Raw genomic sequence first — 112,730 nt, forward strand, 5'->3', positions numbered from 1 at the left:
TGCAGGCGTTCTTCGAGAACGGTACTGACTTCTTCGAGTACTTGCTCAGGGGATGCTCCTGGATAAATAGTTGTGACCGAGACGGTCGGTGTGGTGATGTCCGGTAACGTCTCGAGCTTCATCGTCAGACCGGCGAAAAGACCGGCGGCCGTCAAAATGATCGTCATCAACCAAACCGCGAACTTGTTGTTGACGGAGAAGGACGTGATTTTCTGCATGGGTTTTTAATCTCCTCTATATGTTGTTTTTATGATTGGCTGTCGATGGCGTGGGCCCGTTCAATCAAGCGGGTGATGATTGCTTGTTTGAGTTCGGCAGGGGGAACACCGACCCCAAAATGTTCTGACATCATCATGCCTTCGAGTGCATAACGAATGATCATCGTTTCAACCGGGTCGGCTGTTTTTTGAAACTGTTCGAAGAACGTATCTAAATCTTGCTTCCATCGATCGGCATACTCTTGATCGACGGCAAACAGCGTGAGAAATGCGATCATTTTCTCAACGTCGATATGAATGGCAGCGCGTTCGGGATGCAAATTCGTTTCATCGAACAGACGAACGAATGCTTCGACTGGACCGTGACCTTCCTGTTGCAGTGAGGCATACAACTCGTTTTGCTCTTGTTGTAACCGTTCGACGATTGCAGTCAGTAATGCCTCTTTTGAAGCGTAGTGATAGAGAAGTCCACCTTTTGAAACACCAGCTGTTTTAGCGACCTCATCTAACGTGAGTTGATGCACACCTTGATTCATAATGATGTCCGTTGCCGCATCTAATAGCTTTTGTTTCGTGACGTTCGATCGGTTTGTCATATCTCCACCTCTTTCTGTACCGACCAGACGGTTTGTTTGATTTCACTATATCGTTCGCATTCTTTTGAAGTCAAGAAATGATGACCTCAAAACTGTCACAAATTAGGCATTCTTACTGATAGCGATTGCAGAAAACCCTTGACGTGAGAATGATTATCAGTGATGATAGGTACTGAGAGTAATTATCATTACCAGAGAGAGAAATCATTGAACGTGGGGGAATGACAGATGAACAAAAAATATGCAGCTTTAGGAATTTCAGCAGCACTAACGACATCGCTCCTTGCCGCTTGCGCAAGCACAGATGAGACAACTTCAAATGAAGGCTCGGACGATTCGAACGTCGTCAACGTTTACTCGAGTCGCCACTACGATGTCGATCAACAATTATATAAACAGTTTGAAGAAGAGACTGGCATCAAGGTAAACGTCGTGGAAGGTAAGAGTGACGAACTTCTCGAGCGTTTAAACACTGAAGGAGAGAGCACAGAGGCTGACCTCTTCATTACGGCAGATGCTGGGAACTTGTATCAGGCGAAAGAAGCGGGACATCTCCAAGCGGTCGATAGCGATGAGCTTGAGTCAAACATTCCTGCAAAATATCGTGACACGGACAACGAATGGTTCGGTTTGACGAAACGTGCACGTGTCATCGTTTACTCGAAAGATCGCGTGAAACCAGAAGAATTGTCGACGTATGAAGCATTGACAGAAGAACAATGGAACGGCAAAGTACTCGTGCGTCCGTCTGAAAACATGTACAACATCTCACTTCTCGCATCATTCATCGAAGTGAACGGTGTCGATGAGGCGAAAGAGTGGGCGAAAGGCTTAGTGAATAACATGGCACGTGATCCACAAGGGAACGACCGTGACCAAGCGAAAGCAGTCGTCGCCGGTGAAGGGGACGTCGCCATCATGAACACGTACTATATGGGTCTCATGTTGAATTCTGAAGACGAAGAAGAGAAGAAAGTCGCTGAGCAACTCGGTGTCTTCTTCCCAAACCAAGACACAACAGGTACACACGTAAACATTTCTGGTATCGCGATGACGAAAGCGTCGAAAAACACAGAAAACGCTCAAAAATTGATGGAGTTCATGTCAGAACCGTCAGCTCAAGAGAAATTTGCGAGTGTGAACTACGAATACCCAGTCAACGAGTCGGTTGAACCGAATGAGCTTCTTCAATCATGGGGCGAGTTCAAAGAGCAAGACATCAACCTCTCTGCACTTGGAGAAAACCAACAAGAAGCAATCCGCATCTTTAACGAAGTAGGTTGGAAGTAAGATGACTTCGGCTTGAACGAGAGTTCAGGCCGGAGGTTTTTGCGTTTCATACACCCTAAGCGCTACACGGGACGCGTAGAAACTGATATGATGGGACAGGAATTGATTGTTTACAGAACGGGAGCGGTACGACATGAACTGGCACGCGGTAAAACGACAACTGAATGGATGGGCGATCCTAAGCTTTCTCGCGATTTTATTGATCGTCTTGCCGGGAATCGTCGTGCTCGTGGAATTATTTGCGCCAGTCAATGACAACTGGCAGCATATTCAAGAGTATTTGTTGCCCCGTTATGTACGGAACACGTTGTTCATCATGGTGGCTACTGGTCTCTTGACGACGGTGATTGGAACGAGCCTCGCCTGGTTCGTGACCGTCTATGATTTTCCGTTCCGTCGCTTCTTTAAATGGGCACTCATCTTGCCGCTCGCGATTCCGCCTTATATCGGGGCGTATACGTATCATGGCATTTTAAATTACACGGGAGTGATCCAAACGACGCTACGGAATCAGTTCGGGATCACTGTCGATCAATCGTACTTCAATATCATGTCGATTCAAGGGACGGTGTTTATTTTCACCTTGTTCCTCTATCCATACATTTATACGATCACACGAGCGTTCCTGCATAACCAATCGTCCTCGATGATTGAAAACGCACGGATCCTCGGTCGTGGGTCATGGGATATTTTCTTCACCGTCGTCATTCCGATTTCCCGAGTCGCCATCATTGGCGGTGTCAGTCTCGTCTTGATGGAAGTACTCAACGACTATGGCGTCGTGAAATATTTCGGGATCCAGACGTTCAGTACCGCTATTTTTAGCACATGGTTCGGGATGAAGGATACGTCGTCGGCGCTGAAGCTGGCAGGTACCCTCATGATTCTCGTCATCGCCATCTTGACGATGGAGCGACTCGTGCGAGGACGGAAGCAATTCAGTTACGCTTCGACGAAAGTGAAACCGCTCAAACCGAGACCGCTTCAAGGCTGGCATCGCTACGCGGTATTCGCTTATGTCTCGATCGTCTTTGCCATCGCATTCGTCATTCCGTTCACGCAGTTGACGGCCTGGACGTTCCTGACGTTCGATACGGTCTTCACAGAGGAATTTTGGCAACTCGTTTGGAATACGGTGCGTGTCGCCTTTATCGCGACAGTGATCATCCTGTTGTTTGCACTCATCATTGCGAATTACACGCGGCTCTTCCCGTCGAACATGACACGCGTCATTTCAAAAGTGACGACGCTTGGGTATTCGATTCCGGGAGCAGCGATCGCCATTGCGGTCATCACGCTCTTCTTATGGCTCGATGGCAAAGTGCTCGATATGGCTAAGGCGCTCGACTTGAGTCAGACGTTTGTGTTTCGGACGACGCTCATCATGCTCATCTTCGCCTACGTCATCCGCTTCCTCGCCATCGGATACAACTCGATTGAGAGCGGGTTCGAGAAGGTCGGGAAATCGTTCACGGAAGCATCCCGCATGCTCGGATGGAACACGGTCCAAACGTTCTTCCGCGTGGATATCCCGATGATCAAAGGCGCCATCATGAGCGCATTTATCCTCGTCTTTATTGATATTATGAAAGAGTTGCCGTTGACGCTTTTTTTACAACCATTTAACTTTTCAACGCTTGCGACACAGGCGTTCAAATACGTGAGTGATGAGAAGATTCACGAAGCGGCACTCGCTTCCATCGTCATCGTCCTCATGAGTGGACTGTTGATATTCGTTTCCCACAAGGTGCTTGATAAGGAGGCCGACTAATGTTCGTTCAAATCAACGATTTACATTTTAGCTATAAAGGTGCACATGAAGAGACCATCAAAGGGTTCTCGATTTCGATCACAAAAGGCGAAATCGTCTCGCTTCTTGGGGACAGCGGTTCTGGGAAAAGTACGATTCTCCGATTAATCGCAGGGCTCGAGATGCCGAATCAGGGCGTCGTCGTCGTGAACGACTGTGTCTGTTGCGACGATTGTCAGTTCATGCCACCAGAAGATCGTGGCGTCGGGATGGTCTTCCAAGACTACGCACTCTTCCCACACATGACCGTTGAAAAGAACATTCGGTTCGGTCTTCATAAACTAAGCCGGAAAGAACGGAATGCGCGTGTCGAAGAGATGCTCGCGCTCGTCAACTTGACGGAGTTCCGCCACCGCTACCCGTACGAACTCAGTGGGGGACAACAACAGCGTGTCGCGCTCGCGCGTGCACTCGCACCGAAACCAGCACTGTTGATTCTAGACGAACCGTTCAGTAACTTGGACACGTCACTTCAACATCGGATTCGTGACGATTTGCGCCGTCTCTTGAAGCAGACAGGTACGACGACGATCTTCGTGACACACGACGAGGAAGATGCAGAGGCACTCGCTGACCGCATCGTCTACCTCGGAGAAGGCAAAATTAAAAAGCAAGTCATGACGGAGAACAACAAGACGTTCAATCCGCAGATTCCTTGCTTCGTATAATAGAGAAGACCCCTTATTCACACGTTAAAAGTGAGTAAGGGGTCTTTTGTCATTTGGTCATCTCGGAAGGTTTCGACTCATTTCCAAGTTGGTCAATCGCAGTCACATAATAAGAAACACCTGTCTCAGTTGCGACTTCGATACTCTTTCTTGCATGGGATGGGACGCTTTCGATATGGGTCGCTTTTCCGTCGACGACTTCATAGATGCGATATCCGATCACGCTCTCTTGACGTACGGCGTGCCAGGTTAACAAGTTTCCTTGTCGCTCGACTGCCGTCGGGATCTCGAGATCGACAGTTTCGTTCAGCTCGGTATCCACTAGCTCTGTATATACGACGAATCGTTCATCGTAGCCCCCGTCCCCGAACGTACCCGAACAGGTGATCAAATTTAAATTGCGATTTGATGTGGCACCGAAAATCTCTTCGATTGGCGCGGTTTTCGTATCATAGCGTTCTGTTTTTGTGACGCGGAACCGAAGCGTGTTTCCGGCTTCGTCTCGAATCAGAACGTCATCGCCTTCTTTGAGTTGATCGAGTTGATAAAAGACGGCCGGACCGGTCTTGCTGTCGACATGACCGGCGATTACGGCATTTCCTTTGCTCCCTGGTGTGACACCAGGTTCGAACCACCCGACCTGATTTTCATCTTCTGGTACACCCATCTGTCCGTTTTCCAGTACCCCGACTTGTTCGATCGCGGTATCGACATCGATTTTCGGAATTTGGATTTGAACGGGGGTGACGGCCTTAGCATTTTCTTCTTCCTCCGCTAATCGTAACTTCTTCACCTCTTCCTGTAGAAGTGAGAATTCAGCCGTTAAATCCGGGCTCTCCTCTATTTGTTTTTCTTCTACAGGTGGTGACGACGATTCTTGGGCGCTCGTCCACGTCCAGAAGCTAAAACAAAAGAGAGAGAGCGCCAGAAACAAATGGCGCTTGTTCATGGGGCTCCCTCCTTATTGATTATTGTTCAGACACTTTACGTTTGCGAAGCGTTACGAAGGCGAGTAAGATTCCGCCAAGTACAGCTAATCCAGCGTATAGCGTGTTCATTGATTGTTCTTGTGCACCACCGAGACCTGTTTCAGGCATCTCTTCAGGCATCATTGTTTCTTCAAACTTGTCAGGCATTTGTGTCACGATCGCGTTACCGAGTGTTTCACCAACACCGAACATGAACGCATATCCTTCACGGAATGACATCCAAGCAGCTTCTGCATCGCCTGCGACGTATTGATCGAATGTGTCGAGTACGAGTAGTGTCTCATGCTGTTTGATGGCTTCTTCACCAGCAGCTTGTGGCAAGTTACCTTCTGTTGCTGCATCGAGGAATGTGCTGAAGTCGACAGCGAATTGGTCGAGTCGCATACGTGCTTCTTCGATTTTCGCTTCGTCCCCTTCAAGTGTAGCAGCTACGATATCACCTTGTGCTGTGATGTGATCTGAGTTCCATACTTTTTCGAACTGTGCAGCACCTTCGTCACCGTATACAGATGCGATGGCCGCTTTGAAGTCGAGTGTATTCTGATCTTCTGCCCATGTGACATAGTCATAGTCCTCTGCTTGGTCATATCCCTTTTGCATACCGATTGCAGCGAGGGCGAAGTGCTCACCTGCAAGACTGTTCAATGTTGAGCGGAGTTCAACAGCTGGTGTATCTGCTCCAGTCGTGAATTTGTCAGGCATTTGTGTGACGATTGCACCTGAGAGGGCTTTACTGATATTGAACATGTGCTTGTAGCCTTCACGGAACGTCATGTAAGCTTCTTCGTAATCTCCTTCGACATAGTTATCGAATACAGAGAGGACTTGGTCTTCATGAAGTTCAAGTGCATCTGCTGCTGCTTCTTTCGGTAAGTTCCCTTCCGTCGCTGCATCGAGGAATGTTGAGAATTCTTCTACGAACTCATCGACTTCAGCTTCAGCTTCCATGCGTAGTTCTTGGTTGTCTGATTTTGCAGCTTCTACGAAATCAGCTGAGTAGTCGTTATGACCACGGAAGATTTCTTCGAACTTCATGCCGCCTTCTTCCCCATAAATTGATGAGATGGCTGGCGTCATGTCGAGCGCGTTTTGATCGAGTGCTTGCTCCGCGACCTCAGCATCTGCTGCCTCGTCGTATCCTTTCATCATCGATGTGACGGCTAATACGTAGTGCTCAGATAAGAGTTGATCGAGTGTGGCGCGAAGGTCACCTGCTGGTGTACTTGCTGTCGGTGTATGATCCGCTGCCTGTGCGTTGACCGGTACGAGTAGTCCTAAGGCTAGTGCCGGTGCTACGATTTTGTTTAACGTCTTCTTCTTCATGTGTAATCGCTCCTTTTCATAAGTGAGTGTTGTTGTCGTTATTTACACCCATCTAACGGAGCGGTTCAAAAAATGGATCACTCTTTTTTTATTTTTTTTCGTTTTTTTGTTGAAGAGTGCGATAAACCCCTGGTGCGACGCCATATTTCCGTTTAAAAATTCTGTGGAAATATGGATAACTTCGAAATCCAGACAGTTCCGCAATCGTTTCTAACGAATGTTTTGTATAGCGCATTTGCTCTTCGGCAAGCTGTAAGCGAATCGATTGTGCATATTCGATGATTGTCATCCCGGTCTCTTCTTTAAAGAGATGAACGGTTCGTGAAACGCTGAGTCCGACCGCTGCGGCGACGTCTGCCACTTTGAAGTCACTCGTGACGTGCGATTCGATAAAGCGCATCATGCGGGAGACGACTGGAGGTCGCGCCTGGGAATGCACATCTTGAATCGAACGATCCAGCATGAGTAGAAGCGCTTTGACGAGAGTTTCAATTAATTCAGGACTTTGTTCCGATGGTGGACGGCGCACTTCCTCTGTAATGTGTTGCCATAGCGAAAGTAGGCGGGAATCGATGGTGATCGCATACTTTCGCTCCCGTGGAGTCGCATGCCACCATATATCCATCGCATGTCCGGTACAGAAGATATGATAGTCTCCGCTCGCGGGTGTATCGACATGCATTTCATAGAAGTCACCCGGACGGACAATCAATACGTCACCAGGTCGTGTGATCATCGTTTCTCCATTGACCACAATCCGAGCCGTTCCTTCCGTTTGTAAGCGAATCAGATACGTATCGAGTAAGTTGGCGAATGGAAAAGTGTAGGTCGTTGTATGATATGAATAGCCACAAAAGCCGATTTCCATAATAGTCTCCTTATTTTATAGCAAAATTGTACATATCTTAATCATATCATGGATGGTCATGAATCCTTGAAGACAGTACGATGAAAGCGTTGAAACGGAAATGAACTTCAAGGAGGACGTAACATGAAACAATGGTGGAAAGAAGCGGTCGTGTATCAAATTTATCCACGTAGCTTCAACGATTCGAATGGTGATGGGATTGGTGACATCCAAGGAATCACGGAGAAGATGTCTTATTTGGCAGAGCTCGGAATCGACGTCATCTGGCTCTCGCCGGTATACGATTCACCGAACGACGACAATGGATACGATATTCGTGATTACCGTGCCATCATGAACGAGTTCGGTACGATGGACGACTTTGACGCGATGCTTGAAGAAGCACATCGTCACGGGATTAAAATCATGATGGATCTCGTCGTTAACCACTCTTCGGACGAACACCAATGGTTCATGGAGTCACGTTCTTCAAAAGATAGTCCATATCGTGACTATTATATTTGGAAAAAAGGAAAAGATGGTCAACCTCCGACGAACTGGGGGGCTTTCTTCGGCGGCAGCGCTTGGCAGTATGATGAGGCGAGTGATGAGTACTACCTCCATCTCTTCAGTAAGAAACAACCGGATCTGAACTGGGAAAGCGAAACGCTTCGTCGTGAAGTGTACGATCTCATGACGTATTGGCTCGATAAAGGGGTCGACGGGTTCCGGATGGACGTGATCAATATGATCTCAAAAGATCCAATCTATCCGGATGGTCAAACGCAAGGAACAGGGTACGGTGACGGCACGCCATTCTTCTTTAACGGGCCACGTATCCATGAATTCATGCAAGAGATGAATCAAGAAGTCTTATCGAAATACGACACGATCACGGTCGGTGAGATGCCAGGGGTCAGTGTGGAAGAAGCGAAACTGTATACAGGGGAAGACCGAAATGAACTGAACATGGTCTTTCATTTTGAGCATGTAGACGTCGGAAACGGCAGCTTCGGAAAATGGAATCCGACGGACTGGAAACTCACAGAGTTGAAGACGATCTTCTCGCGTTGGCAAGAAGGACTGGAAGAAGAAGGATGGAACAGCCTATATTGGAGTAACCATGATCAGCCCCGTGCCATCTCGCGCTTCGGGAACGACTCCCCGGAATATCGTGTCCGTTCCGGGAAGATGCTTGCGACACTTCTTCATCTATTGAAAGGGACACCTTACATTTATCAAGGGGAAGAGTTCGGGATGACGAATGTCGCGTTTGATTCGATCGATCAGTACCGAGATATCGAAACGTTGAACGCTTACCGTGACTACACGTCAAAAGGGTTGTTGACGCACGACGAGATTTTCCGTGGAATTCATGAGCGGGGACGTGACAATTCACGCACGCCGGTACAGTGGTCGGACGAAGCACATGGTGGCTTCACGACAGGAACACCATGGATTGGGGTCAACCCGAACTATGTCGACATCAATGCGGAAGCGGCACGGAAAGACCCGAATTCGCTCTTCCATTACTACCGTCAATTGATTGCGCTCCGTAAAGCCAATCCGCTCGTTGTCTATGGAAAGTATGAGCTGTTGTTACCGGAAGATGAGGCAATCTATGCGTTCACACGTTCGTTCGAAGGAGAGACATGGCTCGTGCTCTGTAACTTCTCAGGTGACACACAACAACGTGACTTACCATATGACGTAAAAGAACGCGTCATCGGAAACATGGAACCGATTGAACCGTTCACCCTTCGTCCTTACGAAGCACAAGTGTATAAACTGTGACGAAAAGCTCGCCAGACGGCGAGCTTTTTTGAGCGGTCACGTATCTTCTCTCGATGATTCGGGAATAGTGTAAGTAACGTCTGACATGAAAAGAGGGAACGACATGGGTACTTTAATCGCGTACTCTTCCAGATATGGGACGAGTGAAAAAGTGGCGTCTTTACTCGCTGAACGTTTATCGGGAGACGTTCATGTCCAAAATATCGTAGAAGAGCCGAACGTCATGTGGGAGACCGTGGATCACGTCATCGTCGGCAGTTCGATTCGGATGGGTACCATCCAGGACGAGATGAAGGAATGGTTGTCGCTTCATGAGGCACACTTGTTGGAGCATCCTCTTGCTCTATATTTGTGTGCCGGGACACCGACAGAGTCGGAGCGGATTCGTGAGCTAGAAGAAGCTTATCGTGACAAGTTGCGCGAGCATGCCTATTTCGTCGAAGTCGTCGGAAGTGGGTATGACTTTGAACGAATGGGCTTTTTAGACAAAGCGATCGTCCGGATGATGGCCAAACAGAAAGAAAGCTCGCTTGAACTCGATGAGGACAAATTGAAACGGCTTGTCGAGGCGGCTCAAACGTCCGAACGCACTCGGTCCGAGAATCCGTAAGCAAGTATGTCTTTCACATCGATCGGACTTTTCGTGGAGATGAGTACATCTCCGCTTTTTTTCTGTCCTTCGATGTGATGAAGTGCAATCTTCTCCAGTTGACGTCCTATTCTTAACGCGATTGGCGCAGATTCATGGCATCGTAAGTTTTCGATGGTCACTTCATCGGTCCGATTATTCCCTCCGAACAGTTCGAGATCAGCTCTCGAGGTTGTAAATCCACGAACGGAGATGCGATGTAATTGAACGCGCCGAGACTTGTATTGAACCGCCAGTGCCGGATGTTTTTCATAATCGTAAGTCGGATTACCAATCGCGGTCAATCCATGAATGAACACATCTTGATATGCGGAGACGACCAGGCTTCGTGGCGAGGATTTGGCGTATAACGAGCTTCGAACCGGTTCAACGGATACTAAATTCGTACCAGACAGAAAGCGTGCTGTCGCCGAATCGGAATCGTCTGCTAAATGATGACCGATGTGACGGAAATTAAATGAACGATTGTCATGCACAGAAAGATGACCAAAGATATGAACGTCATGAGCTGCTGACGAGGTCCCATGTGCTTTTACTTCAATTCCGCCAAAACACCCTTCGCTTTTATTGTTCACGAGTGTGACGTGCCGCGATCCATCGTCAATCTCAATTCCGTTCGAGTTTGAGAATCCGAGGGCGTGCGTTCGCCCATGAGGGTGATGACAATAACAGTTGGTGATATAAATGGCATCGCTATGGTGTGTCGTGATTCCGTCATCCCCATAGTTTGTCGCCTCAAGGTGATCAAGATGAATATACCGACTGCCGTTTGCGGCACGCAGTCCGTCCCCTAAATAATGATAGTGTGGAGACGTGATGTCGAATGCATGAAGACCGGCATTTTTAGCCGTCACATGATGCACCCAACCATACGTCACATGCGCAAACGTCAGGGCACTCGATGTCGTGTCACCGCTCGTGGTTCGTTTCACATCGCCTAATCGTGCGACGTTCCAATCGAGTGTCAGGTGACATACCTCGATATGATGGTTTCCCGCAAATGGGGTGGCGTTTCGTAACAGTCTTCGATGCTTTGGGGCACGATCCGATAGTTTTAGAATGGTGACGTCCTGTCCGGCACCTTCTAACACGCAGTTCGAAGGAAGGCGAATGCCCCGAACGATATATACACCTGCCGGGACAAAGACGCGGCGGTTAGAGCGGAGGGCGAGACGAAAAGCGAGCGTGCAATCCGTTTGTCCGTCCCCGACGGCGCCATAGTCTGTCACATCAACACGTTGTTTTGTGACCTGCATCAGATTCAAATATTCCGCATCAAGTCGGCGCATCCAAACAGGACGAACCATTCCGTCCATTTGTTCGAGCGGGAGTGACGTTTGAACAGGCGTAATGCGCTCAGTCATTGGAATTCGGCAAGGGATGGAATGTTGCTGCTCTGAGTAAGATGTCTCGCGCGTGGAGCGGTGCCATTCGAGTGTTCGCTGGATGAGGTCTTCTTCCGACCAATCAGAATATGAGGCAATCATCGAAGCGATTGATTGCGGGTCCTTTGCATTTTTCATAATAAATCCTCCTAGCATCATCTTCTCTAGCATGTACCCGTTTCGCCTCGTTTTTTAGCAATCAGAAGTATTTACTAGACAGAAGCATCTAGTCGTGTTATATTCAATATGTGCTTAATTAAGAATAGCTGGAATCATAATTCACAAGTGCTTGGGATTATTTTTCATTAGATAATCCAGAGGCTTGTATTTTTTTTGGTCAAGTTTTTTCTAGTAAGGCACTACTATAACGCATAGCGTTTATTTCAGGAGGGTTCATTCATGAACACAGGTAAAGTAAAATGGTTTAACTCAGAAAAAGGTTACGGCTTCATCGAAATGGAAGGCGGAGACGACGTATTCGTACACTTCTCAGCAATCCAAGGCGACGGCTTCAAAACACTTGAAGAAGGCCAAGAAGTAACTTTCGAAATCACAGACGGAGCTCGTGGACCACAAGCTTCTAACGTTGAAAAAATCTAATCTTCCTTTCTAAGGAATATGATACCTGTTCGCATCGGCGAGCAGGTTTTTTGTGTTTAATCGTGTAGTTTGAGGGAACAGTATACGAGCGACAAATCATGAAGGAGGAATTCGGAATGAGTGCAAAAGAAACAGCTTTAAAAATCCTAGATTCAAGTGATGTAGGGACGATGGCGACCGTGTATAAGGTGAAGCCACATAGTCGTTACATGACATTTTTCCATGATGATTTTACACTCTACACAGCAACCTCGAACGATACAGATAAGGTGGAGGAGTTAGAGAAGAATCCATATACGCATATTTTGATTGGTTATGATGGCGATGGGGTCGGCGACACGTACTTAGAAATCTTAGGGAAAGCGACTGTGTCAGATGATGAATCGATGAAAGAAAAAGTGTGGAACGACAAACTCGAAGGTTGGTTTGATGGACCAGATGATCCGAAGCTTGTCATCCTCAAAATCGAGCCGGAATCGATGCGTGTGATGAACAAGAAAGGTCAGCCACCTCAAGAAGTGACCTTGTAAAATCCTCAAAGGCGCCTCAAGTAGGCGTCTTTTTGATGGATATGAATAGAGTGTGACGTACATATGGACGAATCATGAACAAACAAAAATACATATGTGAAATAGTGAACATAGATGGTATATTGTGAATGTAATCACATTATTCATTTATTCAACTTCTTGAAAGGGAGGAATCATCATGTTCACGAAATTTTGGCAAAATCATAACATCGCTACGGCAATCTTGACGGTGTTACGTGTATGGCTCGGTTATCATTGGTTGACAGCAGGTTGGGGTAAAATCACAGGTGGCTTTGGAACGGAGGGATTCTTAAACAACGCGGTGACACTCGCGACTGGAGAACATCCAGCTGTCGCAGGATGGTGGGCTGCATTCTTAGAAAACGTTGCGATTCCAAACGCTGGATTGTTCGATATCCTGATTCCTTATGGTGAATTTTTGGTCGGGTTAGGGTTATTGCTCGGAGCACTCACACGTAGCGCGGCATTCTTCGGTCTTGTCATGAACATGGCTTTCTTGCTCTCTGGAACGGTCAGTACGAACCCAACGATGTTGATCGTATCTGTATTGATTTTGGTTGCTGGACATAACGCAGGGAAAATCGGAGTCGATGGTTTGTTCCTTCGCAACTTCGTCGAAACGAAAGTATTGCACCGTTCACCAAATCGTCAAATAGCTTCGTAACTTTTATGCGCTCTCCTGTGACAAACCTCTCATGTTTCGGCTACGATAGATATAGCCTACAGAGATAAAGGAGAACGCATATGACTACGACTCATTTTAAATGGCTTGGCTACACAGAAGGTGTGTCCTTCTTGTTGTTACTGTTTATCGCGATGCCATTGAAATATATGGCGGGTATTCCACTCGCGGTCAGTATCGTCGGCGCTGCACATGGTTTCTTGTTTGTGGCTTATGTGCTCGCAGCCGTCTACATGGCGTGGCGCTTCCGTTGGGGCTTCAAAGTTCTGACGCTTGCCGTCATGGCATCGGTCATCCCATTCGGACCATTTTTATTAGAAAAACGGGTACTCCCGTCAACAGAGAAGACATCGAACTGATTCGTTCGATGTCTTTTTTTGTTAGGATACTCGCTCAATGGACTGAGCTGCTGTACGTTCGGCTTGGATGTCATGGCGAATCCGATATGTGAGTGTGAAGGTACATAGGAGTAGGCCAATCATACATGCAGTGTATAGATGTGCGACTGGTACAAGATCGCTCAATACCCCGAATAGAATAAAACCAATTGGTGTGATGCCCATCGCAAGTGACTCGAGTACCCCGATTACGCGACCTAAATAATTCGGATCCGTATTCGTTTGTAAAAGTAATTGAATCGGAACGTTGACACGTACGATAAAGAAACCACTCAATAAGGCGAACATTGCGAAAAAGAAAATCGAAGTGAGGACGTTGAAGTTCAAATATAATGGAATGGCAGGGCCGACAAATAGAACACTGAGTATGGTCAGTGCAGATCGCATGGTCGACAGGCGATGTTTGATTTTGAATAGTGGCAAGGCGTGAAGTAAAGAAGCGATTAAGAATCCAATGGCAACCATGCTTTCAAGTAGTCCAAACTGAAACGGAGACACGCCGACCTCTTGTAAAGCGGCTATCGGGAACAACACTTCTGTCGCGACGAAAAAGAAGTTCAAGAAGGCAGCTAGAACGGCGACTGTCCATAAAACTCGTTGCTGCTTCAAATAAGAGAGACCAGACCGTACATCTTCCCAGGTGGATTGTTCGGTTGGAGCAATCTCTTTCTGATGAAATGTGAGTCGAGAAGCAAGCAAGGCGGCAATCATGAAGAATAGGGCTGAGCTGAATAAAAAAGCTGAAATCGGTATGAGTTTAAACAGTGCTCCGGCAAGAAGCGGAGTGCCGATACTTGAGATGGAGATGATGCTCTGAATGAGAGAGTTGGCACGTTGAAGCTCTTCCTCTTCGAATAGAAGGGGGATCGAACTCGATAGCGTGACCGATAAGAAGGTGGAAACGATAGATAAGAAGAATGTGATGACATAAAAGGCAGGTGCTTCGAACGTCCAAAGCAAACTTGCGATCCCTGCGAGTAAAAATAATCCTCCATTCAGAGACTCCATCTTGATGATGACTCGTTTTCGGTCAAGTTTGTCCGCATAAGCGCCGGCAAATGGCGACAAAAGAACGCGTGGCAATGTGCCTGCCAGTAAGACGAATGCGAATTGCAATCCAGATCCAGTCGTCGTCAACACCGTTAATCCTGCTACGAACGTAAATAAGTTGGATGCGAACAGTGACATGAATTTACCGAGTAATAAAATCGATAAATTGGAAGAAAAGAATTTCATAGTGAACACTCCTTTGCAAATTAGTTAAATGTGATTTAACATTATCATAAAGGCAATCGAGTGAAATGTAAACATAAAGTTCAATATAATTTAACTTATGGAGGTGGCATATGATTGGTGAACGAATTAAAACGTTACGAAAACAGAAGAAAATGACCCAAACGCAGTTGGCGGAAGGGATCGTCACGAAATCGATGCTCAGTATGATTGAAAATGGGAAAGCGGAGGCATCGATGCGTAGCTTACGAGAACTCGCAAGTCGGTTAGATGTCTCGATGCAGCAGTTATTGACTGACCCGAAAGAAACTGAACTACAGACGATGGTCGAGCAGTTAGAATATGAAGAAATGACACTCGTTTCGCGGCCAGATCAAGAAATACGACAGATGCTTTCCCCATACTTAAAAGAAGAAATGAACTCCGTGTGGCAAGGTAAAGCATACATGTTGTATGGAGATACGTACTTTCAAGAAGGAGAAAATGAGAAGGTATTGAACTACTACGATCGTGCCATTGAAATTTTTGAGAAGCTAGGTGAATCTGATGAATTGGCAATGGGACGAATCAGCCAGGCTTATTATTTATTGATGTGGAACCGATTTGAAGAATCGCTTGAACGGATTGACGCGATCGAACTTCTTGATGCGAAATACATGAAAACGAAAACGAGAACTGAGTATGTCATGTTGATTGTATTTAAAAACCTTCTTTGTGACGAGGATTTGGAAGATTCGATTCGACAGCTTGAAGACGTGCTCGAGTATATGAAACGGACAAGAATCTACTACCGTGCGGACGACGTGTATCGCACCATTTCGATTTGTGCGCTCTATTTGAACGATGAAAAGCAAGTTCATGAGTCTTTACAAAAGGCGAAGCAATACATTCAATTCACGGAAGACCGCTTGGCAGAAATCAAAGTGGCACTTTCTGAAGCGCTCTATGCGATGGAATATCGACATATTGATCTGTTAGGGGAAAACGTCAAGTTGATGGAATCACTCACGACAGAGATCGAGCCGTTCATTGCGGCGATTTCGATGGCGAAAGGTGTGTACTACGCTTTTCGAGGGGAATCGGAAAAAGGAAGAGAGTGTTTATTGGCACTATGGGAAAACAGAGACGAGTGGAAAGCACATAGTTTAGTCGATATCGCAATTTACTACGAAGGTTTATTAAGGGGAACACTGAACGGATGCGGAGACGACTGGGTATCGGTCATCGAAGAACAAGTAGCGAAATTCCCGCAAGGACTGTTTCGCAAACGTTTAGAATTATTACTACAACAAATCAAGGGCTGACGAATCAGCCCTTGAACGTTTGAATCAATGTCCCTTGACCATGCTCGACTTGGACGGAAGCGTGTGCTCCATTGACGAGCGTCATTTGCGGCGGAACGTGTCCGAAATCGATATCGAAAAAGATAGGAACCTCCAACATGTGGTGAAGCTCCTCATACACCATCTCGGTCGTATAGTCTTGATGCACAGATGGGGCATCACTTCGTCCGAACAGAATACCAGACGTCTGATTGAACCAACCGGCCCACTTCATTTGAAGAAGGGTCCTTTTTAATGCCGGAACGTTCATCTCGACGTTCTCAAAATACCAAAGAATCGGTTCATCATTCAGGTGCTCGTGTTGGAACGTCTTAACGTCTCCATACGGTGTCCCGATTGTATGTAAGAGCACGTCAAGACATCCACCGAGCAATCGACCTGTTGCGTGTTGACCACCGATTGCTTTCCATTCAGTCGCTTCCGTCAAATGAAACAGATGTGGCGTCGGATTGTCAAACTGCCATTCTTTTTGGAACTTCTCGGATGAGCTTTGGATGACCGTCTCGTCGACCCGCGTTGACAATACATCTAGCCAGCGTGAACTCGTTTCGTCCCAAATATCGGCACGCAAATCGACCAGGTTCGGACCATGGGCCGAGGCGATTCCGGTTTTTAATGTATAGACGAAGAGTAACAAACTCGTATCTGAATAACCGAGCATCCATTTCGCGGGTAAGGATTCCCAATCGATTTGATCAAGGATCTCCATTAAGAGCTCCCCACCCCAGGGCGGGATGATCAAGTCGACATTGTCATCTTGAAATAGGGATGTCAGTTCATGTGCACGCACCTGAGCCGGAGCAGATTTTCCAAATCGTTGTTTCCACGCATTCGGAGTGAATTGCAATGTAAACCCGCGATCGGAAAACTTCTGTTCCGCTTGATGCAATAGATGATGCAGTTCTGTTGGTATACCTGACGAAGGGGCGGTGACACCAAATTGATGACCGGTTAACTGTGGATAACGAATCATGACGACCTCCTGTGGATAAGTGATAGATGGAATCGGTTAAAACGGTTATCCACATGTGGACAACTAGTTGGAGCGCATCCGTTCCGCGTGACGCATTCCCCATTCGTTCATCGCTTCGAGAATCGGGATCAGTGTTTTCCCATACTCGCTTAAGCGATAATCGACACGGGGAGGGACTTCTGGATAGACGGTCCGGATGACGATATCTTGTTCTTCTAAATCACGGAGTTGTGCGGTCAGTATCTTTTGACTGATTTTTGGTAACGCTCGTTTCAACTCACTGAAGCGTAACGTATCTCCATTGATCAGGACGAGGAGGATGGAGTGCTTCCATTTTCCTGTAATCAGTTCGAGTGCCGTATCGACTTCGCAGCTTGTTATCTTGGTCACATCGCTCTTCCTTTCCATTAGTATCGTTGAAGTAACTATACCACCTTTTTGTGCCTACTTCTGCAATGTGAGCCGAGCGGGTATAGTGAAGGTGAGGTGATTGTATATGAAAATCGAAAATATTGAACTAGGACCGGTGACACTACGCGTCCGTGACATCGAACAGGTGAAACAATTTTATGTAGACGTCATTGGGATGAGTGTCCTAGAAGAAATCGAAGAGTTGGTCACGCTCGGAACGAAAGAGCGTCCGCTCGTCATCTTGCACCATGTTCCGCAGGCGAAGACGAATCCGCGGGTGGCAGGGTTGTTTCATTTAGCGATTCTATTACCGAATCGTGTAGCGTTAGGAAGCATCTTGGCGCATCTTATCGAACAACGCATCGAAGTCGGACAAGGCGACCATTTAGTGAGCGAGGCGTTCTACTTGAGTGACCCAGAAGGGAACGGGATCGAGCTATATGCCGATCGTCCGAAAGAACAATGGAGCTATGAAGCGAACGGGCATGTGAAAATGGCGACTGAACCGGTCGACTATGAATCGATGCTTCAAGCTGCAGTGAATCGATCATTCACTGGGTTACCGGTCGGCACGACGATGGGACATGTGCATTTTAAAGTCCGGTCGATTGAAGCAGCAAAACGCTTCTACCATGATCGACTCGGGTTTTCCATTACGACGGATTCTTATCCGGGGGCATTGTTCTTAGCGGCAGACGGGTATCATCATCACATCGGCACGAACGTGTGGGCACGTCCGAGTGAAGCTCTAGGAGTCGAAGCCGGACTCGAAGCGTGGACACTTCTTGTCAACGAAGAGACAAACCAGGCATTAGGCGGAACATCGTCTGAATGGACGTTGACGGATGAAGACGGAATTACTGTGCATATAAAAAGAACGGGCGCATGAGCGACCGTTCTTTTTAACGTGCGGATGTTTTCTTCTGACCTGCGTTGAAGGAGAGACGAAGTCCGCGTTTTTGATACGCTTGCTCGACTCGCTTCGGGTTGAGGCTGAGCTCGAGATGAGCCAACTTCAAATGGTCAAGTGCCGGCACCGTGACATCAAGACGAACTAGCTCCATGTTGCGCTCTGCTTTTTTGCGTGTTCGTCTCAAGTTACGGGGCACCTCCTCTGACGTCAGTGCCGCGATCGTTTCATTTACTTGTTGTCGTTTATCACCTTTGATACTCAAGGCAGAATACAGCTTATCGAGCGAACCGAATCGTTTGATCAGTTGGACCGATTGGTTTTCGTCAAGCCCCGCAACTGGGGGGATTCCGTCTGAACGGTCTCCCGTCAACGCTTTAACGGCTGACAGCTGTTTCGGTTTCAACCCTTCGTATAACGCCGCAATCTCTTCTGGTCGAATTTCTAAATGACGTTTGAGCGGTAACGGACGGTTATCACGAATGTCACAACGAGCCTGCATTTGCTGAAGCTCCTGTGTTTGCAACCAAACGGTGATTCGTGGACTGACAAGCTGTAACAAGTCTTTGTCTTTTGTCATGATGACCACAGGTGCACTGCAACTGAATTTACGTGCGATGTGGGCGATTAAATCTTCCCCTTCATAGCCTTCTACTTGGAATTGTGGAATTCCACTATCCTCAAGAAGTTGGCGCATGAGTTCCATCTGCGCTTTCAATTCAGGCGGTGTTTGACGTCTGCGGCGTTTATAGCCCGGGTAGAGTTCTCGACGCCATAATGTTTCACGTGAGACGTCCCAGACGACGACAAAGTGAGTCGGACGATGTCTACGTAGAATCGTCCGGATGAGGCCGGTCATTCCGATGACGGCACTCCGATCGTTTTTGGATACCTCGCGTCCTTTTTTTGTTCGGCTCGCGGCGGCACCATAGTAAGCACTGGCCAGCATGGAGTTACCGTCAATCAAAAATAGTTTGCGTTCCATGCGTAACCTTCTTTCTATTTCTTTCTGTTTAAACCGAACATCTCGCCATGTTTCGGTGATGTTGTGTCATTGAGTGCGTGACACTCAAATAAGCAACATATGTGCAGTATATCACGGCAAGAGGCGAAAATATAGCGACAGTTCGGTTCACACATGAAAAACCCTTCTCCAAATCAAGGAGAAGGGTTTGACAGAAACCTTATTCTGAGAGAGGCTCTTCCTCTTCATGTGAAGCTAAAATCAGGTCGACGAAGACGATTCGATGGTTATCGACTTCACTGACAATCAATTCATGGTCGCCAGGTAAGAGAAAGCGTTCGCCCGTCCGAGCGTTCGCTTTTTGCGATAAGACAAATCCGCCGACTGTATCGACATCATCTTCGATTTCGATCCCGAACCGTTCTTCGAGTTCTTGTGTTAACACAAGTCCAGAGAGACGGTAATGTTTCGGCGCAATTTCTGTAATTTCTGCTTGTTCATCTCGGTCGAACTCGTCGCGAATCTCACCAACGATTTCTTCTAGGATGTCTTCAATCGTTAAGAGGCCGGCAGTACCCCCGTACTCATCGATGACTAAACACATCATCGTCTGCGCGTTTTGCATCTTCACCATCGCTTCTTGAAGCGGCGTGAACTCGGTGACGAGTGGCAATTGATGAATGAACGACTCGAACGGTGCGTCATTTTTCGAAAGTTGAGCAGTGAAGAGTTGTTTTGCATTCACGAATCCGAGCACGTCGTCACGGTCGCCATCTCGTGTGACCGGATAACGCGTATACTGGTGCTCTTCGACAACTGAAATGATCTCTTCAATCGTATCTTCTTCATCGATTGTGACCATGTTCATACGTGGAACCATGGCATCCTTGGCGATTCGTTCGTCAAACGAGAAGATGTTTTGTACATATGCCAACTCGTTTTCGTTGATTTCACCACTGCGGAAACTTTCCGTCATGATGATTTTCAGCTCTTCTTCTGAGTGTGCCGTCTCCTGAGCCGTTGTCTGCACCCCGAATAAGCGGAGGGTGAGACGTGCCATGCTGTTCAAGGCACGAATGAACGGGTAGAAGATTTTCGTGAACACATAGAGTGGGCGTGCGACAAGGAGCGTCAACTTTTCGGCTTCATGGACCGCAAGTGTTTTCGGCACAAGTTCTCCAATGACGACGTGCAGGAACGCGATGAGTAAGAATGCGATCAGGAACGACAAGAATGTCACGAGAGATGGCGATAAGTTTAGCTGGTCGACCCATGTGTGGATATATGTTTCGATTTGGTCGGCACCAATCCACCCGAGTCCGAGTGCAGAAAGTGTAATCCCGAACTGAGAGGCAGAAAGGGAGTCGTCGATATTCTCGATGACTTTTTTTGCGCTGACCGCTTTCTTGTTTCCTTCAAGCACGAGCTGGTCGAGTCGAGCGCCACGCACTTTCACAATTGAAAATTCGGCTGCCACGAAAAAGGCAGTCAAAAAGATTAAGAGCGCAACGATGAGTAAGCTGAGTAACATGGGACTGTCCAACAATTCCCCCAAAAATCGGGGAGTCACCTCCATTGAGTATAAGATCAAACGTCTTTCAGGCAGTTCCTGAAAACGAATAGTTTGTTTCAGTATAGTTGATTTGTTTCAAATATTCAAAATGCAGCCAATCATGTTTGATGAAGAGGGGAATGTGGGAACTAAAAACGAGAAGACGAAGGAGGAATTCACATGGCAAACTATCCAGAGTTAAAAGGAAAAGTCGCGGTCATCACGGGAAGCTCGAAAGGTCTAGGTCGAGCAATCGGGGAACGCTATGCGAAAGAAGGGATGAACGTCGTCCTGAACTATCGTAGTAGTGAAAAAGAGATGGAAGAAGTCATCCGTGGCATCGAGGCAGGTGGTGGGAAAGCCGTCGCCGTAAAAGGGGACGTCTCGGAAGAAGGACTCGCGGAGAAGATGATCGAGAAAGCCATTGCTGAGTTCGGGAAGATGGATATTTTCGTGAATAACGCGGGCGTTCAAGTCGAGGCGAAAACACATGAGATGGAATTCGACAATTGGAAGAAGATTATCGACGTCAACTTGAACGGAACGTTCCTTGGTGTCCGTGCTGCCTTGAAGTACTTCGTTGAGAACAAAATTGAAGGCAATATCATCAACATGTCTTCTGTTCACGAAGTCATTCCACGTCCTGGTTACACACATTACGCAGCAAGTAAGGGCGGCGTAAAAATGTTTACGAAATCAGTTGCTCTCGAATATGCACCGAACCATATTCGTATCAATGCGATTGCCCCTGGTGCGATCGATACGCCAATCAACGAAGAGACGATGAGCGACCCGGAAGAGAAGAAAGGGTTAGAAGCTCTCATCCCATCTCACGTCATCGGGAAACCGGAACAAATTGCCGCCGTCGCCGCATGGCTCGCGTCGGATGAATCGTCATATGTCACAGGAACAACGATCTTTGCGGATGGTGGACTATCACTTTATCCATCATTCGGTCCAGAGAATAAAGTACAGTAAACAAGAGGGTGCGCTATCGCACCCTCTTGTTGTTTAGCTACTCATTTGATTCGACAGATCCACTTTCGGAAGGCTGACGGTAAAAATAGAGCCTTTGCCGATGTTCGATGTGGCATGAATTGTGCCGCCATGACCTTCTGCAATCTCTTTACAAATCGCGAGGCCAAGGCCGGTTCCTCCGATTTTGCGGCTAGCGGAATTGTCGACACGATAAAACTTGTCAAACAACTTCGATAGTGCGGTTTGAGGAATCCCGATTCCATGGTCTTCAATCGAAATATCAATCCAATCCGGTCGCTCACATGCAACACGGACATGGATGTCTCCACCATGAGGAGAATACTTCACAGCATTATGAAGTAGATTCGCGAATAGTTGCCCGAGTCGCGTTCGGTCTCCATATACATAAAGATCTTCCTGACAATCAAACGAAATATGATGATGTTGACTTGCTCCTTGATGCACCGCGATAGCCTGTTTCAGGATGTCCGATAGGCGCTCCGTCTCATTGTGGTACGTCTGTTGTCCTGATTCCATCCGTTGAACATCGAGCAAGTTGGAAATCAAATCTTCGAGACGCAATGTCTCTTGATGAATCATCCCCAAATATTTCTCCGAACGTTCGGCTGAAAGTTTTCGGAAACGGAGAAGCTCGGTGAATCCGATGATACTCGTGAGCGGGGTACGAAGCTCGTGAGAGACGGTCGAAACGAGTTCGGTTTTCAAACGGTCGACCTCAGTCTCATGCGTCACATCACGGAAGACGAGCATCGTGCCGTGGCGTGTTCCTCTCAAGTAAATCTTCTCCGCATACATTTGAATGAAGCGCTCTTCCTGGTTCATCGAGAACGTGACGCTCTCTTCTTTACACTGTCCGTCAAACGACCGCTCCATGAACGCGAAAAAGTCATCCTTTTGGTCGACCTGCAGTCCAAGTTCTTCAAGGCTGGCGTCTAAACGATATAAGTCGACTTCGTTTCGCTTTGTGATCGGTTGGTTAAACAAGACAAAGAGTGCTTGGTTGGCCACTTTTTCGCTTGTTGCGTGCTCGACATAGATGACGGCATCGCGGATGGAGTGAAGGAGACGCGCTGTCTTCTCACGCTCTTCCTCAATTCGATGACGTTGTGTCGTAAGTGACGAAGCCATCTGACGGAATGAGGTTGTCAGTTGACCGACTTCATTTTTAGATTGAACGGTGACCGGCGTGACCGGCTGCTTCTCTCCGGCAAGACGCTTGCTGTTTTCAATCAACTCCTGAAGTTGACCCGTTAAGCGTCTGACGTAAGGGCGAGCGACGATGAAGAGAATGAATAGGACTCCGAGTAAGGAGAGGAGCCATAAAGCTTGTGCCCATTTCGTATGTGTCGCAAGTTGAGCACGGAGCGCATCCTCTTCTGCGTTCAGTGAGTTCCGATATTCCGTGAAGACGCTCTCCATATCGACGATGCTCGCGCTCATATCCGCGGCACTTTTCGAGTTGATTTTAAATTTACGGTCTGCCGGCGGCTCTTTTTGAGGGTTTACCTTCCCGAGCGTTGGCATTTTTAAAAAGGGTTCGGTTACACTTCCGTTCCGCTTTCCTTCTACATAACGTTCAAGGCTCGGCATGACGCGTTCTTGATAAGCAACAAACAGCGTTCGGGCATCGCTCGCATACGTTTTTTCTTTATCGGTTACGGCGTTCTGTTCGAACCAAGTCGTCTGTTCGTCAATCAAGACTTGTTTATCTTCTACGCGTTCTAGCATTGCATCGTCTCCGAGGAGTACGTAGCCGCGCATTTCATATTGCATCGACTGCCATGTCTCAAACAATTCGGTCGCATTTGTGCGCCGTTCACTGATGTTTTCGAGCGATGACGTCGTCTGTTCGATTTGGTTTTCCGTATACACATATACGGCAAGCGATGTGAGGAGGATCAGTCCGATGAATAAATAGAAGACGAATAAAAATTGTCTTCCGATCCGCTGGTCAATCCATGACTTCATAAAGACCGTTCCTTCCTAGAATGATGAACATTCCGACTGTGACAAATATCCTACGAGTGTCGTTCTTTTATTGTACAGATTCACCTCCTCAGAAGCTAGATATTGAGAAATCAGGGGAATGAATACTATTGTTTATTGAATAGTAGTGGTTGATGTGCTATTGTTCTATGTATAGTAGGGGGTGGGATCATGAATCCTCAATTCAAGAAGGGCGTACTCAATCTTTGTGTGCTGGCGCTTGTAGCGGAACAAGACCGCTACGGCTATGAACTCGTCCAAGCGATTTCGGCCAAAGTAGCCATTTCAGAAGGTGCCGTCTATCCGTTGTTGCGTCGCTTGACGACAGAGGGCTATTTCACAACGTATTTAATGGAGTCCGGGGAAGGCCCTCCACGGAAGTACTATCAGATCACGGAACAAGGGCTTACACATTTGGCTGAGTTACGAACGGAATGGAATGTATTCACGAACGGCGTCAATGACTTAATCCGAGGGGGAGACGACAGATGAATGAAGAACAGTACTTGTCAGAGCTTGAGCAATTATTGATGAACGTGAAGGTGAAAGATCGCCTCGATATTTTACGAGATGTGTCTGAGTACTTCACGAGTGGTCGTTTAGAAGGAAGAAGTGATGAAGAGATGGCGCGCGAGTTAGGGGAACCGAGCGTACTCGCATCGGAACTACTCGCGTCTGTCGATTTTGAAGTAGCGGAGTCGACACGACCGCCTGCAGTTGTCAAAAGTTCGACCGTCGCTTTTCAAAGCGTCCTCATTCAAGTTCAACATGCGCAGGTGTTCGTGACACCATCACAAGATGGGTATGCGTACGCGACACTTGAAACAGAGACCGACCATGGGGTAGTCATGGATATCGTCGGGGACACGTTAGAAATCCGGATTGAATCCGAACGTCGTTTCGGTCTGTCTGATTTGTTTTCGTGGTTTGGGTCAAAAGCACCGGTCCTTCGGGTCGAGCTACCTCATCACGCCTATCATCAGATTCAATTGAAGAATCGTCACGGTTCGAGTGATGTACAAGAACTTCAAGCGGAACGTTTACTCGTAGAGAGCGAGAATGGGCGAATCATCGCACATCACATTCAAGCACGTCATGGCGAACTTCGCACATCGAACGGGAAAGTGCTCGCATCAGACTGTCATGGTCACGATTGGGAGCTTCATTCCTCAAACGGTCGTGTTGAAGCGAAGCACTCTCAGCTAGAGCGCATCAACATCCATTCCTCGAACGGTCGAATCGATGTTGATCACGTCACAGGAGCCATTGATGCCAAGACGTCGAACGGCCGGATTGACTGCCTCGTTCAATCGATTCAAGCACCGATTCGTTTGAAGACCAACAACGGAAAGATTGACTTGCACGTGGATGAACGTCCGGAAGATGTGACGATTCGGGCGAAGTCACGGAATGGAAAAGTCAATGTATTCGGAGAACGGTCGAAAGAGTGCGTGTTCGGTGAAGGATCCATTGAAGTGAAATTAACAAGCTCAAATGGGAGCGTCACGGTATCAGGATAAACGTAGCCCCTCCATCGATCGATGGAGGGGCTATACTCATAAATCATGTACCAACACATAGGCGACTCGAACAGGACCATGAACACCGACGATGAGGTTCATCTCGATGTCGGCCGAGTTCGACGGACCGGAGATGAAATTGACACCGTTCGGGGAATGGAGACCATCTCGATCGAGTGCGGCAAGCTGTTGTGCCGTTTGCGTCATACGTGGGACAAGGACAGATTTTGGGATGATCGCAATATGGTCTTGCGGTAACAGGCTGATCGTCCGTGATTTTCCAGGCTTCGCATATTGGACGATTGTTGCACTTTCCGCAAACGCTGCATCCGCAATCGTGATGCCGATGTCGGCACGTGCGGCGAGCTCTCGGCTCGTGTCCGGCTTTGTCGAATCCCACCATGCGAACGTCTCACTCGTTGTGGGCGCCCAAGCGGAAATTCGGTCATCGTTTTCCGCGAGGATCCGTGTTCCTTCGTAACGTTCAATCAAGAGACGGAGCGTATCATCGAGATTCGCAGATTCACATTCCACCAAATCGGTATGGATTCGGGTCGCGACCATACGAAACGTCTCGAGTAGCTCTTCTTCGCTCGCATCTTTTAACACGTCGTCTTGTGGGCGATGTTTGTACTCGCGTTTCGGTGGGGTGAGGTCGACCTCACGCCCGAGCTGTTTGGCGATGCGTTGTAAAAAGTCTTCACGGTTTGTGATTGTACCAAGATTCATCAGGCATTCCCCCGTTTCTTAAACCAATCTCGGACGGTTTGTTTATTCGGCTGTGGCAAGTCTTTCGAGTCCGTCCAAGCCGGCAGTCCTTTTTCAATCTGACCAGATGTGGCGAACGGTGATGTCGCAAACGGTGCGACGTGTTCCGCTGCTTCGAATAAGAACGGACTTGATGCTGTGACGGCAAAACCTTTCATCGCAATCCGTTCCACGAAAGGTGATTGTTTCTTTTCCTCTACGATGACGCGGCGATGTTCAATCAACAGCTCGTGTAGCGGAATCTTCACGGGGCATGCCTCTGTACAGGCACCACAAAGACTCGACGCATAAGGAAGTTCTTTATAGTTCTCGTATCCATCTAGGAGTGGGGCTAAGACGGCACCGATTGGACCAGGATAAATTGACCCGTATGCATGCCCGCCGATGTGACGATAGACAGGACAGACGTTGATACAGGCCGCGCAACGGATGCATTGCAGGACCGATTGGAACTGTGTACCGAGAATGCCAGAACGCTTGTTGTCGACGATGACGAGGTGGAATTCTTCAGGACCATCGACTTCACCGACCGCACGCGTCCCGGCGAATGTCGTGATGTATGACGTGAGGCGTTGACCGACCGCGCTTCGACAAAGCATATTGACGAGTACCTCGAACTCTTCATAAGAAGGGACAACCCGTTCCATCCCCATGACAGAAATGACCGTGTCAGGAAGTGACGTCACCATGCGCCCGTTCCCTTCATTGGTCACAAGCCCGACGGCTCCACTCTCCGCAATGGCAAAATTACAGCCGGTGATGCCGACTTCTGCCTTTAAAAAGTCTTTTCGTAGTTCTTTTCGTGCATAGCGCCCGAGTTCAGTCGGATCGTTTGAACCGGCATAGCCGTGAGCGGTGAACGTCTCATGGACAGCGTTGCGGTCTTTGTGCAGGGCAGGGGCGACGATATGAGACGGTGGGTCTTCGTCGAGTTGCAAAATCCATTCCCCAAGGTCGGACTCGACGACGGTACATCCTTCTTCCTGAAGCGCCTCGTTCAACCCAATCTCTTCTGTGACCATCGATTTTGATTTCACGACATGTTTGGCTTGTTTCAAACGAACGACTTCCCGAATGTAACGGTTCGCTTCTTCTGGCGTCTCTGCGAAGAAGACGCTCCCACCTCGTTTTGAGACACTCTCGCTCAATTGATACAAGTAATAGTCGAGATGCTCGAGCACGTGTTGACGAATCTCTTCCGAGTGGTCGCGGAACGCTTCCCAGTCTCCGAGTTCACCCGCAGCATCCAACCGTCCATCCCGCAGTCGGTTTTGAGCCGAACTGACGGCTTGCCGCATGAACGCATCCTCAATCCCGTCCTTCCGACGGTCCTGAAACTTCTCATCTAACCGAATCCCCATGCTCATGTTTGCTTCACTCCTTCGTTCAAGACTTCGGCAATATGCATCACTTTAATCGGATGTCCCTGTTTATGAAGGCGTCCGCCGATGTTCATCAGACACGATGCATCCGCCCCGATCAAAACGTCTGCACCGGACTGTAAAATCGATTCGACTTTCTCATCCACCATCTGCACCGAAACGTCCGGCATCTTGACGGAGAACGTCCCTCCGAACCCGCAACAGTTATGTACGTTCGCGAGGGGGACCATCGTCAAGCCATCGACGTTTCCTAGCAACTTTCCAGGCGCCGCTTCAATTCCGAGAAGGCGGGTCATATGACAAGACGCATGATAGGTCGCTTTGGCGGAGAATTTGGCGCCGACATCAGTGACTTCGAGCACATCGACGATGAACTGTGTCAGCTCAAACGTTTTGGCGGCATGTGCCTCTGCCCGAGGACCCCATACCGGATCACCTTGGAACAAATGTGGATAGTCGCGCATCATCATGACACATGACCCCGATGGTCCGACAATATATTCCGCATCTGCTTGTTCGAACGTTTCAATCATGTGCTTGGCGATCTTTTTCGTTTCCTCATGATAGCCACTGTTATAAGCGGGTTGCCCACAACATGTCTGTTCAAAAGGGAACGTCACCTCACACCCTAAATGTTCGAGCAGTTCGACTGTCGCTTGTCCGACGGATGGAAACAACGTATCTGATAAACAAGTGACGAATAAAGCTACATTCGGCATAGCCATTCCTTCTTTCTTCTCATGATAGCGATTTCAACGTCATTATTTCACAATACGTATCAAAGTGACAGAAAAATGGAGAGAAAAACTGATTTATTTGTAAAATCCTGTCTAATTGATAATGTATCTCACTGAATGAAAATTCATCCGTAGTCTGATATAAGACAGCATTCTGTCACGTATAACAGAAAAAGACCCTCGTCATATGACGAAGATCTTGTGTCTAAATTATAGGAAGAACATTTCCAAGATGAAAAGTGCGCCGAACAAATAGATGAGCGGGTGAACCGTCTCTTTGTTCATCGCTTTGAAGATCGGGTACAAGATGAACCCGAATGCGATCCCACGTTCGATACTTCCTGAAAGCGGCATGATCAAAATGGTCATGAAGGCCGGGAAGTATTCGCTAAAGTCGCTCCAGTCGATATAACGGACGTTCGTCAACATGAGCGCCCCGACGATGATGAGTGCAGGAGCTGTGATCGCCGCCACGCCAGAGATGGCACCGATGAGCGGGCTGAAGAAGAGCGTCAATCCGAACAAACCAGCGACGACGGCCGTTGTGAGACCCGTACGTCCACCTTGTGCGACACCGGCTGCAGACTCGATGTATGCCGTCGAAGGACTCGTCCCGACGAGTGAACCACCCATTGTGGCAAGTGAGTCGGCAAAGAGTGCACGGTGACCATTTTCAATCGTACCGTCTTCTTTTAAGAGACCGGCTTGTTTCCCGACACCGACAAGTGTACCTGTCGTATCGAACAATGTGACGAGGAAGAACGAGAGGACGGCACCGAATAATCCATATTGAATGACATCACTAAATGCTGTTACCGGGTTGACCATGAGTCCTTCTGGAAGTGTCGGCATTGCCGTGACACCGTTGATTTGTAAGATGTCCATGAAGTAAGCCGCGATTCCAGTGAGTACCATCCCAATCAATAACGAACCGGGAACATTTCTCGAGAAGAGAAGTGCCGAGACGATTAAACCGCCGAGTACGAGTAACACTTCTGGTGAGGATACGTCACCGAGGCGCACCAAGTTTGCCTCATCTGCGACAATCAATCCTGATAACTTCAATCCGAGCGAAGCGATGAAGAGACCAATTCCGGTCGTGATCGCATGTTTCAGCGAAGTCGGGATCGCTTGAATCAGTTTCGTCCGAATCGGAGAAAGCGACAAGATTAAAAAGAAGACGGACGAGACGAAGACGACGCCGAGTGCGGCGGATGGTGCGATTTGTTCTTGGGCGACGAGCGTGTAAGCGAAGAAAGCGTTGAGACCCATCCCGGGTGCCACAGCAATCGGCAAGTTCGCATAAAATGCCATTAAGCCTGTTCCGATGAGGATGGCAATGATCGTCGCCGTGAAAGCTTGAGCGAACGGGATCCCAGCGTCAGATAGAATCGCCGGGTTGACGACAGAGATGTACGCCATCGTCACGAACGTTGTGATTCCGGCTGTCACTTCTTGTTTAACATTCGTACCGTGTTGTTTCAATTGAAAAATATTCATCGATAAAACTCCTTATTTCGGTCTATTTCCGAACATTAATTGAGAAAAATGTTTAAATTAACGTTATCAACTTGATGACTATACAAAAATGTTTGATTCCCGTCAATTGTTTTGAGTAAAAAACATGAAAAATGAAAGTTACGAATAAATAATGTTCGGAAATAAACTTTTTTCAAAAAAATCCTTGCTCTGAAACGCGTTTCAGAAGATACGGTATAGACAAAGGGAGGGGAACCGATATGAAACCGACAACGTGGAAGACATGGTGCAGTGGAATCGTATACGAACTCGTCATCAATCAGTTGTATACGCCGTTTGGAAAAATGTTGTGTACCCGTTTCCAGGAAGAGTTTCTTCACTTACCGTTAGAGGAGCGCTTCCGTCTCGTTCAAGCGATTCGTTGTCAAGTCGTCGAAAGAGGTGACAGTCAGCAAGCAGAGTGGGTACACTATATGCAAAGACTGACAAGTTGAGGTGGGGCGAATGGCAAACATTCGAGATATCGCGAAGCACGCTGACGTATCGGTGACGACGGTCTCGCGCGTGTTGAACGAGCATCCGTATGTATCGAAGGAAAAACGGACCCGTGTCCATGCGGCGATGAAAGAGCTCGGGTATTTGCGGAATCAGCAGGCGTTGACGTTGTCGACGGGGAAAACACAACGCGTCGTCGTCATCTTACCTTATATGGATCATCCGTATTACGGTCTCTTCGTCAACGGGCTCGCAAAAGCGGCCCTCGAGCACGATTACCGACTCGTCATGTGGCAGACGGAGTATAAGCTGAGTGAGGAGCGACAAGCACTCAATTTATTGAAGCATCGCGAAGTCGATGGGGCGATCGTCTTGTCGCACGAAATGTCCTTTAAGGAAATGGAGACGTATCGCGCTTACGGACCGATTGCCGTAGCGACCGTCGGCGCACCGGAGACGATCTCATCCATCCATGTCGACCATTATGCATCGTTCGTGTCAGGTATTCATGTGCTACAGGAGCATGGATATGAAGAGATTGGAATCATCTTGTCAAGAAGCCATAGTCCGAGCTCCCTTGCGCGTCAGCAAGCCTATTTCGATGAAGTAGCGCATGCGCGTGAGCAATGGATTTGGACCGGTTATTTGACGAGTGAGGACGGTGTTCGGTTAGCAGAAACGTTCCTCTCTCAAAAAGAGCGTCCTCGAGCGCTCTTTTTCTCGTCTGATTATGTCGCTCTTGGATTTTTGGGGGAGATGCAACGACGGAACATCTCCATTCCTGAGGAAGTCGCCATGCTAGGGTTTGACGGACATCCGATTAGTCGGGCATTCGGACTGTCGACGATGCTCTCTCCGAATGAACAGATTGGTCGTCAACTGTTTGAAACGACACTCGCTGAAATGAACGGAGCCATTCCAGAGATTCACGGGATGACCGTCAGCTATCAAGTGGGAATGACACTTTAGGCAACATCCTCGCTCGACTCTTTTGAAACGTTTAGAATGAAAGAAGTAGTCGAGAGGAGGAAATGTTATGAAGATTCAAGTAACAGAAGAAGCGCTCCAATGGTTTAAAGAAGAAATGGAAGTCGAAGCGGGTCAAACGGTTCGTTTGTTTGCAAAATACGGGGGCTCGACAGACTTGACGCACGGTTTCTCCGTGGGAGTCATCACAGAAGACGTGAACAATGCGACTGTTGAGACCGAAGAAGACGGCATTCGTTTTGTCGTGGCGGAGCAAGATGAGTGGTTGTTCCAAGGACAAGACGTGAAAGTCGAACTTCGCGGAGAAGAAATCGTCTTCGTTCAAGCCTGACGTTTCAGTTTGTTTACGTTTGATGAAATGTCGTTTGACGAAATCTGGCTTGGGGAACAGATTACGACAAGTCGGATTTTCGAAAGGATGACACGATATGTCAGACAAAGAAAAGCGTGAACAAGAAGAAAAAGAAAAGTTGAAACGAGATCAACCGGATATCTCCCATGAAGAAGATTCAAAAGGAGATCATTCCGACCTCGAAGAGACAGATGAAGACGAACAATCTTAAGAGCCGAAACGGCTCTTTTTGTTTGGGGAATTGAAAGAAATGCCGTGGACGTTATAATGGATAAGGGAAAACTATTTAGTGAGGAGAATGAGACATGAGTACAGTACTAGTCTTCGGACATAAAAATCCAGATACCGATACCATCACATCAGCGCTCGCCTATGCCGAGTTGAAAAAGAAATTAGGAATGGACGCAGAAGCGGTCCGTCTTGGTGAAGTGAACGGAGAAACGCAATACGCACTCGATCACTTCCGCGTGAAGGCACCACGTTTGATTGAAAGCGTAACAGGTGAGGCAGAAGAAGTCATCTTAGTCGACCACAACGAGTTCCAGCAAAGTGCAGACGGCATCGAAGACGTGCGGATCCTTGAAGTCATCGATCACCACCGCATCGCGAACTTCCAAACGGCAGACCCGCTCTACTATCGTGCCGAGCCAGTCGGGTGTACAGCGACGATTTTATTGAAGTTGTATAAAGAGCACGGTGTCGAAATCGCATCAGACATGGCCGGTTTGATGCTTTCAGCCATCATCTCGGACTCACTTCTCTTCAAATCACCGACATGCACGGACGAGGATGTCAAAGCAGCGAAAGAACTTGCTGAGATTGCTGGCGTCGATGCGGAAGCATACGGGCTTGAAATGCTCAAAGCCGGTGCAGACCTTAGCCAAAAAACGATTGAAGAACTCATCTCACTCGATGCGAAAGAATTCGCAATGGGCGACTATCGTGTCGAGATCGCGCAAGTGAACACGGTCGATGCGAATGATGTCTTGAACCGTAAAGAGGAAGTCGAAGCGGCGATCGCGAACACGGTTGCGGCGAAAAACTTAGACTTGTTCGTCTTTGCCATCACGAACATTTTGACGAACGATTCAGAAGCAATCGTCGTCGGACCAAAACCAGAACTCTTCGAACAAGCGTTCAACGTGACGTTGCAAAACGGATTGGCGACACTTCCAGGCGTGGTCTCACGTAAGAAGCAAATCGTGCCGGTTTTAACTGAAGCGGCAACAAAATAATGAATCGAACCGTTGCATGAGAGCAACGGTTCTTTTTGTATAAAAATGGTATAATTAGAAAGCGAAATGGTTTGAACACTTCATTCTGTAGAGAAGGGAAATTCTTATGAATCGTAAGCGTGTATACCTGTTACTTGCGTTACTCTTCACATGCGGTGTAGCTGTTTATTTTGGAAGTCTGATGACGACGCATCCGAAACAAATCTCAGGAAACGGAAATTTGGGATTAATCTTTTTACCTGTGTTGTTGCTATTCTTTCTGCCGATTGTGTCAGGGTGGACCAACCTGATCGAAGCTGTTGACCAACGATGGTTGGCGATTGGAGTTATCGCTCTTCCCGTTTTGCTAACCAGTGGATATCGTAATCAGCAAATTGAGTTTGAAAAATATAGAACATACGTTATCGATGTTGTAATGAACCAAGAAGGAAGAGGTGATTTGGCCTATGCCAAATCGATTACAAGTGACGTTTTCTCGACGTACATGAATAATCAACTCTTCAATTTGAACACATTTTTGATGTACATTGGCTTATCCATTTGGGTCAGTATCCTTATTGTCTTATTTCAGAAGAAAAAATTGACTAATCCTAATGAATCGTTATAAAGAAAAGGGATAAGCATTGAGCTTACCCCTTTTCTTTATAATGTGACTCATTGAGTCGTTTCTTTAAATAATATTGTTTATGCTCTACTGTTGGGTGGTGCTCGATCACCCCAACGACTTCATAACCGAGTCCGATATAAAAGTCAGGTGCCTGGAAACTGAACGTGTCAAGTTGTATGAGACCGCACTGATGCTCGATGGCGCACTGTTCAATACGCTTCATCAATTTCGTTCCATATCCTTCTCCCCGAAGCTGTTCGTCCACCCATAAGAAATGAATGTGCATCGTGTACCAAAACACCGTACCAGTCACCCCACCGACAATCTGATCGTCGTCATCCCGAACGATGAAACTCACATGTTCGACGGGGTGCTTCACTTCATCCGGTAATTGAGATGCATTATATTCAATCAATCGCTGTCGAATATATTCGCGATCTTCCTGATTCCACTGTTGAACAATCTTCATCCACTCACCCTTTCCTTATTAAGAACCTGTACTTGCAAAAGCGCGCAGTCCAAACAACCAAAATCGATAGGCGATGACGAGTGAGAGGATTGCGACAAGCGGGGTTGCTAGTGCAAACATGGTGAACCCACGTCCTTCAAAGAAGTACATCGCCGGATAAAATGCCGTGAAGCCGAACGGGATAATGTACGTTAAGACGAACATGATCACCTTCGAGTAAATCGTCATCGGGTAACGGGCGAAATCACTCAAACTGAATACGGCGAACACGACGGGCAAACTGTCGATCATCCAAAACGAGAACGTCGCAAAGAACAAGTTGACTGCGATATAAATCATGCCGCTCGCGAGGACCATGACGATTAGGACTAGGATATCCATCACACTCCACGACATCCCGAGTTCGTTCGATGCGAGCCAGAGCACGCTCCCCCCAATCAAGAGTTGACCGAATCCGTCTTGCTGAACCCGCTCCGCGACGATTTGGAACAGCGGATTCACGGGACGCATGAGAATACGGTCCAAGTTTCCCGTACGAATGTACTGCCAGCCAATCGTCCAAAGGTTATCAAAAAAGATATGATGGACAGCCCGACCTAAAAACGCGATGCCATAGATAAACAAAATCTCGTAAAAGCCCCAACCGTTCAGCGATTCGATGTGTTGAAAGACAATCGACAAAAAGAAGAGGGCGGCAAATTGTTGACCGAAGACCGATAACACGCCAATCAAGAAGTCCATCCGATATTCCATCATCACTTTGAAATGATTTTTGGCATAGAGCCAATAAAGTTTCGCATATCGTTTCATCCGCCAAACACCGTCACTTTCCGAACCGCATACGCGAATAAGAGTCGTACAAATAGAAAGAAGGCCCCGACCCAAGCGACTTGAATCAAAATCGACGGCCATATACCGGATGCTTGTATGTCACCTGTATAGATGGCGACAGGTACATAGACGAGTGAGGCGAACGGTAAATACAAGCTGATTGTCTGGAACCAGTCAGGGAAGAGTGTCAGCGGGATGATTGCCCCGGACATAATCGTAATGATCGCCTCCTGTAAAACGGAAAGTCCCCATACGTTCACCGTATAAAAGGACAACACGCCGACGAGCAAATCAATCAGTGTCGCAAGTAGAATCGCGAGTACGACGCTAATTGAGAAGGCGAACACACTCTCGAGGGACGTCGGAGGGTCAACCCCGATAAACAGCATCGCAATGACGAGGAGAGGTAACGTCGATCGGAAAAATGTCGACGTTTTCGTTCCGATATCTTGAGCGAGTAACTTATCCAGTAAATGATAGGGGCGGAGCAGTTCGACGGCGACACCACCGTGTTTGATGAGGTGAGCAAGTTCACGTCCGGCACCGCCACGGAATTGATCGAGCATCGTCGCAAGTACTGCATACGTCAACATCATTGAAAGCGAGATGCCTGATACATCAGTCTTATTTTCGTAAACAGCCTGCCAAAAGAAATATAAAATAAACAGGCGCATCGTCACCGAGAACATGCTCGCCCAGTACCAAGCCGTATAGGCCATGTCGACTTTGATTTGTGAGGCGGCGAGCGCTACATATTTTTGAAGCCTCATGCGCTCACCTCAGGCTGATACAGGTTTCGGATTAATGTCTCCATTTTCGGTACGACAACGGATAAGTCTTTCACTTGATTGCAGTTCACGATTTCACGAATCAACTGTCCGCTTGAAATCTCATGGTGGTTAAATGCCAGTTGAATCGAATCTGTCTCTGAAGCGAGTTCCGTGACGAGTCCTGTCACCGATGGCGGAATGACGAATGGCGTTCCTTCGTCGAGTGTGATTTCAAGCGTGCGTTCATTGTTGAATGTCTGCTTGAGCGTCTCAATGCGGTCATCGTAAATGATTCGTCCCTCATCCAGGACGATGACTCGATCACACACTTCTTCGATATCCTGCATATCGTGTGTCGTCAAAATGACCGTCGTACCCCAAGCATCACTGATTTCCCGAATGAACGCACGAATCGTCTCTTTAATGTCAATATCGAGACCGATTGTCGGCTCATCCAAATACACGACACGAGGACGGTGCAAGAAGGCGGCTGCGAGCTCACATCGCATTTTTTGTCCGAGTGATAATTGACGGACAGGCACGTCGAGAAGTGGTTCCAGCTGGAGTTGTTCGATAAACCAGGCAACCGTTTCCTCGAACTCTGAACGCGGCACTTCATAGATTTCCCGAAGTAAGTCGAATGACTCCCGGACAGGAATATCCCAAAACAATTGTGTCCGCTGACCAAAGACCGCTCCGATTTGACGGGCGTTTTGGATTCGGTTTTCGTGTGGATCGATGCCAAAGACACGGACGGATCCGGCATCAGGACGAAGGACGCCGGCGAGCATTTTGATCGTTGTCGATTTTCCAGCACCGTTAAAGCCGATGTATCCGACGCGTTCGCCTGGAGCGATGGACAAGTCGATTCCTTTTACGGCTTCTTTGATGCGATACTTTCTTGAAAATAGGGCTTTAATGGCGCCTTTTAAGCCGGCATCACGTTCTAAAATTTGATAGTGTTTCACGAGATCGCGGACCTCGATGGCTGTCTGTGACATACGTTCCTCCTCATTCATGCAAGCGTTCTCCTTCATCAGAATAGCATGTGAATCTGGAATTTCCTACCTGTACAAAAAAAGACCGGACAATGAAGTCCGATCTTACGATGATTTCGTTTGTCTTCCATACGTCCCTAAGCGCCATAGCTTCTCAAATGGTCCGTAACGGTGATGCTTCAGCCACCACATCGAGAAGAACGCCTGGACAATCAAGATCCCGATGCTGATGAATAACCCTTCGGTCAAAGAAAGCGCCCCGTATGCCCCGAGTGCGATTACCGGTATGAAGACAATCAGTGTATGCGTCAAATAATTCGTGAGTGCCATCCGACCGAGCGCTTGAAGCGGCACGAACGTACGACCTTTACGAACGGCTACCGTGAACAGACAGACGTAAGTCGTGGCGAGTAACTTCCCGGAAATCAAGACGGCGAACAAGTTCAGCCAAAAGTATGGATACCCTTCACCATAGTGATGCCAAATGATCACGCCGAAGAATGGAAGGGCGAGGACGGCGCAAATGATGGCCGTTCGCATTAAGCCTTCTAGACGCCACGTCAGGAGTTTTCGTTCGCGTCCGATGTACAGTCCGAATAAGAATAAACTGAGAATCTCGAAGCCGACAACGAAAGAGTTGGAGAAGGCGTTAAAGATCTCAACAGAATATCGATAATCGAACCAGGCACCAAACCCTTGATTGAATACATCAGGGAACGGGATGCCGCCATAATAGCTTCCACCCATGCTCCATTCACTCAACGCGGAAGTTCCGTACAACAGAAGGATACTTCCGATCAACAAGCCCCATGCCCACGTCAGAATGGCACGGTTGCTCAACTTATAGAAAAGGGGAAGCAATAAGCCCCACATCGCGTACGTATGGAGGATATCACCTGACCAAATCGCCAAGTGCGCGAGACCGAACAAGAAGAGGATCAAAATCCGGCGTATGTAACGACTGACCGATTCGCCACGAGCGTAAGAACGCTCGAGGAAAATCGAAAAGCCGATCCCAAATAAGAGGGAGAAAATCGTATAAAATTTCGTCTGCACGAACAAGTCAAAGAGCGTGCGGACGAACAAGTCGCTCCCATAATAATCGGGACGACCGAACATCCAGTCGCTCCCGAGCATACTCGGGATATTGACGAGGAAAATGCCGCAGAGGGCAAACCCTCGGATAATGTCATACAAAATAATCCGTTCATTCGTTTGAATTGGGGTCGCCATACGACACGTCCTTTACTGAATTAAAATACTTTCGTTGTCCACGACTCACAGTTCCAGACGTCTGTGACGATATCTTCATAGAATTCTGGTTCGTGACTGATGAGGAGGACACTTCCTTTGTACTCTTTCAACGCACGCTTCAACTCTTCCTTCGCGTCGACGTCCAAGTGGTTCGTCGGCTCATCGAGTAAGAGAAGGTTTGTCTCGTTGTTGAGAAGTTTACAAAGACGAACTTTCGCTTTTTCACCACCACTGAGGACGGAAATCTTACTTTCGATGTGTTTCGTCATGAGTCCGCACTTCGCGAGCATCGCGCGTACTTGTTGTTGGTTGAGTGACGGGAACTCGCTCCAAATCTCTTCGATACATGTGTTGTTGCTCGTTGCTGCTTCTTGTTCGAAGTAACCCATTTCGAGGAACTCACCACGTTCGACGGTTCCTTCAAGCGGATTGATCAATCCGAGCAAGCTCTTTAAGAGCGTCGTCTTCCCGATTCCGTTCGCTCCGACGAGGGCAATCTTTTGACCGCGCTCCATCTGAAGGTCGAGCGGACGTGAGAGTGGCTCGTCGTATCCGATGACGAGACCTTTCGCACCAAAGATGAGGCGCCCCGATGTACGTGCCTGCAAGAAGCGGAATTCTGGTTTCGGACGTTCCGCACTCAATTCGATGACATCCATCTTATCGAGTTTCTTCTGACGTGACATCGCCATGTTTCGTGTCGACACACGCGCCTTGTTTCGGGCAACGAAGTCTTTCAAATCCGCGATTTCGGCTTGCTGACGCTTATAGGCGGCTTCAAGTTGCGAACGCTTCATCTCGTACACTTCCATGAACTTGTCATAGTCCCCGACGTAGCGGTTCAACTCTTGGTTTTCCATATGGTAGACCAAGTTGATGACGCTATTTAAGAACGGGATATCGTGTGAGATCAAAATGAAGGCATTGTCATAGTTTTGGAGGTAACGTTTCAACCACTCGATATGCACTTCATCCAAATAGTTGGTCGGCTCATCGAGGAGCAAGATATCTGGCTTCTCGAGAAGCAACTTCGCAAGCAATACTTTCGTACGTTGCCCACCTGACAAATCCGTGACGTCCCGGTCGAGACCGACATCTAAAATACCGAGACCGCGTGCGACTTCTTCTACTTTCGCATCGATGATATAAAAGTCGTTCGAGTCGAGCGTCTCTTGAAGTTCACCGACTTCGGCGAGCATGTCTTCCATCTGTTCAGGTGTCGCGTCACCCATCTCCATGTAAAGTTCGCCGATGCGCGTCTCCATGTCGATCAAGTATTGGAAAGCACCTTTTAATACGTCACGAATTGTCATCCCGCGTTCGAGCACCGCATGTTGATCGAGGTAACCGACACGGACATTTTTCGCCCATTCGATTTTCCCTTCATCCGGTTGCAGTTTGCGTGTGATGATGTTCATGAACGTCGATTTTCCTTCACCGTTCGCTCCGACGAGACCGATGTGTTCCCCTTTTAAGAGGCGGAAAGAGACATCGTTCAAAATAGCGCGGTCACCAAAGCCATGGCTCAAGTTTTGTACCGTTAATATACTCATAATTCGTTTTCGTTCCTTTCAAAGTAAACTACCCGATATTGTAGCATGAATCTAATCAAATTAGTACGCCAGTCCGACTGACTCCCGTACATGTTCATTCTCTTCGATGGCGTGAAGCATGAACTGGGCGACATCTGCTCGTGAGATGTGTTTCCCGTTATCCGGTACCTCGTCGATGGCCATACGATACGTCGAGGTGCGAGGACCGTCCGTCAATTGCATCGGTCGTACAATCGTATAATCGAATGACGAGTTGCGCCATAAGTCCACGGCTGCCCGATGGTCACGTAGCGGTTTCCGGAGCATGAACGTAATGGCTTTCCCAGCAAGTCCCGGGATCTCATTGTCGATTCCCGCTGAGGCCAAATAGACGACGCGAGAGATGCCGTTCGTCTTCATCGCAGGGACGAGCTTGTCCGTGACACTCGCTAAAAAGTCCGGATCGCTCAAATCCGTTCCGAGACAGCTGATGACCGCATCATGACCGTGCATCGCTTCTGTTAACGCATCGATGTCATATAAGTCGCCTTCGATGATTTCAAGTTGTGGGGTCCGAATCAACTTTTTCTGTTCACGTACGAACGCGGTGACGTCATGACCGTGCTCGATGGCTTGGTCGATGAATTGATGTCCGGTCCGACCGGTTGCGCCTAATACGAATAACTTCATAAGGGCAAAGCTCCTCTCTCATATCCAATACATACAGTATACAGCAGTTTCAGAAAAATCGAACATTTCGCCGTTTGATTGCAACCTATTGCATTTCTCGTCAGCTCGTCTACAATAAAGTTTATCTTATATAAATAGATTCGCACTCGTATATCAGCGGAAATATGGTCCGCAAGTCTCTACCGAACTACCGTAAATGGTTCGACTACGGGTGGCGCTTGTCGTATGCTATCGTTGATTTCCATGCGGTTCGTTGCCTCCCGATGAGGGGTGACGAATCGCATTTTTTAATGGAGGGAACAACAATGAAGCAGTTAGAAGACAAAATCCGTGAAGAGGGTCGGGCCTTATCCGATCAAGTGTTGAAAGTTGACGCTTTCTTGAATCATCAAGTCGACCCAGTACTCATGCAAGCCATCGGAAAAGAGTTCGCAGAACGTTTCAAAGACGCCAACATCGACCGAATCGTCACACTCGAATCGAGTGGGATTGCGCCAGCGATGATGACAGCGCTTGAGATGGGCATCCCGTTCGTATTCGCGCGTAAACGGAAATCGCTGACGCTCCAAGATGATCTCGTCGAGGGAGACGTGTATTCGTTCACCAAGCAGGAGACGAACCGCATCAGCTTGAGCCGACGCTTCGTCTTACCAGGCGAACGCGTTCTCGTCATCGATGACTTCCTCGCGAACGGGGAAGCGGCGCTCGGACTGACACAACTCGTCGAAGCGGCAGGTGCAGAAGTTTCAGGTGTTGGCATCGTCATCGAAAAATCGTTCCAACCAGGGCGCGATAAACTGATTGAGCGTGGTTATCGCGTCGAATCGTTAGCGCGCGTCGCGAAATTAGAGAAAGACCACATCTCATTCGTGGAGGTCGTTCGATGAATACATTTAAGACGGCAAGTCTCGGATTTCAGCATCTGCTCGCCATGTACACGGGAGCAGCCATCGTCCCGCTCATCGTCGGTGGTGCCATCGGGCTTGGTCCAACCGAGCTCGCTTATCTCGTCGCAATTGATTTATTCATGTGTGGGGTGGCGACGCTTTTACAAGTATGGACGACACGCTTCACGGGTGTCGGATTGCCGGTCGTCCTCGGATGTACGTTCACGGCGGTCGGTCCGATGATCGCCATCGGAAGCGCAAATGGGATTACGGCCATTTATGGCGCTTTGATTGCCAGTGGGCTCATCGTCATCCTCATTTCTGGATTTGTCGGGAAGCTCGCACGTTTCTTCCCGCCGGTCGTTCTCGGTTCGGTCGTGACGATCATTGGTCTCTCACTGATTCCGGTCGCTATCAATGACATCGGTGGCGGGATGCCAGGTGAGCCTGGATTCGCATCGATACAGAATCTCGGATTAGGTGGTTTGACGATTTTACTCATTCTCATCTTGAACCGTGTTGGTACTGTCTTCACACGCGCCGCTGCTGTCCTCTTTGCCGTACTCATCGGAACAGGGGTTGCTGCTTCGCTCGGTCTCGTGGACTTCAGTCCTGTACGTGAAGCGGGTTGGTTCCAAATGGTTCAACCGTTCTACTTTGGGATGCCGACATTTGATGTGTCCGCGATCCTCGTCATGACGCTCGTCGCCATTATTTCGATGATTGAATCGACCGGTGTATTCTTGGCGCTCAGCGATATCACGAAAAAGCCGATTGGTGCGAACGAATTGACGAAAGGGTATCGTGCGGAAGGTGTCGCAACGATTCTCGGAGGGATTTTCAACAGCTTCCCTTACACGACGTTTAGTCAAAATGTCGGACTTGTTCAATTGTCAGGTGTGAAATCGCGCCGTGTCATCTTCTGGACAGGTGGGTTACTCATCTTGCTCGGATTCCTTCCGAAAGTCGCCACATTCACGACATTGATTCCAAAGCCTGTGTTAGGTGGAGCGATGCTCGTCATGTTCGGAACGGTCGCCGCTTCCGGCATTCGAATTCTGAGTCAGGTCGATTTTTCGAAAAACGAGAATTTGATTACGATCGCACTCTCGATTGGTGTCGGACTCGGCATCACCGCTAACCCGGCGATTGTCGCCAACATGCCGGAATGGCTTCAATTGTTCACAGATAGTGCCATCGTGGCAGGTTCGTTCACAGCGCTCCTGTTGAACGGATTTTTCCGTATGATGGACCGCTTCCGTCCCGCGACGATTATTGCCGAAGAACGACAAGTCAGCTAGACTGAAGGAAATAGTAGTCTAGGAGGAGTCACGAATGGGGAAAACTGCACTTGTCGTAGGCGCGACCGGCTTGATTGGTCGCGAATTGGTGGAACAGTTGTTAGAGAGTGACCGTTATGAGTCGGTCTGGATTGTCGTCCGTCGCTCGAAGCGATGGAGTCATCCGAAACTACACGAGGTCGTCGGATTCGAGGAGATGGATGCGGCACTTCCACACATCGATGACGTGTATTGTGCACTCGGCACAACGATTGCGGTCGCTGGTTCACAAGAAGCGTTCAAACAAGTCGATTTAGAGCTGCCGCTTGAAGTCGCTCGTATCGCCAAGGCACATGGTGCGACACGCTATGCGGTCGTATCGGCACAAGGCGCATCGTTACGTTCTTCTTTCTTTTACAACCGGGTAAAAGGGGAGCTTGAAAACGGATTGCGCATCTTCAACTTCCATCATCTCATTATCGCGCGTCCTTCGTTGTTACTCGGCGAGCGTGATTCATTCCGACTCGGGGAAAAAGCGGCTGAGGTCATCACTCGCCCGTTCCAGTCGCTGTTGGTGGAAAAGGCACCAGAAGTCGCACCGATTCAAGCGCTGCATGTCGCACGTGCGTTGATCATGGCGTCTGAAGAAGGCGAAGGAATCGAAGTGTTGACGTCAGGGATGATGCAAAGGATGAGCCGATGAATCCATTGACGAAGAAACGAACGAAAGCGGTCTTAATTGACAGTGTCATCGCAGGGCTCGTCAGTTATGGCGTGGAGCAACTCGTGCGAAAGAAAGTGAAGAGCGAGTTCGTGCATGCGGTCGTCACACCGACACTGCTCACATACGCGATGGAAGCTTGCCAAATGAGTCGAGGCGGACAAACCATTGGCTATAAGTTGATGGGACTCGAGTTGAAAAATGATGACGACACCGCTGTCACGGCGAAACAGGCGCTACAGCGTGCTCTTTACCGTGATACGTTGTCAGGGGTGCGATACTGGAAAGATCGTGCGCATTTTGAACAAGAAGAAGGCGCCGTGTTACCGCACGATGCCCATTATCATATGCATGTACGTGAAAAGAACTGACCGTTATTATGGTCAGTTCTTTTTTCAATCCTTGATTTTACTTAAGATAGCTGTCGTCAAAGCGACGATCGTTCCGAGGACGAGTCCGTTTGAGAAGACGGTCGCAAGGAGCGGCGGCAAATCATTCATCGAACCAGGTGGCAAGAGCATCGCCCCGGCACCGATGACGAGCGGGAGCCCGACCGTAAGAGAAGCCGTCGATTGTTTTAATTCGAAGGCAGCCTCATTGATTCCGATGATGATCATCGTTGCGATAAGTGGTGTCACGATCGCATAGCCGACAGCAGCCGGGATGCTCGCAATCAACGAGACGAATGGTCCGATGAGTGCTAATCCCATCATGAGGGCGTGGGCAATCAAATGAGGGGCGCGCTGGACACTCTCCGTCGAAGAGAGGAATCCGGCCGTTCCGGAGATGGCGACAGGACCTGGTGTTCCGAAGAGACCGGCCACGATTTGACTGACCCCACTGGCGACACCAGACGCGGGAACGTTACCTTTCACTTCTCGTTTTTCACGAGAGCTGACAATGCGTTCGATTAACTTGATGTTCGCGAGGACGTTCGTCATGAGAAGCAAAGTGATGACGAAAGCCGTCGGCAACAAGTTCCAATCCCATACCCAGTTTCCGAAGGGAAGAAGTTCCGGTACGAGGAAGAACGATTCCGAGCGGACGATTGGATTTCCGAGGTCGAGCAAGTGGAATAAACCGAACCCGACGAAAAGCGTCATGACGAGTCCGTACTGTTTAAATCGACTTTGCTCGAGCGTGAGTGCGAACAAGACGAGACCAGCCGTCGCGACGGCCTGGACGATATTGATTCCGTCTTCCGTCACCCCGAAGCCACCTTTAATGACGGCCCCTGATAATTGAAGGACGAGCAAAATCATATAGACGCCGAGTACTTGAGGTGTAAACAGCGCAAGCATGCGTCTTAAGATACCGGTGACGGTCAGCAACACGCCAAGGATTCCGCTTAAGAACAACATAAATCCAAGTGCCTGCAACGTCTCTTGTTGACTTCCGTATAAGGCGGGTCCGATGGATGCGTATAAGGTGAAGACGCCCCACCAAATGCCGGCGGGTCCTTCAAGTATCGGGAGGCGATGTCCGAGCAACGTCTGGATGATGCTAAAGAGTGCGAAGATGAAGAGTGAGCGGGATATGAAGGTCATCGTCTCATCTGGCGAAAGTTCAAACAAGGCGGCGATGGAGAGTGGTGGTACAATATTTGTAGCTAAAATAAAAATAAACCACTGAATCGTCGTGGTTACATTACTTCTGGTCATGGTGTCCCCCTGATCATGCTTTTTCTTATTAGTGTAACGTTATGAGGAAGTGGATGCAAATGGAGGCTATATAATGAAGAAATTCTTCAAATGGACCGCACTCTCAATCGTAGGATTGCTTGTTGTCGCGATAGCAGGCTTTTTGATTTGGACACAGTTCACGTATGAACCGACCGATGAAGCGACACAGTATGCCGAAGAGGGGAAAGTGGTCGACAACCGTCTCGAGTTTGGAGATCCGACGAGTGAGGTCGGTGTCATTCTTTATCCAGGGGCGAAAGTCGAGAAAGAGGCGTATGCCTATTACGGAACTCGATTAGCGGAAGAGGGTGTCTTTGTCGCCATTCCGTCGCTTCGTCTCAATTTAGGTATTTTAGATATCGATGCGGCAGCTCCAATCATCGAGGCACATCCGGAGATTGAACGCTGGATCGTGGCCGGTCATTCACTCGGAGGTTCTGCGGCATCGGGGTATGCACTGGAGCATCAAGAATTGGTAGAGGGTGTCATTTTCCTCGCTTCGTATCCAATCAGTTCGATGGTCGATAGTGATTTACGCGTGCTATCGATTTCAGGTGAATTGGATGGATTGGCTGTCCCAGAAGACATCGAGGCAAGCCGAAGCGACCTCCCTGAAGATAGCCAATTCGTACAAGTTGAAGGCGGGAATCATGCGAACTTCGGAATGTATGGTCCACAAAAAGGAGATCAGGAAAGTCCGCTCACATCAAAAGAACAATTGGACGAAGTCCTATCAGCGATTCTCGAATGGTTATAAAGAACGTGCGCACCTGCATCGAGGTGCGCACGTTTTAGCGTTGGTCGAGCGAATAACTGACTGCGGTCAATCCGGCTGTGACGAGGGCGACTAAGCCACCGACGAGGGCGAGCGTCATGATGGGGCTCGTCGCATAGACGACACCACCGAGAGCGGAACCAAGTCCAATTCCGACGTTACTCGCTACGGGCATAAGTGACGAGGCGAGACCTTTGGCGTTCGGGTTGAACTTCTCTGCCAAATCAATCAAATAAATTTGAGTCGATGTCGTCAATAAAATCGCCATGAACGACATGAGCGCAATATTGAGAAGACCGAGCGTCACATTCGATGTCGTCACGAATAGCGCGGCCAAAACGAACGCCTGGACGAGAAAGACGAACCGTAATCGTCCGATTGGATTGTGACTAGCAATCTTTCCGGCAGCGATGTTACTGAAAATCGAAATGAATCCGTAGGCGAATAAAATCGGACTGACCCAAGCGACCGGTACACCGAGTACATCTTTTAAAATCGGCACGAGATACGTATACACGACATACGTTGCCCCGAAACCGAACGCTGGAATCAGGAATGCGATCAAGATGCGCGGATTCGTCAGCAATGTCAATTGTTCGCGAAGTGATGCTTTTTCTTGAGACAATTGATTCGGCAAGACGCGGTATATGGCAATCCAGGCAACTGCACCGAGTGCAGTCGTTAACCAAAACGTGGATTCCCAACCTGCTTGTTGTCCGATAAATGTCCCGATCGGAACGCCGAACACGTTCGCCATCGTGAATCCACCAAAAATAAAGGATACGGCGACCCCACGCTTTGTCGGTGGGACACTCTCGCTGGCGACAAGCATGGCAAGTGAAATCAAGACACCTGTGACGACGGCCGTCAACATGCGCAAGACGAGTAACCACTCATACATCGGTGCCAGGCTGCTCAACAAGTTCAGGACAGTGAACAGGATGGTCAGGCCAAGCATCAATTTGCGTTTAGGAAGATGGCTCGTCAAAGACATTGTGATTGGTGTGCCGACGGCAAAGCTGATGGCGAATGCCGATACGAGACTCCCGGCCGTCGCAATCGAGATGGATAACCCGTTTGCGATATCGGGCAAAATCCCGACGATGACAAATTCACTCGTTCCGAGAACGAAGGTTAATAAGGATAAGGATAAAACTAAAGTCCAGTCGCTTCGACTGAGCGAGCTTGTCTTCATATTCAAACACTTCTTTCTATCTCATTCATTAGTAGTTAGACATCAGTCTTCTATCACGTTACAAGATTTTCTCCAAAAGAAAAACCCTTTTCTCCCAAGTAAGGAGAAAAAGGCGAATTAGCGCCAAAACACAGTGGCTTCAACACCGGCGTGGTCGGAGACAATCGGTCCGTTCTCACCATCAAAGACGACCGCATGGCGGGAAACGTGAATCGGGGCATTCGTTAACATCAAATCAATGCGAAGTGATTTTTTGTTTTCGTCCCACCCGGCGATTTTTCCTTGTACCGTCGCATCGCCTTCCCGTTCTGTTGCGAGATGGAACAAATCTTGGAGTCCATTCTCCATCAAGTAATCATATCCTTCTCCTCGAATGAAGGCATCGTTATTGAAGTCGCCAAGTAGAAGGGCATGGTCGTCATGTTCGACGCGACGAATCAGTTCATCGAGTTGGTGTTTCACCGGCTCCTCTTCATCATGCCACCATCCGAGATGACACGAGTAAATGGTCGTTGGAGCATCTGCGCCTGCAATTACGGCTTTGACGATTTTACGAGACTTGTAGTTGTCTGGGTCCGTCGTCTTCGATACAAAGAACGATTCTGTTGATAGGAACGGTGTGCGCGACAGGATGGCGACGCCTTCCTCATAAATATCGTATCCATAATGGGCAAAGTCCCATGTCATATGATAGTGGACGTCCAACTCTTTTAAGCGCTCGACGAGGACGTGGGCAAAGTTGTTCTCACGGATGTTCCCGTAGATCAGGGGGGCCTCTTTATGTTGATTGACTTCTTGAAGCGCGATGAGGTCGTATTCTTCACTCGCGATGCGTTCGACGATGGCGTCAATCTTTTCTTGTTGACGGTCTTCTAACCAGGCGTGACAATTGAGCGTTAAAATATTCACGATAGTCCTCCTTTAGAAAAAAGGCCAACTCTTGAGCGAGTTGGCCAGTAGATTATGCACCGATGACGTCTTGAATGTCTGATTTCAATACGTCGGCTTTCGGGCCATAGATGGCTTGGACTCCACGGTCTTTCACGATGAGACCCATGGCGCCGTTTTTCTTCCATTCTTGTTCGTCAGAGACGAGTGTAACGTCTTTGACGGTCACACGAAGACGAGTCATACATGCATCGACATCTTCAATGTTTTCTTCCCCACCGAGAAGGGCGATAATCCCCATGACTTGTTCGTTACCTGCCACAGATGACTTCTCTGTCGTCTCTTCCATGTAGTTCCCGTTACGTCCCGGTGTCGGCAAGTTCATCTTCTTGATAAAGAAGTTGAATACACCGAAGTTGAGGAAGAAGAATGCTACAGAGACGAGAACGAAGTTGATCAAGTCTTGAAGAAGTCCCGCTTTGACGATCATCGGGATGCGCGTCAAGAGTTCGATCGCACCGAAGGCATGAATGCGCAAATCGATGATATCTGCCAATGCGAAGGCAGCACCGGCCATAAGCGCGTAGACGACGTAAAGGACTGGCGCGACGAACATGAACATGAACTCGATTGGTTCTGTGACACCTGTCAAGAAGACGGCGAGTCCGGCTGACAAGAACATCGGCTTGTATTGTGCTTTCTTCTCAGCGTCGACGTTACGGTACATCGCATATGCGGCACCAATCAAAGCAGCGAATGACAAGATGACTTGACCGACTTTGAAGCGGGCCGGAACGACATCAGCAAGTAGAGCGTTGTATGCAGCTGTGTCACCAGCGGCACGCAAGTTGACGAGGTCTGTTACCCATGCCAACCAGAGCGGGTCTTGACCGGCAACGACCGAACCAGCTGTCGCACCTGTTAAAATCGTGTACGTTCCGCCAAGTTCCGTGTAGTTCATTGGTACTGTGAGCATGTGGTGTAAACCGAACGGCAAGAGAAGACGTTCGAGTGCACCGTAAACAAATGGAGCAAGGACTGGAGCCGTGTTGCGTGATGTGGCAATCCACTCACCAAAACTGTTGAGTGCCCCTTGGATTGTTGGCCATACAATCGATAGAACGATGGCAGCAACGACCGAACCAAGGATGACAACGAATGGTACGAAGCGCTTCCCGTTAAAGAACGAGAGGGCGTTCGGCAATTTATTGAAGTTGTAGAAACGGTTGTATAGCGCACCACCGAGAAAACCGGCGATGATTCCGACGAACACACCCATGTTGAGGGCAGGTGAACCAAGTACAGATGTGAAGTAGTCTGAGACGACAAGATTTGCACCAAAGAGTGACTCGATTGTCGCTTCTGGGTCCTGAAGCATAGCGCCGTTGACACCGAAGATGGCACCTGTGACACGGTTGATCAAGATGAAAGCGAGGAGTGCGGCGAACGCACCACCTGCACGATCTTTAGCCCACGAACCACCAATCGCGACTGCGAAGAGGATATGTAAGTTGACGATGATCCCCCAACCTAAATCTTCAATGATACGAGCTGTTGTTAATAGAATACCGACGTCTCCGGCTGACATTCCAATCAATTTTCCGATGGAAATCATCAAACCGGCGGCTGGCATGACGGCGATGACGACCATCAAGGCCTTACCGAGTTTTTGCCAGAAATCGAATGAGATCAATTGTTTCATACTATACGCTTCCTTCCTGTGAGGGAGTTTTATCTATTTTTGTTTGCCAATAGTGCAATCGCTTGCATAAATGATTGTAATCGATTGCATAAATTCGTGCAACCGTTTTCGCTATTTTCATTTGTTTTCATTTTTTGAAGTGTAAATGGTAGATGTCGGGCGAACTTGTCAGTCGAATCGAATCTAGCTACAATATGATAGGTTGAAGGGAGCGAGAAAGATGGGTTGGAGACAGACCACATCTGCTTTGACGAAGGACGAGCAGATTGAATTAAAAGAAGAGTTATTGCGGAAAGGTGTATTGCAGGAGGATGATCTTCCTCTCTATGAGATGCTCATGCCGGATCGCATCAAACGGATGTATGAAGTATTGAATACACGAACGAACCATATCACGATTTTGACGGAAGGTGTGGACGATCCGCATAACCAATCTGCCGTGTTGCGTTCAGCAGATGCGTTCGGGGTGCAAACGTTACATGTCGTCGAAGGACGGGCGAAGTTCAAACCGAACTCGATTATCGCCAAAAGCGCCGATCGCTGGGTGGACGTCGTCGAGCACGGGTCGATTGAAGAAGCGATTGACGCTTTAAAGGAAAATGGCTATCAAGTATATGCGACGGCGTTGAGTGAGGAAGCGATTCCGCTCGAAGAAGTAGATGTGTCAAAGCCGACGGTTCTTCTATTCGGGAATGAACATAGCGGTGTCTCGGAAGCGGCGCTCAACAAGGCCGACGGGAATTTTGTCATTCCGATGCAAGGATACGTTCAAAGTTTGAACATCTCCGTGGCGGCTGCGATTTCTTTGTATGACGTCACGACACGGTCACGTCATATCGTGACGGATGGCTATGAGCTTCCTGTCGAGGATCAGGCACGCATCTTTAAAGATTGGATGGTCAAGAGCTTACCGAAACGTACGCTTGGACTATATAAACAAAAAGGTGTCACGGCTTTTGAACGGGAGACAGGAAATTCAGAATGAACGGCGAAATGAACAGACGTACGGAATCTTTGTCCAGAAACTGAAAGGGGATGGCACGATGAGTACGACGAGTTCATTTATCGTAAAAGATGTGACGAACAACTTTAAGGATTTTGAAGAGGACTTTTTCCGACTGTATCGTACGTTATATGGCGACCTCGATCAGTTGCGCTTTAAAGAGCGCCTGTATCGACACGCCAATCCATTAGTGCTCTTAGCATTCTCAGAAGAGCAACTGGTCGGCTTTAAAATCGGTTATGAGGCAGAGCCTTATCGGTTTTATAGCTGGGCGGGCGGCGTACACCCAGACTTTCAAAAGCATGGTATTGGTCGCAAGCTGATGGACACGCAACTTGAGTGGGTCGAAGCGCAAGGTTTTCATTCGATTCGTACGAAAGCGCGGAATACGAACAAAGGGGTCATCATCTTGAACCTCCTTTGCGGATATGACATCATGGGCGCCTACACCGAAGACGGCGAGCCACGTATCATGATGGAGAAACAATTGAACAGTTGAATGGATGCCGCGGTCGAATGATCGCGGTTTTTTGATGAAACCGATTCGACTGAATGAACGTACATAAAGAAAAAGGGGGAATTTGAAATGACAGTGTTTGGATTTGGCGGAGATCCGTTTAGTGACTCCATGGGGGACTCATTCTTTACCGGGATTGTATCGATATTTCCTATCGTGTTCATGGTTATTTTTGGTCTGATTATTTTTGCGTTCCTTAAAACGATTTTTCATCATTCCAAAACGTCGAGCACGTTGAAAGACTTACAACAATTCGCCTCGCAGCTCGCCGATGACCCGAACGATGACACGGCTGAGCGATTGGCAGACTACTTACGGGGTGTCGACTCTTTCTCGATTGAACGGACACGGATGGAACCGTTCCGTGTCGCACTCGGGTGCTATCAATTGGTGATGGAGTCAAGATCCGTTCGCGAGGAGACGAAAGAGCGGCTCGATCGTCAATACAAGCGTCTCGGCATTTTGGACGGGGAAAAATTTGCCGATGAGGCTCCACCACGTCACCGTTCTTCTTCATCGAACCATCATGATATCCACCACAATCACCATGACCATATGTAAAAAGCGAAGGGACTCCTTCGCTTTTTACATATATCGTGAAGCATCAAAGTCGATATCGGTCTGGTAGCGGACGGTCTGGATGGCACTTTCGATTCGAATGGCTCGTTTTTTAATATCGCGCGCTTTCAAGCGATATAGCTCCGGGTCATATAAGGCGTGTTTGATCACGGAAACCCCGTGCACGTATTCCTTTTTCGGACGTAATGACAATTTCTCATAAAGACGTGCTTGGACACGTAACTGAATGGCGAGTTCGATTGCCTCTACGAGCGGGAGCGGACCGTCATGCGTTTCAACGACGGCTTGGACATTCGCTTCTTGAATGAGACGGTCGAGCTGGCGTAAGTCCAGACGAATGTGCTCCAGTTCCATCTCGATATCTTGAAGGGAGCGGGACTGAATCGTCGGAATGGAATCATTCACTTCGAGCGAGATGAATGCCACGTGCTCAATCTCTTCGGTCAATGTATCGATTTGCTCATGGAGCAACTGTTTTAATGTTAGGGCATCTGCAAGGTTCATATCGATTTCCTCCTTCTGCTTTCTCTAACCGTACCACATCGGGATGGCTGAAAAAAGATGGATGACATCTCGGATTGCGGGAATAAAACCAAATAGGAAGGAGGGAGGACGATGAAAAAATGGAAGGTACAGTGGATGATTGCACTCGTCCTACTCCTGTTCGGGACAGCGACGTTCCTTTATCAATGGATTGATATAAGTCCAGGGGACATCCGCGACTATATCATCCAATTCGGTTGGTTGGCCCCTTTAATGTATATCCTCTTGTTCACTGTTCGTCCACTCATCTTGTTTCCGACGTCCGTCTTATCGGTCGCCGGCGGTTTGGCGTTTGGGATGTTACCGGGTGTCGTCTATACCGTCATCGGGGCGACACTGAGTGCTCTCGTCGCTTATTATGTGGCCATCTATTTCGGCGACCGTTTCTTGCATCACTTCGAATCGAAGAACTATGAAGCCATTCAGCACAAAATTGAAGAGGACGGGTTCTTTTATGTACTCATCTTACGTCTCATCCCGCTCGTCAATTTCGATCTGGTCAGCTATGCTTCTGGTTTGGCAAAAGTAAAAGTACCAGCGTATCTATTTGCGACCGTCGTTGGTATGATTCCTGGGGCGTTCGCGAACAACTTTCTCGGAAGCAGCATCGCGAGCGGAGATTGGACGCTGATTGCATTGGCGTTCGGGATCATGCTCGTATTGACGCTCATCGCGACCGTGTTCCGTGAACCGATCAAGCGACAGATCCATCGCTATCAAAAAAAGTAGGCGACTCCAATGGAGCGCCTACTTTTTAATTAACGGTTGTCGACCGTCTCTGGATAGAGGTCATGGTTGAACAGACGATGTTCTGCCATCTTCTCATACTTTGAGCCAGGCTTTCCGTAATTGTAGTACGGATCAATCGAGATGCCGCCACGTGGTGTGAATTTGCCCCACACTTCGAGATAGCGTGGCTCCATCAATTTGACGAGGTCCTTCCCGATGACGTTGATGCAGTTCTCATGGAAGTCACCGTGGTTACGGAAACTGAACAAGTACAACTTCAACGATTTCGACTCAACGAGTTTCTCATCCGGGATATACGAGATGTAGATTGTCGCAAAGTCGGGTTGGTTTGTGATTGGGCACAGGGACGTGAATTCCGGCGCATTGAATTTGACGAAGTAGTCGTTCTCCGGGTGACGGTTCGGGAACGCCTCGAGGACGTCAGGTGTGTATTCAAAAATATAAGGGACGCTCTTCTGTCCGAGGAGCGAGAGGTCTTGTAAGTCTTCTGGTCTCATGTTTATTCTCCTTAGACGCCACGTTCGTTGGCGTACAGTAATGTGTGTAGTTGTGGTAGGACGCGGACGCTTTGCCATGAAGGGTCGCGTGCGACGTCTTCCCACAATTGTTTCAAACGACGGAGCTGGGCATCGGTGATATCACCGTCAGCACCTGGCTCTGGGTTACCGGCAGATAAATACATGACGTCCGGTGCATAGCGTTGTTGTACTTCTTTCGCGTAAGCGAGGTCCACTTCATCAAAGACAGCGACTTTGAATGTCGTCTGCTCCGGGCGCAGCCGTTCGACGATGGCGTCGAGTTGTTCCCAGTTTGTCTTCATGCCAGATGAAGGAGGCTTCGGGCTGAGGGTCACGTCATCGATCTGTGTGAGCCACTCTTGATAGCGGCTACCTTGCGTCTCGACAGCGAGTGTGACGCCACGCTCTTTCAATTTCACGACGAGGTTCTCCATGGCCGCGATGAGGAGCGGGTTTCCACCCGATATGGTGACGTAATCGTACGCACCGAGTGCGTCAAGGCGATCGATGACCTCGTCCGCCGTCAGCATGTCCGGTTTTTCTGAACCGTCCCAAGTGAATGCTGAATCGCACCACGAACAGCGATAATCGCAACCGGCGGTCCGGACGAACATCGTCTTCTGTCCAATGGCACGTCCTTCTCCTTGGAAGGTCGGTCCGAACACTTCTAGAACAGGGATTTTCACGATTCCACCAACCATTCACGGCGGAACTCTGCGTATGACGTCGGCGTTTCGTATAGGCGCACGAATTCAACGCGGACGTCTCGTTCATTTGGCAGGTGTGTCGCCAGTTGTTCGAAAATCCAATAGCACATGTTTTCTGCAGTTGTATTCATATAAGGGAGTGACTCGTTCAAATAGCGATGGTCGAGATATGGCTCAAGCTCTTCTTTGAAGATTTTTTTCAAGTCACCAAAGTCGAGCGTCATCCCGCGATTATCGAGAAAACCGCTGACACCCATCTGGAGCTTATACGTGTGACCATGAAGGGCACGACATTTGCCATCATAATCAAATAAGTGGTGTGCCGCGTCGAATGTCACTTCTTTGACGATTTGAACACGATGCGGGCAGTAGATGAGCGACCCTTCTTGTTTCGATTCGACACTGGTCGGGGCAAGGAATGGAGCATGTTTCATACGCGCACCTCCTCGTAAGATGTGAGTCCGTTTTGGCGAAGCTTACACGCCGGACATTCTCCACAACCTGAACCGATGACACCGTTGTAACAAGTGAGCGTACGTTCTTTGACGTAGTCGAAGGCACCCAGCTCGTCGGCGAGTGCCCACGTCTCTTTTTTATCGAGCCACATGAGCGGTGTGTCGATGACGAATGGATAATCCATCGCTAAATTAAGTGTCACGTTGAGTGATTTAATGAATTGGTCTCGGCAATCCGGGTAACCTGAAAAGTCCGTTTCACATACACCGGTCACGATGTGATGCATACCGAGTTGTTTGGCCATGACGGCCGCAAATGATAAGAATAGATGGTTGCGTCCATCGACGAACGTGTTTGGAACGTCCGCATTGTCGATGTCGAGATCGTGTCTCGTGAGCGCATTTGATGTGAGTTGTCCGAGTAGGGACAAGTCGAGGATGTGGTGTGGGACATCAAGTTCTGCCGCGATTTCTTTTGCGACCTCGATTTCCGCATCATGGCGTTGACCATATGCGAACGTCACCGCCTCCACATGAGAGAATTGTTGTTTTGCCCAAAATAGGCAAGTGGTTGAATCTTGGCCACCACTGAAGACGACCAATGCTTTTTCGTGTTGCATGAAGCACACTTCCTTTTCGCTAGTTTTGATGTCGGAGGAGGTTACGAACTCCGGAGGTCACCCTCAAGCATATAATTTATCATAAAAAGACGTTTGACAGGGAGAAAGGAAGCGAGTATAGTAAAAAACATCACTTACACGCTTTTGTGCATAAAAGCGTTTAAGCGGTTAGGTGGAATAACGAATAATTAGGATATAACGAAAGGAGGGGACGTCGATGCAGATGAAAGGAAAAGAAGCTGTATTCGTCGTGTTGATGAGCGGGATCACCTTGCTCGCACTGATGTTTTTGGCCAAAGCGACGCCGCATATGGCGATTTTTGGCACAATGGTAATAGTAGGTGGATACGCGTATTATCGTTCACGCGACTTCAAACAGATTGAAACGGCGATGATCAACGGGATTCGTGAAGCGATCATGCCGGTGTTGATTCTCTTGTTGATCGGGATGCTCATCGGAGTATGGCAAATGTCCGGGACGGTCGCGACGATCCTCTCCATCGGTTTAAATACAATTTCCGCTGAATGGTTCTTACCGAGTGTCTTATTGATTACGATGATCGTCTCGACATTCACAGGAAGTGCGTTTACTACAGTCGGAACGGTCGGTGTCGCCTTGTTCGGAATCGGGACGGCACTAGGCATCTCGCCAGCTCTCGCTGCAGGTGCCATCGTGTCGGGTGCGCTCTTCGGAGACAAGATGAGCCCGTTGTCAGATACGACAAACTTTGCTCCGGCAGTGGCGGGTGTAAAATTATTTGACCACATTCGCTTCATGATGGGGACGACGATTCCAGCGTTCATCATCACGTTAATTTTATTCACGTTCCTCGGACGTAGCGGTCAAACTGCCGACACGACTCAAATCGCAGAGGCGCAAGCCGCGCTCAGCGGACGTTTCGACCTCTCGTGGCTCACGTTGATTGCTCCTGTCCTTGTCGCAGTGCTTGCGTTCCGTCGGATGCCGGTCTTGCCGACGATGCTTGTTGGGATGTTCGCAGGTGTATTGACGGCTGGATTCGTTCAAGGCAACTGGAGCATCTCGAACTGGCTAGGTGTCATGCAGTCTGGATTCAAGTCAGGTGTCGAGAATGAGACGATTGCGACGGTACTCGATCGTGGTGGTCTCGAATCGATGCTTTGGTCGGTCAGCCTCGTCTTGATCGCTCTTGCATTCGGTGGCCTGTTACGTGAACTCGGTGTGTTCCAAGCGATCGTTGAATCGTTGCTCGAGCGCTTGAAGTCACCAGGAAGTTCGGTTCTATCGGTCGTCCTCAGCTCGATCGGTGTCAACTTGCTCGCAGGGGAACAGTACTTGTCGATTCTCTTGCCAGGACAGGCGTTCAAACAAGGGTTCATCGATCGTGGGATCGACCCACGCTACTTGTCACGTGCGCTTGAGGATGGCGGGACTGTGATCAACCCGCTCATTCCATGGGGTGTCTCCGGAGCGTTCTTCGCAGCGACACTCGGTGTGCCTGTATTGGAATACGCACCATTTGCATTCTTCCTCTGGCTTAGCCCGGTCTTCTCCATCATTTTGGGATACGTCCGATTGGGGAAGCAACGTGAATCACTTAAAATCGCATCATAATGTCAAGGTGTCCTGCTATGCAGGGCATCTTTTTTGTATGCACCATATGACTTTTGAGAAAATAGGAGAAACGGAGGTGGAACGATGAAGCGACTCGATCTGGCATTTTATGAACAACCGACACTCGAATTGGCACGCGCCTTACTCGGGCAATATTTGGTGCGGCGACATCCGGAAGGTGACATCATCGCAAAGATTGTCGAGACAGAGGCTTACCTCGGTGCCATCGACCGGGCGGCACATAGTTTCGGAGGGCGTCGAACGAAACGGACGGAAGTCATGTTCGGACAGCCTGGGCATGTATACACGTATCAAATGCATACACATACGCTCCTGAACGTGGTCAGTGGTCCGGTTGGTACACCGGAAGCCGTGTTGATTCGAGCCGTCGAACCGATTCAAGGACATGAATGGATTTCTTCGAACCGTCCTGGGGTGAAACGATATGACCAAACGAACGGACCGGGGAAGTTGACGAAAGCACTCGGGATCACGATGGACTTATATGGTCACTCGTTCCAACAAGACCCGCTCTATCTTGCTGAAGGTGAGACGGGAATGGTGATCGAGGCGGGTCCACGCATCGGCATTCCGAACACGGGCGAGGCGCGTGACTACCCATATCGCTTCTTTGAACGCGACAATCCGTATGTCTCGAAGTTCCGTTGAATGCATGCAATGATGTTTAAGTGATTCATGCCAGTGGAACACTCCCTATGTGCATAAAACAAACAGAGGGAGTGTTTAGAACATGGCAAAAGTAGCAACGCTCATTACAGATATGTTTGAAGATGTAGAATTCACGGGTCCCCGTGACGCATTGGTGGATGCGGGACATGACGTCGTGACGATCGAGAAGAAAGCAGGCAACACGGTAGAAGGGAAGCAAGGAGAGGCGAAAGTGAACATCGATCAATCGATTGACGATGTATCGCCAGAAGACTTTGACGCCCTTCTCTTACCAGGCGGATTCTCTCCTGACTTGTTACGTGAGGACGAACGTTTCGTCTCGTTCGCGAAAGCTTTCATGGATGCGAAAAAACCTGTCTTTGCCATCTGTCACGGACCGCAGCTGTTGATTACGGCGAAGACGTTAGAAGGTCGTGACGCGACCGGCTACAAATCGATTAAAGTCGACATGGAGTATGCCGGTGCCAAATATGCGGACAAAGAAGTCGTCGTCTGTCAGAACCAGCTTGTGACGAGCCGTCAACCGGATGACATTCCGGCGTTCAATCGCGAGATTCTCAACTTATTGAAATAACACGTCAACCACGAGAGGAATCTCGTGGTTTTTTTGTGTTTTCGGGAATAGACAAGTAAGGAGGAGATTCAAATGAAAAAACGAGCACGTTCACCTAGTTAAGTTCGTCGAAACGTTGTCCGATTAGGATGGATTCGTTGGTTTGAAGGCTTGATTCCCGCATACGTGATTGAACGGCTGTTCTGGGAGTCACGAGGCATCTCCATTCAGGAAGTCGTTTATTTAGAGATGGTATATGCGCTCATCATCGTTCTGTTCGAAGTACCGACCGGTGTATGGGCGGACCATACGGCACGGCGTCGACTTGTCCAAATCGGTGTTGCGTTAGAATGGCTGTCGTTTATCGTCATTTTGTATTCGTTCACGTTCGCGGGTTTCTTTGTCGCGATCAGCTGTTCGGCCGTTGGGTCGGTTATTCGAAGTGGGGCAGAGAATGCGCTGCTATACGAGTCCTTACAGGAAAGTCACGAAGCGTCGTCATTCGAACGGGTTCTTGGGACACTGAACGCGATTGGGATTGTGGCTGCTGTGGTGGCGGCATTGAGTGGTAGTATGTTGGCTCAGTACCTTCCCTTGGAGTGGAACTATGGAGTCTCGATTTTGAGTTTAATGATGGCGACACTATGTAGCGTATTTCTCGTTGAACCGACTCATCGAGAGCGGGAGGAACGTTTGACGTGGCGCCATTTGTTCAAAGGGTTTCAATTCATTTGGTCAAACCGACAACTTCGTTATGTCACAATCGGTTTTTTGGCAGCGGTATCCGCTTTTAACTTCATCGATGAATTTTGGCAACTGTACGCACGTGACGTGTCCGTTCCGATCTATTGGTTCGGTGTCATTTCAAGCGGGTTGCTCTTGATCCAGTTACCTGGGCAACTGTTCGCAGGTACCATCGTGCGTGTTGCCCCATCGGAACGTTGGTTGAAACGATTCGGTTGGGTGATGGGTGGCGGGTTTCTCTTCATTGGTTTATTTCCGAGTCCAATCGGAATTGGTGTCATGGGATTGTCGGCGCTTCTCTATGGGGCGATGGAGCCGCTTTATTATGGACTTTTGCACCATCAAGTTCCTTCATCCATTCGAGCGACGACGGAATCGTCTGTCTCGATGCTGTGGCATCTTGGCATTCTCGGATTAGGGGTTGTCTTTATTATAGGGACAACAGCGTCGCTATTTTTGGCGTATTCAATGATTGGGCTTGTTGTGTGGGTCGTTCATGTGACTGCACGATAATTCTCACAGGCATGGGCCATAAGCCATGCCTGTTTTTACGTCTTAAGACGGACGCAAGATGGTGAGGAGAAGTGTATGCTTAAAATAATCAAATCGAATACATAAAAACAGCACACCCTGAAAGGGATGCGCTGTTTGAAACCAATCCATAGAAACGTTCGTATAGTCTAGAAGAGGTGAAAACATGGGACAAATCGTCGTAGTATTCGGAACGTTAATCGGTCTTGGGACCGTTGGGGCATTGCTTTATATGACCCGTCTAGCCTATGAATCATGAGAACGGATAATGATAGAAGCGCTCACGTTGGAGTAACTCCATGACGTGGGCGTTTTCTGCGTTGTCGATTGCGCGAAGTAGACCTTCCGTCTGAGAACGATGAGCAAAGAGGGAGTCTTTTTTCTGCTCGCTCTCTTCCGTCACATCGACGATCACGTGAGGTTGTCCGAGTTCTTCTTCTGTGCGGCGATCGAAGGCGACACCTAAAAACTCAGGGCGTGACTCTCCCATCTCCTGAAGTGCTCGTACGACAGCACGAGCTGTCGCTTCATGGTCTGGGTGGACGGCATATCCTGGATAGAACGAGATGACCGTTTCCGGCTTCACTTCGTCAATCAAGGCGCGGAAGCGACCAGCGAGCTCTGCCTCGTCCTCAAATTCAACGGTTTTATCACGAAGTCCCCACATGCGCAGGTCCTCGATGCCCATCATCCGACAAGCTTCTTCAAGTTCATGCTTTCGAATTTTAGGGAGCTCCTCACGCGTCGTAAAGATCGGGGAACCCATGTTGCGTCCCATCTCGCCGAGTGTTAAGCAGACATACGTGACCGGGAGTCCTTTTTGACGATGTTGGATGATCGTTCCGGCCGAGCTGAACGCCTCATCGTCCGGGTGTGGGAAAATGACGAGTAATGGTCCATTCATTGATTCTCCACCTCCGATGCTCCTTGAGGGAGCGGTTTGATATCGATATGCAAGGCACAGGCGAGTCGACCAAGACGATCGTGACCAGCGAGTAGTAACTGTTCGCCGTGCACTTCGTAGTCGGTCAATCCTTCGACATAGAGCCAACCGTGATCAAGTTTTAAGCCGACACGGTAAGGTCCATTTCCTTTGATTTGACCGATGCTATATTCGATTTTGGCATTACGGATAAACATCCCGGCGTTATGGAAGTCCGGGTCGTTATGTGTCGCATAGGCACCATTTGTCGTCTCGACATGCACGAAAAGTGGCGTTGCGACGTGATTGTCTAAATATTGCTGAATGTGATCAGGTTGAATCGCTTTCACGTCTGTCCCTCCAATGGAAAGGATGACCCGAAACGTCACGTTCCGGGTCATCTGTTTACGATTGTGTTGCTACTTTTTTACGGTATCCCGTATGGTTCGTCGGTCCGACGTATTGGTTGAGACGGAATGAGTGACGAACTGCTTCTGTGATAAATTCTTTTCCGATTTCAATCGCTTCTTCGACCGTATGGCCGTTTGCGAGAGAAGCCGCGATGGCAGAAGAGAACGTGCATCCACCACCGTGTGTGAACGCAGGCTCAATTTTTTCACTTTCAAGCAGACGGTATTCGTTTCCGTCATACAAGACATCGAATGCTGTGTCGAAACCAAGTTTGCCGCCGACTTTGACGATGACAATCTCAGCGCCAAGCTCATGAATGAGACGAGCCGCTTCTTTGATTTCGTCCATCGTCGATGGTGTTTTATCGAGACCAGCGAGCATACGCGCCTCGAATAAGTTTGGAGTGATGATTTTTGCGACTGGTACGAGATGTTGACGCATTGCGACCGCAACGTTCGGGTCAAGAATCTCATCCGCACCTTTACATGCCATGACCGGGTCGACGACGGCATTCTCGATTCCGTATTCTTTAATCTTACGTGCTGCGAGTTCGATGATTTCAGGTGTCGGGAGCATTCCCGTCTTCACTGCATCGACTCCGATCCCAGCGAGTACCGTATCAATTTGTTTCTCAATCAATGTCGTGTCGATTGGAAAGACTTCGTGGTTCCATGCGTTATGTGGATCTTGTGCCACAATGACAGTCAAAGCTGTCATACCGTACACACCGAGTTCTTCCATCGTTTTGAGGTCGGCTTGGATACCCGCGCCGCCGCTCGTATCAGAACCGGCAATCGTCAATGCTTTTTTCATCGTCATAATCGTCCATCCCCTTTGTCTGTTTGGATAGTTTCACTATAACGACTTTTTTGTATTCCGACAAATGCAAGGATTACAAGAAGTGTTCATAACTTTTCAGAAAAAGTATGCAGGATGTTCATCATATTTGGGGAATAATAATGAATAGGGTGTAGACCACTTTATTATTGGCTGGGAGGAAAACGCATGTTAGTGCATAGCTTATGTATCCCGAAGAAAGATGTTGTCACCATCAGTGAAAAGGCAACATTGCGGGAAGCGCTTCATACGCTTGAAGAAACAGGATATCGTTGTGTGCCTGTTTTAGACGAGACGGGGAAATTTTTCCGCGGTAACATTTATAAGATGCATATTTATCGTCATGGAATGAACGAGGAAAACATGGACGATAATGTGATGACGCTCATCAAAAATACGCAAAAATACGTTCATGAATCCGACGGCTTCTTCGAAGTCTTTTTCTCGATTAAAGAATTGCCATACATTGCTGTATTGAAAGATGAAAGCAATGAGTTTTATGGGATTCTTCCGCACGGGAAGATGCTTGGGATGCTCGAAGAGGCATGGAGTCGTGACACAGGTAGTTACGTCTTGACGATTGCCTTGAGCGAACAGGCAGGAGCGCTCGAGAAGATTACAAAAATCGTGAACAAGTATACGTCAATCGCAAGCTTGATGACGCTTGATGCAAAAAGTAAGGTGTTGCGTCGCGTACTCGTGACGTTACCACCGGATTGCGAAGAAGACATGAAGAACAAAGTTGTTGCCAAGCTTGAACAAAAAGGCTTCCGGATCGTCGAAGTCGAGAACTTGAACAACTAAGTCAAAGCCCTTTCACGTCAAGTGAAAGGGCTTTTTACTCGAGTCGTTTTTCCATTCGGATATCGGACCAAAATTGACCGTCCCAGTAAGTGAAGTGCTCGATTCGTCCGATTTCTTCATAACCGAGTTTCGAATAGAGACGATGGGCCGCGTGATTGAAAGCGAATACGCCGAGCTCCATGCGAGGCGTCCCCTGTGCCCGCAGTTTCTCCTCCAGCAAACGAAGGGACTCCGTGCCCACGCCTTTGCCACGTCCTACGGATTCCCCGATGACAAACCCGAGCCACGCCGTACCAGGTTCTTGACGGTACAGATGAGGGGGGTCATACATGACGTTCATTTCGCCGACGAGATGGTCGTCTGCATAAATGAGAAAAATATCATGTGTCAGAAGACGATCCTCTAAATCTTCGACCGTCATCTCATAATGAGCGGTCAATTCTTCTTCAGACCGACTCGGACGAATCAAATGCACGATTTGTGGGTCATTATTCCAGCGATTGAATGTCTCGACGATTTCGTCGGATGCTGTTGTAAGTTGAACAAGCGAGATGTTGATAGGTCATTCTCCTTTCTCGCTTGTTAACATTCGGTTTCGTTCATAAAAGTCCTTCTCTTATACGGGCTTCAATACGTTCAAATGACTCGGTAAAATTTCAAATGTAAATGGCAACGTTCCACCAGTGTCACCATCTGCATTTACAGGAAGAAATTCAGGCGAGTGGACGCTCACCCGTGTCGTACAGAATGACGTGACACTGTCTGTTTCCTTTAATTTTCCTGTGAACAGGGCAGGCGTTAATTGAAGCGCGTCTTTTAGACCGAGCTCTTCAAAAATATAGACGTGCAACAGACCGTCATTCAGTCGCGCGTCCGGTTCGAAATTCTCAAATCCTCCGACCGAGTTCGTCAAGGCGATGACGACAAGATAAGCTTCGCCATCAAATTGACCGTCCTCACTTTCGATCGACAACGCATAAGGACTATGTTCGCGGAACGCCTTCACGCCTTCAATTAGATAGGCGAACGGCCCCCACTTTGTCTTTTCTTCCACGCTCACTTCATCGACCGCCTCGGCAATGAGACCAATGGCAATGACGTTCATAAAATAGCCGTTCTCATATTTTCCGATATCCATCGGTGTCGGTTCAGCGTCACGAAGAGCTTCAATCGCTTTTTTTGGATCATTTGGTACACCAAGTGCGCGGGCGAGGTCATTGACCGTACCGAGCGGGATGAGTCCAAAATCAGGACGATGAGGCGCTTCCGCAAGTCCGGTGACCGCTTCGTTCAACGTCCCGTCTCCACCCATCGCAATGACGGCTTTATATTGTTTTTCCGCTGCTTCTCGTGCAAAGTTCGTCGCATCCTGTTCTTTCTCCGTGAAGCGGACATCGACGTGTCCATATCGTTCACGCAACACTTCCTCGGCATGTGTCGCGTGTTGTTCCCCCAATTCTTTTCCTGAGGATGGATTGACGATTAACATGACTGTGTCCATTCCAACATATCTCCTTTTCGGTTCGAATACTGTCCTTTATTCCCGTCTGCGAAATCGGTTACTCCTAAAAAATCCCCATGATCGTCAGCACTTTCGGCTGATCTTCATGGGGATTGGAACATGTCGTTCGTTTAATAATGACGGAATGCGGACATATCTAAATGACTCGCTTCAGACTCATCCACTGCGAGTTCGATACGCAGATGTTCATGAAACGGAGAAACGAGGGCGCCCATGCAGGCGACCGGTTCATGGTCTGGGACCGGTGATTTACGTTTCGTTTTGACGAATAAATAATCCGATCGCTTCAACGTCAACAAGAAACGTTCCACGGCGTGCGGTTCACGGGTCACGTTTGGCCAAGGTAAATGATTGAATAATAAAAAGACCGCGCCTTCCTTTTCGAGCGCATAGTCCGGTGCGATGCCTTCCCGATTCAACAAATCGATGACAGCATGCAAAAACTCCCGTTTAATCGTCAATGAAATTTCGTAATACTCACGCATACGGTCCACCCTTTCTTAAAATCACAATACTACCATTCTAAACGTTTCCGACATACGCGACAATGAAGAAGTTCCTTGACGAAGTATTTTTCCCGGCTTATACTGCATAAGTCCTGCTATACTAGTGATATATGATGAACGAATTGAGGTGAAACCGACATGATTGAATCCCTTGAATTGAAGGCATGGGTCGTTCTCGCACGGACGATGGATGCCATCAGCGATCGTGTGAAAGAAGATTTACGACGCCACCAGTTAAATTCAACAGAGTTCGGTGTTTTATCCGTTTTGTATAAACGAGGAGATACCCCGTTACAACAAATCGGGGACCAGATTTTGATTACGAGTGGTAGCGTGACATACGTAATCGACAAGTTGGAAAAGCGTGGGCTGATTGAACGAATCGCCTGTCCGTCCGACCGTCGCGTCACATACGCCTCGTTAACAGAGGATGGGAAGGCGCTCATGGATGTCGTCTATCCACAGCACATCGAAATCTTTAAAGATATATACGGACCGTTAAGCGATGAAGAGACGGAACAATTGATTTCGTTATTGAAACGAGTCGGTTATAACGCAGCGGGCAAATAAAGCCCGTTGCTTTTTTCATTAATATCTTGAAGTTAAAATAATTGACGATGAGATATACAGATGATATAGTTCTAACTGTTATTGAAAAAAATTAGAGATTACCCAAATGGAGGATTACACGATGACTAAAGTATTATATGTATCGGCTAACCCGAAACCAACTGAACTTTCATACAGCAAACAAGTTGCAGAAACATTCGTATCAACACTCAAGGCTGAAAACGCATCAATCGAAGTAGAAGCAATCGAACTCTACGATGTCGATGTACAAGAAATCGATGGAGACGTGCTCAGCGCATGGGGCAAATTCGCATCAGGCGAAGCACTCACTGACGTGGAAGCGAAAAAAGTAGGCATAATGAGCGGCATGCTCGAGAAGTTCATGGAAGCGGACCTTTATGTATTCGCAACGCCAATGTGGAACTTCTTCTTCCCAGCACGCATGAAAATGTTCCTCGACAGCGTTCTCATGGCGGGTAAAACGTTCCGTTATACGGAGCAAGGTCCTGTCGGATTGCTTGAAAACAAACAAGCGATCCATATCCAAGGAACAGGTGGTATCTACACAGGAACTGACCTTAACTTTGCAGACGCATACCTCCGCCAAGCGCTCGCGTTCGTCGGTGTGTCTGAAGTGACGACGGTAGCGGTTGAAGGGATGAACCAATACCCAGACAAAATCGAAGAAATCGTTGCGGACGCGAAAGCGAAAGCAGAAGCACTTGCGAAGGAAGTTGCAGGCGCAGTAACGGTATAATGCGAAAGACGAGTCGGCTGGCTCGTCTTTTTGTATGCTCGCATTTTGGGTATCATACAAAGGGAAAGGGGAGTATGCAATGGGAGAGCAGTTATCGAGTCGATTACTTGGAGATTGGACAGACATCATCCAAGACGAGATGAGTCAACCTTATTTCCAACAGTTAAAGCAATTCGTCGATCAAGCGTATGAAGAGACAATCGTTTATCCGAATCGTGAAGACATTTGGAATGCGTTTATTTACACGAAGTTTAGTGACGTGAAATGCGTGATATTAGGGCAAGACCCGTATCATGGACCAAACCAAGCGCATGGTCTCAGTTTTTCGGTACAGGATGGGGTGCGTTTCCCACCGTCGTTACGAAATATCTTTCAAGAACTAAAGGATGACGTCGGGTGTGACATTCCGAAGAGTGGGAATTTAGAAAAATGGGCGAAACAAGGAGTTCTCCTTTTGAACACAGCTTTGACGGTCGAAGCGGGGAAGGCGGGCTCGCATCGTGGAAAAGGATGGGAACAATTCACCGACTCGGTAATCGAACGACTAGGGAGTCGTGAAGAGCCCATCGTATTCATCCTTTGGGGGAATGACGCCAAGAAAAAAATGAAATGGATTGGAGAGCAGCATCAAGTGCTCACGTCCGTTCATCCGAGCCCCCTATCATCCCACCGTGGATTTTTCGGGTCAAAGCCGTTTTCTCAAGTGAATGACGCTTTAAACGAATGGGGACAGTCTCCAATCGATTGGTGTCTTTGACAGTCTACGAAAATTCGTAGACTGTTTTTTGTTGACGCGTCGAAAAACCTTTGGTAGAGTAACTAACAAGACGTCACTTTAACGCTTAAAAGCATATATGCATAACAGCATAACTGTGTAAAAGATGGAGAAATGAATACGTATTAGAAGCGAAGAAGGAACCGAAGTAGAGACATCTTCCCTGGCCCAGAGAGCGTGTGGTGCTGCGAACACGCCCAAAAGATGAATCGAATTACAGTTCCCGAGCTCTCATGATTGAGCGGTCCCCCGTTATCGGATGAAGCGGCTAGATGTTTTCTAGCAACCAGGGTGGTACCGCGGCTTTGTCGTCCCTATCGATTGAATCGATAGGGATTTTTTTGAATTTAAAGGAGGACTTCACATGTTGACACAATCGATTCCAGCACATCTTGCCCCACATATCTCACCGCAGTTTTACAATGAATACACACCAACGGATCACGCGGTCTGGCGCTTCGTTTTAAGTTTGAATCTGCATACGTTAGAAGGAAAGGCGCACCCGTTTTACATCGAAGGATTAAAACGGACGGGAATGGGACCAGACCGATTACCGAACGTCGAACAGATGACGGATGAGATGCGGGCAGCGGGATGGTCGACGGTCGCAGTGGATGGACTCATCCCAGGCGTTGCCTTCTTTGATTTCCAAGGGAACGGGATGTTGCCGGTCGCGACAGACATTCGAAAAGTCGAGAATATTTTATACAGTCCAGCACCGGATATCATTCATGAGGCAGCAGGTCACGCGCCGATGCTGATGGACCCTACATTCTCGGAAATCGTCAAACGTTTCGGTCAACTAGGAGCGAAGGCATTCATGAACCGAGAAGAGCATGCTTCGTTCGCGGCATTGAAACGCTTGACGATCGTGAAAGAGAACGCCAACTCAACGGAACAAGACATCGAGGCGGCAGAACGAGCGGTACACGAAGCAAAAGCGCAAGTGACCGGTTTTTCAGAGGCACAACAAGTCGCACGCATCTTTTGGTGGACAGTTGAATTTGGATTGATTGGTGATCTTGAGAATCCGATGATTTACGGGGCGGGCCTCTTGTCATCTGTTGGTGAAAGCCGTCACTGTCTGACCGATGCGGTCGTCAAACATCCATTTGATTTAGAGCATGCGCTACAGACGAAGCAAGACGTGACGAATATGCAAAAAGAACTATTCGTCATTCCAGACTTTGAGACGCTTTCTTCCGTTTTAGATGAATTAGAGGGGAGAATGGCCATTCGAAAAGGTGGGGTTGAATCGGTCACAAAAGCATTGGCGTCGGGAAGTCAATCGACGATTCGACTCGAGGACGGTTCAGAACGTGTCGGCATCGTACGCCACATGACAGAATCGAAGGAACATACGCTCATCCAATGGGATGAGTGCACAGTCGTAAAAAATGGTCAGTTGTCGAAACGAGAACGTCACGGACTTCTCATTGTCCATGACACGGAATCTGCGCTAGACCGAGATGATCTCCTCGAGGACGGAACGACACTTCGTCAGGCATGTGCATCGGACATGCTTGAAGGTATGACCGTTCAACTGGAAGGACGGACGATCACACTCGATTCACTCGAAGTACGCGTCGATTCACTTCCATCGGTATTCCCTGGAACGACGGTGGAAGAATTGACGATCATTGAAAAACCAGTGATTATCGAACGGGATGAACGTGTATGGACGAAAGATGACCCGATGTTCAATCGCATTCACCTCATGCGTGAACGCGGGGAATCGATTGATGGTCTCGTTCCAGACATTTTATCCGAGCATCCAGATGCGTGGTTGTTACACATTGAATGTCTGGAGTTAGTAGAAAATGAGGAATTGAAGCAGGCCTTGATTGACCGACTTGAAGCACTTCGTCATACATCTCCTTCTCGAAATGAATTAATTGGACGCGCGTTCGAACTGTTGCGCTAACGAAAATAAGCGACGTTCTCCGAACAGAGAACGTCGCTTATTTTTATACGGATTGATTCGTCGTTTCACGTAAGAACGTGATCAGACGGCGATACGTCGAATTTGCCGCCGGGCGGTCCATTTCGAAGTAATAGTTATGACCGAGTTCGTGTTCGTTCCGGTCATAAAATACAGTCGTCACATCCGTTCGACCTGAGAGAATTGTTGCAAATTCTTTTGCCTGATCTTCAAACGAATGGTCGTTTCCGTCAGCGATAAACGTCGGAACGAATGTGGCAGGTACGTTGACGAGCGGCGAAGCTTCAGCGACGACCGGGAGTGTTTCCCAGTTGTATGTGCCAAAATAAGCCCAACCGATGCGTTTGAACAAGAAGCGGTTCACAGATTTCGATGATTCGAGCCATGAACGCTTCAAGTCGAATGGTGCAGACAATAAGATGGTTCCAAGGATAGACGATTTCGGTACAACTTGTTTGACTTCGGCCGAAGGCGAGTAGTCGTCATTTAACTGAATCCCGACAAACTGTGCAACGAGCTGTCCACCGTTCGAATCACCCGCGAAAAAGACGCGGTTCAAATCGAGACGGAATCGATCGTTGTTTTCAGCGATGAATGCATACGCTTCTTCCATTTGCTGAAGTGGTGTCGGATACGTTACATCTGGCGCAAGCGCGTAGTTGATACTGACGACGTTGTAGCCGTTACTCGCAATTGATGTGGCGTATTTTAAGACGTCAGATTTATCACCACCGACGAACGAGCCACCATGCACCCAAAAGATTGTTGGCACAGGTTTTCGGTCGCCTTCATAGCGAATCAAATCAAACGTTCCGTTGTCATAAGAAGACAAGTAGTCGATGTCTTTTCGGACAGACGTCTTTTGAACGACTTCCTCGAATCCCTTCATCTCCACTTCGTTCCCCCCTGCGAACGAAGTTTTGATTAAACGTGTTGCTGGTTTAGGTGAAAGGAACACATAAGCCGCTCCCGCGACCGCTGTTCCAATCAGCCCGACTCCAGCGCGTTTCAACCCTTTATTCATCTTACTTCCTCCCTTTCTACAAACAGAAGCTTATTGCGTGACGAGTACGTTCGCCATGTATGTCTCGATGACATGCGCAATTCCGTCTTCGTTGTTTGACTTCGTAATGAAGTCTGCTTTCCCTTTGACTGTCGTATTGGCGTTACCCATCGCAACACCGAGACCTGCCCATTCAATCATCGTCAAGTCATTGTTTCCATCACCGCAAGCGATGACTTCTTTCTGGGCGATGCCGAGTTGATCTGCTAGGAAAGCAAGGCTTGTCCCTTTTGTGACACCGGCTTCCGTGAACTCTAGGAAGAACGGTTTTGAACGAGCGACGGCCAATTTTCCAGCCAACTCTTCTTGAAGCTTCGTCTCGATCGGAGCAAGCGTGTCACCATCGGCAAGCATCAAACATTTAACGACAGGTGCAGTCACAGCTTCTTTAAAGTTATCGACATGAACGACCGGCATACCTGTCAATTCACCTTCGATATCCGTATACGGGTTCGGGCGATCGGTTACGATTTCGTTACCGACGTACGTATGAATCGCGATTCCTTCCCGTTCACTGATATCATGGAGATGGGCGACTGTGTCCGGTTGAAGCGTACTCGAGAAAATTTCCTCGTTCGTCGCGCAATTGATGACCGAGGCACCGTTGAACGATAAGATGAAGCTACCGTACTTCGCAAGTTCTAATTCACGGGCTGCATCCCACATCGCAAACGTTGGTCGGCCACTCGCGAGCACGACTTTATAGCCGCGCTCTTGCGCATCGAGAAGTGCTTCTTTTGTTTTAGGGGAAATCGTATGGTCGCTCGTGAGGAGCGTATCATCCATATCCAATACAATCATCTTGTAACTCATAGTAGTAGGGGGTCCTCCTTCAGAATCTAATGACTCCATCCTAAACCTTTTTAAGGTCAATTGACAACCTTGTCGCAAAAACGTAACTATAATGTAGAGAAGTGAACTCTAGAAGAGGTGTAAATATGAATCGAATTTTAGTAGCTGAGGACGAGCATGCGATTCGCAGCTTCATTATTGTCAATTTAAAACGAGCCGGTTTCGATGTGTTCGAAGCGACGAATGGACGAGAAGCGGTCACCGCATTTGACCGTGAACCGTTCGATGTCGTCTTATTAGATGTCATGATGCCGGAGATGGACGGATTCGAGGCGTGTGCGGCCATTCGAGATATCGATGAAAACGTCGGAATTATCATGCTGACGGCACGAACGCTCGAAGAAGATAAAATCGAAGGCCTCGGAAAAGGCGCGGACGATTATATCGCCAAGCCGTTCAGTCCAGGCGAATTGGTGGCACGCATTCAAGCGTTGCTGCGACGTGTGGAAAAAGTGAAACGAAAAGACTCGAAGCGGTTGAAGTCAGGCCCATTCGCGATTGATCTTGCGGCGAAGCAAGTGACGAAGTACGGTCAATCGATCGATTTGACGCCGACGGAGTATGACTTGATTTGTCATCTCGTTCAAAACGAAGAAATTGTTTTATCGCGTGATGCACTACTCGATGCCGTATGGGGCGTCAATTACTTCGGTGACCGCAAGACCGTCGACGTCAACATTCGTCGATTGCGTCAAAAAATCGAAGATGACCCGAGTCATCCGATTTACATTGAAACATTATGGGGTCACGGATATAAATGGCGGAGACATGAAGCATGAAACAACAGTTAGTCATTCGCATGATGATTGTCGTGACGATCGTCTTGCTTTTACTCGTCAGTGTCTTGTCTTACGGGACATATCGATACTATTACGAGTATGAGTCAGAAGCGTTACTCAGTCATGCGACCACGAGTGCATATTTATATCCTCAAGCCCAAGTCGGGTTTGAGACGCCGAGTGCCTTTTCCGTTCTCGTCCGGACATTCGGATATCCCGGAACCGATTTGACGATTGTCGACCAGAGCGGTTCAATCGTCAAGACGACCGGTCAACGGACGAGGCAGGCATCTTTTTCACAAGAACAATTGCAAGAGCTGTCACGAGGTGAGTCGGTCGTTCAGGACTATGACGTCGGTGACGAGCATTACTTATCGGTCACCAGTCCGGTTATGACGAACGATACGTCAGAGTTCGCGATTAGCTTTACACGCCCGCTCGAAGACCTAGACACGCTGATTCGTGAGATTTGGATGACCGTCGTCATGATTGGTGTCCTCATCTGGTTACTCGCACTCTATACGGTCATTCGCATTGCTGATCGTTTCGTCCGTCCGATTCGTCAAATCATCGAAACGGCGGATGAGATGGCTCAAGGTGATTTCGACGTCGCTGTGGAGTCGAATGAGAAACATGAGCTTGGGGCATTGGCTCGGACACTCACGTATTTAGGTGCGAAAGTACAGCAGCACCAGTCGACACGTAATGAGTTTCTCTCGAGCGTCTCCCATGAATTGCGGACACCGCTCACATCGATTAAAGGATGGACGGAGACAATTCGAGGTGGCGATGAGAAGTTGTCTGAAGAAACGGAGCTTGGTCTGAGTATCATTCATTCGGAAACAGAGCGCATGATTGGTCTTGTAGAGCAGCTTCTCGATTACACGAAGATTGAAGAGAGTCGATTGGTCTTGTATCGTCAGGAACTCGATTTAGTCTCCTTGTTGCGAAAAGTGACGTTGCAGTTAAAGCAGTCGCTCGAAGACAAAGGCATTACACTCATCGAACGTTATCCTCAAAAGTCAGTCGGGCTATTTGATGAGAATCGATTGAAACAAGTGTTCCTGAACATTCTTGAGAATGCGATTCGCTTTTCACCGGATGGCGGGACATTGACTATCCGTTTCGTTCAATCAGAACGTGTCGCCTTCATCTCGATCATCGATGAAGGTCCTGGTATCTCACGTGAGCATTTGCAGCGTATCACCGAAATGTTCTATCAGGCCCATGTGACGGAAGGGAGTAGCGGTCTCGGACTCGCCATCTCCAAAGAGTTGATTGAGGCACATGAAGGAAAACTCGTCATCGAGAGTGAGGTCGGACACGGGACGACCGTGACGGTTTTATTACCTCTCGACCCGAGTGAACTACATTAATAGGGTTAAACCTCCCGAATTCAGGCTACATATATAGATGTATGTAGAATGAGGGAGGTTTTTGTTATGGCCAATCAGTCATTGAAGCCGTTAAAAGGAAGTCCAAACGCCGTCTCGACGCAAACCTCGATTGAAGAGTTGCGTATGTCTCCGCTCCCATATGCTGGGAGTCGCGGTCAATCAATTGAAGCAATCAAGATGGCAATGAACCAATTGCCACGGGCCGAACTGATCAAAGAAACAGATGAGGGCCTTCATTATGTGGTGACCTCGAAAGTGATGCGTTTTAAAGATGATGTGAATTTTCTATTTGATGATTCCACTCAACAAGTCGAGTTTCGGTCTGCGTCACGTGTCGGCTATTCAGACTTTGGTGTGAATCGGAAGCGGATGGAAGATGTGAGTGAACGATACCGGAGGTTGATTCGATGAAGGACTATCAGTTGATTGTCATCGGCGGTGGTGCCGCTGGGATGACGGTAGCAGCAGGAGCAGCGAACTTAGGCGCGAAAGTCGCGCTTGTTGAAAAGAACAAACATTTAGGTGGCGACTGTCTGCACGTCGGATGTGTCCCGTCGAAAGCATTGATCGCAGCCTCGAAAGAAGCGAATGCGATGATGCGCGCAGCGCGTGTTCTCGGAACAGAATTCAATGGAGGCGAGCATTATCAAATGTCGAAAGCACGAGTCGACAAGGCGCGCGCTATTATCCAAGACCATGATGGGACAGAACGTTTTGAAAAGATTGGGGTCGACGTTTACATCGGAGAAGCTTCTTTCCAAAGCCCGACAGAATTGAAAGTCGGGGACGATTTATTGATTGGAAAAAAATTCGTCATCTCAACCGGCTCAAAACCGACAGTCCCTCCAATCGACGGATTGGATCAAGTCCCATACTTAACGAACGAGACGGTTTTTGAAGAAGAGACGCTTCCAGAAAGCCTCATTGTCATCGGTGCCGGGACAGTCGGCCTCGAGCTAGCACAATCGTTTGTTCGACTCGGCTCGCAAGTTACGGTACTCGAGGCACAGGATGCGTTCTTGCCAAAAGAAGATGAGGACGTCTCAACTTACCTAAAATCTCAACTCGAGATGGCGATGCGCTTAAAAATCGGCGTGAAGGTCAACCGGGTCGATGAAGTCGACGGTCGCATTCGTGTCACGACAGAGGTGGACGGCGAGACAGTCGAATATGAAGCAGATAAACTGCTCATGGCGACAGGGCGTGTGCCACGCATCGACGCGCTTCGTCTCGATCGTGCAAACGTTCAAGTGACGAAAGGATACATCGATGTCTCCTCTTCGTATCGGACGTCACAGCCGCATATCTTTGCGATTGGCGATACGATCAAGACGTTACCGTTCACACACGCGGCTGGCGAAGAAGGGAAAGCCGTTGTCGCGAACGCACTGTTTGGACTATGGAACAAGGTAGATTATAGTAAGCTACCGTGGATCACATTCACAGATCCTGAAGTGTTCCACGTCGGGATGACGGAGAAAGAAGCGCGTGAGCGTTACGGGGATGACATTGAGACATATGAAGCGAAACTGTCAGAAGTGGACCGTTTCATCGCCGAACGCCAAGAGGCGGGCTTTGTCAAAGTCATCACGAAGAAAAATGGAAAGATTATCGGGGCACATGCGGTTGGTGAATCAGCTGGCGACTGGATGCAAATCGTCGTCTATGCGATGCAACGCGGCGATAAGATTGGCAAGTTGTCACGCATGATTTACCCTTATCCATCGCGCAGTGAAGCGGTGAAGAAAGTGACGGATCTCTACTGGCGGAAACGTCTGTTTGAAAGTCCGCTCACAGAACTAGCGAGACGTTACTTCAAATTGACGCAATAACACAAATCACCCACTCGTTTGAGTGGGTGATTTTAGTTCGGTAAGGTGATCGTTTCAATCATTTTCGGTTCGCCCTCCGATAAGTCGACGAGCGGTTTAATTAACACTTCGACACGTCGGTTTTTCGAACGACCTTCTTCTGTGTCGTTCGTGGCGATTGGTTTGAATTCCCCGTAACTTGCGAGTGTAAACTGAGCCGGGTTCAATGCATCATTCGTTAATAATCCACGCATGAATGCCGTCGCACGTGCTGAACTGAGCTCCCAGTTCGATGGGAAGCGGGCCGTGTTGATAGGGATGTTATCCGTATGACCAGAGACGACAATTTCTCGCTTTCCAGCCTTCTCTAAGATTTGACTGATGTTTTGAGCCACATTTTGAGCATCGGCATCAAGTGTCGCTTCTCCTAAGTTGAAGAGGGCACGGTCTTGAATCGTCAAGACAAGACCGCTCGAGTTGATGGTCGCTTTAATTTGGCTCTCTAACCCGTTCTTCTTAATGTATTGGTTCACATCTTCTTTCAACTCATCGAGCTGAGCGAGTTCGTACGTGCGTGGGTTGGCGGTCGTGTTGGTTTTATCCGTCCGACTGATGTCGCTGTTTGAGGCGGTCGAAGCTTGGAAGACACTGACACCCCCAGAGAATACTTGATTGAACGAGCGCGACATTTTCTCTAGCTTCGTTTGGTCGATGTTACTCGATGCGAACAATACGATGAAGAGCGCGAGCAAGAGTGTCAATAAGTCGGCGTAAGGAATGAGCCAACCTTCTGGAATGTGTTCTTCATGATCATGCTTCTTTTTGCGTTTCATAGTCAGCTCGCTCCTTTGGAGACAAATACACAGACAGCTTATCTTCTAACGTTTTTGGAGATTCACCGCTTTGAATCGATAAAATCCCTTCAATCATCATTTCTTTGATGACGACTTCGCTCTTCGAATACTGCTTTAATTTATTGGCAAACGGGAACCAAAGTACGTACCCGGTGAAAATCCCGAATAGGGTTGCGACGAAGGCTGCCGAAATGGCGTGTCCGAGTTTTTCGATATCCGACAAATCTTTCAGGGCGGCGATCAATCCGATAACGGCTCCGAGTACCCCGAGCGTCGGCGCATATGTCCCGGCCTGGGTGAAGATGTCGGCGTTCGCCTTATGACGCTGTTCCATGTTTTCGATATCACGTGACATGACTTCTGCAATGTATTCAGAAGGTTGACCATCGATGACCATCATCATGCCTTGGCGTAAAAATGGTTCTTCAACTTGTTCAAGTGCTGTTTCTAGGGATAATAGTCCCTCTTTCCGAGCTTGCGTCGATAAGTCGACGAATTGTGTAAGCAATCCAGATTTACTTGGGAGTTCTTGTTTTTTGAACAAGATTTTAAATAACTTCGGTACATTTTGAAGCTGTTCTTTCGATACGGCGATACTGACCGCAGCAGCTGTACCGACGAAAATGATAACGATTGCGGCAGGGTTGATCAGCGGTGCAATACCCGCTCCTTTTAATAACATTCCACCAACTAGGGTGAGGAACCCGAGTATGAGCCCGACTAACGTGACGACATCCATGTCTTTGTTTTCCACCTTTCCGAAATAAATCAGGACAAAAAAAGCGAGAGACGCTACTCGTCTCCCGCAACATGCGTTCCCGATGATTAAGCGCCGTTTTCATCAATCAGCATTTGAATGCTGATGTTTCGTTCTTCACGCTCTATATCGGTTAATACGTCGTATTTTTTTAACAATGCGTACAATTGATTCACGACTTCTTGCTCAAGTGACCAATTGAGTAACTCTTCTAGCTGAAAATAAAGGTGAGCGGGCATACATTGTGATTGGCGCTCCAACCTTCGCGAGACATCCTCTATCGAATGATCTACCGTACTAGGGTCCACGGTTTCATTCAACCTCCTCAACATTCTTAAAGTCTATCTCCCATAATACCAAAAATTTGAGGAAAGCGTTAGAGATACATTTTCTTGTTGGCATTTAGAAAGGCGAGGAGTAACATGAGGCTTAGAATAACAGAAGTGAAGGGGATGTCGTGATGCGACATAGACTGTCAGCGCGTGAAATGCGCTTGAAGCGAATCGAGGTACTTTATCGAGTCGTGTTTGAAAAACCTGCCCGTTTTATCGCGGGAGGATTTTTACTTGCGATTTTTATCGGGGCAACACTCTTATATATGCCATTTGCTCAAGAAGAAACAGTTTCCTGGATTGATTGTCTATTTATCGCGACTTCTGCAGGTACCGTGACCGGATTGTCGACTGTCGACATTGGTTCGTCGTTCAACCTGTTTGGGGAATTGGTCATCGTCGCCCTGATTCAAATCGGGGGTCTCGGATTCATGACGATCGCGTTGATGCTCCTGAGTGTATTAGGGAAGAAAATTGGATTGAAACAACGGATTCTTTTGCAAGAATCGCTAAACTTAGCCGGACCCGGTGGAACGGTTCGTCTCGTACGAAACATCGTCTTCACGACGGTCATCGTTCAATTTATCGGGATGCTGTTTTTGACGTTCGAACTGTATAGCACAGAAAACTATTCTTTCGGTGCAGCTCTCTACTATGGCTTTTTCCATGCCGTCTCTGCCTTTAACAATGCAGGCTTCGCGTTGTTCCCGGACAGTCTGATGTCATTTGAACAAAACACGGCGATTGTCGTGACGATTGCCCTCATGATCATGATTGGGGGTCTCGGGTTCACGACGATTGCCGATGCGACAGAAGTGCGAGGATGGAAGCGTCTCGCCCTCCATTCAAAAATTATGATTCTGTCCCTTTTGGTCATCAATGGGGTGGCATGGTTCGTGCTCATGATGTTTGAGTGGGTATCAAACGAAGGTTCTCTCTATGGGCGGTCCATCGGTGAGGCGCTACACGTGACCTTCTTCCAAGCCGTGACGACACGGACGGCCGGTTTCAATACGATTGATATTTCGACGATGGCGCCTGCTTCCATCGGCTTAATTTTAATTTTGATGTATATCGGGGCCGGTGCAGCTTCGACGGGGTCAGGGATTAAAGTGACGACGCTAGCGGTCATCTTCGCGGACATGTGGGCGTTCATTGCGGGTAAGAAAGAAACGGTCATCATGGAGCGGACGATTGATGCGTTTCAAATCAAAAAGGCATACGTTGTCGCCATCTCGAGTTTCTTCTTCATCCTGATTATCACGACACTCGTCATTTTGACGAACGGTCATATTCCAGCGAGTGCCATTCTGTTTGAGACGGTGTCGGCGTTCGGGACGGTCGGGTTATCATTAGGCATTACCGCTGATTTGAATGCTGCCGGCAAAGGGTTCATCATGTTTATGATGCTCCTCGGACGTGTCGGGTCGTTGACGATTCTCTTTACGGTCGCACGACAAGCCGACCGGAAGATTCGCTATCCGAAAGAGAAGATTTTGATTGGTTAAAAAGAGCGCATGAAGAAAGAACGTATTTGGCTGCAATCCATGCATAGGGGATTGTAGCCTTTTTTAGGTCTATACTAATCAGAAGGCGAAATCGTTTTTTTATCAGCTTTTATCTCATTTAATCATTGGTATATAATGGATTTAAAAATGAGTAATCTGTCTGAATCGATTAAGGGGGTTTTAACTTGTTATCTTGGCTAGGTATAACAAAAGGAGAGGAAGAAGGACGTCCATTCTTCGGGGATGTATCAAAAAGAGCGGTGACGCTTGTTTTGCTCACCTCACTGATATTGATGAATGTGGTGAAGTCACTCTTCCTTTACCTGATTCCAAAAATATATTTGGAGGATGTGCTTGTTGCTGTTCTACCTGGTATCGTGGGACTCCTTGTGGCGTTGGTCTATATCCTCGTCCTTGAGCGTATTCTACACGATCAAGCAGAGTCTCGTGGACACGCGGATGAAATCTAAAAAGCAAGTGTGCGCTCGTTCACAGGGCACACCTGCTATATCACTTTGATTCCAATCAAAGTTGAAGCCCTGAACGCATTCAGGGCTTTTCGTGTGTCATGAAATATTGGACGACCTCCGGTAGGTAATCTTGAAGATCCGGACAGACGATTCCAGTCCCATCGAGCGCACGAATCGTTTGCGTCGTATCGAAATGGACAGGATGTTTGAAATAGTCTAGCAGTTCGTGTGGAACATCCAGTTGTGCGGCGTTTTTCCAAGTCGTGAATGCGACATCTGCAACAGCATGGGGAACCGTGCCGCGAGGAGGACGGTGGAACATCGTCTCATGTAGCATGCGATACACTTCACGCGCACCATGCGGGAAAGGGTCCGTCAAATGAAACGTCCGTTTCGCCCCGACTGGCGAGTGTGCTAAGAAGGCGGTCGCTTCCACGACATAATCATAAGGAACTAAATTCACTTCGACGTTCGCACGTCCGATATAAGGGAGCGGTCGCATCTGTTGAAGTTGCGCCATCAATTTCAATACAAAATAGACACCGTCAAACTTCTTCGTTTCACCTGTTCGACTATGTCCAATCACAATACCAGGACGAATAATAGTGATTGGCATTGTGCCCATCTCGCGGGAGACGAGTGCTTCCGCTTCATATTTAGTCGCTTCATAATGATTTTTAAATCGAGCCCGATGCCAGAGTTCGTTCTCATAGACGGTCCCTTGCCTGCGACCGGCAATATAGGCCGTACTGAAATAGACGTACCGCTTTAACTGTTTCGACCGTTTGGCGAACGCCGTGACGTGTTTCGTACCGAGGATATTGATTCGATACCCCGTGTCATACGGAATGCTCAAGTCATAGGCCGCAGCTAGATGAAAGACGTAATGCACGTCACGCTCGATGACAGAGCGCATAATCGGATCGAGAATCACTTCCGGTAACGTGATGTCCGCCTCCACTAAGACGAGCTGGCGAGGCTCGAGGGATGTCGTAGACAGCAACGTGTCTCGTAGTTCTTCCGCTTCACGCTGTTGGTTAGGGAGATGAAGCGCATAGATAGTTCCGATTTGATGAGGCAACGACGCAAGATGTTCGATTAACTTTCCAGCTAAAAATCCAGGGAATCCGGTAAAGGCATAATCGTTCATGATAGTTCCTCCGCTAAGTCTAGTGTGAATGTAAACGTCGATCCTTTTCCGACAGTCGATTCCACTTCGATGCTGCCGCCATGGGACTCGATGATTTCTTTACAGATGGACAAGCCAAGACCGGTCCCACCAATTTTACGTGTATCGGAGTTATCGACCCGATAAAACTTTGTAAAAAGTTTCTCGAAGGCGTGTTCAGGAATACCGATTCCGAAGTCACGAATAGAGACGTGGGCCTGGTTGTGGTCGTGCCGGACCCGTACTTCAATTTCTTGTTCGTTCGGCGAATACTTGATTGCATTCGAAATTAAGTTTACAAGTACTTGTTCAATGCGGTCCCGGTCAGCAATCAAGCGTAGATCTTCATCAGCGTTATCAAAATGAATGGCATGGTCATTCGTTTCACGGAAGCGCTCAACTACCTCTAAGACGAGTTCATTCAACGAGAAATGATCTTGCTTGTATTCCTGATGACCACCCTCCATGCGTTGAATGTCTAAGAAGTCATTGAGTAACGCCGTCAACCTTGACGCTTCCCGTGACATCGTCTTCAAGAAACGTTCTCGCTTATCAGGCGTCAAATCGCGAGCGAGCATCAACTCGATGTAGCCAGATAATGAAGAAAGGGGTGTCCGTAGTTCATGCGAGACCGTGCTCACCAGTTCGTTTTTAATCTGGTCCATCCGCTCTTCTTCCGTTCGGTTACGGAATACGAATAAGAAACCGCTATCCATTCCGATTTGTCGTTTCGTATCCATCGTCGTGCCGTACATCTCGTAATATTCCTCATCTCGGTCGTTCGGTTGAGGGATGGAGAAACGCATGGACACTTCCCGAGCCGTTCCGTCTAACAGTTGATCCATCTTGCGCAACATCTCGCTTCGGTCGCGGGGACGGAACGTGGAGAGGAGGGGGATCCGCTCTTGTATTTTATTCGGGGCGATCCCAGGTAAGTCCATGAGGCGTCGCGCATGGACGTTCATGAACAAGACGCTCCCGTTCGACTCGGTCAAGACGAATGCTTCGTTTGACGCCTGTAAAATCGATTGAATGATGTCTCGTTGGCGGGCAATCGCATTTTTCTCTCGTTCCAGCATGCGTTCTATTTTTTTACGGTCGCTAATGTCACGCATGACGGCGACTCGTAACGTTTGGCCTAGATACGTCACTTCTTTCGGGTAAACCTCCATCTCTAAAAACGTGCCGTCCGCTCGTCGTCCGATCACTTCATATGGTGTTTGGATATGGTTGCGGATTCGTCGCAACACATCTGCCCGATATCCTTCGGCAATAAATTCAACCGTTTGCCGACCGACCATTTGTTCGGCTGGGATTTTGAAGATGGATTCCGCTGCTTTGTTCGCGTCAAGGATCATCCCGTCTTCGTGGAATAGAACAGCCTCGATGACAGATTCGGCAAACATCCGATACCGTTGTTCCTTATAACGGAGTTCTCGTTTTAGTTCAATCTCAGGACTCACATCAAATACGAAGAAAAAGAATCCGATGAGCTGCTCTTGTTCATAGACCGGGTGCATAAAGAGTTTTCCGATAAAATGTGTCCGATCTTTACATTGAAATTTCCACTCACGGTCTCCTTTGTCGAGTGCGAGGCGTAACATTTGTTCGAACGAAAGCAACCGTTCCGTTTCATCTTGATAGGCAGCCCGCTTTTCGCTCAGCTCTCTTGACTCGAACAAAGCGAACGGGGTCATTTCATATAACACTTCATGAGGGGCGTAGCCGAACAGTTCCGTTGCCCCCTGATTAAATCGAGTGATCAACATATTGGCATCCGTCATGATCATCGCCATGTCGAGCTCGGTGTGCATCATCGCTTCAAACGCATTGTGTTGAATCGTCACGCGTGTATCGAGAGGGAGTGGTTCGATGGAAAGAATGTAGTGCTTTTCCCAAGGGATGGCATGCACGCGCATCGTCGGCAGTTCATACATCCATGGAAGTCCCTGCTCCATTCGGCGAGATAATTCCATCGTAAGCGGAGACTGGTTGACCATGTGAAAGAGGTTCGTACGAGTCTGTAGATTCTCTGGAAACTTTTCTAGGAACGGTCGGTTTGCTTGAACGATTGTTCCATCTTTTTCTATTAAAGCAACCCCGTAAGGTAATGCATGTAATAACTCACTTTGGAGATTGGTGCGATTCTCCATCAACGATCATCCCTCCTTCGTGGTGTCAGACGAGCATATCTTCTATAACATTCGACAGATCCCCCTTTCATTTCCTGCCCTCGAAACGGTAAAGTGGGAGAGAGGACGTGGAAAGGAACGATGGGGATGATTGGATTACTTATTAGTATGATCGGTGCTATTGGTCTATGGTGGTTCGGAGCACCGCTTTGGAGCAGTATCTTACTACTCGTGTTAGGAATCGTGTGGTTCGTCTGGAGAGTCCGACTGTCGACAATCGACCGAATCGATCGGATGGATGGCCGAGAATTCGAACTGTTTTTAGAGAATGTTTTTACGGCGCTCGGATACACGGTCACCGTGACACCAGCCTCGCGTGACTTTGGGGCAGACTTGTTACTCGAGACACCCGATGGATGGTCGATTGCGGTACAAGCGAAACGGTATGAAAAGGTAGTCGGTCTTGAAGCGGTTCAACAAATTGCGGCTGCCGTTCCGTATTATCAGGCACATGAAGGATGGGTCGTGACGAACTCGACATTTACGGACAGTGCGTATGAATTGGCGGCGCCAAATCAAGTTCGTCTGATTGCAAGAATGGAGCTTGAAGAACTCTTAAAAGAAGCGGGATATAAGCGATAAGAATAGGCATGTTCACAAGTTCGACAGAATCCAAAATGATGTCGAAAAAAAGGGCTTGTCTTTTTCTTTAATCGATGCAATAATCATCTTCGTCATATGAAATATGTAGTAGTTGAAACGAGATAAAAACTACACAGAGAAACGATTGGGGTTTCAAGAAATGCCCGACCGTACACATACAAACAATCACGGTTGGAACGTGCTAGGAGGAAAAAGCGGTGCGCAAATTAATTTATGTAAAAGGTTGCGTCTTTACGCAAGGCGAGGCGACCATTTATGATGAGACAAATGATGCGATCGGATCTGTTCACCGCGACGCGGAAGGCAGTGTCCAAGTGCACAATTTGTCTGGACGACAGATCGCTCACGGGAAGTATATCCCGAACTGCCAAAAATGGGTCGTGATGAACCATGACGGACAGGCGATTGGTCAATTGAAAGACAAGTTCTCGTTATTCGGGAAAAAGTGTGAGTACAACGTCTATGAACGCGGACTCTTCACGATTCAATACGATGTGGAACGTCATAAGTTCAGCGTTCGCGACAAAGCAGGCAAATTGGTCGCGGAGCTTCGGAAAGAAGAGGACGATACGTTCTGCTTAACGAAAGAAGCCGATCAGCTATCGATGTTCGAACTTCTTTCTGTCTTAAAAACGTTAACGGTTAAATCGCGGATGCCGCTCGCAGCATCTGTCTCATAACGATGACGAGCACCGGTCAGGAGACCGGTGCTTTTTCATGTACAAAAACCGCTTCATCAAATGAAACGGTTCAGGTAATGTTTTGCCTCGAGTTCAAGCGTTGTGACGCGATGTGCGTAAAGACAGAGCTTCAAGACATGAATGATATTCGGATGTGTGTATTTCGTTTTTTCGAGAGAACGCTTGGCACGAGTATCGAGTAAATCAATCGGACTCGTCGACTTGGCGTACTCCGCATACAGGCGATAAAAATCAATCGGAGTGATGAAGTCGTCTTCGTCCCGGTCAGGGTTGTTGAAGATAAGTGCCAATAAGGAACTTGTCTCTTCAAGTGAGAAAAGGTGTTTCAAGTCATCAAGAAGGTAGATGATGGCTGCTTGATGCAAGGAATACTTTTTACCGATTCGTGGGACACCGATGATTTTACGGACTTCACGCTTCGTCCAGTTTTGAATCGTCGTCGCCGAGAGATGTTCTCCGGTCAATGCGTTCGCAAGGGCGACGATTTGATTAATCGACAGACCATTCTTTTCAATATGAAACAAGTGGATTTTTCGAAGCTCTTTTGGAAAATGTTCACGCACGTCTTCAGGGAAGAGGGCGATGGCTCGCTCGATTTCTCCGACCTGCATGAAGTGAAGGCAATCTGCCAAAGTTTGAATTGAAGTTGCGTCGCGCATACGGCCACCCTTTCTATCACCAACATCGTACGTTGGCTATACAGTCATTTGACCTCATTCTACCAAATGTTTGAAAAGTAAGCTAGGATGGGCACTGATTAAGGTATAATGACGGTATTATACACATCCTACACATAGAGGTGGTCAAGCAATGAATGAATGGATTAGTTCGATTCTTTCCATCGTGATTGTCCTTGTATTTCTCGTCGGTCTCGAACAAGTTGGAAAGCGTCTTGGGTGGACAGACGAAACGATTCGAAAAAGTGTACATATCGCAGTCGGACATTGGTCGCTACTAGCGGTCTGGTTAATGGATTCCTGGTACGTCGCGGCAGTTCCGCTCATCTTCTTCACGTTCGCGAACGCGGTCTTGTTATATAAAAGTCCATCACCGGTACATCAGACGGAACGGAAGTCTTTCGGAACGGTCTATTATCCAATCGCCTTACTCATCATTTTATACTTCTTCTTTGAGTCGGAACCGATTGCATTTTTAGCGGGATCACTCGTCCTCGCCTGGGGGGATGGAATGGCTGCATTGATTGGACGGAAGTACGGGACAGTCATCTATGATTTGTACGGTCAAAAGCGTTCCTTCCAAGGGAGCGTCGCCATGTTCTTAAGCTCGTATGCGGTCTTATTTTTATTGTTTTTGTGGAATGATGTCGTCATGTGGCAAGTGGTAACATATGGATTTATCATTTCCATCATCGCCACACTAACTGAAGCGATTTCATATCGAGATTGGGATAACTTTACAATTCCGATTGTAGTGGCTGTAGCGACATCGCTATTGTTATAAACTAATCATGACATTGTAAGAAAAACGTTGCTTGTCACGTCCGACAATCATTTGTATACTGTGTTTCGTACTGAAACCATTCAGTGACGTGCTCGGTACGAAGAAGATGTGATCGAGACACTTAAATAGAACGTAAAGGATTGAGTGAACGCATGAGCTTTTTACAGCAACTCCAGAGTATTATTCCGGCCGAGCGCGTCCTTCAAGACGAGCCGCTGTCGGCACACACGTATACAAAACTAGGCGGGAAAGCAGATTACTTCGTAGCCCCACACACGTACGAAGAAGTCCAAGCCGTCTTAGAACTAGCCCATCAGGAAGCAATGCCGTTCATGATCCTCGGGTTCGGTTCAAACTTGATTGTTCGCGACGGGGGAATTCGCGGAGTCGTTTTAAACTTGAATGAACTGAATACGATTCGTCGTGAAGAGAACCAACTCGTAGCGCAGGCTGGGGCAGCGATTATCGATGTCTCACGTCAAGCGCTTGCGGAAGGCTTATCCGGTCTTGAGTTCGCTTGTGGTATCCCTGGAACGGTCGGTGGCGCCGTCTATATGAACGCGGGTGCATATGGGGGAGAAACGAAAGACGTTATCACGTCTGCGACAGTATTGACATCGGACGGACAAGTACTTCATTTGTCAAAAGACGAATTAGAACTCGACTATCGCACGAGCCGTGTATCAAAAGAAGGGTTCATCGTGTTAGAAGCGACATTCGAGCTCGAACCGAAAAACTACGAATTGATCAAAGAAGTCATGGACGATTTGACGTATAAACGTGAGTCGAAGCAACCGCTCGAATATCCTTCGTGCGGAAGTGTCTTCAAACGTCCGCCAGGCTACTTTGCCGGCAAGTTGATTCAAGACTCTGGCCTTCAGGGCAAACGAATCGGAGGGGCGGAAGTATCGCTTAAGCACGCAGGATTCATCGTCAACATCGCGGAAGCGACAGCGACAGAATACATTTCGCTGATCCGTCACGTGCAAGCGACTGTTAAAGAGAAGTTCGAAGTGGAATTAGAACCGGAAGTGAAAATCATCGGGGAAGATATCGCTGTCGAAAACGCATAATGAGAAGAAGGGGCTGAGCGATTTTGTTCAGTCCCTTCTTTTATTTCATATATTTCATACGAAAAAGACGACGAGAACGGGCATCTCGTCGTCTTTCGATTACGCTTGTGTTTGTTTTGCGACTGCCTCATAGGCAGGGACGAACGGATACTCTAAATCACGAGCGACCGCTTCGTATGTGACCGTACCGTTGATAACGTTTAAGCCTTTAAGAAGGGCATCGTTTCCGAGGAGTGCCGGGAGCACACCTTTTTGTGCACATTCAATAATGTATGGCATCGTTGCGTTCGTAAGCCCCATTGTCGATGTGCGTGGCACGGCACCTGGCATGTTGGCGACGGCGTAATGTTGCACACCGTAACGTTCATACGTTGGCGCATCATGCGTTGTGATATGATCAATCGTTTCACAAATTCCACCTTGGTCAATGGCAACATCGACAATCACCGATCCTGGGGACATGCGTTGTACCATTTCTTCTGTGACAAGTTTCGGTGCTTTTGCTCCAGGAATCAAAACAGCACCGATGACGAGATCACTCTCAGCTACTTGTTTGGCGATATTGTATTTGTTCGAGATTAATGTGTTGATTGTGTTTCCGAACAAGTCGTCGATTTGACGAAGACGAGCTGGGCTGATGTCCATCAAGGTAACGCTTGCCCCGAGACCGATGGCGATACGCGCTGCGTTCGTTCCGACGACACCGCCCCCGATGACCGTGACGTTCGCACGAGGTACGCCCGGAAGACCTGACATGAGGATTCCTTTTCCACCGTGCGGTTTTTCGAGAATCTGTGCCCCGATTTGAGCAGCCATACGACCTGCGACTTCACTCATCGGTGTGAGAAGTGGTAACGTCCGGTCGACTTCGACCGTCTCATACGCGATAGCAGTGATGCCTGATTCGACGAGTGCTTTCGTTAATTCTGGTTCTGCCGCTAAGTGCAAATACGTGAAGAGCGTCAGATCAGGACGGAAGTATTGATATTCAGACGGCTGCGGTTCTTTCACTTTGAGCGCAAGTTTGACGCCTTCCCATACTTCTTTCGCCGTTTCGACGATTGTTGCACCGGCATCGATATATTCCATATTCGTGAAACCACTGCCGAGACCCGCATTTGTCTCGACGAAGACGTCATGACCAAGTTCCGTTAACATAAATGCACCCATCGGTGTCAAAGCCACCCGATTTTCATTGTTTTTAATCTCTTTTAATACCCCGATTTTCATGGAACATTCCCCTTTCATTCCGTTGACACAAATTGTTCACACCCCTAGTATAGACCCATTCGAAAACGCTGTCTTTATCATGGATTCTAAAAACGAAGACGCTCACTTTGTGAAAAAACACAAAGCGAACGTCTAGTCTTCTAATCGATATTGGCCGGCTTTAATCGCCAAATAAATCATGGACCGTTCGGGTAAGGAAACTTGCGTGATATTCGTCAACTCTTCGATGCGTCGAATCCGATACAAGACGGTATTCGGATGGATATGAAGGTGGGCGGCGACCCGCTTTACATTCCCATCGAAATAAAAATACCATTCGAGCGTCTTCACGAGTTCGGTCTGATGGGATGAGTCATATTGTTGCAACCGTTCGACGGTCGGATGGGTTTCCAGTCGAAGTCCGATGCGACGTGCGAGTTCCGGGACGAGTTGATAAATCCCAATCTGTTCGAAGGCGCGAGAAGTCGCGAGCTCAAGAGGAAACTTACGACGAAGTGTTGTGACACGTCGTGCCTCTTCCGCTGCGGCGTACAGCATGTCACTCTCGAAAAAGCGCCGACTGATTCCGAGTCGCGGCTCAGATTCAGTGAACTTGTCTTGAAGCAACTGTTCGAATCGTTCCGCCCAAGCGAGCAATTCCACTTCTTCATCGGAAAGTTCGGATTTCATGTAATGCCAGACGAGTAACTGCTGTCCATCGATGGCATGCAAGACCACTTCAATCGCCTCTTGGGTCGCGAGCACATAATGCAGACGTTCAGCGAGTTGCGGGGTGATCGGTTGAGCGCATTCGATAATCGTCAATCGACTGGCGACGGCGATGGGTGCGAGTTCGTTCAATCGTTCGCGATTGGTATCAGAGAGCGTCGGGGAAGCGAGGACATCTAACAAGAAGCGTTCAAGTTCCGCGCTAATGCGTCGCTCGTGCATCGCGATGGTCATGAGCAACTTCTTGGCAATGGTCGCTCCTTCTTGCAAGATAGCTAATTCTTGAGTGGTAAACGGATTCGTTCGAGCCAAGCTCCAAATATAACCGAGTACTTCGTCATGTTGTTTGATCACGATGGCGGCACGCTCACCGAGCCCGACAGCGAGCCGTGCTGGAATGACGACAGGCTCATCTTGGTCAATGACTTCTCGTAAAATCCCACTTTCCCATAAATCTTCAATGACAGCTTCTGGAACCCGACGACCGATGATCGTGGCGATTCTGGCCGGATCGGTCGAATCTGGATGGGTGCTGTACGCCAGCAACTGGTGGTGGCGATTTTCAATCGTGATGGGTGCTCGAATCGCTTGACCGATTGCTTCGGCGAGTGTATCGAGAGACTCATAAGATTTCTGCAAAAAAGGCATGTCGATTCCTCCTCTCTCTGAGTATAACTTCTTCTTTGTGAAACTTCACAAAAAGAATCGAAAGTGTGAGAAATGACATACCTTTAGTGGATTACATCGGGAAAAACAATCCGACAACGAGACCGAGCAACGCCCCGACGATGACTTGGAACGGCGTGTGCCCGACAAGTTCATTCAAAAGTGGAGTCTCGTGTTTGATGCCTTTGAAGTAATCATTCAATAACCGGGCCTGAAAACCGACCGCCTGCCGGACGCCGGTCGCATCATACATGACGATCGTGGCAAAGACGACAGCGAGGGCAAACATGCTCGAGTCGATCCCTTCCATACGTCCGATTGCCGTAGCGAGTGCGACGACCGTGGACGAGTGTGAGCTTGGCATGCCGCCTGAAGCGAACATGATTTCAATTTCAAAATCCCTTGTTTTAATAAGTTCGGTAACGAGTTTGGCCGCTTGGGCGATAAACCAAGCAAGAATCGCAGCGAGTAAAGGTTCGTTAAACATGCATTCACTTCCTGTCTGACATAGTAACTTCACTATACCCGAAAGCGGGACAGGCTAGACGTTAAGATTTCGTCAAAAAAAGGTGTCACGGACGGCTTGTCCATGACACCTTTTGGTCGATTTTTGTTACCCGACTACTCCTTCAGTTTCCTGAAGTTTCTCTGCAATGTTGTCGATGATATAACGGTTGCGTGGGTGTTCTTGACACTCTTTCGAGCATGAACGCATTTGTTTCGGTTCACACTCTTCACAACAGAAATGTTGCACATTGCACTCCGGGTTTGCACAATTAACGTAACGAACCGTCTCGGTTCCACAGTGCATGCAGTGTGAAACAACAGTCGGGTTCACAGAGTTAACAGGGACGTTGATGCGCTCGTCAAAGACGTAAAGCTCACCATCCCAGTTTTCACCTTTCGTCGCTTCGTCTTTTCCATACATCGCGACGCCACCTTTTAAGTGGAAGATGTTGTCGTGACCTTGGTCACGCATATATGCTGTAAATTTCTCGCAACGGACGCCACCAGTACAGTACGTGAGAAGTGTTTTTCCTTCGTAGAGGTCTTTGTTCTCTTCGAGCCATTCTGGCATGTAACGTGAAGCCTCTACATCGATTTTGATCGCGTTTTTAAAGTGACCAAGTTCGTACTCGTAGTTGTTACGGACGTCGAGGATGACGACATCATCACGATTCATCATCTCTTTCCATTCTGCTGGTTCGAGGTATGCACCATGTTGTTTCGGTACATCAAACTCACCATCAAAGCGCCACGTCACGAGCTCTTTCTTGTGACGGACAAAAATTTTCTTGAACGCATGCTCTTCGACTTCATCGATTTTGAACTCGATATCGCTGAAGAGTGGGTTTGCCTTCAAGTCGTTCATGTATTGCTCAGTTTGTTCCCAAGTACCAGAGCACGTCCCGTTGATTCCTTCGGAGGAAATCAAGATGCGTCCTTTGATGCCGAGGTCTTTACAATACTTCAAATGTTCTTGTGTGAGTGTTTCTGGGTCTTCGATGTTGACGTACTTATAGTACAGCAAGACCCGCATTGGTTTTGTTTCCATGTTGTGTTGCTCCCCTGTGTTCAGTTTTTTGCAGGAAAACGAACGTTGGGTTGTGTCGTTCGACGAATAGACTTGCCTGCAACCACAAGTCCATTATTATATGATAAATATCACGACGAATTTTCGCAAATGGTTTTTAATTTTTTTTGACGAATGCAGGGAGATGCGTCTTGTAAATCGAATTCGGGTAATAGAGTAGTAGTAACGAAAGTTGAAGGTGGAACGACTATGCTCACTTCTCTCCAACAGTACATCATCCAATTAATCGAATGGCTTCAAAGCTTGCCTGGCGGTCCTTGGGCCGGACTCGGTGCTCCGTTTTTAGAAGCGATCTTTCCGTTTTTGCCACTCGTTTTAATCATTTCAGCGAATGCGGCAACATATGGGTTTTTGTTAGGGGTCCTTTTATCATGGATTGGGAACTTACTCGGAACGATTGTCGTCTTCGCAGCCGTCCGATATGTGTTTCGTAAACCGATGACACGCTGGCTCGAAAAACATAAAGCGGCTGTCTATTGGTTGGAACGAATCAATCATATGAGTCCGATTTCACTCGGGTTCTTGTATTCACTCCCGTTCATCCCAGTCAGTTTGATTACCTATTTGCTGGCGCTCATTCAGATGCCGCTCCGTACGTTCATTTTGGCGGCGGGATTCGGGAAACTACTCGTCGTCGTCATTTTCTCGGTCATCGGGGATCAATGGGAAGAATTTATCCAAAGCCCGTTTCGTTTATCGATGCTCGGTCTGCTTTTGGTCGCATTGTGGGCCATCAGTCGAGGACTAGAAGAAGTGCTCAAACGACGCGCTTTCAAAAAACGCAACGAGCAGTTGAAACAAGAGATGATCACTAAACGACAAACACCCCTTTGAACAAGGGGTGTTTGTCGTTTAAGACTGCTTTTTAAAACGCGGGAAATTGAATGCGATGGCAATTCCTCCGCAGATAAAGAGGAGGAACGGATAAAACATGAACGGGACGAGGTCCGGCGATGCGGTCTTCGTCAACTCTGCGGCGATGAGGAGTTGCGCTCCATATGGAAGAATCCCTTGTACACCACATGAGAAGATATCGAGTACGCTTGCTGATTTCTTCCGTTCGATATCATATTCGTCCGCAATGTTCGCGGCAAGTGGTCCGGCTACAAGAATAGAAATCGTATTGTTCGCGGTCGCTACGTTCGTCGCACTGACGAGACCCGCGATACTCCACTCGGCACCAGCACGTTTTTGAATCCGTGACGTCAGCGCATCACGTAAATACGTGAGTCCTCCGTTGTGCGAAATAAGACCGACGAGTCCGCCCATGAGTAACGTCAAGAACGAGATTTCAGCCATACCGACCATGCCATCGGCGATAGCGGTCACAAATGCTGTGACGGATAAGCTTCCGTCGAGAAGACCGATGATTCCTGTTAGCGTGATCCCTCCTAACAGGACGAGAATGACGTTCAGTCCCGTTAACGCCAGTCCGATGACCGCGAGATACGGAATGAGTTTATACCATTCGAATACGGCGACATCGACCGTCGATTCACCGTTCGACAAGACGGCGAGTAAAATCGTCGTGATGATGGCAGCTGGTAGCACGATCCAGAAGTTCGTTCGGAACTTATCGCGCATGTTCGTCCGTTGTGTCCTTACGGCAGCAATGGTCGTATCCGAAATGAATGAAAGGTTGTCTCCGAACATGGCTCCGCCGACCACTGCCGCGGCTGCGATGGCGACGTTCACACCACTTTCCTCATGAATACCGAGGGCAATCGGCGCAAGTGCCGCAATCGTTCCGGTCGATGTACCCATTGCCATTGAAATGAAAGCAGCAATGACGAATAGTCCACTTAAGAGAAGCGATGGGGGTAAAAGCGTCAACGCCGCGTTGACCGTCGCGTCGATGGCACCGATTGATTCGGCTACCGTTGAAAAGGCACCGGCCAGTAAGAAGATAAAAATCATAATGATGATTCCCGGATTTCCGGCACCTTGCGCGATGCGCTCGACGGTTTGAGTGGCACTTCCTTTTGTCATGAATGCTGCAACCATCAAGGCGATGATGGCCGCAACGAGTACAGGAAACTTATAGAAGTCCCCATAGTAGACACCCGCCCCGATGAAAAAGAGCAAGAAGACGAGTAACGGCAGAAGTGCCCACTTGTTTGCTGTTGGTTGTTCCAAAATAATCACCTCACTAAAAAATAAAAAGGACCTTTTTCTTGAGAAAAAGGTCCTTCGTGTGAAATACCCTTTTCATCTTTCGGACGTATGTCCGCTGGATTTGGCACAGGTTCCCCGCTGCCGAGACTTCATAGGGCCAGTCCCTCCGTCTCTCTCGATAAAAAGTTAAGTTATCCTATTATCAAACACGTTCCCTAACGTACCTGTTTCAAATCTAGTTGTCAACCTAAAAACTCCCCAATTCGATGTGAGAAAGGGGAGTTTACGTCGTTAAATTGTTGAAGTGCGCCACGCGGTTACGTCCTGCATATTTTCCACCAACATACAGGGCACGGTCCGCATTTCGAATCGTATCATCGAGACGCTTCTTCCCGAACGCTTCGATTGTGTCGACCCCGATGGACGCGGTGACAGAAATTTCATGGTGGTCGACATGAAACGGTTTCGCTTCGATTTGATGGCGAATCCGCTCCGTGATTTCGATCGCTTGGTTCATGTCACAATGATTGAGCAACAAAATAAATTCTTCGCCGCCATAACGTGCCGCAAAGTCATCGGGACGAAGTACCTGACGAATTCGTCGTCCGAACTCTTGTAACACATGGTCTCCGACCTGATGACCGTACGTATCGTTGATCTTTTTGAAAAAATCAATATCGAGCATGGCGACCGATATCGGATATACCGACATATCGGATATTTGTTGAATGCCATATTCATAAAACGCACGCGCATTGGCGAGAAGCGTTAAACTGTCCGTCCGACTCTCGGTATAGAGGCGGTCCCGTTCGTGACAACGGCTAATGGTCCGGTTGAACGATTTTAACAATTTGATGATTTCATGCTGAATAATCTTCGGATAACCGTATACAGGTTCTCCCGTCATGACAATCCATGTACGAATCTCTTCAATTTCCTCCGAGCGGACAGAAACAAAGCTGTGGTAATCGTCATGGAAGGCGTCAGAAAGGGAAGTATCCCATTCAAAGCGCATCTCATAATCGAGGACTTGCTCGATTGGCTGACTCATTTCAAGCAACGTAAAGACGATGGGTCGATCGATGGGCTGTCGCGTCTTTAAATCAAAGTACAGGGTGCGTTCAAACAATTTAAACTCGACATACCCTTCATCATAATGATTCAGCTGTTCGCATTGACTTAAAAACACTTCGATGGCTTGTGCCTCGCTCTGTGACAAGGAAACGGCCTCTTTCGCTTCATCGTATTGCTCAATCAAGGATTTAAATGCATCTTGTCGCTCTTTTTGAATGAGAAGCCGCTTGATGAAGAACGTCAACGCAGCGGCGATGCTACTGACGACGAGTAAGTTGGTCTCTCGGAAAAACGCTGCCGCTAAGATGAAAATCAAACTGACGACGTACGTATAGAACGCAATCTTCATAAAGTCGCTCAATGCGATGTCGACGCGGAACCACCATTTCACCTGATACTTTTGAAACACCGTGTTTAAGAAGATGGCAAGGAACAATCCAGCGAGCGGCACGAACGAATCTTGCGAATAAAAGTTGAGACTGGTCTCCCCACCTAGGGCGAGATAGACAGCTGCTGGTATGACGATCTCTAAGTACGCCGTAATGGCATTCCACGGATATGTGAACCGGAAGCGACGGATGGCGACTTTCGGTCTCAAGTTGGCGAATTGAAAGACGAACACCCCGATTTGGTTGACGATGAGTGCTGTTTCAAATCCAAAGAATAAAAATAAGATTAAAACGATACTTTCAGAAAATGTGAAGTACACACCTTTGACTTCGATCGAGTCGAGTTGAAAAATGATGACAAGCAACGAAATTAAAATAAATGACAACGAATCGATTGTTGGGGCGTGTAGGATATCCAATGCAAATAGTGCGATGGTGAAGATGAACAGGGCACTCCATATACTCCAACCGAGCACGGACATCTTACGAAAGTGGTTCATGTGTTCCCTCCTAGCATGGGACATTTCAAGATCTAATAGTAAAGATTCGTCACGATTTCATGTGAGTCCTGCTTCTGTCCAATGATGCTTGAATTCTAGCATTGAGTATACACGGAATATCCTCTATAATGAAATTGCTTTTCAACCGCATAGACGAATGTCGATGAAAAAGAGAGTAACGATGGTTTAGTCAACAAAGCGACCTGGGGATTGGTGAGAGCCTAGGCTGACAAACGTCGCGAAACGCACTTTTGAGATGCTATCCGAAACGAGAGTAGGCATAGCCGGAGGGAACCGTTATCACCATAAAGCGGTCTGCATCATGCAGGCAAGAAGAGTGGTACCGCGGGAATTCCCGTCTCTTTGCATCTATGCAAAGGGCGTTTTTTTTTATGAGTTGTGATACGAAGAAGGAGGACATACAAATGAGTTATGAACGCAAGTACGCAGAAGCGTTATCACGTGTCATCGGAGACGAGCTCACGATTGACCAGATTGAAGCATTGATTGAGAAGCCGAAACACGAGGCACATGGTGACCTCGCGTTCCCATGTTTCCAATTGGCGAAAGCCTACCGTAAAGCACCTGTCATGATTGCGACAGATATCGCGAATGACTTGAACGATGAACTGTTCACAAAAGTCGAGGCAGCGGGACCTTACGTCAACGTCTTCTTGAGCCGTGACGTCGTGTCACAAGAAATCATCAACACGGTGCTCGATGAAAAGTCAGAGTACGCGACACATGCAACACGCAACGAAACGATTGTGACGGACTTCTCGTCACCGAACATTGCGAAACCGTTCTCGATGGGTCACTTACGTTCGACGGTGATCGGGAATGCGATCAACCAAATCGCACGTAAAAACGGATATGACGTTGTCGGCGTCAACCACCTCGGTGACTGGGGTACACAGTTCGGGAAATTGATGGTCGCCTACAAGAAGTGGGGCGATGAGGAAGCGGTACGTGCCAATCCGATCGCAGAACTCTTGAAATTATATGTTCATTTCCATGAAGAAGCGAAGACACAACCAGAACTCGAAGACGAAGGTCGCGCGTGGTTCAAGAAGCTTGAAGACGGCGATGCGGAAGCGACAGAGCTTTGGCAATGGTTCCGTGACGAGTCACTCAAGGAGTTTCAAAAAGTATACGACCTCCTCGGTGTGAAGTTCGAGAGCTTCAATGGTGAGGCGTTCTACAATGATAAGATGGGACGCGTCGTCGAGATGCTCGAAGAAAAAAACCTCTTAGTCGAAAGTGAGGGCGCCATGGTCGTCTCGCTCGAAGAAGAGAACTTGCCACCATGCTTAATCAAGAAGAAAGATGGCGCGACATTGTACGCGACACGCGACTTGGCAGCAGCAATCTATCGCTACGAAACGTACAACTTCGTGCAAGCGAACTATGTCGTCGGTGGCGAACAGGCGCTTCACTTCAAACAACTCTTCTCGGTTCTTCGTAAGCTCGGCTACGACTTCGTCGATGGCATGCATCACGTACCGTTCGGCTTGATCTTGCAAGAAGGGAAGAAGATGTCGACACGTAAAGGGCGCATCGTTCTTCTTGAGGAAGTGTTGAAAGAAGCAATTGAAAAAGCACAAGCGAACATCGAACAGAAGAATCCGGACCTTGCGAACGCAGAAGACGTCGCACGCATGGTCGGTGTCGGAGCGGTCGTCTTCCACGACTTGAAGAACGAACGCATCAACAACATCGAATTCGATCTCGACAGCATGCTCAAGTTCGAAGGAGAGACAGGACCTTACGTCCAATACACGAACGCTCGTGCGAACTCACTCCTCCGTAAAGGGAACTACGATGGTTCACCGTTCACTGGTGCAGACGATGACTACTCATGGGGTGTCGTCACGATGCTCAACGCGTTCCCGCACGTCATCACGCGTGCACATGAACGTCGCGAACCATCTATCATCAGCCGTTATGTACTTGACCTCGCGCAAGCGTTCAACAAGTATTACGGTCATGTCCGTGTCTTAGAAGAAGATGCAGGCAAACAATCGCGTCTCGCACTCGTGAAGGCAGTGACACTCGTATTGACGGAAGGACTCCGTTTACTCGGTGTCGAAGCTCCGGAAGAAATGTAAGACAGACGAAAGGACCTCAAAAAATTGAGGTCCTTTTCGTATGCTCACACTTTCATCCGCGTCACCGTTCGGGCTTCCGTGTCATAGAGACACCATTCCCGGTCAAAGATGATGGCACCGACATTGATAACATATCGTTTCTTCTTCAAATGGAACGGTGTCCCGATTTCCCACGGCAAGGATCTTCCTTTCCGGTAAATCCCGGGAATATGACTATGTCCGATGAAGACGAGCGGATATTTCCCTTTCTCGACAACCGGTTCCCAGTCTTCATTCCACTTGACTTGATGCCCATGTAAAAAACGTGCTTCTCCAAGAGTCGTCTGTTCCGGTAATAAGGAAATCCGTGTTTTCACGGGATGGTCGATGACGAGCACCTCGTCGATTCGCTCCTCCTGATTACCACGAAGACTCGGGAACGTCAGCAATGCTTCGTAATTCGGATCATACGTCACGACGTCTTCCACATGATGAAAGCGTTCGTGACGTCGTTTTTTCCCGATGTGGCATTCATACAGGTCGCCGAGACAGAGAATATGCTCGGTTTCTCGCCGGACGTCATCGAGAACCGCCTTCAAATCATCAAACGAACCGTGTGGGTCACTGATGATCGCGAGTTTCATCGGAAGTTCGTGAATTGGGCGTCGACAGACAATTCGAGTTCACGAACGAGCTGCATGACAGCTTGAAGATCGTCACGCGATTTCCCCGTGACACGGATTTGATCGTCTTGAATTTGCGATTTGACTTTAAGTTTTGATTCCTTGATGGCGTTGTTGATTTTTTTCGCGTCATCTTTGTCGATCCCGCTCTTCAATTTCACACGTTGGCGAACCGTGCCGCCGAGTGCGTTCTCTACTTTTTGATAGTCGAGGTTTTTTGTCGGGACACCGCGCTTGATCAACTTCGTGATTAAGACGTCCTTTAATTGCTCAAGTTTGTAGTCGTCATCCGAGATGAGGACGAGGTCGCCGTTGTCGAGCGACATCTCACTTTTTGAGCCTTTGAAGTCGTAACGGTTTAAAATTTCCTTCTCCGCGATTTGAATCGCGTTCTTCACTTCTTCAAGATTCATTTCGGACACGATATCGAAAGAATTGTCTTTTGCCATGTTTCATCCATCCTTTGTGTGGTTTTGTTATAATGATAGCAGATTTGAAGCAGTGAAGGAGTGAAGAGATGGAACGTACAATGGATCAACACACACAAGCAGACTTAGATCACGTTGCCTATCACGGGAAAGACCTTGGGGTGACGTTTAAAGGGGAACAGATTCGACTACGTGTCTGGTCTCCGGTAGCGGAACAGATGTCGGTCAAGTTATATCGCACAGCCCGTGCCCGCAAGTTTGATCGACTCGAACTCGAACCGGCTGAGAAAGGGACGTGGGTCATTGAACTCGACCGTGCCTTGTTCGAAGGTCAATTTTATGTATTTGAAGCAATGATTGATGGGAAGAAAGTGGAATCACTCGACCCTTATGCAAAAGTCGTCGGAGTGAATGGGAAGCGTGGATGTCTGCTTGACCCGGCATCCTTGAACCCGGACCATTGGATTAAAGAACGTCCGCTATTCAATTCTTCACAAGAAGCGGTCATTTACGAAGCGCACGTACGTGATTTGACGAGTCATCCAGAGAGCGGGGCCATGCATCGTGGGAAGTTCTTGGGGATGACCGAGACGGGCACGACGACCACGAGCGGTTACCCGACCGGACTCGATTACATCACATCGCTCGGTATCACACATCTTCAATTGATGCCATTCTTTGACTATGGGTCGGTGAACGAATCACGCGAGAGCGAAGATAACTATAACTGGGGATATGATCCGGTGCATTACTTTGCGGTCGAAGGATCATACGCCTCGTCAGCAGACGATCCGGCGACACGAATTATTGAACTAAAAGCGATGATTCAAGCCCTCCACGATCGGGGCATTCGTGTCATCATGGACGTCGTCTTCAACCATACGTACGATGCGTTGACGACACCGCTCGGTCAATTCGTCCCTGATTATTACTATCGACTAAATGAGGACGGAACACTCGCGGACGGTTCGGCATGTGGGAATGACACGGCATCTGAGCGTGCGATGATGCGTAAGCTCATGGTCGAATGTGTCACATATTGGGCGAAGGAATTCATGATTGACGGATTCCGTTTCGACTTGATGGGATTACATGATGTGAAGACGATGAATCAAATTCGGAAGGCGCTTGATCGCGTCGACCCGTCCATCCTGGTCATCGGAGAAGGTTGGGATTTAGATACGCCACTCCCTGTCCGTAAAAAAGCGAATCAACACAATGCGCACAAGATGCCACGAATCGCGCAATTTAATGATGGGATTCGAGATGGTGTCCGTGGAGACGTATTTATCGAAGACTTACCAGGCTGGGTGAGCGGCAATACAGACATGACGGCTGACGTGAAGCGAGGAATCGCTGGCGGAATTACGAGCCAAAGTTTTGCCGATGAACCGAACCAGGTCGTCAACTATGTTGAATGTCACGATAACTTGACGCTTTGGGACAAGTTGTCCGTGACGAATCCAGAAGATGATGAGACGACGCGTCGCCGCCGTCATCGCTTGGCGACATCCATCGTACTTCTCGGACAAGGGATTCCGTTCCTCCACAGTGGGCAAGAGTTCTTCCGCACAAAAGATGGGGACGAGAATAGTTTTAACTCAGGCGAGGTCGTCAACCGTGTCGATTGGACACGTGCAGAACAAGAAGCACCGAGTGTGGAATATGTGAAAGGTCTCTTGCGCCTGCGGAAACAGTATCCGCTCTTCCGACTCGAGAACACGGAACAGATTCGGAAACACTTGCGCTTCTTCGATGAGGAAGAAGGCGTGATTGCATTCGAGTTGAGCCGCCACGTCGAAGGGTATGTAGAACGACATGTCGTGTATCATAACGCGTTAGAGGAAGCGGTCGAGATTAAACTTCCGTCCGGTAAATTTGAAGTAAACGTGGAAGACCATACCGTCAATCTGACGGCGCCGCGTCAAATTGAAGACCGTCATATGACAGTCGCACCACTATCGACACTCGTGGTGACGGAACGTCGTCCGGACTACAGCAAATACGCTGTTGCTGGAGGTGCAGCACTCGCCGTGCTCGGTGGTCTCTGGTACGTATCGAAAAAACGAAAACGTAAAGAACAGTAACCAAAAAAGGAGACGTTAATCCGTCTCCTTTGGTGTGTCTTCCTCTGTTTGAGATGCCTCGAGTTGCATCATTTTTTGAACGAGAATATGCTTTGGCATATGCATCAATTCTTCGAGCGGGACGTTCAACTTTTTCGCAAGCTCAACCGCGGTCTCTGGTGATAATTGTAATGGGCGCATCGGTATACTCCTTTCTGAACCATTCATCTATACCGACAGTATACAGGAAAATCGAAAATGTGTTGAACGAACACATTCAAAATCGAATTTCGCTTCGGTCGTTGCTAAGCTGAAATTAGGAAGTGATCAAATGTACAAACAAACAGCAGACTTTCAATTTCATCAAACGATCGAATGGTTAGAACGTGTCGGTGAAGGTTGGATGTTGTACTTGGCGCAAACCGGATTTTTGTTCTTTGACGAGTCGTCCCAAATTCGCTGGGAGATTGACTGGACTTGGACACCGTGCGCCCTATATGTGGAGCCGAATGCGACGCGTGCCGTGGCATGGTTCCGAGAAAAAGGACTTTACGGAGTCATTGATTTACAAAAAGGACAGATGGAGACGCATGCGATTCCACAACGTTTTAACGGTGACTGGTTTAGCAATTTGCACTATTGGCAATGCGATGACATCTTCTTATATTCAGCCGAATCGGATGTCGTGGCTTTGAACCTCCACGATCATACGTTTCGATATAGTCGCTACGAAGAAGTTCCGCTCTTTGGGAACATCATCGAGTTGGCGTATCAGGGGACGTATGATTTTGAACGATTCACACCTGAAACATGTGTGACCTTATTTGATGAAAACACGCATCACTTTTTAGTGGAGAATGTGAAAACAAATGAGCACTGGCGTATTCCGTATGAAGGGGACCGTGAAACGGTCATCCTCGATCAAGTCGGCGAAACGACGGCAATCACTTCGACCGAAGCGTTCCAACTGTTTCGTCGAGAAGAAGAATTGTTTTGTTCGACGGTGTGCGCGGACAACCAATTACTGAAGGTCATGCTGTTAGATGACCGAGGAGACCGACTCGTCGTCTTATCCGCACCGCCACGATTTTGCCATAGTTGGCTTCAAGTCTTTGAGCGACAAGAATCCTGAACCCGAAACAGGTTCAGGAATTTTTTGTGAAGTGATGATGAATGAAGAGAGAAACGGGAAGTAGATGGTTAGATAGGGAGGAGTGACAAGGATGGAATGGTTAGGTAGGCAGTTGGTTCGCTTTCGATATGGAGTACTACTCATTTGGACGATCTTACTTGCGGGGTCGGTCTATTTTGGACTGCAGCTCCCAGGTGAGTTGCGAGGAAACGGCTTCGCGATTCAAGACGGGCGATTCCAACAAGTAGAGGACACGTTGAATGAACGATTCGATCGTGCAGGTGCCTCGATGATCGTCTTGTTTGAAGGCGGAGAAATAGAAACGGTCATGGACGAACAACAAGAACGGTTCGAGGCAATTCGGTCGATTGATGGTGTGATTACGCCATCTGAGAATCCAGATGCTCGTTCAGGGGACGTTTCGTACTTTGTGCTTGAATTCGAAGACTATGAAGCAGCCGAATCTTCGATTGATGCGGTTCGTGACGCCCTCATCACAGACACGGATACAGAAGTGCGGTTGACCGGGGAACCGGTATTTGCAGACGACTTGAACGAAGCGTCGAAAAATGACTTGATTCGAGCAGAATTGATCGGGATTCCGGTTGCTCTCGTCGTATTGTTACTTGTTTTCGGAACGCCGCTCGCGGCACTCATGCCGTTGCTCGTCGGACTCATCACGTTCATCGTAGCGGCAGGCTCTTTATTCTTTTTTGCGCAAAACATGGAATTATCCATATTCGTCTTGAACGCCGTGGCGATGATCGCCATTGCGCTCGGGATTGATTTCTCATTGCTCCTCGTCAATCGGTATCGTGAAGAGTTGACGCGTGGACAATCGAGAGAAGAAGCCATCGTCCGGACGGTGGCGACGGCAGGACGCTCGATTCTCTTTTCTGGACTATGCGTATTCGTCGGATTGGCCGGTCTACTCTTTATCCAGGTCGATGTCTTCCAGGCAGTCGCGCTCGGTGCGCTCATTGCTGTCGCGGGGGCTGTTTTGTCCGCACTGACACTCTTGCCGTCATCTCTATATTTAGTCGGGGATGCCTTGAATAAAGGGAGAATCATCAAGTCTGACGAGATAAAGTCTGAAAAGCGTTGGCAAAAACTTGCCCGTTTCGTCATGAAGCGGCCTGTGACAATGACGCTCGTTGCTTTATTGTTACTGTTACCGAGTCTTTGGTTCGTCCGTGACTTAGAGCTGAACATTCCGGACGCAGATGCGCTCCCAACTTCGTATGAATCACGGGCGGCACTTGAACGATTTGATGAAGTGTTCGGAGAAAACTCAACCGATGCGGTCATTTTGTTCGAAGCGAATGATTTGACGGACCCGATGATTTTAGAAGAACTGACAACGCTCACGGATGAGTTAAACGAAGTGGGAATTGTCGATAACGTCTCAACCTTTTTGACGACGTCCGGTTTGACACCGGAAGCCTTCACACAACTCGTCGAGGCGGCACCGGAACAACTCGCTCCGCTTGAACGGCTGGTCACGCTTGATGGGAATACGGATCTCGCCCTCGTCAACGTGAGTTTCGATGTACCACCGAGTGACAAAGAAGCACAGGCATTTGTCCGCGATTGGCGAGACCAAGGATTTGAGGTCGGTGGACCGGCTGCCTTTAACGAAGAGATTTATGATGAGATTTACGACAGCATCCCATATGCAGTGATCACCGTCATTTTGGCGACGTTCTTCATTCTCATGTGGGCATTCCGATCCATTTTGATTCCAATCAAAGCCATTCTCATGAATGTACTCGGTCTCGGAGCAACGTTCGGCTTACTCGTCATCATTTTTGAATCCGGATATATCTATGATGCGGAGACCATCAGCATTTTGACACCGGTATTTATCTTCTCACTCGTCTTCGGATTGTCGATGGACTATGAGGTGTTCCTCGTTTCACGAATCGAGGAATACTACCGGGAGACAGGTGACAACGACTATGCGACAGAGATGGGACTGGCGAAAACGAGTAAGATCATTACCTCGGCTGCCATCATCATGATTGTCGTGACCGGTGCGTTTGCCTTTACGGGTGTCAGCCCGATCAAACAGCTCGGTGTCGGGATTGCCCTCGCCATCTTCATCGATGCGACGATCATCCGAATCCTGCTCGTTCCATCTCTTATGAAACTGTTTGGGGATTGGAACTGGTGGTGGTTCGGTAAGAAAGATTTACCGAAACGTAACATGCACTAAAGGTAAAATTCATGAACTGAATCAAAATGTGTGGTAAACTACGTACAAGATTACGCGCAATTTGAGAAAGGAAGGTCTTTATGGATACCGAGAGGACGTGGCCTCTGTTCCAACTTCCGGACTTCTAGCGTTGAATGATCACTATGACGTGTATCAATCAACAAACGGAAGATCGGAGATGGAACAGATGGAACCGCAGCTACGACTGAGGATCCTCCTCTCCGTCAAGAACGGGGAGGACAATCGGAATGAAACGAGTTGCTACCATAGTGCTCGGAACGCTGATCATGGCGTTCGGTTATTATTATTTGAATGAACAGTTTGGTTTGGCGGAAGGTGGATTCGTCGGGTTATCGCTACTCGGTCGCTATCTATTTGATATCGACCCGGCGATCTCGATGATCGTGCTCGACATCCCATTTTTTATCATCGCCTTATGGTGGAAAGGATGGCGTTTTGTCGGGCAGGCGGTGTTAGCCGCTTCGTCCCTTTCGCTCAGTTATGCGATGTGGGACCGTCTCGATTTGCTCACGTTTGATATTCAAGTATGGCCAGCGACGTTATTCGCTGCGATCGCAAGTGGGATTGTGACCGGATATGGTCTCGGTCTCGTCTTGAAGTCAGGCGGAGCGACCGGTGGCGACGACTTATTCGCCCTCGGATTATCGAAATGGACAGGCGTGTCAGTCGGTACGATTTTAATTATCTTTGATGTGATCGTCCTTGGGATTTCACTCATTTATTTACCATTATCGAACGCGTTGTATACGCTCGTCGCGGTGTCAATCGCCGGACGGGTCGTCACCAAGATGCTCGTCGTCGATGAGCCGAAAGCGACACCTGTCGTACCAAATTGGACACCAAAAAACGATCTCGCGTGAGATCGTTTTTTTAGTTCATTGAAGCGGCGATGGCAAACAAATCCTGCTTCGAAAGTTGATGTCCACTGTAGTCGATTGCGTATTCGACGCCATCTCGTTGCCAGCTGAGAATGGTGAGTTCATCGGACTCATTGACGTAGACAGGAGAACCTTGAACGGTTTGTGCGTAAGGTTCCCACTCTTCGACATGGTGCCATCCGAGTTCCGTGGTCGCCCATATGCTCATAGACTCCTCTTCATTTTCATAGACGAGTTCGACTTTCCCTAGGCTGACAAGATGTGCGTATTCAGTCTCTGCAACAAAGGGGAGGTGTGTGGGACCGTGAACCTCGAATGGAACGAAAGAAGTCGTTGCGTGAATGGGTAGAGGGACTTCGCTTCGACCGATCAAGAGTAGGATGAAACTTATGCCAAGGATGCCTTTAAAAATGAACCGGCCTTTTCGGTCTTTCGGTAGTAAAGACATGATCAACGTTCACCTCACTGAACAATTTGTAAACTTAGTATAAATGATAGATTTGGTTAAAACATACAAAAAATAACACTTTTTCATTCATAATGGTATCATAGGAATTGACATTGAAGTGAGAGGTGCATCTTATGAAAAATCGAAATATTGTCAACTTTAGTATCCTCGTATTACTCATGGCAGTGATGGTCGTGAACAACGTTGATGGCCTACATACGCTCAAGACATTGGTAAACGTTCTTGCAATCTTGACGTTATCTGTCATCGGAGTTGTATACGTGACAAACTATGCAAAAAATAAGAAACAGGCAATGTGATGAGATAGGTGGCTGACGCTACCTATTTTTCTTTTTTGTTATTTGTGCTAAACCTCACAGCGTATGCCATCATCATCTATTACACTGATGGATGAAGGAGTGAAGTTTCATGAAATGGATGATTCCAACACAACATGGGGCATGGTCGATGCTCATTTTGCCGTTCGTTCTTGGAGGAACGGTCGGAGGATGGACGTGGACACATGTGCCTTTTGCCATTGCATGGCTATTTGTTTATATGGGAACATTCTTCTTGTTCCAATACATCAAACAACGTAAGAAATCGCGTGAGCTTTTACGCACAGTGATGATCTATCTGATGATTGCTACATTATCCGTCATTCCAGTCCTATGGATGCAATGGAGTCTCATCTGGTTCGCTTTTGCGATGATTCCATTCGGTCTCGTGAACGCCTACTTTGCCAAAATCAAAGATGAGCGAAACGTGTGGAACGACGTCAGTGCCGTCACGTCATTCTGTATCGGAGGAATGGCGAGTTATTACCACGGAACACACGTCTTTGATGAAACGATTATATGGGTATTCGTTTTACCATACCTCTATTTCCTCGGAAGCATCTTTTTCGTCAAGACGATGATCCGTGAAAAGCAGAGCCTCACGTATCGAAACCTTTCGTGGGGATATCATATGTTACTAATCATCGTTTTCATTACACTAGGTTATCCTCTAATCGCATTGGCTTATTCACCGAGCCTGATACGCGCTGTTTGGTTCTACGGCAAAAAGATCCCAATCATGAAGATTGGGATTGTGGAAATCGCGAATTCTATATTCGTACTGACGTGTCTTGCGACCTATCTTTTGATTTAGTTCGTAGACGAAGAAGTACTCGCAATGACGGCGGCAGTTGTCGCAGCGGTCATTGCTTGTTGCATCGCCAGCAAATGGGCGAAGGTCCCGTGTAGCAACAAATCATTCGCTTCTCCCGTGATGTGGTCGGCAGCTACGAGTTGAAGCGCGACAAGCACGCTATGTGTGTTGAACCAGCGCTGTTTGTCTTTTTCGGCATTCACGATTTCTTGAATGGCGTGTACGCCATCACTATTCGGTTCCGCGACAATGCTCAATAAAGCGAGCGCCGGCAAATGTTCACGACGAATGGATAGTTGTACGTCATCTAACTTTGATTTCCATGCCAACAGTCGGGAGACCGCTTCGTCTGGAGAAGATTCGCTAAACGTCAAAAGATGCGAGACGAGTTGCAGTTCGTTCGATTTCGGTAGTCGGTCTTTCAATAAGGTGTAATGCTGCTCGATCCGTTCGTTTAAATCGATGACGTCGTCAAACGCTTGCACGAGTACGAGTGCCGATAACAAGTCTTCCTCGCTCGTCAACCAAGGATGGTGTTGTTTGAACGTTTGATATAAGTCAGTCGCCTCATCGAGTCGTCGTTCAGGTTCATCTACATTGATCAGTTGATTCGCTAAAAAAGGTCGTAATGAACTGAAACGGAAATGCTTTCGGTCGAGTAACGTATCGAGTCGAAGGGCCTCGTCGATCGCGGTTCCGATGTCCTCATATTTGGCATCGAGAAATGAGAGCCAGACTAGGTTTTGACTGCCTCGAAACTTTGAAAACATCTTCGTCTTTTGTTTCAATGTATCGCGTGCGTTCGAAAATCGAGATGCCTCGAATGGGGTATCGTGAATCGCATAATGAATGGCCATCAAGCGCCGAAAGTCATCCGTTAGCTCCCACTTCGTCGCGTCCTTGATGGCGTCTAACGCTTCTACATATCGTTCATAACGTGTCATATCAAATCGCCTCCTTTGTCAACATTACGAGGTAGAGTAAAAGATGTTTCAAAAAAAGCCGCCCGGAAATGTTCCGGACGGCTTTTCATTATTGTACTTGTGTATACAGTTTTTGCATGTACTCGTTCACTTCGTCTGCCGCTTGGAACATCATGAATGAATGTTGCAAGATGATTTCTGGTGAGAAACCGAGATCGAGGTCGAGTGTTGATGCGAGCGTGACATCACGATCGCTGTCGAGTACGCAACGGAAGTATTTGAACTCCTGGTTGAACTCGTTCAAGGCATTTAGAATCGGTAAGTCTTCTACGTAGTCTGGGACGTGCGTGACGGTCGCAGCATATAACTCAGCATCTGTCGTCTTTTTGTTAAAAGCGATAATCATAACGGGCTGAGCCCCGGATTTTGTTGTTTCACGCGTCAAAAACGTGACGTGCGTTTCAGTGTCGCTCTCTTTGAACGTCATGTTGCGTTCAGCGGCGAGCGCTCTAAATGATTCTACTTTTTCTTCGAAGTTCACAAGGAAATCCCCCTTAGTAAGTCGTTACTCTAACTTTCCCCCATTTGGACGGGGAAAGCAAGGGGAACTAGCGTTTCATCAACATTTTAATGGCTTCTTCGACCGTTTCTGACGTATCTTCGCCATCCGCTTGCGCTGTAATGATGCATTGTTCCAAGTTCTTGGCCACAATGATGGTCGATGCGCGGTCGAGGGCGGAACGTGCGGCGCTTAGTTGTGTCACAACGTCACGACACTCTTTCCCTTCCTCCATCATGCGAATGATTGCACGAATTTGTCCTTCTACCCGTTTCATACGATTCAATACTTTCGGGTCGTATTGATACTGTTCCATATCCTTCACCTCTATAGTATAAATTGTTCAGTTACCCAACTATTTATTGTGTAGGCTCATCTTAATACATGGGGGAGTATGTGTCGAGCACCAACTACTTTATGAAGGTGTGATGAAAAATTCTACATTTCGTCAAACTTATTTCTTGCATTTGAATACCTAAGGGGGTATATTAATGACGTGGAAGCGAAATGTTCAATAAATCACAAACTTTATTGAGCGCCAGCTACCAAGCCGAATGGTATAGATGGAATCGAAAATAGAAAGGTGAATTAATGATGAAAGCATCTGCTTTAAAACGTCAAATGGACTTTGAAGTGCCAGTAAACATCGTCGACGTTCGTGAACGCGACGAGTTTCAAGAAGCGCATATCGAAGGTGCCAAAAACTATCCGTTATCAGAAATGACAACATGGATCGACACACTCGACCCTGCTGAAGAATATGTCGTTCTTTGCCGCTCTGGTGCACGTAGCACGCAAGCAACTTGGCAAATGGAGGCAAAAGGCTATAAAGTGGTCAATATAGAAGATGGCTTGATGAGTTGGCCAGGAGAAGTCGTCAGAGGAGGAAATGGACAATGAGTAAAAAAATCGTAATCGTCGGTGGAGTAGCGGGTGGTGCATCTGCAGCAGCGCGTCTTCGTCGCTTAAATGAAGAAAATCAAATCGTCATGTTCGACCGTGGGGAGTACATCTCATTTGCTAACTGTGGTCTCCCATACTACATCGGGGACGTCATTCAAGATCGTCAAAAATTGCTTGTTCAAACGGTTGAAGGAATGAACAAACGTTTCCAACTCGATATCCGCAACTTGACGGAAGTGGTTCAAATTAACCGTGACGAGAAAACGGTGACGGTGAAACACGTTCAAACAGGCGAAACGTACGATGAGTCATACGATGTCCTCATCCTTTCACCGGGAGCGAAGCCGATTCGTCCGAACATCCCTGGAATCGACGAGGCAGAAGACATTTTCACACTTCGTAACATTCCAGATACAGATAAAATCCGTGGCTATGTCGATGACAAAGCACCAAAACACGCGACTGTGATTGGTGGGGGCTTCATCGGAATCGAAATGGCAGAGAACTTACGTGAGCGTGGGGTTGATGTGACACTCGTTGAGATGGCAGACCAAGTCATGACGCCACTCGACCGTGAGATGGTCGCTCCAATTCATGAACATTTACGTCTTCACGGCGTAGAACTCCAATTGTCAGATGGCGTTTCTTCATTCTCTGAAAAAGGGAAGAAAGTTCATTTGACGAGCGGTCGTGTCATCGATACAGATATGGTCATCATGTCGATCGGGGTCACACCGGAGTCGACGATTGCGCGTGAAGCGGGACTTGAAACAGGTACGCGCGGCGCGATTCGTGTGAACGAAAAAATGCTCACATCTGATCCATCGATTTACGCGATTGGGGATGCGGTCGAAGTGCTCGACTATGTCTTCCAAGAACCAACAGTCGTCCCACTCGCATGGCCAGCGAACCGTCAAGGCCGTCTCGTTGCCGATATCATCAATGGTCGTGACGTGAAATATAACGGGACGATGGGAACGGGAATCGCGAAAGTGTTTGATATGACGGTCGCATCGACTGGTTGGAACGAGAAACGTTTAAAAGCGGCTGGAAAGACGTATGAAGCCGTTCACGTACACCCGGGATCGCATGCCGGATACTATCCAGGATCGACACCAGTGTCACTCAAACTCTTATTCCACCCAACAACGGGTGAGATTTACGGCGCACAAGGTGTCGGGATCAACGGAGTCGACAAGCGAATCGACGTCATCGCGACAGCGATGAAAGGTGGTTTGACGGTCCTCGACCTTCCTGACCTCGAACTCAGTTACGCACCACCGTTTAGCTCAGCGAAAGATCCCGTCAACATGATTGGGTATGTCGCTTCTAACGTTGTACTTGGTGATAACGAAGTCGTGCATTGGGATGAAATCGATGAGCTCGTGAAGAACGGAGCGACGTTACTTGACGTTCGTGACGAATCGGAACATGAACTCGGGAAGATTCCAGGATCGATCAACGTGCCACTCAATTCATTACGTGAAAACTTGGATGACTATGACCGGAGCGAAACGATTTATGTGACGTGCCAAGTCGGTCTTCGTGGATATCTCGCATCACGCATCTTGCGTCAAAACGGCTTCAAGGTGAAAAACTTGAGCGGTGGCTATAAAACATGGTCACAAATCAATCGTGATTTCGAGGCGCTTGAAGAAGCGAACACATCAAATGAAACAGCGGCTACCGTTGTAGAGGAGGAGCCAACACAAATGACGAATGCACCAATCGGTGAAGCGGTCATCTTAGACACATGTGGTCTACAGTGCCCGGGACCTATTTTAGAAGTGAATAAGAAAGTTGCAGAACTCGGAGAAGGCGAAACACTTCGTGTCCTCGCAAGTGACCCAGGGTTCTTCGCAGATATCGAAGCATGGGCGAAGAAGACAGGTAACAAACTTGTCTCGAAACAATTCGTCAACGGACGAGTAGAAGCCATCCTTCAAAAAGGACAAGGACCAGTTGCACCACAAGCGGGCGCTCCAACAGGAGACGGCGCGTCAATGGTCGTCTTCAGCGGTGACCTCGACCGTGCGCTCGCATCGCTCATCATTGCGCAAGGTGCTGCAGCGATGGGGAAAGAAGTAACGATGTTCTTCACATTCTGGGGACTCAATGTCATCCGCAAACCGGACGCGCCGGAAGTGAAAAAACAAGGTCTTGAGAAAATGTTTGGCATGATGATGCCAGGACATGCTGGCGAACTCCCACTCTCGAACATGAACTTCGGTGGTGTCGGTCAAAAAATGATGAAGAAGGTCATGAGCGACAAAAACGTTCCTTCTGTCGAAGAGATGATCAAGTCAGCTCAAGAGGCCGGCGTGAAGATGGTAGCTTGCACGATGTCGATGGATGTCATGGGCATTAAAGAAGAAGAGTTGATTGATGGGGTCGACCTCGGCGGTGTTGCGGCGTATCTTGGCGCAGCAGAAGGCGGCAACTTAAACCTCTTTATCTAAATGAAACTGTATAACGAATCGGGTTGCGACGGGCAATCCGATTCGTTTTTTTTGTTGGTAAGATGCGATTTGAAGGGAAGACCTTAGAAGCAAGAAAACGAATTAATATTGCAATTTTCGTATAATTTACCTATAATTCTAGTCATGTTAAAAAAGTTGACATGACTTTTTCTATTGAGATTTTTTTGAATGATGGAGGATTAGTATGGAGAAATTTGTAGAGAACCTCGTTTCGCAGGCGAACGATTTGTTATGGTCACAAGTGCTCATCGTCGTACTTGTCGCATTAGGTCTTTATTTCACGGTCCGTATGGGCTTCGTTCAGTTCCGCATGATTCCTGAGATGTTCCGCCTTTTGTTCAAGGAAGGTACAGAACGTGAGAAAGGCCAAGTGTCTTCGTTCCAAGCGTTCGCAATCGGGACGGCAGCACGTGTCGGAACAGGAAACATTGCCGGTGTGGCGACGGCGATTGCGCTAGGTGGCCCAGGGGCAGTCTTCTGGATGTGGCTCATTGCTTTAATCGGAGCGGCATCTGCATTTGTCGAAAGTACATTGGCACAAGTGTATAAGATCCGTGACGGGCGCACATGGCGCGGAGGTCCGGCTTATTATATGGAACGTGCGCTCGGGCAACGTTGGCTCGGTGTCTTGTTCGCAATTTTAATCACGTTCGCATTCGGGTTTGCGTTCAACTCCGTTCAGTCGAACACGATTTCACTTTCTGTGAGTAACCAGTTCGGCGTCAGCACAACAGTCGTAGGGGTTGTTCTCGCGATTGTCACGGCGGTTGTTGTATTCGGAGGTATTCAATCAATCGCGCTCTTGTCGAGCATCATTGTTCCGGTGATGGCGGGCGGTTACATTTTACTCGCGATTTGGATCATGGTGACAAACGTATCCCTCTTACCAGACGTCTTCAGCCTCATCTTCTCAGAAGGAGTTCTTGGAATCGAGCAACTCTTCGGTGGTGCAATCGGTGCGATGGTACTTCAAGGGATCCGTCGTGGTCTCTTCTCGAACGAAGCAGGTATGGGTTCTGCGCCGAACGCAGCTGCGACAGCGGAAGTATCACACCCTGTTAAACAAGGATTGATTCAATCGTTCAGCGTATTCGTGGATACATTGCTCGTCTGTACATCGACAGCGATGATCATCTTGATTTCCGGAGTGGCAGGTTCAGAATCGTTCGCGGGTGTCGAATTGACGCAAGCTGCATTGACAGCGGAAGTCGGTCCGGTCGCGACATCGTTCTTGACGATTGCGATTTTCTTGTTCGCTTTCAGTTCGATTCTTGGAAACTACTACTATGGCGAGACGAACATTCAGTTCATCTCGGATAAAAAAATCTACGTCACGCTCTATCGCATCGGAGTTGTTGGAATGGTCTTGTTTGGTGCGGTCCGCTCTGCTGGCCTCGTCTGGTCGATTGCTGACGTGTTCATGGGTCTCATGGCACTCGTCAACTTGTACGCAATCTTCCGCTTGGCGAAAGTGGCTCGAGCCGTTCTTGACGATTACTTGTCACAACGTCGAGCAGGACAAGATCCGGTCTTCTATGTCGACTCGGTAGAAAACCTTCCAGGTCGAGAATATGTAGAAGCTTGGGAAAGCGAAACAGAAGAACAAAAAACAGGAACAAGTCGTTCTTGATGAATGGAACCGTCTACGAATTCACGTAGGCGGTTTTTTTACGTGTATAAGACGGGTAATGTCATAAAAAGGGGGCGTTCATGTATGGAGACGACGCATTATGTACGTGTTTCCCCAGAAGTTTGGGTGTCATTTAATCAAGATCCGGAGATGATTTTAGACTGGCTAATTCATATGCATGAGCAATATCGTAATCGGGACGACACGTTAACGCTCCCGAATGTCGAATCGTTTCAACGTGTGCTCAGTCAAATCGAGGTGTATATCGATGGGGCTGACACATACAATATGGAAATGGCACTCGTCGGCGAGGAGTTGATTGTGAATGAAGCGCAGGCGGTCGTAGTCGGAATCTTGACCCCACAATTGCTTCATATCGTCAAAGACACGTTGCATGCGTTCGGACGGGACGATGTGAAAGATATGGCGCTCGTACCGAAAGATGAGTTTGAGACGATTTGGGAAGATTGGACCAAGTTGCAACAGTTTTGTGAGACGGCCGCGTCTCAAGAAGAACTCGTCCTCATTTATTATGAGTAAAGATGAATCCACCATGGTATAATGTAAAAAAATGGATAAAAGGGGATTCGATCATGGACGTGTTCGGCACACTCATCTGGCTTGGCATTTTAATCAACCCATTTCTCGCCTATCAAACGAAACGCGTGTCGCTTTATCGCATCACACTCATCTTATTCATCGTATTCTTGGTCACGTGGGGGTATGCTGTAGCGGGCGGAACGGTACCAGCCCTATTTGACACAGCGTGGAATTTGCTGCTCATCGCTTATGTAGGTCTATTGATTGTAAATAGCTACCTGGTCAGTAAGAGATTCGTTCCAAAGATGACATGGTTTCGTTTTGGTGTGATGGGTCTGATTGGAGTCGTCATCAGTCAAGCTTGGTTTGGGCTGAGTAAAGGTGAGTGGGCGTGGTCATCTTTCATGCATGAGGACGTATGGGTGATGAGTGTGATTGTGTCACTCCTGCTCCTTCTTTTCGTCACGATGAAAATGTTGGACCGTCGGATCGAAGTATAAAAAATCCCGAAACGAATCAATTCGTTTCGGGATTTTGATTATTGCAAGGCTGTCTCGAGTGCCTTGACGTTTTCACGCATCAAGTCAAAATAGCTCTTGTCCATCTGTTCTTTTGTGACAGATTCCAAGTTGTAAATCGTCACGCTTTCTGCGCCGATTTCTTGTTTCACGACCTCGGCCACTTTCGGTGTGACCGTATCTTCAAAAGCGATATAGTTCAAGTCATGAAGACGCGCCTCTTCGATGATTCGTTTGAGGGCTTGTTGCGATGGTTCTTCAGAAGGTGTGAGGCCGGCGATCGGCAACTGATCGAAACCATATCGTTCAGCCAAATAGCCGTATGCCGCGTGTGTGACGAGCAACTCTGACTTCGAACCGTTCTCGACCGCTGCTTTTAACTCTGCATCGATGGCGTCTGCCTCATCCTTAAATGCACTCAATCGTTCTGAGAATTCATCTTTGTAATCAGGTGCTTCTTCGCTGAAAGCTGCTTCAATAGCTTCTGCCATCGATACGGCGTTCATCGGGTCA

General features: G+C 48.1%; 121 protein-coding genes, 2 riboswitches and 2 other annotated features (2 of these 125 cut by a window edge). Of the genes, 61 read left to right on the plus strand and 60 right to left on the minus strand.

Translation table 11 applies throughout. The features are described 5' to 3' along the window. Positions 1-218 carry the 5' portion of an efflux RND transporter permease subunit gene (locus tag KNO99_RS07000; RefSeq protein WP_214746798.1) on the minus strand. The gene continues 2,935 nt to the left of window position 1, outside the view, so 218 of the gene's 3,153 nt are visible here — the first part of the coding sequence; its start codon is at positions 216-218; its stop codon lies beyond the left edge, outside the window. Positions 219-247: 29 nt separating this feature from the next. Further along, positions 248-814: a TetR/AcrR family transcriptional regulator gene (locus KNO99_RS07005; protein WP_214746800.1), complete on the minus strand. Its 567-nt coding sequence runs from the start codon at positions 812-814 to the stop codon at positions 248-250. A 228-nt stretch (positions 815-1,042) separates the two neighbouring features. Here KNO99_RS07005 and KNO99_RS07010 point away from each other — a divergent pair, with 228 nt between their 5' ends. From KNO99_RS07010 to KNO99_RS07020, 3 genes are all read left to right on the plus strand, one after another. Then, a complete protein-coding gene (locus KNO99_RS07010; RefSeq protein WP_214746803.1) occupies positions 1,043-2,104 on the plus strand; it encodes a Fe(3+) ABC transporter substrate-binding protein in 1,062 nt (353 codons plus the stop codon). 133 nt (positions 2,105-2,237) lie between these two features. Next, complete coding sequence (locus KNO99_RS07015) at positions 2,238-3,875, plus strand: ABC transporter permease (RefSeq protein ID WP_214695776.1); 1,638 nt, start codon at positions 2,238-2,240, stop codon at positions 3,873-3,875. Then, a complete protein-coding gene (locus KNO99_RS07020; protein WP_214695778.1) occupies positions 3,875-4,582 on the plus strand; it encodes an ABC transporter ATP-binding protein in 708 nt (235 codons plus the stop codon). Before KNO99_RS07015 ends, KNO99_RS07020 begins: the two co-directional genes overlap by 1 nt. Before the next feature lie 49 nt (positions 4,583-4,631). Here the strand turns inward: KNO99_RS07020 and KNO99_RS07025 are convergent, their stop codons facing one another. From KNO99_RS07025 to KNO99_RS07035, 3 genes are all read right to left on the minus strand, one after another. Then, a complete protein-coding gene (locus KNO99_RS07025) occupies positions 4,632-5,531 on the minus strand; it encodes a class F sortase (RefSeq protein ID WP_214746806.1) in 900 nt (299 codons plus the stop codon). Between the two features lie 19 nt (positions 5,532-5,550). Then, on the minus strand, positions 5,551-6,894 hold the full coding sequence (locus KNO99_RS07030; protein ID WP_214746809.1) for a copper amine oxidase: 1,344 nt from the start codon (positions 6,892-6,894) through the stop codon (positions 5,551-5,553). Positions 6,895-6,982: 88 nt separating this feature from the next. Further along, a complete protein-coding gene (locus KNO99_RS07035) occupies positions 6,983-7,762 on the minus strand; it encodes an AraC family transcriptional regulator (protein WP_214746812.1) in 780 nt (259 codons plus the stop codon). Positions 7,763-7,885: 123 nt separating this feature from the next. On the opposite strand from KNO99_RS07035, the gene KNO99_RS07040 reads away from it, so the two are divergent. Both KNO99_RS07040 and KNO99_RS07045 read left to right on the plus strand, forming a co-directional pair. After that, a complete protein-coding gene (locus tag KNO99_RS07040; RefSeq protein WP_214746815.1) occupies positions 7,886-9,535 on the plus strand; it encodes a glycoside hydrolase family 13 protein in 1,650 nt (549 codons plus the stop codon). A 103-nt stretch (positions 9,536-9,638) separates the two neighbouring features. Beyond that, complete coding sequence (locus tag KNO99_RS07045) at positions 9,639-10,145, plus strand: flavodoxin domain-containing protein (protein WP_214746818.1); 507 nt, start codon at positions 9,639-9,641, stop codon at positions 10,143-10,145. Here KNO99_RS07045 and KNO99_RS07050 read toward each other — a convergent pair. Continuing rightward, on the minus strand, positions 10,109-11,707 hold the full coding sequence (locus KNO99_RS07050) for a glycoside hydrolase family 55 protein (RefSeq protein WP_214746821.1): 1,599 nt from the start codon (positions 11,705-11,707) through the stop codon (positions 10,109-10,111). The two genes, KNO99_RS07045 and KNO99_RS07050, sit on opposite strands and share 37 nt — an antisense overlap. A 261-nt stretch (positions 11,708-11,968) precedes the next feature. Between KNO99_RS07050 and KNO99_RS07055 the strand changes: the two genes are divergently transcribed. The 4 genes from KNO99_RS07055 to KNO99_RS07070 all read left to right on the plus strand — a co-directional run bounded on the left by KNO99_RS07055 (position 11,969) and on the right by KNO99_RS07070 (position 13,761). Then, a complete protein-coding gene (locus tag KNO99_RS07055) occupies positions 11,969-12,169 on the plus strand; it encodes a cold-shock protein (protein ID WP_015880427.1) in 201 nt (66 codons plus the stop codon). A 116-nt stretch (positions 12,170-12,285) separates the two neighbouring features. After that, on the plus strand, positions 12,286-12,699 hold the full coding sequence (locus KNO99_RS07060; RefSeq protein ID WP_214695810.1) for a pyridoxamine 5'-phosphate oxidase family protein: 414 nt from the start codon (positions 12,286-12,288) through the stop codon (positions 12,697-12,699). Between the two features lie 178 nt (positions 12,700-12,877). Next, positions 12,878-13,384 (plus strand): DoxX family membrane protein, encoded by a 507-nt coding sequence (locus KNO99_RS07065; RefSeq protein ID WP_214746834.1) that lies wholly within the window; start codon positions 12,878-12,880, stop codon positions 13,382-13,384. A gap of 80 nt (positions 13,385-13,464) precedes the next feature. Beyond that, the gene (locus KNO99_RS07070) at positions 13,465-13,761 is read left to right on the plus strand and encodes a DUF3817 domain-containing protein (protein ID WP_214746837.1); all 297 of its coding nucleotides are present in this window, start codon (positions 13,465-13,467) and stop codon (positions 13,759-13,761) included. A gap of 21 nt (positions 13,762-13,782) precedes the next feature. Here KNO99_RS07070 and KNO99_RS07075 read toward each other — a convergent pair whose 3' ends face one another. Further along, on the minus strand, positions 13,783-15,036 hold the full coding sequence (locus KNO99_RS07075; RefSeq protein WP_214746840.1) for an MFS transporter: 1,254 nt from the start codon (positions 15,034-15,036) through the stop codon (positions 13,783-13,785). Positions 15,037-15,146: 110 nt separating this feature from the next. On the opposite strand from KNO99_RS07075, the gene KNO99_RS07080 reads away from it, so the two are divergent. Next, positions 15,147-16,337, plus strand: coding sequence for a helix-turn-helix domain-containing protein (locus KNO99_RS07080; RefSeq protein WP_214746843.1), 1,191 nt, complete (start codon positions 15,147-15,149; stop codon positions 16,335-16,337). Positions 16,338-16,341: 4 nt separating this feature from the next. Here the strand turns inward: KNO99_RS07080 and KNO99_RS07085 are convergent, their stop codons facing one another. Together KNO99_RS07085 and KNO99_RS07090 are read right to left on the minus strand one after the other, a co-directional pair. Beyond that, positions 16,342-17,349, minus strand: a complete 1,008-nt coding sequence (locus tag KNO99_RS07085) for a S66 family peptidase (protein ID WP_214746845.1) — start codon at positions 17,347-17,349, stop codon at positions 16,342-16,344. Between the two features lie 63 nt (positions 17,350-17,412). After that, a complete protein-coding gene (locus tag KNO99_RS07090; RefSeq protein ID WP_214790236.1) occupies positions 17,413-17,739 on the minus strand; it encodes a winged helix-turn-helix transcriptional regulator in 327 nt (108 codons plus the stop codon). 106 nt (positions 17,740-17,845) lie between these two features. On the opposite strand from KNO99_RS07090, the gene KNO99_RS07095 reads away from it, so the two are divergent. After that, positions 17,846-18,649, plus strand: a complete 804-nt coding sequence (locus KNO99_RS07095; RefSeq protein WP_214746852.1) for a VOC family protein — start codon at positions 17,846-17,848, stop codon at positions 18,647-18,649. A gap of 13 nt (positions 18,650-18,662) precedes the next feature. On the opposite strand, the gene KNO99_RS07100 is transcribed toward KNO99_RS07095, so the two are convergent. Both KNO99_RS07100 and KNO99_RS07105 read right to left on the minus strand, forming a co-directional pair. Then, positions 18,663-19,655 (minus strand): 5'-3' exonuclease, encoded by a 993-nt coding sequence (locus KNO99_RS07100; RefSeq protein WP_074034157.1) that lies wholly within the window; start codon positions 19,653-19,655, stop codon positions 18,663-18,665. A 199-nt stretch (positions 19,656-19,854) separates the two neighbouring features. After that, positions 19,855-21,177, minus strand: a complete 1,323-nt coding sequence (locus KNO99_RS07105; protein WP_214746854.1) for a hemolysin family protein — start codon at positions 21,175-21,177, stop codon at positions 19,855-19,857. 189 nt (positions 21,178-21,366) lie between these two features. Here KNO99_RS07105 and KNO99_RS07110 point away from each other — a divergent pair, with 189 nt between their 5' ends. After that, positions 21,367-22,164, plus strand: coding sequence for a glucose 1-dehydrogenase (locus KNO99_RS07110; RefSeq protein WP_214746856.1), 798 nt, complete (start codon positions 21,367-21,369; stop codon positions 22,162-22,164). A 33-nt stretch (positions 22,165-22,197) separates the two neighbouring features. Here KNO99_RS07110 and KNO99_RS07115 read toward each other — a convergent pair whose 3' ends face one another. Next, a complete protein-coding gene (locus tag KNO99_RS07115) occupies positions 22,198-24,153 on the minus strand; it encodes an ATP-binding protein (protein ID WP_214746859.1) in 1,956 nt (651 codons plus the stop codon). Positions 24,154-24,342: 189 nt separating this feature from the next. Between KNO99_RS07115 and KNO99_RS07120 the strand changes: the two genes are divergently transcribed. Together KNO99_RS07120 and KNO99_RS07125 are read left to right on the plus strand one after the other, a co-directional pair. Then, complete coding sequence (locus KNO99_RS07120; RefSeq protein WP_214746862.1) at positions 24,343-24,663, plus strand: PadR family transcriptional regulator; 321 nt, start codon at positions 24,343-24,345, stop codon at positions 24,661-24,663. Further along, complete coding sequence (locus tag KNO99_RS07125; protein WP_214746866.1) at positions 24,660-25,691, plus strand: DUF4097 family beta strand repeat-containing protein; 1,032 nt, start codon at positions 24,660-24,662, stop codon at positions 25,689-25,691. Before KNO99_RS07120 ends, KNO99_RS07125 begins: the two co-directional genes overlap by 4 nt. Positions 25,692-25,727: 36 nt before the next feature. Here KNO99_RS07125 and KNO99_RS07130 read toward each other — a convergent pair whose 3' ends face one another. From KNO99_RS07130 to KNO99_RS07145, 4 genes are all read right to left on the minus strand, one after another. Continuing rightward, positions 25,728-26,420, minus strand: coding sequence for a LutC/YkgG family protein (locus tag KNO99_RS07130; RefSeq protein ID WP_214746869.1), 693 nt, complete (start codon positions 26,418-26,420; stop codon positions 25,728-25,730). After that, positions 26,420-27,820, minus strand: a complete 1,401-nt coding sequence (locus tag KNO99_RS07135; RefSeq protein WP_305794027.1) for a LutB/LldF family L-lactate oxidation iron-sulfur protein — start codon at positions 27,818-27,820, stop codon at positions 26,420-26,422. Before KNO99_RS07135 ends, KNO99_RS07130 begins: the two co-directional genes overlap by 1 nt. Before the next feature lie 2 nt (positions 27,821-27,822). After that, entirely contained in the window at positions 27,823-28,560 is a 738-nt protein-coding gene (locus KNO99_RS07140) for a (Fe-S)-binding protein (protein ID WP_214746875.1), read from the minus strand. A 228-nt stretch (positions 28,561-28,788) separates the two neighbouring features. Then, a complete protein-coding gene (locus tag KNO99_RS07145; RefSeq protein WP_214747100.1) occupies positions 28,789-30,072 on the minus strand; it encodes an NCS2 family permease in 1,284 nt (427 codons plus the stop codon). A gap of 245 nt (positions 30,073-30,317) precedes the next feature. Between KNO99_RS07145 and KNO99_RS07150 the strand changes: the two genes are divergently transcribed. The 6 genes from KNO99_RS07150 (at position 30,318) to KNO99_RS07170 (ending at position 33,733) form a co-directional block, all read left to right on the plus strand. Then, positions 30,318-30,551 (plus strand): hypothetical protein, encoded by a 234-nt coding sequence (locus tag KNO99_RS07150; RefSeq protein ID WP_015880447.1) that lies wholly within the window; start codon positions 30,318-30,320, stop codon positions 30,549-30,551. Between the two features lie 10 nt (positions 30,552-30,561). Further along, a complete protein-coding gene (locus KNO99_RS07155; protein WP_214746878.1) occupies positions 30,562-31,521 on the plus strand; it encodes a LacI family DNA-binding transcriptional regulator in 960 nt (319 codons plus the stop codon). A gap of 67 nt (positions 31,522-31,588) precedes the next feature. Beyond that, positions 31,589-31,870 (plus strand): HesB/YadR/YfhF family protein, encoded by a 282-nt coding sequence (locus KNO99_RS07160; protein WP_214746881.1) that lies wholly within the window; start codon positions 31,589-31,591, stop codon positions 31,868-31,870. Between the two features lie 97 nt (positions 31,871-31,967). Then, positions 31,968-32,102 (plus strand): hypothetical protein, encoded by a 135-nt coding sequence (locus tag KNO99_RS15425; protein ID WP_256441184.1) that lies wholly within the window; start codon positions 31,968-31,970, stop codon positions 32,100-32,102. 94 nt (positions 32,103-32,196) lie between these two features. Further along, positions 32,197-33,126 carry a manganese-dependent inorganic pyrophosphatase gene (locus tag KNO99_RS07165; RefSeq protein WP_214746883.1) on the plus strand — a complete coding sequence of 310 codons (930 nt, stop codon included), beginning with the start codon at positions 32,197-32,199 and terminating at the stop codon, positions 33,124-33,126. Positions 33,127-33,232: 106 nt separating this feature from the next. Beyond that, positions 33,233-33,733 carry a hypothetical protein gene (locus KNO99_RS07170; protein WP_214746886.1) on the plus strand — a complete coding sequence of 167 codons (501 nt, stop codon included), beginning with the start codon at positions 33,233-33,235 and terminating at the stop codon, positions 33,731-33,733. 22 nt (positions 33,734-33,755) lie between these two features. Here the strand turns inward: KNO99_RS07170 and KNO99_RS07175 are convergent, their stop codons facing one another. The 7 genes from KNO99_RS07175 to KNO99_RS07205 all read right to left on the minus strand — a co-directional run bounded on the left by KNO99_RS07175 (position 33,756) and on the right by KNO99_RS07205 (position 40,277). Beyond that, positions 33,756-34,202 carry a GNAT family N-acetyltransferase gene (locus KNO99_RS07175; protein ID WP_214746889.1) on the minus strand — a complete coding sequence of 149 codons (447 nt, stop codon included), beginning with the start codon at positions 34,200-34,202 and terminating at the stop codon, positions 33,756-33,758. A gap of 18 nt (positions 34,203-34,220) precedes the next feature. Further along, on the minus strand, positions 34,221-35,012 hold the full coding sequence (locus KNO99_RS07180) for an ABC transporter permease (protein ID WP_214746890.1): 792 nt from the start codon (positions 35,010-35,012) through the stop codon (positions 34,221-34,223). Beyond that, positions 35,009-35,803, minus strand: coding sequence for an ABC transporter permease (locus KNO99_RS07185; protein ID WP_214746893.1), 795 nt, complete (start codon positions 35,801-35,803; stop codon positions 35,009-35,011). The genes KNO99_RS07180 and KNO99_RS07185 overlap by 4 nt, the downstream gene beginning before the upstream one ends. Beyond that, a complete protein-coding gene (locus tag KNO99_RS07190) occupies positions 35,800-36,822 on the minus strand; it encodes an ABC transporter ATP-binding protein (RefSeq protein WP_251130984.1) in 1,023 nt (340 codons plus the stop codon). Before KNO99_RS07190 ends, KNO99_RS07185 begins: the two co-directional genes overlap by 4 nt. Before the next feature lie 84 nt (positions 36,823-36,906). Beyond that, positions 36,907-38,034: a DUF418 domain-containing protein gene (locus KNO99_RS07195; protein WP_214746896.1), complete on the minus strand. Its 1,128-nt coding sequence runs from the start codon at positions 38,032-38,034 to the stop codon at positions 36,907-36,909. A 20-nt stretch (positions 38,035-38,054) separates the two neighbouring features. Continuing rightward, entirely contained in the window at positions 38,055-39,608 is a 1,554-nt protein-coding gene (locus tag KNO99_RS07200) for an ABC-F family ATP-binding cassette domain-containing protein (RefSeq protein WP_214746899.1), read from the minus strand. A 60-nt stretch (positions 39,609-39,668) separates the two neighbouring features. Next, positions 39,669-40,277, minus strand: coding sequence for an NAD(P)-dependent oxidoreductase (locus KNO99_RS07205; RefSeq protein WP_214746901.1), 609 nt, complete (start codon positions 40,275-40,277; stop codon positions 39,669-39,671). 126 nt (positions 40,278-40,403) lie between these two features. Continuing rightward, a riboswitch (purine riboswitch) is annotated at positions 40,404-40,505 on the plus strand. Positions 40,506-40,582: 77 nt separating this feature from the next. On the opposite strand from KNO99_RS07205, the gene KNO99_RS07210 reads away from it, so the two are divergent. The 4 genes from KNO99_RS07210 to KNO99_RS07225 are packed head-to-tail and all read left to right on the plus strand — an operon-like array spanning position 40,583 to position 43,536. Beyond that, positions 40,583-41,164: a xanthine phosphoribosyltransferase gene (locus tag KNO99_RS07210; protein WP_214746903.1), complete on the plus strand. Its 582-nt coding sequence runs from the start codon at positions 40,583-40,585 to the stop codon at positions 41,162-41,164. After that, on the plus strand, positions 41,161-42,465 hold the full coding sequence (locus KNO99_RS07215; RefSeq protein WP_214746906.1) for a nucleobase:cation symporter-2 family protein: 1,305 nt from the start codon (positions 41,161-41,163) through the stop codon (positions 42,463-42,465). Before KNO99_RS07210 ends, KNO99_RS07215 begins: the two co-directional genes overlap by 4 nt. A 34-nt stretch (positions 42,466-42,499) precedes the next feature. Beyond that, a complete protein-coding gene (locus tag KNO99_RS07220) occupies positions 42,500-43,147 on the plus strand; it encodes an NAD(P)H-binding protein (protein ID WP_214746909.1) in 648 nt (215 codons plus the stop codon). Continuing rightward, positions 43,144-43,536: an RDD family protein gene (locus tag KNO99_RS07225; protein WP_214746912.1), complete on the plus strand. Its 393-nt coding sequence runs from the start codon at positions 43,144-43,146 to the stop codon at positions 43,534-43,536. The genes KNO99_RS07220 and KNO99_RS07225 overlap by 4 nt, the downstream gene beginning before the upstream one ends. A 24-nt stretch (positions 43,537-43,560) precedes the next feature. Here the strand turns inward: KNO99_RS07225 and KNO99_RS07230 are convergent, their stop codons facing one another. Continuing rightward, a complete protein-coding gene (locus KNO99_RS07230) occupies positions 43,561-44,826 on the minus strand; it encodes a purine/pyrimidine permease (protein ID WP_214695851.1) in 1,266 nt (421 codons plus the stop codon). A 73-nt stretch (positions 44,827-44,899) separates the two neighbouring features. On the opposite strand from KNO99_RS07230, the gene KNO99_RS07235 reads away from it, so the two are divergent. Further along, positions 44,900-45,604, plus strand: coding sequence for an alpha/beta hydrolase (locus KNO99_RS07235; protein WP_214746915.1), 705 nt, complete (start codon positions 44,900-44,902; stop codon positions 45,602-45,604). 34 nt (positions 45,605-45,638) lie between these two features. On the opposite strand, the gene KNO99_RS07240 is transcribed toward KNO99_RS07235, so the two are convergent. The 3 genes from KNO99_RS07240 to KNO99_RS07250 all read right to left on the minus strand — a co-directional run bounded on the left by KNO99_RS07240 (position 45,639) and on the right by KNO99_RS07250 (position 49,407). Beyond that, positions 45,639-46,817: an MFS transporter gene (locus KNO99_RS07240; protein WP_214746918.1), complete on the minus strand. Its 1,179-nt coding sequence runs from the start codon at positions 46,815-46,817 to the stop codon at positions 45,639-45,641. Between the two features lie 117 nt (positions 46,818-46,934). Continuing rightward, positions 46,935-47,726 carry an endonuclease/exonuclease/phosphatase family protein gene (locus KNO99_RS07245; RefSeq protein WP_074034194.1) on the minus strand — a complete coding sequence of 264 codons (792 nt, stop codon included), beginning with the start codon at positions 47,724-47,726 and terminating at the stop codon, positions 46,935-46,937. Between the two features lie 52 nt (positions 47,727-47,778). Next, on the minus strand, positions 47,779-49,407 hold the full coding sequence (locus KNO99_RS07250; RefSeq protein WP_214746919.1) for a PTS transporter subunit IIBC: 1,629 nt from the start codon (positions 49,405-49,407) through the stop codon (positions 47,779-47,781). A gap of 220 nt (positions 49,408-49,627) precedes the next feature. Between KNO99_RS07250 and KNO99_RS07255 the strand changes: the two genes are divergently transcribed. The 3 genes from KNO99_RS07255 to KNO99_RS07265 all read left to right on the plus strand — a co-directional run bounded on the left by KNO99_RS07255 (position 49,628) and on the right by KNO99_RS07265 (position 51,488). Next, positions 49,628-50,392, plus strand: a complete 765-nt coding sequence (locus KNO99_RS07255; protein WP_214746922.1) for a TrmH family RNA methyltransferase — start codon at positions 49,628-49,630, stop codon at positions 50,390-50,392. Then, entirely contained in the window at positions 50,364-50,909 is a 546-nt protein-coding gene (locus tag KNO99_RS07260) for a GNAT family N-acetyltransferase (protein WP_015880469.1), read from the plus strand. The genes KNO99_RS07255 and KNO99_RS07260 overlap by 29 nt, the downstream gene beginning before the upstream one ends. A gap of 87 nt (positions 50,910-50,996) precedes the next feature. Next, the gene (locus tag KNO99_RS07265; RefSeq protein WP_214746925.1) at positions 50,997-51,488 is read left to right on the plus strand and encodes a hypothetical protein; all 492 of its coding nucleotides are present in this window, start codon (positions 50,997-50,999) and stop codon (positions 51,486-51,488) included. A gap of 24 nt (positions 51,489-51,512) precedes the next feature. Here the strand turns inward: KNO99_RS07265 and KNO99_RS07270 are convergent, their stop codons facing one another. Then, positions 51,513-52,010, minus strand: coding sequence for a hypothetical protein (locus tag KNO99_RS07270; RefSeq protein WP_214746928.1), 498 nt, complete (start codon positions 52,008-52,010; stop codon positions 51,513-51,515). A 111-nt stretch (positions 52,011-52,121) separates the two neighbouring features. Here KNO99_RS07270 and KNO99_RS07275 point away from each other — a divergent pair, with 111 nt between their 5' ends. Beyond that, positions 52,122-52,778, plus strand: a complete 657-nt coding sequence (locus tag KNO99_RS07275; protein ID WP_214746931.1) for a TVP38/TMEM64 family protein — start codon at positions 52,122-52,124, stop codon at positions 52,776-52,778. Positions 52,779-52,807: 29 nt separating this feature from the next. On the opposite strand, the gene queF is transcribed toward KNO99_RS07275, so the two are convergent. The 4 genes from queF to queC are packed head-to-tail and all read right to left on the minus strand — an operon-like array spanning position 52,808 to position 55,099. After that, on the minus strand, positions 52,808-53,296 hold the full coding sequence (gene queF / locus KNO99_RS07280) for a preQ(1) synthase (protein WP_214746934.1): 489 nt from the start codon (positions 53,294-53,296) through the stop codon (positions 52,808-52,810). 11 nt (positions 53,297-53,307) lie between these two features. Further along, entirely contained in the window at positions 53,308-54,018 is a 711-nt protein-coding gene (gene queE / locus KNO99_RS07285; protein WP_214746937.1) for a 7-carboxy-7-deazaguanine synthase QueE, read from the minus strand. Then, the gene (gene queD, locus KNO99_RS07290; protein WP_015880475.1) at positions 54,000-54,458 is read right to left on the minus strand and encodes a 6-carboxytetrahydropterin synthase QueD; all 459 of its coding nucleotides are present in this window, start codon (positions 54,456-54,458) and stop codon (positions 54,000-54,002) included. Before queD ends, queE begins: the two co-directional genes overlap by 19 nt. Then, positions 54,455-55,099 carry a 7-cyano-7-deazaguanine synthase QueC gene (queC, locus tag KNO99_RS07295; RefSeq protein ID WP_214746939.1) on the minus strand — a complete coding sequence of 215 codons (645 nt, stop codon included), beginning with the start codon at positions 55,097-55,099 and terminating at the stop codon, positions 54,455-54,457. The genes queD and queC overlap by 4 nt, the downstream gene beginning before the upstream one ends. A 217-nt stretch (positions 55,100-55,316) precedes the next feature. On the opposite strand from queC, the gene nhaC reads away from it, so the two are divergent. The 4 genes from nhaC to KNO99_RS07315 all read left to right on the plus strand — a co-directional run bounded on the left by nhaC (position 55,317) and on the right by KNO99_RS07315 (position 59,193). After that, complete coding sequence (gene nhaC, locus KNO99_RS07300) at positions 55,317-56,693, plus strand: Na+/H+ antiporter NhaC (RefSeq protein WP_214746942.1); 1,377 nt, start codon at positions 55,317-55,319, stop codon at positions 56,691-56,693. Positions 56,694-56,777: 84 nt separating this feature from the next. Further along, complete coding sequence (locus KNO99_RS07305; protein WP_214746944.1) at positions 56,778-57,362, plus strand: DNA-3-methyladenine glycosylase; 585 nt, start codon at positions 56,778-56,780, stop codon at positions 57,360-57,362. 82 nt (positions 57,363-57,444) lie between these two features. Continuing rightward, the gene (locus KNO99_RS07310) at positions 57,445-57,957 is read left to right on the plus strand and encodes a type 1 glutamine amidotransferase domain-containing protein (RefSeq protein ID WP_026824537.1); all 513 of its coding nucleotides are present in this window, start codon (positions 57,445-57,447) and stop codon (positions 57,955-57,957) included. Positions 57,958-58,122: 165 nt separating this feature from the next. Beyond that, positions 58,123-59,193, plus strand: a complete 1,071-nt coding sequence (locus KNO99_RS07315; protein WP_214746948.1) for an MFS transporter — start codon at positions 58,123-58,125, stop codon at positions 59,191-59,193. 271 nt (positions 59,194-59,464) lie between these two features. Here the strand turns inward: KNO99_RS07315 and bshB2 are convergent, their stop codons facing one another. From bshB2 to pdxK, 3 genes are read right to left on the minus strand one after another with little or no spacing between them, the layout of a single operon-like run. Further along, positions 59,465-60,115: a bacillithiol biosynthesis deacetylase BshB2 gene (bshB2, locus tag KNO99_RS07320; protein WP_074034220.1), complete on the minus strand. Its 651-nt coding sequence runs from the start codon at positions 60,113-60,115 to the stop codon at positions 59,465-59,467. Next, positions 60,112-60,483: a YojF family protein gene (locus KNO99_RS07325; protein WP_214695888.1), complete on the minus strand. Its 372-nt coding sequence runs from the start codon at positions 60,481-60,483 to the stop codon at positions 60,112-60,114. The genes bshB2 and KNO99_RS07325 overlap by 4 nt, the downstream gene beginning before the upstream one ends. A gap of 55 nt (positions 60,484-60,538) precedes the next feature. Further along, complete coding sequence (gene pdxK, locus KNO99_RS07330) at positions 60,539-61,363, minus strand: pyridoxine/pyridoxal/pyridoxamine kinase (RefSeq protein ID WP_214746951.1); 825 nt, start codon at positions 61,361-61,363, stop codon at positions 60,539-60,541. 186 nt (positions 61,364-61,549) lie between these two features. On the opposite strand from pdxK, the gene cbpA reads away from it, so the two are divergent. Further along, entirely contained in the window at positions 61,550-62,185 is a 636-nt protein-coding gene (cbpA, locus tag KNO99_RS07335) for a cyclic di-AMP binding protein CbpA (RefSeq protein WP_214746954.1), read from the plus strand. Between the two features lie 34 nt (positions 62,186-62,219). Here cbpA and KNO99_RS07340 read toward each other — a convergent pair whose 3' ends face one another. The 3 genes from KNO99_RS07340 to KNO99_RS07350 all read right to left on the minus strand — a co-directional run bounded on the left by KNO99_RS07340 (position 62,220) and on the right by KNO99_RS07350 (position 64,192). Next, positions 62,220-62,660 (minus strand): GNAT family N-acetyltransferase, encoded by a 441-nt coding sequence (locus KNO99_RS07340; protein ID WP_371743053.1) that lies wholly within the window; start codon positions 62,658-62,660, stop codon positions 62,220-62,222. A 141-nt stretch (positions 62,661-62,801) separates the two neighbouring features. Beyond that, a complete protein-coding gene (locus KNO99_RS07345) occupies positions 62,802-63,686 on the minus strand; it encodes a diacylglycerol/lipid kinase family protein (RefSeq protein WP_214746959.1) in 885 nt (294 codons plus the stop codon). 131 nt (positions 63,687-63,817) lie between these two features. After that, the gene (locus tag KNO99_RS07350; protein WP_074034233.1) at positions 63,818-64,192 is read right to left on the minus strand and encodes a hypothetical protein; all 375 of its coding nucleotides are present in this window, start codon (positions 64,190-64,192) and stop codon (positions 63,818-63,820) included. 159 nt (positions 64,193-64,351) lie between these two features. Between KNO99_RS07350 and KNO99_RS07355 the strand changes: the two genes are divergently transcribed. From KNO99_RS07355 to KNO99_RS07370, 4 genes are all read left to right on the plus strand, one after another. Further along, entirely contained in the window at positions 64,352-64,783 is a 432-nt protein-coding gene (locus tag KNO99_RS07355; protein ID WP_214746962.1) for a MarR family winged helix-turn-helix transcriptional regulator, read from the plus strand. A 121-nt stretch (positions 64,784-64,904) separates the two neighbouring features. Further along, positions 64,905-65,540 carry an FMN-dependent NADH-azoreductase gene (locus KNO99_RS07360; RefSeq protein WP_214746965.1) on the plus strand — a complete coding sequence of 212 codons (636 nt, stop codon included), beginning with the start codon at positions 64,905-64,907 and terminating at the stop codon, positions 65,538-65,540. Between the two features lie 79 nt (positions 65,541-65,619). Then, the gene (locus KNO99_RS07365; protein WP_214746968.1) at positions 65,620-66,297 is read left to right on the plus strand and encodes a uracil-DNA glycosylase; all 678 of its coding nucleotides are present in this window, start codon (positions 65,620-65,622) and stop codon (positions 66,295-66,297) included. 143 nt (positions 66,298-66,440) lie between these two features. Beyond that, positions 66,441-66,634, plus strand: a binding site (T-box leader). Positions 66,635-66,679: 45 nt separating this feature from the next. Then, the gene (locus tag KNO99_RS07370; RefSeq protein WP_214746971.1) at positions 66,680-68,239 is read left to right on the plus strand and encodes an aromatic amino acid hydroxylase; all 1,560 of its coding nucleotides are present in this window, start codon (positions 66,680-66,682) and stop codon (positions 68,237-68,239) included. A 43-nt stretch (positions 68,240-68,282) separates the two neighbouring features. Here KNO99_RS07370 and KNO99_RS07375 read toward each other — a convergent pair whose 3' ends face one another. Further along, complete coding sequence (locus KNO99_RS07375; RefSeq protein WP_214746974.1) at positions 68,283-69,281, minus strand: alpha/beta hydrolase; 999 nt, start codon at positions 69,279-69,281, stop codon at positions 68,283-68,285. Between the two features lie 30 nt (positions 69,282-69,311). Then, positions 69,312-70,133: a Cof-type HAD-IIB family hydrolase gene (locus tag KNO99_RS07380; protein WP_214746976.1), complete on the minus strand. Its 822-nt coding sequence runs from the start codon at positions 70,131-70,133 to the stop codon at positions 69,312-69,314. Between the two features lie 125 nt (positions 70,134-70,258). On the opposite strand from KNO99_RS07380, the gene KNO99_RS07385 reads away from it, so the two are divergent. From KNO99_RS07385 to KNO99_RS07400, 4 genes are all read left to right on the plus strand, one after another. Continuing rightward, entirely contained in the window at positions 70,259-70,951 is a 693-nt protein-coding gene (locus tag KNO99_RS07385) for a response regulator transcription factor (RefSeq protein WP_026824524.1), read from the plus strand. Beyond that, entirely contained in the window at positions 70,948-72,327 is a 1,380-nt protein-coding gene (locus KNO99_RS07390) for a sensor histidine kinase (RefSeq protein WP_214746979.1), read from the plus strand. The genes KNO99_RS07385 and KNO99_RS07390 overlap by 4 nt, the downstream gene beginning before the upstream one ends. A gap of 66 nt (positions 72,328-72,393) precedes the next feature. Then, positions 72,394-72,759 carry a DUF1499 domain-containing protein gene (locus KNO99_RS07395; RefSeq protein WP_214695922.1) on the plus strand — a complete coding sequence of 122 codons (366 nt, stop codon included), beginning with the start codon at positions 72,394-72,396 and terminating at the stop codon, positions 72,757-72,759. Next, positions 72,756-74,180, plus strand: coding sequence for a dihydrolipoyl dehydrogenase family protein (locus tag KNO99_RS07400; RefSeq protein WP_214746981.1), 1,425 nt, complete (start codon positions 72,756-72,758; stop codon positions 74,178-74,180). The genes KNO99_RS07395 and KNO99_RS07400 overlap by 4 nt, the downstream gene beginning before the upstream one ends. Before the next feature lie 32 nt (positions 74,181-74,212). On the opposite strand, the gene KNO99_RS07405 is transcribed toward KNO99_RS07400, so the two are convergent. From KNO99_RS07405 to KNO99_RS07415, 3 genes are all read right to left on the minus strand, one after another. Next, complete coding sequence (locus KNO99_RS07405; RefSeq protein ID WP_214746984.1) at positions 74,213-74,992, minus strand: flagellar motor protein MotB; 780 nt, start codon at positions 74,990-74,992, stop codon at positions 74,213-74,215. Then, a complete protein-coding gene (motA, locus tag KNO99_RS07410; RefSeq protein ID WP_074034258.1) occupies positions 74,970-75,752 on the minus strand; it encodes a flagellar motor stator protein MotA in 783 nt (260 codons plus the stop codon). Before motA ends, KNO99_RS07405 begins: the two co-directional genes overlap by 23 nt. An 86-nt stretch (positions 75,753-75,838) precedes the next feature. Then, the gene (locus tag KNO99_RS07415) at positions 75,839-76,030 is read right to left on the minus strand and encodes a hypothetical protein (RefSeq protein WP_224862903.1); all 192 of its coding nucleotides are present in this window, start codon (positions 76,028-76,030) and stop codon (positions 75,839-75,841) included. A 200-nt stretch (positions 76,031-76,230) separates the two neighbouring features. On the opposite strand from KNO99_RS07415, the gene KNO99_RS07420 reads away from it, so the two are divergent. Both KNO99_RS07420 and KNO99_RS07425 read left to right on the plus strand, forming a co-directional pair. Further along, positions 76,231-77,610, plus strand: coding sequence for a TrkH family potassium uptake protein (locus KNO99_RS07420; RefSeq protein ID WP_214746988.1), 1,380 nt, complete (start codon positions 76,231-76,233; stop codon positions 77,608-77,610). A 185-nt stretch (positions 77,611-77,795) separates the two neighbouring features. Then, positions 77,796-78,080 carry a hypothetical protein gene (locus KNO99_RS07425; protein ID WP_214746991.1) on the plus strand — a complete coding sequence of 95 codons (285 nt, stop codon included), beginning with the start codon at positions 77,796-77,798 and terminating at the stop codon, positions 78,078-78,080. Positions 78,081-78,159: 79 nt separating this feature from the next. On the opposite strand, the gene KNO99_RS07430 is transcribed toward KNO99_RS07425, so the two are convergent. Continuing rightward, positions 78,160-79,230 carry an SDR family oxidoreductase gene (locus KNO99_RS07430; RefSeq protein ID WP_214746995.1) on the minus strand — a complete coding sequence of 357 codons (1,071 nt, stop codon included), beginning with the start codon at positions 79,228-79,230 and terminating at the stop codon, positions 78,160-78,162. After that, positions 79,227-81,401: a PAS domain-containing sensor histidine kinase gene (locus KNO99_RS07435; protein ID WP_251130990.1), complete on the minus strand. Its 2,175-nt coding sequence runs from the start codon at positions 81,399-81,401 to the stop codon at positions 79,227-79,229. The genes KNO99_RS07430 and KNO99_RS07435 overlap by 4 nt, the downstream gene beginning before the upstream one ends. Positions 81,402-81,527: 126 nt before the next feature. On the opposite strand from KNO99_RS07435, the gene KNO99_RS07440 reads away from it, so the two are divergent. Next, positions 81,528-82,022 carry a restriction endonuclease gene (locus KNO99_RS07440; RefSeq protein WP_214747001.1) on the plus strand — a complete coding sequence of 165 codons (495 nt, stop codon included), beginning with the start codon at positions 81,528-81,530 and terminating at the stop codon, positions 82,020-82,022. Positions 82,023-82,240: 218 nt separating this feature from the next. Continuing rightward, entirely contained in the window at positions 82,241-82,723 is a 483-nt protein-coding gene (locus KNO99_RS07445) for an LURP-one-related family protein (RefSeq protein WP_214742646.1), read from the plus strand. 56 nt (positions 82,724-82,779) lie between these two features. Here the strand turns inward: KNO99_RS07445 and KNO99_RS07450 are convergent, their stop codons facing one another. Beyond that, a complete protein-coding gene (locus tag KNO99_RS07450; protein ID WP_214747004.1) occupies positions 82,780-83,403 on the minus strand; it encodes a DUF1836 domain-containing protein in 624 nt (207 codons plus the stop codon). Positions 83,404-83,554: 151 nt separating this feature from the next. On the opposite strand from KNO99_RS07450, the gene KNO99_RS07455 reads away from it, so the two are divergent. Then, a complete protein-coding gene (locus KNO99_RS07455; RefSeq protein ID WP_074034266.1) occupies positions 83,555-84,205 on the plus strand; it encodes a diacylglycerol/polyprenol kinase family protein in 651 nt (216 codons plus the stop codon). A gap of 152 nt (positions 84,206-84,357) precedes the next feature. Then, complete coding sequence (gene murB, locus KNO99_RS07460) at positions 84,358-85,278, plus strand: UDP-N-acetylmuramate dehydrogenase (RefSeq protein WP_214747007.1); 921 nt, start codon at positions 84,358-84,360, stop codon at positions 85,276-85,278. A 99-nt stretch (positions 85,279-85,377) separates the two neighbouring features. On the opposite strand, the gene ald is transcribed toward murB, so the two are convergent. From ald to trhO, 4 genes are all read right to left on the minus strand, one after another. Further along, positions 85,378-86,508 carry an alanine dehydrogenase gene (gene ald / locus KNO99_RS07465; protein WP_214747009.1) on the minus strand — a complete coding sequence of 377 codons (1,131 nt, stop codon included), beginning with the start codon at positions 86,506-86,508 and terminating at the stop codon, positions 85,378-85,380. A 132-nt stretch (positions 86,509-86,640) separates the two neighbouring features. After that, positions 86,641-87,864, minus strand: coding sequence for a PucR family transcriptional regulator (locus KNO99_RS07470; RefSeq protein WP_214747012.1), 1,224 nt, complete (start codon positions 87,862-87,864; stop codon positions 86,641-86,643). Between the two features lie 91 nt (positions 87,865-87,955). Further along, the gene (locus KNO99_RS07475; RefSeq protein WP_074034273.1) at positions 87,956-88,369 is read right to left on the minus strand and encodes a divergent PAP2 family protein; all 414 of its coding nucleotides are present in this window, start codon (positions 88,367-88,369) and stop codon (positions 87,956-87,958) included. A gap of 126 nt (positions 88,370-88,495) precedes the next feature. After that, positions 88,496-89,437: an oxygen-dependent tRNA uridine(34) hydroxylase TrhO gene (gene trhO, locus KNO99_RS07480; RefSeq protein ID WP_214695947.1), complete on the minus strand. Its 942-nt coding sequence runs from the start codon at positions 89,435-89,437 to the stop codon at positions 88,496-88,498. 228 nt (positions 89,438-89,665) lie between these two features. Between trhO and KNO99_RS07485 the strand changes: the two genes are divergently transcribed. Further along, positions 89,666-90,310 (plus strand): TVP38/TMEM64 family protein, encoded by a 645-nt coding sequence (locus tag KNO99_RS07485; RefSeq protein ID WP_074034276.1) that lies wholly within the window; start codon positions 89,666-89,668, stop codon positions 90,308-90,310. A gap of 18 nt (positions 90,311-90,328) precedes the next feature. Here the strand turns inward: KNO99_RS07485 and KNO99_RS07490 are convergent, their stop codons facing one another. Continuing rightward, positions 90,329-91,612, minus strand: coding sequence for a Na+/H+ antiporter NhaC family protein (locus KNO99_RS07490; RefSeq protein ID WP_214747015.1), 1,284 nt, complete (start codon positions 91,610-91,612; stop codon positions 90,329-90,331). Between the two features lie 69 nt (positions 91,613-91,681). Further along, positions 91,682-91,776: riboswitch (SAM riboswitch) on the minus strand. 98 nt (positions 91,777-91,874) lie between these two features. Further along, positions 91,875-93,554 (minus strand): GGDEF domain-containing protein, encoded by a 1,680-nt coding sequence (locus tag KNO99_RS07495; protein ID WP_214747017.1) that lies wholly within the window; start codon positions 93,552-93,554, stop codon positions 91,875-91,877. Positions 93,555-93,708: 154 nt separating this feature from the next. After that, positions 93,709-93,920 (plus strand) — a binding site (T-box leader). Between the two features lie 59 nt (positions 93,921-93,979). Here KNO99_RS07495 and argS point away from each other — a divergent pair. Continuing rightward, positions 93,980-95,662: an arginine--tRNA ligase gene (gene argS / locus KNO99_RS07500; RefSeq protein WP_074034279.1), complete on the plus strand. Its 1,683-nt coding sequence runs from the start codon at positions 93,980-93,982 to the stop codon at positions 95,660-95,662. Between the two features lie 44 nt (positions 95,663-95,706). On the opposite strand, the gene KNO99_RS07505 is transcribed toward argS, so the two are convergent. Both KNO99_RS07505 and KNO99_RS07510 read right to left on the minus strand, forming a co-directional pair. Continuing rightward, positions 95,707-96,285, minus strand: a complete 579-nt coding sequence (locus tag KNO99_RS07505) for a metallophosphoesterase family protein (RefSeq protein ID WP_214747020.1) — start codon at positions 96,283-96,285, stop codon at positions 95,707-95,709. Beyond that, on the minus strand, positions 96,282-96,773 hold the full coding sequence (locus tag KNO99_RS07510) for a YajQ family cyclic di-GMP-binding protein (RefSeq protein WP_015880519.1): 492 nt from the start codon (positions 96,771-96,773) through the stop codon (positions 96,282-96,284). The genes KNO99_RS07505 and KNO99_RS07510 overlap by 4 nt, the downstream gene beginning before the upstream one ends. A gap of 68 nt (positions 96,774-96,841) precedes the next feature. On the opposite strand from KNO99_RS07510, the gene pulA reads away from it, so the two are divergent. After that, the gene (gene pulA, locus KNO99_RS07515; RefSeq protein ID WP_214747023.1) at positions 96,842-98,839 is read left to right on the plus strand and encodes a type I pullulanase; all 1,998 of its coding nucleotides are present in this window, start codon (positions 96,842-96,844) and stop codon (positions 98,837-98,839) included. 15 nt (positions 98,840-98,854) lie between these two features. Here the strand turns inward: pulA and KNO99_RS07520 are convergent, their stop codons facing one another. Then, positions 98,855-99,019, minus strand: coding sequence for a YycC family protein (locus tag KNO99_RS07520; protein WP_074034904.1), 165 nt, complete (start codon positions 99,017-99,019; stop codon positions 98,855-98,857). 130 nt (positions 99,020-99,149) lie between these two features. Here KNO99_RS07520 and KNO99_RS07525 point away from each other — a divergent pair, with 130 nt between their 5' ends. From KNO99_RS07525 to KNO99_RS07535, 3 genes are all read left to right on the plus strand, one after another. Beyond that, on the plus strand, positions 99,150-99,950 hold the full coding sequence (locus tag KNO99_RS07525) for a hypothetical protein (RefSeq protein WP_214747026.1): 801 nt from the start codon (positions 99,150-99,152) through the stop codon (positions 99,948-99,950). Between the two features lie 91 nt (positions 99,951-100,041). Next, on the plus strand, positions 100,042-102,165 hold the full coding sequence (locus tag KNO99_RS07530; RefSeq protein ID WP_214747029.1) for an MMPL family transporter: 2,124 nt from the start codon (positions 100,042-100,044) through the stop codon (positions 102,163-102,165). Between the two features lie 248 nt (positions 102,166-102,413). Then, entirely contained in the window at positions 102,414-103,046 is a 633-nt protein-coding gene (locus tag KNO99_RS07535; protein ID WP_214747032.1) for a YitT family protein, read from the plus strand. Positions 103,047-103,056: 10 nt separating this feature from the next. On the opposite strand, the gene KNO99_RS07540 is transcribed toward KNO99_RS07535, so the two are convergent. Further along, positions 103,057-103,512, minus strand: coding sequence for a hypothetical protein (locus tag KNO99_RS07540; RefSeq protein ID WP_214747035.1), 456 nt, complete (start codon positions 103,510-103,512; stop codon positions 103,057-103,059). Positions 103,513-103,646: 134 nt separating this feature from the next. On the opposite strand from KNO99_RS07540, the gene KNO99_RS07545 reads away from it, so the two are divergent. Together KNO99_RS07545 and KNO99_RS07550 are read left to right on the plus strand one after the other, a co-directional pair. Next, positions 103,647-103,832, plus strand: coding sequence for a hypothetical protein (locus KNO99_RS07545; protein ID WP_214747038.1), 186 nt, complete (start codon positions 103,647-103,649; stop codon positions 103,830-103,832). Positions 103,833-103,941: 109 nt separating this feature from the next. Then, entirely contained in the window at positions 103,942-104,664 is a 723-nt protein-coding gene (locus KNO99_RS07550; protein WP_214747041.1) for a YwiC-like family protein, read from the plus strand. On the opposite strand, the gene KNO99_RS07555 is transcribed toward KNO99_RS07550, so the two are convergent. From KNO99_RS07555 to KNO99_RS07565, 3 genes are all read right to left on the minus strand, one after another. Continuing rightward, positions 104,661-105,608 carry a DUF4003 family protein gene (locus KNO99_RS07555; RefSeq protein ID WP_214747044.1) on the minus strand — a complete coding sequence of 316 codons (948 nt, stop codon included), beginning with the start codon at positions 105,606-105,608 and terminating at the stop codon, positions 104,661-104,663. The genes KNO99_RS07550 and KNO99_RS07555 overlap by 4 nt on opposite strands. An 88-nt stretch (positions 105,609-105,696) precedes the next feature. Beyond that, entirely contained in the window at positions 105,697-106,128 is a 432-nt protein-coding gene (locus KNO99_RS07560; protein ID WP_015880528.1) for a type III secretion system chaperone family protein, read from the minus strand. Positions 106,129-106,195: 67 nt separating this feature from the next. Further along, the gene (locus tag KNO99_RS07565) at positions 106,196-106,462 is read right to left on the minus strand and encodes a metal-sensitive transcriptional regulator (RefSeq protein ID WP_214695974.1); all 267 of its coding nucleotides are present in this window, start codon (positions 106,460-106,462) and stop codon (positions 106,196-106,198) included. Positions 106,463-106,740: 278 nt separating this feature from the next. Here KNO99_RS07565 and KNO99_RS07570 point away from each other — a divergent pair, with 278 nt between their 5' ends. The 5 genes from KNO99_RS07570 (at position 106,741) to KNO99_RS07590 (ending at position 112,199) form a co-directional block, all read left to right on the plus strand. Then, a complete protein-coding gene (locus KNO99_RS07570; RefSeq protein WP_214695982.1) occupies positions 106,741-107,046 on the plus strand; it encodes a rhodanese-like domain-containing protein in 306 nt (101 codons plus the stop codon). Continuing rightward, positions 107,043-109,508, plus strand: a complete 2,466-nt coding sequence (locus KNO99_RS07575; protein ID WP_214747047.1) for a CoA-disulfide reductase — start codon at positions 107,043-107,045, stop codon at positions 109,506-109,508. The genes KNO99_RS07570 and KNO99_RS07575 overlap by 4 nt, the downstream gene beginning before the upstream one ends. Positions 109,509-109,713: 205 nt before the next feature. Then, on the plus strand, positions 109,714-111,159 hold the full coding sequence (locus tag KNO99_RS07580; protein ID WP_214747050.1) for an alanine/glycine:cation symporter family protein: 1,446 nt from the start codon (positions 109,714-109,716) through the stop codon (positions 111,157-111,159). Between the two features lie 84 nt (positions 111,160-111,243). Next, on the plus strand, positions 111,244-111,699 hold the full coding sequence (locus KNO99_RS07585) for a hypothetical protein (protein ID WP_214747053.1): 456 nt from the start codon (positions 111,244-111,246) through the stop codon (positions 111,697-111,699). A gap of 53 nt (positions 111,700-111,752) precedes the next feature. Continuing rightward, positions 111,753-112,199 carry a hypothetical protein gene (locus KNO99_RS07590; RefSeq protein WP_214747057.1) on the plus strand — a complete coding sequence of 149 codons (447 nt, stop codon included), beginning with the start codon at positions 111,753-111,755 and terminating at the stop codon, positions 112,197-112,199. A 38-nt stretch (positions 112,200-112,237) separates the two neighbouring features. Here KNO99_RS07590 and KNO99_RS07595 read toward each other — a convergent pair whose 3' ends face one another. Continuing rightward, positions 112,238-112,730, minus strand: partial view of a metal ABC transporter solute-binding protein, Zn/Mn family gene (locus KNO99_RS07595; RefSeq protein ID WP_214747060.1) — the 3' portion only. Its footprint extends 554 nt past the window's final position; only the last 493 of its 1,047 coding nucleotides appear in the window; its start codon lies beyond the right edge, outside the window; its stop codon occupies positions 112,238-112,240.

The organism is Exiguobacterium sp. s189, assembly GCF_018617615.1.
Lineage (GTDB): Bacteria > Bacillota > Bacilli > Exiguobacteriales > Exiguobacteriaceae > Exiguobacterium > Exiguobacterium aestuarii_A.

Bases quoted from the DNA above. Each gene is read 5' to 3' on its own strand.
- KNO99_RS07015 (WP_214695776.1), top strand. From the start codon at position 2,238: ATGAACTGGCACGCGGTAAAACGACAACTGAATGGATGGGCGATCCTA.
- KNO99_RS07110 (WP_214746856.1), top strand. From the start codon at position 21,367: ATGGCAAACTATCCAGAGTTAAAAGGAAAAGTCGCGGTCATCACGGGA.
- KNO99_RS07175 (WP_214746889.1), bottom strand. From the start codon at position 34,202: ATGAAGATTGTTCAACAGTGGAATCAGGAAGATCGCGAATATATTCGA.
- murB (WP_214747007.1), top strand. From the start codon at position 84,358: ATGAGCTTTTTACAGCAACTCCAGAGTATTATTCCGGCCGAGCGCGTC.
- KNO99_RS07365 (WP_214746968.1), top strand. From the start codon at position 65,620: ATGGGAGAGCAGTTATCGAGTCGATTACTTGGAGATTGGACAGACATC.
- KNO99_RS07030 (WP_214746809.1), bottom strand. From the start codon at position 6,894: ATGAAGAAGAAGACGTTAAACAAAATCGTAGCACCGGCACTAGCCTTA.
- KNO99_RS07385 (WP_026824524.1), top strand. From the start codon at position 70,259: ATGAATCGAATTTTAGTAGCTGAGGACGAGCATGCGATTCGCAGCTTC.
- KNO99_RS07525 (WP_214747026.1), top strand. From the start codon at position 99,150: ATGTACAAACAAACAGCAGACTTTCAATTTCATCAAACGATCGAATGG.
- KNO99_RS07155 (WP_214746878.1), top strand. From the start codon at position 30,562: ATGGCAAACATTCGAGATATCGCGAAGCACGCTGACGTATCGGTGACG.
- KNO99_RS07230 (WP_214695851.1), bottom strand. From the start codon at position 44,826: ATGACCAGAAGTAATGTAACCACGACGATTCAGTGGTTTATTTTTATT.
- KNO99_RS07485 (WP_074034276.1), top strand. From the start codon at position 89,666: ATGCTCACTTCTCTCCAACAGTACATCATCCAATTAATCGAATGGCTT.
- KNO99_RS07190 (WP_251130984.1), bottom strand. From the start codon at position 36,822: ATGAATGAGGAGGAACGTATGTCACAGACAGCCATCGAGGTCCGCGAT.
- queE (WP_214746937.1), bottom strand. From the start codon at position 54,018: ATGGTTGGTGGAATCGTGAAAATCCCTGTTCTAGAAGTGTTCGGACCG.
- KNO99_RS07585 (WP_214747053.1), top strand. From the start codon at position 111,244: ATGGAGACGACGCATTATGTACGTGTTTCCCCAGAAGTTTGGGTGTCA.
- KNO99_RS07195 (WP_214746896.1), bottom strand. From the start codon at position 38,034: ATGGCGACCCCAATTCAAACGAATGAACGGATTATTTTGTATGACATT.
- KNO99_RS07535 (WP_214747032.1), top strand. From the start codon at position 102,414: ATGAAACGAGTTGCTACCATAGTGCTCGGAACGCTGATCATGGCGTTC.
- KNO99_RS07395 (WP_214695922.1), top strand. From the start codon at position 72,394: ATGGCCAATCAGTCATTGAAGCCGTTAAAAGGAAGTCCAAACGCCGTC.
- KNO99_RS07060 (WP_214695810.1), top strand. From the start codon at position 12,286: ATGAGTGCAAAAGAAACAGCTTTAAAAATCCTAGATTCAAGTGATGTA.
- KNO99_RS07085 (WP_214746845.1), bottom strand. From the start codon at position 17,349: ATGATTCGTTATCCACAGTTAACCGGTCATCAATTTGGTGTCACCGCC.
- KNO99_RS07510 (WP_015880519.1), bottom strand. From the start codon at position 96,773: ATGGCAAAAGACAATTCTTTCGATATCGTGTCCGAAATGAATCTTGAA.
- KNO99_RS07555 (WP_214747044.1), bottom strand. From the start codon at position 105,608: ATGACACGTTATGAACGATATGTAGAAGCGTTAGACGCCATCAAGGAC.
- nhaC (WP_214746942.1), top strand. From the start codon at position 55,317: ATGCAGATGAAAGGAAAAGAAGCTGTATTCGTCGTGTTGATGAGCGGG.
- KNO99_RS07240 (WP_214746918.1), bottom strand. From the start codon at position 46,817: ATGAAGACAAGCTCGCTCAGTCGAAGCGACTGGACTTTAGTTTTATCC.
- KNO99_RS07470 (WP_214747012.1), bottom strand. From the start codon at position 87,864: ATGCCTTTTTTGCAGAAATCTTATGAGTCTCTCGATACACTCGCCGAA.
- KNO99_RS07270 (WP_214746928.1), bottom strand. From the start codon at position 52,010: ATGAACCTTGCAGATGCCCTAACATTAAAACAGTTGCTCCATGAGCAA.
- KNO99_RS07045 (WP_214746818.1), top strand. From the start codon at position 9,639: ATGGGTACTTTAATCGCGTACTCTTCCAGATATGGGACGAGTGAAAAA.
- KNO99_RS07040 (WP_214746815.1), top strand. From the start codon at position 7,886: ATGAAACAATGGTGGAAAGAAGCGGTCGTGTATCAAATTTATCCACGT.
- KNO99_RS07135 (WP_305794027.1), bottom strand. From the start codon at position 27,820: ATGGGGATTCGGTTAGATGAGAAGTTTCAGGACCGTCGGAAGGACGGG.
- KNO99_RS07160 (WP_214746881.1), top strand. From the start codon at position 31,589: ATGAAGATTCAAGTAACAGAAGAAGCGCTCCAATGGTTTAAAGAAGAA.
- KNO99_RS07435 (WP_251130990.1), bottom strand. From the start codon at position 81,401: ATGGAGAATCGCACCAATCTCCAAAGTGAGTTATTACATGCATTACCT.
- motA (WP_074034258.1), bottom strand. From the start codon at position 75,752: ATGGATGTCGTCACGTTAGTCGGGCTCATACTCGGGTTCCTCACCCTA.
- KNO99_RS07255 (WP_214746922.1), top strand. From the start codon at position 49,628: ATGGGTTGGAGACAGACCACATCTGCTTTGACGAAGGACGAGCAGATT.
- KNO99_RS07125 (WP_214746866.1), top strand. From the start codon at position 24,660: ATGAATGAAGAACAGTACTTGTCAGAGCTTGAGCAATTATTGATGAAC.
- pdxK (WP_214746951.1), bottom strand. From the start codon at position 61,363: ATGACGATGAAAAAAGCATTGACGATTGCCGGTTCTGATACGAGCGGC.
- KNO99_RS07495 (WP_214747017.1), bottom strand. From the start codon at position 93,554: ATGAACCACTTTCGTAAGATGTCCGTGCTCGGTTGGAGTATATGGAGT.
- KNO99_RS07370 (WP_214746971.1), top strand. From the start codon at position 66,680: ATGTTGACACAATCGATTCCAGCACATCTTGCCCCACATATCTCACCG.
- KNO99_RS07405 (WP_214746984.1), bottom strand. From the start codon at position 74,992: ATGAAACGCAAAAAGAAGCATGATCATGAAGAACACATTCCAGAAGGT.
- KNO99_RS15425 (WP_256441184.1), top strand. From the start codon at position 31,968: ATGTCAGACAAAGAAAAGCGTGAACAAGAAGAAAAAGAAAAGTTGAAA.
- queC (WP_214746939.1), bottom strand. From the start codon at position 55,099: ATGCAACACGAAAAAGCATTGGTCGTCTTCAGTGGTGGCCAAGATTCA.
- KNO99_RS07215 (WP_214746906.1), top strand. From the start codon at position 41,161: ATGAATACATTTAAGACGGCAAGTCTCGGATTTCAGCATCTGCTCGCC.
- KNO99_RS07200 (WP_214746899.1), bottom strand. From the start codon at position 39,608: ATGAGTATATTAACGGTACAAAACTTGAGCCATGGCTTTGGTGACCGC.
- KNO99_RS07065 (WP_214746834.1), top strand. From the start codon at position 12,878: ATGTTCACGAAATTTTGGCAAAATCATAACATCGCTACGGCAATCTTG.
- KNO99_RS07475 (WP_074034273.1), bottom strand. From the start codon at position 88,369: ATGTTTAACGAACCTTTACTCGCTGCGATTCTTGCTTGGTTTATCGCC.
- KNO99_RS07530 (WP_214747029.1), top strand. From the start codon at position 100,042: ATGGAATGGTTAGGTAGGCAGTTGGTTCGCTTTCGATATGGAGTACTA.
- cbpA (WP_214746954.1), top strand. From the start codon at position 61,550: ATGTTAGTGCATAGCTTATGTATCCCGAAGAAAGATGTTGTCACCATC.
- trhO (WP_214695947.1), bottom strand. From the start codon at position 89,437: ATGGAAACAAAACCAATGCGGGTCTTGCTGTACTATAAGTACGTCAAC.
- KNO99_RS07380 (WP_214746976.1), bottom strand. From the start codon at position 70,133: ATGAGTTACAAGATGATTGTATTGGATATGGATGATACGCTCCTCACG.
- KNO99_RS07250 (WP_214746919.1), bottom strand. From the start codon at position 49,407: ATGAAACAATTGATCTCATTCGATTTCTGGCAAAAACTCGGTAAGGCC.
- KNO99_RS07075 (WP_214746840.1), bottom strand. From the start codon at position 15,036: ATGAAATTCTTTTCTTCCAATTTATCGATTTTATTACTCGGTAAATTC.
- KNO99_RS07100 (WP_074034157.1), bottom strand. From the start codon at position 19,655: ATGGAACGCAAACTATTTTTGATTGACGGTAACTCCATGCTGGCCAGT.
- KNO99_RS07455 (WP_074034266.1), top strand. From the start codon at position 83,555: ATGAATGAATGGATTAGTTCGATTCTTTCCATCGTGATTGTCCTTGTA.
- KNO99_RS07225 (WP_214746912.1), top strand. From the start codon at position 43,144: ATGAATCCATTGACGAAGAAACGAACGAAAGCGGTCTTAATTGACAGT.
- KNO99_RS07185 (WP_214746893.1), bottom strand. From the start codon at position 35,803: ATGAGGCTTCAAAAATATGTAGCGCTCGCCGCCTCACAAATCAAAGTC.
- KNO99_RS07520 (WP_074034904.1), bottom strand. From the start codon at position 99,019: ATGCGCCCATTACAATTATCACCAGAGACCGCGGTTGAGCTTGCGAAA.
- KNO99_RS07590 (WP_214747057.1), top strand. From the start codon at position 111,753: ATGGACGTGTTCGGCACACTCATCTGGCTTGGCATTTTAATCAACCCA.
- KNO99_RS07305 (WP_214746944.1), top strand. From the start codon at position 56,778: ATGAAGCGACTCGATCTGGCATTTTATGAACAACCGACACTCGAATTG.
- KNO99_RS07400 (WP_214746981.1), top strand. From the start codon at position 72,756: ATGAAGGACTATCAGTTGATTGTCATCGGCGGTGGTGCCGCTGGGATG.
- KNO99_RS07440 (WP_214747001.1), top strand. From the start codon at position 81,528: ATGATTGGATTACTTATTAGTATGATCGGTGCTATTGGTCTATGGTGG.
- KNO99_RS07210 (WP_214746903.1), top strand. From the start codon at position 40,583: ATGAAGCAGTTAGAAGACAAAATCCGTGAAGAGGGTCGGGCCTTATCC.
- KNO99_RS07055 (WP_015880427.1), top strand. From the start codon at position 11,969: ATGAACACAGGTAAAGTAAAATGGTTTAACTCAGAAAAAGGTTACGGC.
- KNO99_RS07565 (WP_214695974.1), bottom strand. From the start codon at position 106,462: ATGGAACAGTATCAATACGACCCGAAAGTATTGAATCGTATGAAACGG.
- KNO99_RS07035 (WP_214746812.1), bottom strand. From the start codon at position 7,762: ATGGAAATCGGCTTTTGTGGCTATTCATATCATACAACGACCTACACT.
- KNO99_RS07570 (WP_214695982.1), top strand. From the start codon at position 106,741: ATGAAAGCATCTGCTTTAAAACGTCAAATGGACTTTGAAGTGCCAGTA.
- KNO99_RS07355 (WP_214746962.1), top strand. From the start codon at position 64,352: ATGATTGAATCCCTTGAATTGAAGGCATGGGTCGTTCTCGCACGGACG.
- KNO99_RS07420 (WP_214746988.1), top strand. From the start codon at position 76,231: ATGCGACATAGACTGTCAGCGCGTGAAATGCGCTTGAAGCGAATCGAG.
- KNO99_RS07375 (WP_214746974.1), bottom strand. From the start codon at position 69,281: ATGAATAAAGGGTTGAAACGCGCTGGAGTCGGGCTGATTGGAACAGCG.
- argS (WP_074034279.1), top strand. From the start codon at position 93,980: ATGAGTTATGAACGCAAGTACGCAGAAGCGTTATCACGTGTCATCGGA.
- KNO99_RS07130 (WP_214746869.1), bottom strand. From the start codon at position 26,420: ATGAATCTTGGTACAATCACAAACCGTGAAGACTTTTTACAACGCATC.
- KNO99_RS07205 (WP_214746901.1), bottom strand. From the start codon at position 40,277: ATGAAGTTATTCGTATTAGGCGCAACCGGTCGGACCGGACATCAATTC.
- queD (WP_015880475.1), bottom strand. From the start codon at position 54,458: ATGAAACATGCTCCATTCCTTGCCCCGACCAGTGTCGAATCGAAACAA.
- KNO99_RS07005 (WP_214746800.1), bottom strand. From the start codon at position 814: ATGACAAACCGATCGAACGTCACGAAACAAAAGCTATTAGATGCGGCA.
- KNO99_RS07430 (WP_214746995.1), bottom strand. From the start codon at position 79,230: ATGAACGATTATGCCTTTACCGGATTCCCTGGATTTTTAGCTGGAAAG.
- KNO99_RS07450 (WP_214747004.1), bottom strand. From the start codon at position 83,403: ATGCGCGACGCAACTTCAATTCAAACTTTGGCAGATTGCCTTCACTTC.
- KNO99_RS07345 (WP_214746959.1), bottom strand. From the start codon at position 63,686: ATGGACACAGTCATGTTAATCGTCAATCCATCCTCAGGAAAAGAATTG.
- KNO99_RS07550 (WP_214747041.1), top strand. From the start codon at position 103,942: ATGAAATGGATGATTCCAACACAACATGGGGCATGGTCGATGCTCATT.
- pulA (WP_214747023.1), top strand. From the start codon at position 96,842: ATGGAACGTACAATGGATCAACACACACAAGCAGACTTAGATCACGTT.
- KNO99_RS07310 (WP_026824537.1), top strand. From the start codon at position 57,445: ATGGCAAAAGTAGCAACGCTCATTACAGATATGTTTGAAGATGTAGAA.
- KNO99_RS07095 (WP_214746852.1), top strand. From the start codon at position 17,846: ATGAAAATCGAAAATATTGAACTAGGACCGGTGACACTACGCGTCCGT.
- ald (WP_214747009.1), bottom strand. From the start codon at position 86,508: ATGAAAATCGGGGTATTAAAAGAGATTAAAAACAATGAAAATCGGGTG.
- KNO99_RS07115 (WP_214746859.1), bottom strand. From the start codon at position 24,153: ATGAAGTCATGGATTGACCAGCGGATCGGAAGACAATTTTTATTCGTC.
- KNO99_RS07180 (WP_214746890.1), bottom strand. From the start codon at position 35,012: ATGAAACGATATGCGAAACTTTATTGGCTCTATGCCAAAAATCATTTC.
- KNO99_RS07235 (WP_214746915.1), top strand. From the start codon at position 44,900: ATGAAGAAATTCTTCAAATGGACCGCACTCTCAATCGTAGGATTGCTT.
- KNO99_RS07540 (WP_214747035.1), bottom strand. From the start codon at position 103,512: ATGTCTTTACTACCGAAAGACCGAAAAGGCCGGTTCATTTTTAAAGGC.
- KNO99_RS07150 (WP_015880447.1), top strand. From the start codon at position 30,318: ATGAAACCGACAACGTGGAAGACATGGTGCAGTGGAATCGTATACGAA.
- KNO99_RS07070 (WP_214746837.1), top strand. From the start codon at position 13,465: ATGACTACGACTCATTTTAAATGGCTTGGCTACACAGAAGGTGTGTCC.
- KNO99_RS07360 (WP_214746965.1), top strand. From the start codon at position 64,905: ATGACTAAAGTATTATATGTATCGGCTAACCCGAAACCAACTGAACTT.
- KNO99_RS07545 (WP_214747038.1), top strand. From the start codon at position 103,647: ATGAAAAATCGAAATATTGTCAACTTTAGTATCCTCGTATTACTCATG.
- KNO99_RS07010 (WP_214746803.1), top strand. From the start codon at position 1,043: ATGAACAAAAAATATGCAGCTTTAGGAATTTCAGCAGCACTAACGACA.
- KNO99_RS07025 (WP_214746806.1), bottom strand. From the start codon at position 5,531: ATGAACAAGCGCCATTTGTTTCTGGCGCTCTCTCTCTTTTGTTTTAGC.
- KNO99_RS07350 (WP_074034233.1), bottom strand. From the start codon at position 64,192: ATGCGTGAGTATTACGAAATTTCATTGACGATTAAACGGGAGTTTTTG.
- KNO99_RS07120 (WP_214746862.1), top strand. From the start codon at position 24,343: ATGAATCCTCAATTCAAGAAGGGCGTACTCAATCTTTGTGTGCTGGCG.
- KNO99_RS07080 (WP_214746843.1), top strand. From the start codon at position 15,147: ATGATTGGTGAACGAATTAAAACGTTACGAAAACAGAAGAAAATGACC.
- KNO99_RS07020 (WP_214695778.1), top strand. From the start codon at position 3,875: ATGTTCGTTCAAATCAACGATTTACATTTTAGCTATAAAGGTGCACAT.
- KNO99_RS07050 (WP_214746821.1), bottom strand. From the start codon at position 11,707: ATGAAAAATGCAAAGGACCCGCAATCAATCGCTTCGATGATTGCCTCA.
- KNO99_RS07165 (WP_214746883.1), top strand. From the start codon at position 32,197: ATGAGTACAGTACTAGTCTTCGGACATAAAAATCCAGATACCGATACC.
- queF (WP_214746934.1), bottom strand. From the start codon at position 53,296: ATGAGACCAGAAGACTTACAAGACCTCTCGCTCCTCGGACAGAAGAGC.
- KNO99_RS07220 (WP_214746909.1), top strand. From the start codon at position 42,500: ATGGGGAAAACTGCACTTGTCGTAGGCGCGACCGGCTTGATTGGTCGC.
- KNO99_RS07170 (WP_214746886.1), top strand. From the start codon at position 33,233: ATGAATCGTAAGCGTGTATACCTGTTACTTGCGTTACTCTTCACATGC.
- KNO99_RS07265 (WP_214746925.1), top strand. From the start codon at position 50,997: ATGACAGTGTTTGGATTTGGCGGAGATCCGTTTAGTGACTCCATGGGG.
- KNO99_RS07580 (WP_214747050.1), top strand. From the start codon at position 109,714: ATGGAGAAATTTGTAGAGAACCTCGTTTCGCAGGCGAACGATTTGTTA.
- KNO99_RS07390 (WP_214746979.1), top strand. From the start codon at position 70,948: ATGAAACAACAGTTAGTCATTCGCATGATGATTGTCGTGACGATCGTC.
- KNO99_RS07505 (WP_214747020.1), bottom strand. From the start codon at position 96,285: ATGAAACTCGCGATCATCAGTGACCCACACGGTTCGTTTGATGATTTG.
- bshB2 (WP_074034220.1), bottom strand. From the start codon at position 60,115: ATGAATGGACCATTACTCGTCATTTTCCCACACCCGGACGATGAGGCG.
- KNO99_RS07140 (WP_214746875.1), bottom strand. From the start codon at position 28,560: ATGCCGAATGTAGCTTTATTCGTCACTTGTTTATCAGATACGTTGTTT.
- KNO99_RS07575 (WP_214747047.1), top strand. From the start codon at position 107,043: ATGAGTAAAAAAATCGTAATCGTCGGTGGAGTAGCGGGTGGTGCATCT.
- KNO99_RS07275 (WP_214746931.1), top strand. From the start codon at position 52,122: ATGAAAAAATGGAAGGTACAGTGGATGATTGCACTCGTCCTACTCCTG.